Source organism: Arachnia sp., from assembly GCF_057238465.1.
The window spans coordinates 1-114,246 of record NZ_DBHHFZ010000003.1; the positions used below are offsets into that span (position 1 = coordinate 1).

The 114,246-nt window shown below is 67.8% G+C and carries 100 protein-coding genes, 1 pseudogene and 2 riboswitches (1 of these 103 only partly in view); of the genes and pseudogenes, 50 read left to right on the forward strand and 51 right to left on the reverse strand.

From position 1 onward, the window contains the following. Positions 1–146: 146 nt before the first annotated feature. Genes ACO6D6_RS03940 through ACO6D6_RS03950 form a run of 3 tightly spaced genes read left to right on the forward strand, consistent with a single transcriptional unit; the run spans position 147 to position 2,090 of the window. Positions 147–1,226: a DUF6177 family protein gene (locus ACO6D6_RS03940; RefSeq protein ID WP_484783424.1), complete on the forward strand. Its 1,080-nt coding sequence runs from the start codon at positions 147–149 to the stop codon at positions 1,224–1,226. Further along, complete coding sequence (locus ACO6D6_RS03945; RefSeq protein WP_484783425.1) at positions 1,226–1,561, forward strand: hypothetical protein; 336 nt, start codon at positions 1,226–1,228, stop codon at positions 1,559–1,561. The genes ACO6D6_RS03940 and ACO6D6_RS03945 overlap by 1 nt, the downstream gene beginning before the upstream one ends. Before the next feature lie 55 nt (positions 1,562–1,616). Continuing rightward, positions 1,617–2,090 (forward strand): YfbM family protein, encoded by a 474-nt coding sequence (locus tag ACO6D6_RS03950; protein ID WP_484783427.1) that lies wholly within the window; start codon positions 1,617–1,619, stop codon positions 2,088–2,090. A 123-nt stretch (positions 2,091–2,213) separates the two neighbouring features. On the opposite strand, the gene argF is transcribed toward ACO6D6_RS03950, so the two are convergent. Both argF and ACO6D6_RS03960 read right to left on the reverse strand, forming a co-directional pair. Next, a complete protein-coding gene (gene argF, locus ACO6D6_RS03955; RefSeq protein ID WP_484783428.1) occupies positions 2,214–3,206 on the reverse strand; it encodes an ornithine carbamoyltransferase in 993 nt (330 codons plus the stop codon). Positions 3,207–3,307: 101 nt separating this feature from the next. After that, the gene (locus tag ACO6D6_RS03960) at positions 3,308–3,757 is read right to left on the reverse strand and encodes a low molecular weight protein-tyrosine-phosphatase (RefSeq protein ID WP_484783430.1); all 450 of its coding nucleotides are present in this window, start codon (positions 3,755–3,757) and stop codon (positions 3,308–3,310) included. A gap of 133 nt (positions 3,758–3,890) precedes the next feature. Between ACO6D6_RS03960 and ACO6D6_RS03965 the strand changes: the two genes are divergently transcribed. The 3 genes from ACO6D6_RS03965 to ACO6D6_RS03975 all read left to right on the forward strand — a co-directional run bounded on the left by ACO6D6_RS03965 (position 3,891) and on the right by ACO6D6_RS03975 (position 6,735). After that, positions 3,891–4,577, forward strand: coding sequence for a response regulator transcription factor (locus ACO6D6_RS03965; protein ID WP_484783431.1), 687 nt, complete (start codon positions 3,891–3,893; stop codon positions 4,575–4,577). Then, positions 4,574–6,016 (forward strand): sensor histidine kinase, encoded by a 1,443-nt coding sequence (locus ACO6D6_RS03970; protein ID WP_484783432.1) that lies wholly within the window; start codon positions 4,574–4,576, stop codon positions 6,014–6,016. The genes ACO6D6_RS03965 and ACO6D6_RS03970 overlap by 4 nt, the downstream gene beginning before the upstream one ends. Before the next feature lie 299 nt (positions 6,017–6,315). Beyond that, positions 6,316–6,735, forward strand: a complete 420-nt coding sequence (locus ACO6D6_RS03975) for a hypothetical protein (protein ID WP_484783433.1) — start codon at positions 6,316–6,318, stop codon at positions 6,733–6,735. A 66-nt stretch (positions 6,736–6,801) separates the two neighbouring features. On the opposite strand, the gene ACO6D6_RS03980 is transcribed toward ACO6D6_RS03975, so the two are convergent. After that, a complete protein-coding gene (locus ACO6D6_RS03980; protein ID WP_484783434.1) occupies positions 6,802–8,478 on the reverse strand; it encodes a hypothetical protein in 1,677 nt (558 codons plus the stop codon). A gap of 128 nt (positions 8,479–8,606) precedes the next feature. Here ACO6D6_RS03980 and ACO6D6_RS03985 point away from each other — a divergent pair, with 128 nt between their 5' ends. Continuing rightward, complete coding sequence (locus tag ACO6D6_RS03985) at positions 8,607–9,200, forward strand: hypothetical protein (protein WP_484783435.1); 594 nt, start codon at positions 8,607–8,609, stop codon at positions 9,198–9,200. Positions 9,201–9,222: 22 nt separating this feature from the next. Here ACO6D6_RS03985 and ACO6D6_RS03990 read toward each other — a convergent pair whose 3' ends face one another. Continuing rightward, a complete protein-coding gene (locus ACO6D6_RS03990) occupies positions 9,223–9,915 on the reverse strand; it encodes a DUF6891 domain-containing protein (protein WP_484783436.1) in 693 nt (230 codons plus the stop codon). Between the two features lie 73 nt (positions 9,916–9,988). Continuing rightward, positions 9,989–10,732 carry an LppM family (lipo)protein gene (locus tag ACO6D6_RS03995; protein WP_484783437.1) on the reverse strand — a complete coding sequence of 248 codons (744 nt, stop codon included), beginning with the start codon at positions 10,730–10,732 and terminating at the stop codon, positions 9,989–9,991. 120 nt (positions 10,733–10,852) lie between these two features. Between ACO6D6_RS03995 and ACO6D6_RS04000 the strand changes: the two genes are divergently transcribed. From ACO6D6_RS04000 to ACO6D6_RS04015, 4 genes are all read left to right on the forward strand, one after another. Then, positions 10,853–12,775, forward strand: a complete 1,923-nt coding sequence (locus ACO6D6_RS04000; RefSeq protein WP_484783439.1) for a glycoside hydrolase family 13 protein — start codon at positions 10,853–10,855, stop codon at positions 12,773–12,775. 380 nt (positions 12,776–13,155) lie between these two features. Then, the gene (locus ACO6D6_RS04005; RefSeq protein WP_484783441.1) at positions 13,156–14,331 is read left to right on the forward strand and encodes a thioester domain-containing protein; all 1,176 of its coding nucleotides are present in this window, start codon (positions 13,156–13,158) and stop codon (positions 14,329–14,331) included. Positions 14,332–14,702: 371 nt separating this feature from the next. Next, positions 14,703–15,821, forward strand: a complete 1,119-nt coding sequence (locus ACO6D6_RS04010; protein ID WP_484783443.1) for a thioester domain-containing protein — start codon at positions 14,703–14,705, stop codon at positions 15,819–15,821. Positions 15,822–16,021: 200 nt separating this feature from the next. Continuing rightward, positions 16,022–17,167, forward strand: a complete 1,146-nt coding sequence (locus ACO6D6_RS04015) for a thioester domain-containing protein (RefSeq protein ID WP_484783445.1) — start codon at positions 16,022–16,024, stop codon at positions 17,165–17,167. 330 nt (positions 17,168–17,497) lie between these two features. Here ACO6D6_RS04015 and ACO6D6_RS04020 read toward each other — a convergent pair whose 3' ends face one another. The 6 genes from ACO6D6_RS04020 to ACO6D6_RS04045 are packed head-to-tail and all read right to left on the reverse strand — an operon-like array spanning position 17,498 to position 24,400. Then, entirely contained in the window at positions 17,498–18,814 is a 1,317-nt protein-coding gene (locus tag ACO6D6_RS04020; RefSeq protein WP_484783447.1) for an alpha-L-fucosidase, read from the reverse strand. After that, a complete protein-coding gene (locus ACO6D6_RS04025) occupies positions 18,808–20,364 on the reverse strand; it encodes a M81 family metallopeptidase (protein ID WP_484783449.1) in 1,557 nt (518 codons plus the stop codon). The genes ACO6D6_RS04020 and ACO6D6_RS04025 overlap by 7 nt, the downstream gene beginning before the upstream one ends. Further along, a complete protein-coding gene (locus ACO6D6_RS04030) occupies positions 20,361–21,302 on the reverse strand; it encodes an ROK family protein (protein WP_484783451.1) in 942 nt (313 codons plus the stop codon). The genes ACO6D6_RS04025 and ACO6D6_RS04030 overlap by 4 nt, the downstream gene beginning before the upstream one ends. Further along, on the reverse strand, positions 21,302–22,222 hold the full coding sequence (locus tag ACO6D6_RS04035; protein ID WP_484783453.1) for a carbohydrate ABC transporter permease: 921 nt from the start codon (positions 22,220–22,222) through the stop codon (positions 21,302–21,304). Before ACO6D6_RS04035 ends, ACO6D6_RS04030 begins: the two co-directional genes overlap by 1 nt. Beyond that, entirely contained in the window at positions 22,212–23,111 is a 900-nt protein-coding gene (locus tag ACO6D6_RS04040) for a carbohydrate ABC transporter permease (protein WP_484783455.1), read from the reverse strand. The genes ACO6D6_RS04035 and ACO6D6_RS04040 overlap by 11 nt, the downstream gene beginning before the upstream one ends. Positions 23,112–23,128: 17 nt before the next feature. Then, positions 23,129–24,400, reverse strand: a complete 1,272-nt coding sequence (locus tag ACO6D6_RS04045) for an ABC transporter substrate-binding protein (protein WP_484783456.1) — start codon at positions 24,398–24,400, stop codon at positions 23,129–23,131. A gap of 493 nt (positions 24,401–24,893) precedes the next feature. On the opposite strand from ACO6D6_RS04045, the gene ACO6D6_RS04050 reads away from it, so the two are divergent. Then, positions 24,894–26,009, forward strand: a complete 1,116-nt coding sequence (locus ACO6D6_RS04050) for an ROK family protein (RefSeq protein ID WP_484783458.1) — start codon at positions 24,894–24,896, stop codon at positions 26,007–26,009. Positions 26,010–26,131: 122 nt separating this feature from the next. Beyond that, positions 26,132–26,914 (forward strand): deoxyribonuclease IV, encoded by a 783-nt coding sequence (locus ACO6D6_RS04055; RefSeq protein ID WP_484783460.1) that lies wholly within the window; start codon positions 26,132–26,134, stop codon positions 26,912–26,914. A 105-nt stretch (positions 26,915–27,019) separates the two neighbouring features. Here ACO6D6_RS04055 and aspA read toward each other — a convergent pair whose 3' ends face one another. Then, the gene (aspA, locus tag ACO6D6_RS04060; protein WP_484783462.1) at positions 27,020–28,438 is read right to left on the reverse strand and encodes an aspartate ammonia-lyase; all 1,419 of its coding nucleotides are present in this window, start codon (positions 28,436–28,438) and stop codon (positions 27,020–27,022) included. A gap of 204 nt (positions 28,439–28,642) precedes the next feature. Here aspA and pta point away from each other — a divergent pair, with 204 nt between their 5' ends. The 6 genes from pta (at position 28,643) to ACO6D6_RS04090 (ending at position 36,650) form a co-directional block, all read left to right on the forward strand. Beyond that, on the forward strand, positions 28,643–30,703 hold the full coding sequence (gene pta, locus ACO6D6_RS04065; protein ID WP_484783464.1) for a phosphate acetyltransferase: 2,061 nt from the start codon (positions 28,643–28,645) through the stop codon (positions 30,701–30,703). Between the two features lie 63 nt (positions 30,704–30,766). Beyond that, a complete protein-coding gene (locus ACO6D6_RS04070; protein ID WP_484783466.1) occupies positions 30,767–31,951 on the forward strand; it encodes an acetate kinase in 1,185 nt (394 codons plus the stop codon). Positions 31,952–32,230: 279 nt separating this feature from the next. Next, the gene (locus ACO6D6_RS04075) at positions 32,231–33,211 is read left to right on the forward strand and encodes a 5'-nucleotidase (protein WP_484783467.1); all 981 of its coding nucleotides are present in this window, start codon (positions 32,231–32,233) and stop codon (positions 33,209–33,211) included. 137 nt (positions 33,212–33,348) lie between these two features. Continuing rightward, complete coding sequence (locus ACO6D6_RS04080) at positions 33,349–34,125, forward strand: SDR family NAD(P)-dependent oxidoreductase (RefSeq protein WP_484783469.1); 777 nt, start codon at positions 33,349–33,351, stop codon at positions 34,123–34,125. A 3-nt stretch (positions 34,126–34,128) separates the two neighbouring features. Beyond that, complete coding sequence (locus ACO6D6_RS04085; protein ID WP_484783471.1) at positions 34,129–34,947, forward strand: lysophospholipid acyltransferase family protein; 819 nt, start codon at positions 34,129–34,131, stop codon at positions 34,945–34,947. Continuing rightward, a complete protein-coding gene (locus ACO6D6_RS04090; RefSeq protein WP_484783473.1) occupies positions 34,944–36,650 on the forward strand; it encodes an FAD-binding oxidoreductase in 1,707 nt (568 codons plus the stop codon). Before ACO6D6_RS04085 ends, ACO6D6_RS04090 begins: the two co-directional genes overlap by 4 nt. A gap of 62 nt (positions 36,651–36,712) precedes the next feature. Here the strand turns inward: ACO6D6_RS04090 and ileS are convergent, their stop codons facing one another. Further along, positions 36,713–39,838, reverse strand: coding sequence for an isoleucine--tRNA ligase (ileS, locus tag ACO6D6_RS04095; RefSeq protein ID WP_484783474.1), 3,126 nt, complete (start codon positions 39,836–39,838; stop codon positions 36,713–36,715). Between the two features lie 583 nt (positions 39,839–40,421). Between ileS and ACO6D6_RS04100 the strand changes: the two genes are divergently transcribed. Next, the gene (locus ACO6D6_RS04100) at positions 40,422–41,537 is read left to right on the forward strand and encodes a MalY/PatB family protein (RefSeq protein ID WP_484783476.1); all 1,116 of its coding nucleotides are present in this window, start codon (positions 40,422–40,424) and stop codon (positions 41,535–41,537) included. A 319-nt stretch (positions 41,538–41,856) separates the two neighbouring features. Continuing rightward, positions 41,857–42,789 carry a hypothetical protein gene (locus ACO6D6_RS04105; RefSeq protein WP_484783478.1) on the forward strand — a complete coding sequence of 311 codons (933 nt, stop codon included), beginning with the start codon at positions 41,857–41,859 and terminating at the stop codon, positions 42,787–42,789. A 278-nt stretch (positions 42,790–43,067) separates the two neighbouring features. Here ACO6D6_RS04105 and ACO6D6_RS04110 read toward each other — a convergent pair whose 3' ends face one another. Next, positions 43,068–44,060: a Gfo/Idh/MocA family protein gene (locus ACO6D6_RS04110; protein ID WP_484783479.1), complete on the reverse strand. Its 993-nt coding sequence runs from the start codon at positions 44,058–44,060 to the stop codon at positions 43,068–43,070. 109 nt (positions 44,061–44,169) lie between these two features. Here ACO6D6_RS04110 and ACO6D6_RS04115 point away from each other — a divergent pair, with 109 nt between their 5' ends. The 6 genes from ACO6D6_RS04115 to ACO6D6_RS04140 all read left to right on the forward strand — a co-directional run bounded on the left by ACO6D6_RS04115 (position 44,170) and on the right by ACO6D6_RS04140 (position 51,356). After that, positions 44,170–46,311 (forward strand): sensor histidine kinase, encoded by a 2,142-nt coding sequence (locus tag ACO6D6_RS04115; protein ID WP_484783480.1) that lies wholly within the window; start codon positions 44,170–44,172, stop codon positions 46,309–46,311. Next, positions 46,308–46,967, forward strand: coding sequence for a response regulator (locus ACO6D6_RS04120; protein WP_484783481.1), 660 nt, complete (start codon positions 46,308–46,310; stop codon positions 46,965–46,967). The genes ACO6D6_RS04115 and ACO6D6_RS04120 overlap by 4 nt, the downstream gene beginning before the upstream one ends. A gap of 286 nt (positions 46,968–47,253) precedes the next feature. Beyond that, on the forward strand, positions 47,254–48,528 hold the full coding sequence (locus tag ACO6D6_RS04125) for an aspartate kinase (protein WP_484783482.1): 1,275 nt from the start codon (positions 47,254–47,256) through the stop codon (positions 48,526–48,528). A 105-nt stretch (positions 48,529–48,633) separates the two neighbouring features. Beyond that, entirely contained in the window at positions 48,634–50,022 is a 1,389-nt protein-coding gene (locus tag ACO6D6_RS04130) for an AAA family ATPase (RefSeq protein WP_484783484.1), read from the forward strand. Then, positions 50,019–50,654, forward strand: coding sequence for a DUF4276 family protein (locus ACO6D6_RS04135; RefSeq protein WP_484783486.1), 636 nt, complete (start codon positions 50,019–50,021; stop codon positions 50,652–50,654). Before ACO6D6_RS04130 ends, ACO6D6_RS04135 begins: the two co-directional genes overlap by 4 nt. A gap of 141 nt (positions 50,655–50,795) precedes the next feature. Next, on the forward strand, positions 50,796–51,356 hold the full coding sequence (locus ACO6D6_RS04140) for a hypothetical protein (RefSeq protein WP_484783488.1): 561 nt from the start codon (positions 50,796–50,798) through the stop codon (positions 51,354–51,356). Between the two features lie 211 nt (positions 51,357–51,567). On the opposite strand, the gene ACO6D6_RS04145 is transcribed toward ACO6D6_RS04140, so the two are convergent. From ACO6D6_RS04145 to ACO6D6_RS04160, 4 genes are all read right to left on the reverse strand, one after another. Then, complete coding sequence (locus ACO6D6_RS04145; protein WP_484783490.1) at positions 51,568–51,873, reverse strand: type II toxin-antitoxin system Phd/YefM family antitoxin; 306 nt, start codon at positions 51,871–51,873, stop codon at positions 51,568–51,570. 274 nt (positions 51,874–52,147) lie between these two features. Next, the gene (locus ACO6D6_RS04150) at positions 52,148–52,924 is read right to left on the reverse strand and encodes an ABC transporter ATP-binding protein (RefSeq protein WP_484783491.1); all 777 of its coding nucleotides are present in this window, start codon (positions 52,922–52,924) and stop codon (positions 52,148–52,150) included. Then, positions 52,921–53,922 carry a FecCD family ABC transporter permease gene (locus tag ACO6D6_RS04155; RefSeq protein WP_484783493.1) on the reverse strand — a complete coding sequence of 334 codons (1,002 nt, stop codon included), beginning with the start codon at positions 53,920–53,922 and terminating at the stop codon, positions 52,921–52,923. Before ACO6D6_RS04155 ends, ACO6D6_RS04150 begins: the two co-directional genes overlap by 4 nt. Positions 53,923–53,963: 41 nt before the next feature. Beyond that, positions 53,964–55,001 carry an ABC transporter substrate-binding protein gene (locus ACO6D6_RS04160; RefSeq protein ID WP_484783495.1) on the reverse strand — a complete coding sequence of 346 codons (1,038 nt, stop codon included), beginning with the start codon at positions 54,999–55,001 and terminating at the stop codon, positions 53,964–53,966. A 118-nt stretch (positions 55,002–55,119) separates the two neighbouring features. Next, positions 55,120–55,291: riboswitch (cobalamin riboswitch) on the reverse strand. Between the two features lie 167 nt (positions 55,292–55,458). Next, a riboswitch (cobalamin riboswitch) is annotated at positions 55,459–55,645 on the forward strand. A gap of 41 nt (positions 55,646–55,686) precedes the next feature. Here ACO6D6_RS04160 and ACO6D6_RS04165 point away from each other — a divergent pair. From ACO6D6_RS04165 to ACO6D6_RS04185, 5 genes are all read left to right on the forward strand, one after another. Further along, the gene (locus ACO6D6_RS04165) at positions 55,687–56,790 is read left to right on the forward strand and encodes an ABC transporter substrate-binding protein (protein ID WP_484783497.1); all 1,104 of its coding nucleotides are present in this window, start codon (positions 55,687–55,689) and stop codon (positions 56,788–56,790) included. A 79-nt stretch (positions 56,791–56,869) separates the two neighbouring features. After that, positions 56,870–57,889: a FecCD family ABC transporter permease gene (locus ACO6D6_RS04170; RefSeq protein WP_484783894.1), complete on the forward strand. Its 1,020-nt coding sequence runs from the start codon at positions 56,870–56,872 to the stop codon at positions 57,887–57,889. After that, entirely contained in the window at positions 57,889–58,659 is a 771-nt protein-coding gene (locus ACO6D6_RS04175) for an ABC transporter ATP-binding protein (RefSeq protein WP_484783499.1), read from the forward strand. The genes ACO6D6_RS04170 and ACO6D6_RS04175 overlap by 1 nt, the downstream gene beginning before the upstream one ends. A gap of 268 nt (positions 58,660–58,927) precedes the next feature. Next, a complete protein-coding gene (locus ACO6D6_RS04180; RefSeq protein WP_484783501.1) occupies positions 58,928–59,572 on the forward strand; it encodes an ABC transporter ATP-binding protein in 645 nt (214 codons plus the stop codon). Then, positions 59,569–60,768 carry an ABC transporter permease gene (locus ACO6D6_RS04185; RefSeq protein WP_484783503.1) on the forward strand — a complete coding sequence of 400 codons (1,200 nt, stop codon included), beginning with the start codon at positions 59,569–59,571 and terminating at the stop codon, positions 60,766–60,768. The genes ACO6D6_RS04180 and ACO6D6_RS04185 overlap by 4 nt, the downstream gene beginning before the upstream one ends. A gap of 231 nt (positions 60,769–60,999) precedes the next feature. Here the strand turns inward: ACO6D6_RS04185 and ACO6D6_RS04190 are convergent, their stop codons facing one another. Next, positions 61,000–62,565, reverse strand: coding sequence for a helicase HerA-like domain-containing protein (locus ACO6D6_RS04190; RefSeq protein ID WP_484783896.1), 1,566 nt, complete (start codon positions 62,563–62,565; stop codon positions 61,000–61,002). A gap of 121 nt (positions 62,566–62,686) precedes the next feature. Here ACO6D6_RS04190 and ACO6D6_RS04195 point away from each other — a divergent pair, with 121 nt between their 5' ends. Both ACO6D6_RS04195 and ACO6D6_RS04200 read left to right on the forward strand, forming a co-directional pair. Continuing rightward, a complete protein-coding gene (locus ACO6D6_RS04195) occupies positions 62,687–62,980 on the forward strand; it encodes a type II toxin-antitoxin system VapB family antitoxin (RefSeq protein ID WP_014847804.1) in 294 nt (97 codons plus the stop codon). A gap of 11 nt (positions 62,981–62,991) precedes the next feature. Continuing rightward, positions 62,992–63,504, forward strand: a complete 513-nt coding sequence (locus ACO6D6_RS04200) for a LytR C-terminal domain-containing protein (RefSeq protein ID WP_126379742.1) — start codon at positions 62,992–62,994, stop codon at positions 63,502–63,504. Between the two features lie 124 nt (positions 63,505–63,628). Here the strand turns inward: ACO6D6_RS04200 and ACO6D6_RS04205 are convergent, their stop codons facing one another. Both ACO6D6_RS04205 and ACO6D6_RS04210 read right to left on the reverse strand, forming a co-directional pair. Next, on the reverse strand, positions 63,629–64,285 hold the full coding sequence (locus tag ACO6D6_RS04205) for a response regulator (protein WP_484783898.1): 657 nt from the start codon (positions 64,283–64,285) through the stop codon (positions 63,629–63,631). Next, positions 64,279–65,466 carry a sensor histidine kinase gene (locus tag ACO6D6_RS04210; RefSeq protein WP_484783505.1) on the reverse strand — a complete coding sequence of 396 codons (1,188 nt, stop codon included), beginning with the start codon at positions 65,464–65,466 and terminating at the stop codon, positions 64,279–64,281. Before ACO6D6_RS04210 ends, ACO6D6_RS04205 begins: the two co-directional genes overlap by 7 nt. 129 nt (positions 65,467–65,595) lie before the next feature. On the opposite strand from ACO6D6_RS04210, the gene ACO6D6_RS04215 reads away from it, so the two are divergent. Together ACO6D6_RS04215 and ACO6D6_RS04220 are read left to right on the forward strand one after the other, a co-directional pair. Next, positions 65,596–66,318: an ABC transporter ATP-binding protein gene (locus ACO6D6_RS04215; protein WP_484783507.1), complete on the forward strand. Its 723-nt coding sequence runs from the start codon at positions 65,596–65,598 to the stop codon at positions 66,316–66,318. After that, entirely contained in the window at positions 66,315–67,097 is a 783-nt protein-coding gene (locus tag ACO6D6_RS04220) for a hypothetical protein (RefSeq protein ID WP_484783509.1), read from the forward strand. The genes ACO6D6_RS04215 and ACO6D6_RS04220 overlap by 4 nt, the downstream gene beginning before the upstream one ends. A gap of 146 nt (positions 67,098–67,243) precedes the next feature. Here the strand turns inward: ACO6D6_RS04220 and ACO6D6_RS04225 are convergent, their stop codons facing one another. The 3 genes from ACO6D6_RS04225 to ACO6D6_RS04235 form a co-directional block, all read right to left on the reverse strand. Continuing rightward, entirely contained in the window at positions 67,244–67,756 is a 513-nt protein-coding gene (locus ACO6D6_RS04225) for a nucleotidyltransferase domain-containing protein (protein WP_484783510.1), read from the reverse strand. A 279-nt stretch (positions 67,757–68,035) separates the two neighbouring features. Continuing rightward, the gene (locus ACO6D6_RS04230) at positions 68,036–68,461 is read right to left on the reverse strand and encodes a type II toxin-antitoxin system VapC family toxin (protein ID WP_126379752.1); all 426 of its coding nucleotides are present in this window, start codon (positions 68,459–68,461) and stop codon (positions 68,036–68,038) included. Further along, positions 68,448–68,696: a type II toxin-antitoxin system VapB family antitoxin gene (locus ACO6D6_RS04235; RefSeq protein WP_126379754.1), complete on the reverse strand. Its 249-nt coding sequence runs from the start codon at positions 68,694–68,696 to the stop codon at positions 68,448–68,450. Before ACO6D6_RS04235 ends, ACO6D6_RS04230 begins: the two co-directional genes overlap by 14 nt. Before the next feature lie 271 nt (positions 68,697–68,967). Here ACO6D6_RS04235 and ACO6D6_RS04240 point away from each other — a divergent pair, with 271 nt between their 5' ends. From ACO6D6_RS04240 to ACO6D6_RS04275, 8 genes are all read left to right on the forward strand, one after another. After that, positions 68,968–69,207 carry an AbrB/MazE/SpoVT family DNA-binding domain-containing protein gene (locus ACO6D6_RS04240; protein ID WP_484783512.1) on the forward strand — a complete coding sequence of 80 codons (240 nt, stop codon included), beginning with the start codon at positions 68,968–68,970 and terminating at the stop codon, positions 69,205–69,207. Continuing rightward, the gene (locus ACO6D6_RS04245; RefSeq protein WP_484783514.1) at positions 69,207–69,566 is read left to right on the forward strand and encodes a type II toxin-antitoxin system VapC family toxin; all 360 of its coding nucleotides are present in this window, start codon (positions 69,207–69,209) and stop codon (positions 69,564–69,566) included. The genes ACO6D6_RS04240 and ACO6D6_RS04245 overlap by 1 nt, the downstream gene beginning before the upstream one ends. A gap of 495 nt (positions 69,567–70,061) precedes the next feature. Beyond that, positions 70,062–70,775: a hypothetical protein gene (locus tag ACO6D6_RS04250; protein ID WP_484783516.1), complete on the forward strand. Its 714-nt coding sequence runs from the start codon at positions 70,062–70,064 to the stop codon at positions 70,773–70,775. After that, entirely contained in the window at positions 70,772–72,316 is a 1,545-nt protein-coding gene (locus ACO6D6_RS04255; RefSeq protein ID WP_484783517.1) for a CocE/NonD family hydrolase, read from the forward strand. The genes ACO6D6_RS04250 and ACO6D6_RS04255 overlap by 4 nt, the downstream gene beginning before the upstream one ends. Next, positions 72,313–73,683 (forward strand): YcaO-like family protein, encoded by a 1,371-nt coding sequence (locus tag ACO6D6_RS04260; protein ID WP_484783518.1) that lies wholly within the window; start codon positions 72,313–72,315, stop codon positions 73,681–73,683. Before ACO6D6_RS04255 ends, ACO6D6_RS04260 begins: the two co-directional genes overlap by 4 nt. Before the next feature lie 11 nt (positions 73,684–73,694). Continuing rightward, on the forward strand, positions 73,695–74,801 hold the full coding sequence (locus tag ACO6D6_RS04265; protein WP_484783520.1) for a nitroreductase family protein: 1,107 nt from the start codon (positions 73,695–73,697) through the stop codon (positions 74,799–74,801). Continuing rightward, on the forward strand, positions 74,801–76,561 hold the full coding sequence (locus ACO6D6_RS04270; protein WP_484783522.1) for an ABC transporter ATP-binding protein/permease: 1,761 nt from the start codon (positions 74,801–74,803) through the stop codon (positions 76,559–76,561). Before ACO6D6_RS04265 ends, ACO6D6_RS04270 begins: the two co-directional genes overlap by 1 nt. Beyond that, positions 76,551–78,359 carry an ABC transporter ATP-binding protein gene (locus ACO6D6_RS04275; RefSeq protein ID WP_484783524.1) on the forward strand — a complete coding sequence of 603 codons (1,809 nt, stop codon included), beginning with the start codon at positions 76,551–76,553 and terminating at the stop codon, positions 78,357–78,359. The genes ACO6D6_RS04270 and ACO6D6_RS04275 overlap by 11 nt, the downstream gene beginning before the upstream one ends. Here ACO6D6_RS04275 and ACO6D6_RS04280 read toward each other — a convergent pair. Genes ACO6D6_RS04280 through ACO6D6_RS04295 form a run of 4 tightly spaced genes read right to left on the reverse strand, consistent with a single transcriptional unit; the run spans position 78,356 to position 82,099 of the window. Then, positions 78,356–79,138 carry an ABC transporter ATP-binding protein gene (locus tag ACO6D6_RS04280; protein WP_484783526.1) on the reverse strand — a complete coding sequence of 261 codons (783 nt, stop codon included), beginning with the start codon at positions 79,136–79,138 and terminating at the stop codon, positions 78,356–78,358. The two genes, ACO6D6_RS04275 and ACO6D6_RS04280, sit on opposite strands and share 4 nt — an antisense overlap. Positions 79,139–79,143: 5 nt before the next feature. After that, positions 79,144–80,142: a FecCD family ABC transporter permease gene (locus ACO6D6_RS04285; RefSeq protein WP_484783527.1), complete on the reverse strand. Its 999-nt coding sequence runs from the start codon at positions 80,140–80,142 to the stop codon at positions 79,144–79,146. Further along, a complete protein-coding gene (locus ACO6D6_RS04290; RefSeq protein ID WP_484783529.1) occupies positions 80,139–81,086 on the reverse strand; it encodes an iron chelate uptake ABC transporter family permease subunit in 948 nt (315 codons plus the stop codon). Before ACO6D6_RS04290 ends, ACO6D6_RS04285 begins: the two co-directional genes overlap by 4 nt. Further along, positions 81,086–82,099, reverse strand: coding sequence for an ABC transporter substrate-binding protein (locus ACO6D6_RS04295; RefSeq protein WP_484783531.1), 1,014 nt, complete (start codon positions 82,097–82,099; stop codon positions 81,086–81,088). The genes ACO6D6_RS04290 and ACO6D6_RS04295 overlap by 1 nt, the downstream gene beginning before the upstream one ends. Positions 82,100–82,422: 323 nt before the next feature. On the opposite strand from ACO6D6_RS04295, the gene ACO6D6_RS04300 reads away from it, so the two are divergent. Both ACO6D6_RS04300 and ACO6D6_RS04305 read left to right on the forward strand, forming a co-directional pair. Beyond that, positions 82,423–83,148, forward strand: coding sequence for a class I SAM-dependent methyltransferase (locus tag ACO6D6_RS04300; protein WP_484783532.1), 726 nt, complete (start codon positions 82,423–82,425; stop codon positions 83,146–83,148). A 532-nt stretch (positions 83,149–83,680) separates the two neighbouring features. Next, positions 83,681–84,901, forward strand: a complete 1,221-nt coding sequence (locus ACO6D6_RS04305; RefSeq protein WP_484783534.1) for a GNAT family N-acetyltransferase — start codon at positions 83,681–83,683, stop codon at positions 84,899–84,901. An 825-nt stretch (positions 84,902–85,726) separates the two neighbouring features. On the opposite strand, the gene ACO6D6_RS04310 is transcribed toward ACO6D6_RS04305, so the two are convergent. The 3 genes from ACO6D6_RS04310 to ACO6D6_RS04320 all read right to left on the reverse strand — a co-directional run bounded on the left by ACO6D6_RS04310 (position 85,727) and on the right by ACO6D6_RS04320 (position 88,008). Continuing rightward, complete coding sequence (locus ACO6D6_RS04310; RefSeq protein ID WP_484783536.1) at positions 85,727–85,864, reverse strand: hypothetical protein; 138 nt, start codon at positions 85,862–85,864, stop codon at positions 85,727–85,729. Then, positions 85,822–86,205 carry a leucine zipper domain-containing protein gene (locus ACO6D6_RS04315; protein ID WP_484783537.1) on the reverse strand — a complete coding sequence of 128 codons (384 nt, stop codon included), beginning with the start codon at positions 86,203–86,205 and terminating at the stop codon, positions 85,822–85,824. The genes ACO6D6_RS04310 and ACO6D6_RS04315 overlap by 43 nt, the downstream gene beginning before the upstream one ends. Before the next feature lie 396 nt (positions 86,206–86,601). Continuing rightward, positions 86,602–88,008, reverse strand: coding sequence for an ATP-binding protein (locus ACO6D6_RS04320; protein WP_484783539.1), 1,407 nt, complete (start codon positions 88,006–88,008; stop codon positions 86,602–86,604). 114 nt (positions 88,009–88,122) lie between these two features. Between ACO6D6_RS04320 and ACO6D6_RS04325 the strand changes: the two genes are divergently transcribed. Next, entirely contained in the window at positions 88,123–88,428 is a 306-nt protein-coding gene (locus ACO6D6_RS04325; protein WP_484783899.1) for a transposase family protein, read from the forward strand. A 250-nt stretch (positions 88,429–88,678) separates the two neighbouring features. Here the strand turns inward: ACO6D6_RS04325 and ACO6D6_RS04330 are convergent, their stop codons facing one another. Together ACO6D6_RS04330 and ACO6D6_RS04335 are read right to left on the reverse strand one after the other, a co-directional pair. Beyond that, entirely contained in the window at positions 88,679–89,338 is a 660-nt protein-coding gene (locus ACO6D6_RS04330; RefSeq protein WP_484783541.1) for a hypothetical protein, read from the reverse strand. Beyond that, entirely contained in the window at positions 89,331–90,143 is an 813-nt protein-coding gene (locus ACO6D6_RS04335; RefSeq protein WP_484783543.1) for a TIGR04255 family protein, read from the reverse strand. The genes ACO6D6_RS04330 and ACO6D6_RS04335 overlap by 8 nt, the downstream gene beginning before the upstream one ends. 360 nt (positions 90,144–90,503) lie before the next feature. Here ACO6D6_RS04335 and ACO6D6_RS04340 point away from each other — a divergent pair, with 360 nt between their 5' ends. Continuing rightward, on the forward strand, positions 90,504–90,938 hold the full coding sequence (locus ACO6D6_RS04340) for an OsmC family protein (RefSeq protein WP_484783545.1): 435 nt from the start codon (positions 90,504–90,506) through the stop codon (positions 90,936–90,938). Positions 90,939–91,098: 160 nt separating this feature from the next. Here ACO6D6_RS04340 and ACO6D6_RS04345 read toward each other — a convergent pair whose 3' ends face one another. The 3 genes from ACO6D6_RS04345 to ACO6D6_RS04355 are packed head-to-tail and all read right to left on the reverse strand — an operon-like array spanning position 91,099 to position 93,600. Next, positions 91,099–91,536 (reverse strand): SRPBCC family protein, encoded by a 438-nt coding sequence (locus ACO6D6_RS04345; protein ID WP_484783547.1) that lies wholly within the window; start codon positions 91,534–91,536, stop codon positions 91,099–91,101. 1 nt (position 91,537) lies between these two features. Then, positions 91,538–92,368 carry a phosphoenolpyruvate hydrolase family protein gene (locus tag ACO6D6_RS04350; RefSeq protein ID WP_484783549.1) on the reverse strand — a complete coding sequence of 277 codons (831 nt, stop codon included), beginning with the start codon at positions 92,366–92,368 and terminating at the stop codon, positions 91,538–91,540. Positions 92,369–92,379: 11 nt separating this feature from the next. Beyond that, the gene (locus tag ACO6D6_RS04355; RefSeq protein WP_484783551.1) at positions 92,380–93,600 is read right to left on the reverse strand and encodes a Tm-1-like ATP-binding domain-containing protein; all 1,221 of its coding nucleotides are present in this window, start codon (positions 93,598–93,600) and stop codon (positions 92,380–92,382) included. A 170-nt stretch (positions 93,601–93,770) separates the two neighbouring features. Between ACO6D6_RS04355 and ACO6D6_RS04360 the strand changes: the two genes are divergently transcribed. After that, positions 93,771–95,141, forward strand: coding sequence for an aminotransferase-like domain-containing protein (locus ACO6D6_RS04360; protein ID WP_484783553.1), 1,371 nt, complete (start codon positions 93,771–93,773; stop codon positions 95,139–95,141). Between the two features lie 66 nt (positions 95,142–95,207). On the opposite strand, the gene ACO6D6_RS04365 is transcribed toward ACO6D6_RS04360, so the two are convergent. The 9 genes from ACO6D6_RS04365 to ACO6D6_RS04405 all read right to left on the reverse strand — a co-directional run bounded on the left by ACO6D6_RS04365 (position 95,208) and on the right by ACO6D6_RS04405 (position 105,108). Then, on the reverse strand, positions 95,208–95,435 hold the full coding sequence (locus ACO6D6_RS04365) for a helix-turn-helix domain-containing protein (RefSeq protein WP_014847832.1): 228 nt from the start codon (positions 95,433–95,435) through the stop codon (positions 95,208–95,210). Then, positions 95,435–95,611 (reverse strand): hypothetical protein, encoded by a 177-nt coding sequence (locus tag ACO6D6_RS04370; protein WP_484783555.1) that lies wholly within the window; start codon positions 95,609–95,611, stop codon positions 95,435–95,437. The genes ACO6D6_RS04365 and ACO6D6_RS04370 overlap by 1 nt, the downstream gene beginning before the upstream one ends. A gap of 103 nt (positions 95,612–95,714) precedes the next feature. Next, a complete protein-coding gene (locus tag ACO6D6_RS04375) occupies positions 95,715–96,800 on the reverse strand; it encodes a hypothetical protein (RefSeq protein ID WP_484783557.1) in 1,086 nt (361 codons plus the stop codon). A gap of 5 nt (positions 96,801–96,805) precedes the next feature. Continuing rightward, positions 96,806–97,834 carry a hypothetical protein gene (locus ACO6D6_RS04380; protein ID WP_484783559.1) on the reverse strand — a complete coding sequence of 343 codons (1,029 nt, stop codon included), beginning with the start codon at positions 97,832–97,834 and terminating at the stop codon, positions 96,806–96,808. Beyond that, positions 97,831–97,956 carry a hypothetical protein gene (locus ACO6D6_RS04385; RefSeq protein WP_484783561.1) on the reverse strand — a complete coding sequence of 42 codons (126 nt, stop codon included), beginning with the start codon at positions 97,954–97,956 and terminating at the stop codon, positions 97,831–97,833. The genes ACO6D6_RS04380 and ACO6D6_RS04385 overlap by 4 nt, the downstream gene beginning before the upstream one ends. Positions 97,957–98,332: 376 nt before the next feature. Further along, on the reverse strand, positions 98,333–99,553 hold the full coding sequence (locus ACO6D6_RS04390; RefSeq protein ID WP_484783563.1) for a Wadjet anti-phage system protein JetD domain-containing protein: 1,221 nt from the start codon (positions 99,551–99,553) through the stop codon (positions 98,333–98,335). Further along, positions 99,550–102,909, reverse strand: a complete 3,360-nt coding sequence (locus ACO6D6_RS04395; protein WP_484783565.1) for an ATP-binding protein — start codon at positions 102,907–102,909, stop codon at positions 99,550–99,552. Before ACO6D6_RS04395 ends, ACO6D6_RS04390 begins: the two co-directional genes overlap by 4 nt. Further along, positions 102,906–103,631, reverse strand: a complete 726-nt coding sequence (locus ACO6D6_RS04400) for a DUF4194 domain-containing protein (protein ID WP_484783567.1) — start codon at positions 103,629–103,631, stop codon at positions 102,906–102,908. The genes ACO6D6_RS04395 and ACO6D6_RS04400 overlap by 4 nt, the downstream gene beginning before the upstream one ends. Then, positions 103,624–105,108 carry a DUF3375 domain-containing protein gene (locus tag ACO6D6_RS04405; protein WP_484783569.1) on the reverse strand — a complete coding sequence of 495 codons (1,485 nt, stop codon included), beginning with the start codon at positions 105,106–105,108 and terminating at the stop codon, positions 103,624–103,626. The genes ACO6D6_RS04400 and ACO6D6_RS04405 overlap by 8 nt, the downstream gene beginning before the upstream one ends. Positions 105,109–105,200: 92 nt before the next feature. Between ACO6D6_RS04405 and ACO6D6_RS04410 the strand changes: the two are divergent. Beyond that, a pseudogene (locus ACO6D6_RS04410) lies at positions 105,201–105,332 on the forward strand (IS481 family transposase); the annotation flags it as partial. A gap of 51 nt (positions 105,333–105,383) precedes the next feature. Here ACO6D6_RS04410 and ACO6D6_RS04415 read toward each other — a convergent pair. The 6 genes in view from ACO6D6_RS04415 to ACO6D6_RS04440 are tightly spaced (at most 46 nt apart) and all read right to left on the reverse strand, a layout consistent with a single transcriptional unit that may run on beyond the window. Continuing rightward, positions 105,384–106,382 (reverse strand): magnesium chelatase ATPase subunit I, encoded by a 999-nt coding sequence (locus ACO6D6_RS04415; RefSeq protein WP_484783571.1) that lies wholly within the window; start codon positions 106,380–106,382, stop codon positions 105,384–105,386. Then, on the reverse strand, positions 106,379–108,199 hold the full coding sequence (locus ACO6D6_RS04420) for a VWA domain-containing protein (protein ID WP_484783900.1): 1,821 nt from the start codon (positions 108,197–108,199) through the stop codon (positions 106,379–106,381). The genes ACO6D6_RS04415 and ACO6D6_RS04420 overlap by 4 nt, the downstream gene beginning before the upstream one ends. Before the next feature lie 46 nt (positions 108,200–108,245). Then, a complete protein-coding gene (locus ACO6D6_RS04425; protein WP_484783573.1) occupies positions 108,246–108,779 on the reverse strand; it encodes a hypothetical protein in 534 nt (177 codons plus the stop codon). Between the two features lie 22 nt (positions 108,780–108,801). Next, entirely contained in the window at positions 108,802–112,476 is a 3,675-nt protein-coding gene (locus tag ACO6D6_RS04430) for a cobaltochelatase subunit CobN (protein ID WP_484783575.1), read from the reverse strand. Further along, positions 112,473–113,300, reverse strand: a complete 828-nt coding sequence (locus tag ACO6D6_RS04435; RefSeq protein WP_484783577.1) for an ABC transporter ATP-binding protein — start codon at positions 113,298–113,300, stop codon at positions 112,473–112,475. Before ACO6D6_RS04435 ends, ACO6D6_RS04430 begins: the two co-directional genes overlap by 4 nt. Further along, a protein-coding gene (locus tag ACO6D6_RS04440; RefSeq protein ID WP_484783579.1) for a FecCD family ABC transporter permease crosses the window boundary here: on the reverse strand, positions 113,300–114,246 show its 3' portion. It continues 70 nt past the right edge of the window; 947 of the gene's 1,017 nt are visible here — the last part of the coding sequence; its start codon lies beyond the right edge, outside the window; it ends in the stop codon at positions 113,300–113,302. Before ACO6D6_RS04440 ends, ACO6D6_RS04435 begins: the two co-directional genes overlap by 1 nt.

Genomic DNA, 114,246 nt, shown 5'->3' on the forward strand with positions numbered 1-114,246 from the left:
GCATGCACGACTACCTCCAACACGGCCCCTCACCCCGACCCGAATTCAACTGACCGCGGTGGAGCCATCTCGGAGGTGGCCGGGTCGGTCTACCAACTCGTTCACGTGTGGCCCCCGACCCTCCCTGCTGCGCAGTAGCCTGAACCATGACCACTTCAGATCCCCAGTTCGCCGAATTCTGGGAACCGGGCATCCGGTTGTTCATCTCGGAGTGCGACCAGGTGATCCTCACCGAGCCGATACGTTCCTTCATCCTTGAGGCACGCCATGACGGGCAACGGCCGGTGCTGCTCACCAAGGAATCGGCCCACATCGGGTGGTTCGTCGCCGACGAACTTCGAAACGCGGGTGGCCGCTGGGTGGTGCAGGATCCCGAGGGCCGCGACTACGACGCCATCACCGGGCTGCCCATCTCCGGTATGGCCGACCTGTGGCAGGACCTCTCCCCGGCCCGCCCCAGGTTGTCGTCCTTCGAACGGGGAAGAGATCAACCTGGGCTGGGAACTTTCTTCTTCGAGGTTTTCTCGCGAGAACGCGCGCGCAGCAACACCCGGTGCGGCAGGGTGGCTGAACACATGATCTCCGGACTCGGGGGCGGGCGCCTCATCCGGTGGGACGAGTGCGAACCCCTGGCCACACCTTGGGATCTCACCGCCATTACCACGTCCCTGCAACAGCAGATGCCGCTCACCCGCCGCCATCTCGGGCGGAGCGACCGGGATGCAATGGTCAGCATCGCCGTCGCCAGAACCGACCAGGGTTTGCTGGAACACACTCGCGGGCTGCTGCCAACCGGTCCTTACGGACAGCCAATCGGTCTTCCCGACGGGGCCTCCCTCGCCATGCACCCGACGATCACGGGGACACTGATGGAGCTTGGGACCCGCTTCCGGCCCAACATCGCGATCGTCTCCTACGGTGAGGCGGAAAAACGAGACGGTTCCCTCGGGCAGTTCGCGATCCGACGGCACGGCGAGGTACCACTGGCCGCGCTCATCGGCCCCCCGGCCGTGCGTGACCTGCGGATCGACATGGAGGAAATCTCCCGAACCCACGATGTCACTCCCGTCGGTTTGAGGAAAGCCCCCAGCCTGCTGGTGCGTTTCAGCCGGGGAGACGACTTCTGGCATCAGATGATCACCTTCACGCACACCCTGGACCAGGAGAGACTGACCGCGGCTCTGGGTGGCACGCCCGTCGATCACCCCGGGAAGGAACACCACTGATGGCCGTTGAACTGGTTCTCCTGAGCGAGACTCCCCCAACCCTCGAACTCCAGCAGCTGGTTCTCGGTGCCATAGTCGGCTCGGGCACGGTGACGCAGTGGAGCATTGGCGCGTTCAGCACCATGTTCTCGGAAACCGGCGCCCCGCTGCTGCGGGTGCACAACCCGAAACCGATCCTGGACGACACCGAGGCCAAGGCCGCTCTCCACGATCCCCCGGACACCTTCACCTGGTGGACTGACCTCGTGCTCCTCGACCAGCCGGACAGAACCACCATGCAGTTGGCCGTCACGCTGGCATCGGAACTGAACGGCGTCCTGCGCATCAGAAAATGACATCCACGAGGGAAGATTCTGTTCTCACCCCGGGATGGCCCCTTATGCTGCCTCCATGCTTGGACTTCACCTCCGCCTCGACGCAGCTGACGTCTCACGTCTCACGGACAACGAGGAGGACCTAGCTGACATCCTGGAGGAGTTCGAGGAGGACGAGCAGCTCTTCGACCGCGCCTGCCAGACCGACAAGGCGTGGGAACCCATCCACAACGCCCTGGCCCCCGACGGCGAGGACGACGAATGGCCTGCCCGGGGCGTCATCGGCGGGGCCCGCACCCTCCACGAGGACGACGATGTCTGGGTGACCCACTCCAACCCGGACGAGGTGGAGGAGATCGCCCGGTGGCTGGACACCTTCGGCGACGACGACTTCCATCGCGCCTACACCGGCATGCCCGAGGAACTGCGCGACCCGAGCCACGGCCCGGAGGAGGAAAGCTACGCGCTGGAGTCGCTGGCCGACCTGCGCAGCTTCTACCGGGACGCGGCAGCAGAACGCCGCCACGTCATCTTCACGGTCTACGGCTGATTCGAAACCGCAAACCACGGTTGCGCAGCACTCAACGCGGAAAACGCCTCGTTTCGCGCCCGAAACCGGGTTGAGTGCTGCGCAACCGGGGAACCCGCGCGCAGCCGGCTGGGGAAGAGGGGCTCAATCGGCGAGGGTGGCCACCAAGATGGCCTTGATGGTGTGCATCCGGTTCTCGGCCTGGTCGAAGACGATGCTCGCCTCCGACTCGAAGACCTCGTCGGTGACCTCCAGGGCGTCCAGTCCGGTGGCCTGGTAGATCTCCTCCCCGACGGTGGTGTTGCGGTCGTGGAAGGCGGGCAGGCAGTGCATGAACTTGACCTGCGGATTACCGGTGGCCGCCATCATCTCCGCATTGACCTGGTAGGGCTTCAACAGCTCGATGCGCTCGGCCCACAGTTCCTTCGGTTCCCCGAGCGAGAGCCACACGTCGGTGTGGAGGAAGTCGACTCCCGCCACGCCCTCCGCGATGTCGTCGGTGATGGTGATGCGGGCACCCGTCTGCGCGGCGATGGCCTCGGCCTGGGCGCGCACCTCGTCGGTGGTCTGGAGCTGCCTGGGTGCGACCAGGCGGATGTCGGCACCGACCATGACGGCCGAGATCAGGTTCGAGTTGCCCATGTTGTTGCGCACGTCGCCGACGAAGGCCCACGACGTCTCCTCCAGGGGCTTGCCGGAGTGTTCCAGCATGGTGAGCTGGTCGGCGAGCATCTGGGTGGGATGCCAGGAGTCGGTCAGGCCGTTGTAGACGGGGATCCCGGCATGCCGTCCCATGGTCTCGAGGGTTTCCTGGGCGAAACCGCGGTACTCGATGCCGTCGTACCAGCGGCCGAGCACGCGGGCCGTGTCAGCGGCCGACTCCTTGTGGACGAACTGCGACCCGGCCGTGTCGAGGCGGGTGGCGTAGCCGCCCTGTTCCGTCATGGCCACGTCGAAGGAGCAGCTGGTGCGGGTGGAGGTCTTCTCGAACAGCAGAGCGACCTTCTTGCCCACCAGCCGCTTGACCTCGCGTCGTTCCCGCCGCTCCGCCTTCAGCTGGGCGGCGAGGTCCAGAACGGCCTTCCACTCGGCGGGGGTGAGGTCGGTTTCCTTGGTGAAGCTGCGTCCTTTGAGCATCACAGGGCCTTTCTGCGAGGAAGCTCTCAGGGTATCGCGACAATCCAAACGCGACCGCCGGTGTCCGGATTAACGCATCGCCAGTGGACAAGCGGCGACGATCAGGTGAGGGCGTCCAGGATGCCCGGCATGGCGGCCTCGATGTCGGCCAGGGTGCTGCGGAACCCGGATGCGGGACCGTACCAGGGATCGTCGAGGTCCTGGCCCTTCGGCATCGCGGGGTTGAAGTCATTGATGAGGGCGTAGTTGGCGTCGGGACAGAGTTGTTCGAGCCTGCTGATGTGGAACCGCTCGGCTACGACGACGAGATCGGCCGAGGCGAGGTCGTCGGCGGTGACCCGCCGGGCCCGGTGCCCGTCGGTGGAGTACCCGGCCTCGCGGAGCACGGCGGCGGCCCGCCGGTCGATGGGATTACCCGACTCCTCCGACGAGATGCCGACGCTGTCGGTCTCCACGTCAAGCCCCCGCTCGGCGGCCATCCCACGGGCCACCTGCTCCGCCATCGGGGAGCGGCAGATGTTGCCCCAGCACACAAACACGACCTTCGCCATGGACAGCAACCATAAGGGCTTCGCGGATTGGCGGCACCCTCCCCGCGCACCGTGATGTACCTCCCCGGGGTAGTTTGCCCACTGCACCGGCGTTGTTCGTGGGGTTTCGGGTTTTTGATGGCAGGCTTGTACCATGCAGATCCTGGTGGTGGATGACGATCAGGCCGTGCGTGACTCGCTGGCCCGATCCCTGAAGTATTCCGGCGACGAGGTGACGACTGCGGCTGACGGCGTCGAGGCGCTGGCACAGCTGGCAGGGCACACCCCGGACGCGGTGATCATGGACGTGATGATGCCTCGTCTCGACGGCCTGGAAACCACCCGCATGCTGCGACAGTCGGGCAATGACGTGCCGATTCTGATCCTCACGGCCCGTGACGCCGTCGGCGACCGGGTGGACGGCCTGGACGCCGGCGCCGACGACTACATGGTCAAGCCCTTCGCCCTCGACGAGTTGCTGGCGCGGCTTCGGGCCCTGACGCGGCGCTCGAAACCGACCCCGGAGAATGATTCGAAGGTGCTCGTGTTCGGTGATGTGACGTTGGATCCGCAGCACCGCGAGGTGACCCGCGCGGGGCAGCACATTTCCTTGACCCGCACCGAGTTCGCCCTTCTGCAGGCGTTCATGGAGAATCCCCGCCGCGTGATGGAACGCAACACCCTCCTCAACGAGGTCTGGGGATTCGAGTTCCCCGCCACCGCGAATTCCCTCGAGGTCTACATCGGTTATCTGCGGCGCAAGACCGAGGCGGGTGGTCTGCCTCGTCTGATCCACACGGTCCGCGGAGTCGGTTACGTGTTGCGTGAAACCGCCCCGTGATCAGTTCGTTCTGGATCCGGGTTCGCCGGGGCGTCGAAAGACTCATCACGGGCCAGTCGCTCCGCTCCCGGTTGGCCTCGCTGACCGGGATGTCCGTGGCCGCCGCCGTGCTTCTGGTCGGTTCCACCGCTTACCTGTCCACGCGAATCTCGCTGCGTGACCAGCTGGACCGCGAGATGCTGTCGGCCGCGCGCACCACTGCCGAGATCATCAACTCCGACATCAGGAACCTCGACAACCTCGGTCCGGGGCTCGGCACCTCCCAGGAGCTGCTGGCCGTCACCACCGCACGCGGTGAGGCCTTCCAGGCGGGCAAGCAGTCCCTGGCGTTGCTCCCGGATGCCGGGGAGATCGCAGTCGCCCGCATGCAGCAGGGGCACCGGGCACGTTCCGTGAAGCTGGCGGACGGCCAGGAGTACCGCCTGGTCTCGGTTCCGGTGCGCGCCAGGGACCGCACCGGCCAGTTGCAGAGTTACGCCATTCTCTACGCGCGCCCCCTGACATCGCTGGGGGCGACGTTGAACTCGCTGTGGTTTGTGATCGCGCTGTCCGGTCTGGCCGGGATCGTCTCCACGACCCTCACCGCCCTGTGGATGGCGCAGACCGCGCTGGCCCCGGTTCGTCGTCTCTCCACCGCGGTGAAGAACGTCACCCAGACCGACCAGCTGAACCCGATCCGCATCTACGGCCGCGATGACCTGGGTGAGTTGACGCGCAGCTTCAACCTGATGCTGAAGAGCCTCCAGACCTCACGGGAGCAGCAGCGGCAGTTGATCGCCGACGCCGGCCACGAACTGCGCACCCCGTTGACCTCGATGCGCACCAACATTGAACTGCTGGTGGCCGACGACAAGTCCGGGATGTTGCCGGAGGGGGCCCGCTCCGAGATCCTCGACGACGTCTCCGCCCAGCTCGGCGAGTTCTCGGCCCTCGTCGGTGACCTGGTGGCGCTGACCCGCGACGACCACCTCCAGCGCCAACCGGAACGGCTGGACCTGTCGGAGGTGGTGGAGGCGGCGCTGGCCCGGGCGACCCGTCGCGGACCGAACATCACCTTCCACACGCACCTGGAGCCGGTGCCGATCCTGGGCGACGCGTCCACGCTGGAACGCGCCATCACGAACCTGCTGGACAACGCGGTGAAGTTCTCCCCCAGCGACGGCGAGATCTGGGTGGAGCTGACCTCGGCCGGGGTGTTGACGATCATCGATTCGGGTCCGGGGGTGGCCGACGAGGATCTGCCACACATCTTCGACCGGTTCTATCGCTCCGACCGGGCACGCAACACCCCCGGCACCGGTCTCGGCCTGGCGATCGTCGCCCACACCGTCGAGGCCCACGGCGGTTCGGTCCGAGCCGGCAACCAGCAGGGCGCCGGAGCGAAGTTCACCATGCGGCTGCCGGTACTGAACATCCCCGAGTCGCCGCTGTCACCCTGACCTCGTCGCCCCGAGAAACCGCGTCGTGTCATCCGGAAGGTCTTTGTTCCACAGAGTTTTCCACAACCTGGGTAGAACTACACAGCTGTGATTCCGGTGGTGTCTCCGTTGCCCCCGGGCACGGCGGTCGTCTCTCGTCGTCTCTCATCGAGAGGGGTTCCCGTACACATCGGTTCACCCGTCGCGTCATCCAGTTGACCGACAAGCGACGGCGATACGCCGCCTGACCTCGTGCAATGCCGAGGTTGCGCGGACCCGGGACTGGACAATCCCCCGATCCCGGTCATTAAGGTGTCGGAATGCCCCCAAGACCCGCAGCGTATTACGCCGCGTCGACGCTCCACGCGGCCCCGGATTCCTCGCCCATTTCCCTGCGAATACATGTTCTCGTCTCCCTGCTGATCGGGCTGGTGCTGTGGAGCGTGATGGAGCAGCACTGGCCGTTGGCGGTCGGGCTCATGACCCTGATGGCGGTGATGGCGGTGCTCATGGCACGCAAACCCCGCGGCAGCCATCTTCCCCCGTCCCGCTTCCTGGTCACGGGCATGGCCGTGGCCCTGACCCTGCCGTTCACGGTCTTCCTGCTCGACCTTCCCGGGCTCCCCGTGGTGGTCTTCGTCGTCGGCACCACGGTGGTTCTCGCGGCGATGCGCATGGACGAGAAGAAGCGGCGGCGGCGACTCGCGACCGGCGACTTCAACTACCGCGACCTCTGGTGAGCAAGGACGCCACCAGCTTTTCCCACAGAGTTTTCCACAGCCGAGGTAAAACTACACAGGTGTGATTCACGGCCCCTCGTGGCGCCCAGCCTCCTGACCGCTGGTCGCGGGAGGCGCGCTGCTGGCAGCGGCGGCCGGGACCTGGATCTGCGATGAGAGCTCGGGGGAGGCATGCCTGCCCTGCCGGAAAATCACCAGGTAGGCGACCCACACCAGAAGAGCCAGCACCATCATCGTCACGGCCACCCAGGCCCAGGTGCTGCGGCGCTTCGGCGCCTGATGCTGGACGGGTTCCGCGTGGTAGACCGGAACCGAGGGCTGGTAGGAAACGCTCGGCGGGGGCAGGTACTGGCCGTAGGGCTGCGGGGATCCGTAATACGGGGCCGCGGGAACGGAGCCATAACCGGGATCGTTCGTCGGCGGGGGCACCGCCGCGACCGGGTCCGGCGGCGGCATGGCCCCGAGGGACTGCTGCCCGTAGGGGGCCCAGGGATCCTGCGGCGGGTTCGCCGACGGAGGGACCGGCGGGGGCATGGCTGCCAGGGCCGCGGCGGACGGCTCGGGAACCGGGGGCGGCATCTGGGGGGCCGCGTACCCCGTCGACGGCGTGGGGGCCGCCTGCGCCATGGGATCGGCCGGGGTGCTGGAGAAGTTCTGGTTCGTGGAATGCGGAAGCACCGGCTGCGGTGGTTCGGAGATCTTCTCGGTCGCCTCGTCCCTGAAGATGGTCAGGTCCTTGACGGCCTCCATCACCTGGGTGGGGGCCTCGGAGTCGTCGAACCCCACTGGGGCGGAGATGCGGGTCACCGGATCGTCGTCCTCCGCATCCGGCTCGGCCGGGGCCCGGCCAGCCGGTTCCGGTGCGACCGGGGACGGAGCAACCGGTTCCGGCGCAACTGGTTCCGGCACAACTGGTTCCGGCGCGACCGGGGACGGTTCGGGCGAGGGTAGTTCGTCCCAGACGGATCTGATCACGCCGGGCTCTTCCGGGGATGGCGCGGATGGCACCATGACCACGACCACCCGGTTCACCGAATCGTCGTCCTGCTCCACCGAGGAAAGTTCCTCCGATGCCGGGGCCTGCTCCCGGGGGGACAGTTCCGCCGACGCCGGGGCCTGCTCCCGGGGCGACAGTTCCGCCGAGACCGAGGCCTGCTCCCGGGGCGACACCTCGGCCGACCACTGCCTGGCCAGGACCAGTTCCCCGGGGGCGGTTTCGGCGGGCGTCCCGGACGGTGTCGCCGGAACCACGCGGGTCACCGGGTCGTCCACGCCCGGGGGCTCCGGGGAGCTCTCCGACACCGGTTCCGGCAAGTCTTCGTCCAGGTGGAAATCTTCCTCATCCGGGAGCGAACCCTCGTTGTCCGAGTAGAAACAGTCCTCTTCCGGGTAGGGGCCGTCGTCACCCGGGAAGGCGGGGAACGAGTCGACCGGGGGCGGTTCGGCGGGCGCTTCCACCCGGGTCGCCCGGGTGGTCTCGTCCTCAGGGCAGGAGGTCGGGCCGGTCGGGACCGAGGAGAGAACCGTCGGCACCTCGTGACCCTCGTCGGTGAAACCCGGCTCCCCGACCGCGGGCACCAGGTCCCGGATCAGGGCGTACAGATCCCCCTTGTCGGCAGCAACCACCATTGCTCGGATGCGCGTCCGGTATTGCGCGGAATCCAGCTTGTCAGCGGCCAGTGCCTCGTCCAGGACGCGACGGCACCGGAGCAGGTCCTCCGATGTCAGGGGGTTTGAACTCACGGTGCCAGTTTGTCAGAGACCGCCGCCAAGAACCATGTCCGTGTTCAATTCACCGGCTTGAACCGTCCCGATTTCGCGGCCGCACGCCCCTGCGGACTAGGGTTGGCGCACAAACCCCAGGAGGCAACATGCTCGGTTTCGCCGCGGTGGATCGGCGCCCGGATACGGTGGCGATCTGGCTGGTCAGTCGCACGGATCCCGACGAGGCGTCCAGCACGAACGCCGTCGTGGTGAACCTGGCCGACGAACACGCCCTGAAGAAGGTGCATTCGCTGACCCGCGACCGCGTCGTCATCTCCACCCCCGGCAGCGACCTGTCCGGGTTGCCGATCAGCGACGGGCATCCGACGGAGCTGCTAGGGGAGTTCATGGAGGCCACCCGCACCCACCAGCGCGCCATCGTCGAGGCCGTGCGTTCCTACGTGGCCTCCCGCAGGAGCCAGAAGCTGGTGGAACCCACCTTCCCCGCGGATCCGCAACTCCCGGAGAGCTGGCCGGAGACCTGCCAGGACCGCGCCCTGGAACTGGCCGGTCTGGTGTCGCGGGTTTGGACGAACTGGCTGGTCAGTGACGGCGAGCGGCTCCGCCGCACCACCCAGCCGCGTACCGGCAGGACCCCGTGGATCATGCCCGAGGAGCTGAACCAGCCGGAACTGCTGGCCCTGCCACCGGCCCTGGCGGAGAAACTTCGCCCCGAACCCTTGGGGCCCTTCCCCGGCTGAGCGGTCCCGGACCCGCCGTTTCTCACGCCGGAGGCAGCGGGACGTACCACTCGACATCGGTGATGAGGATGCGGGTGTCCATGTTCCCGTTCCAGCTGACGCCCATGCCGTGTTCCTGGAGGATCGGGATGACAACGGTCTTCATCAGGTTGATGGTCGTGGCTTCGTAGAGCTCCTCGCGCTGGGAGTTGCTCAAAGCGTTGTACTCCTCCTCGCTGATGTGGGCGGGCCAGAAGATGCCGTAGTCGAGGCAGGTGCTGCCGTCCTCCACGAGGTTCTCGGTGTCCTGCTGGTGGAAGAACACGTACCCCAGGTCGTCCTGGTCGCCCTCGATCTCCGCATGCCCGCAGGTGCCACAGCAGGTGAAATCCTGCTCCGCGACGACATGGGCCCTCCGCAGTGCCTCGAAGGCGCGGTCCAGATTGCTGGCAGGCACCTCCCCGAATCCCGCCTGCTGGGTGCGGCGCGCATCGATCAGGTACTGGGCGATGGCGCGGCACTGCGCCTCGGACAGCGTGCCACCGCCCTCCTCGTCCTTCTCATCCTCCACTGCACAGGCGATCTCCTGGGCATGGTCGTTGATGTCGTCATCCCCTCTCACGAGTTGCATCCAGATCATGTCGCGGATGTGCTCCTCGAGTTCGGGATCGATCACGCCCCCGAGCAGCTCGGCGGGGATTTTCAGCCCTTCGGGTTGGGCGTTCAGTTCAGTCATGTCCGAGACCCTAGCGATCGCCACCGACAGAAAAGGGGCCGGGCGGCACCGCCCGGCCCCTCACCGCGGCATCTCACCGCCAAGGACTCTGGCCAGGCTGACCCGGCTGCCCCGGCTGGCCGGGCTGCTGGAAATTGACCGGACCCTGGAATCCACCCTGCGGGCCGGGCTGCCCAGGACCAGGACCTGCCGCCTTCGCCCTGCCGCGCTGCACCAGGATCAATGCGGCCACACCGCCGCCCACCACGACGACCCCGAGCACGATCCACAGCCATGTCAGGTCGGGATCGTTGCTGGCGGTCGCCTTCAGGCCTTCGGAGCTGGCCAGATCGGCGGGGTCCTTCCACCTGACGGTGTTGCCGGAGATCTCCCCCTTGCCGCTGGCGGTGAGGACCTTGCCCGGGAAGCTCACCTTGACCTCGAAGTCGGTGAACATGCTTGCGCTGGCCCCCTGCGTTCCGCCGCCCGGCATGTGGAAGGTCCATTGCTTGCTGGACTCGTCGAAGCTGAGGTAGCTGACCTCGGAGAGTTTGGCGGTGCCGGAGAGCCGGCAGCCGATGTACTTGTCGTCCTGGTAGCCCTCCTGTTTGAGGTCGCCGGGGAGATTGGTCGAGCTCGTTCCGCGCTGACAAATCCCATTGGGATCCTTGATACCGCCCGATCCCGCCTGTTCTTTCAGCACCCCGAAGTCAGCCTTGACCTCGATCTTGTCCTGACTGCTCACGTTGATCTCCTGATGCATCCGGATGCAGGAGCTGAGTGCCAGGACGAGAGGCAGGATCAAGGCGACGATGCCGATTCTGCGTAGTTTTCTCATGGTTGAAACCTAGCCCCTGCCCCTTCCCGGAATGCGGAGTCCCCCAAATTTGCGACAAACGGGTGGGATTTCCCGCGCAACCCCTTCCCGGCCCGCAGCGGAACACGGCACCATTGACCCGTGAAACTCGATCGCAACGCCACCGTCGCCGAGATCTACGCCCATCCGCTCGGACGCGACATCATCGACAAGATGCTGCTGCAGACCGGGCGCAGCGCCACGTGGGTGCGCAACCCTCTGGTGTCGCGGTTGCGGCTGCGACAGCTCGACAGGCTGCTGGGACGCATGTTCGGCCCCGGCTTCGTCGACACCCTCGTCGATCTGCTGGCCGACTGCCCCGAGTCACCTCCCCGCCTCGACGGGCCCATCGCCGCCACGTGGTGGAAGCGGGCCGTTTTCTACCAGATCTACCCGCGTTCCTTCGCGGACAGCAACGGCGACGGCATCGGCGACCTGCCCGGCATCCTGGCGAAGCTGCCCTACCTGGACGACCTGGGCATCGACTGCCTGTGGCTCTCGCCCATCTTCACATCCCCCAACAAGGACATGGGCTACGACATCGCCGACTACCGGTGCGTCATGGACGAGATGGGCACCATCGACGACCTGCGGCGCCTGATCGCCGCCTGCCACGAACGCGGGATGCGCATCATCCTCGACCTGGTGGTCAACCACACCTCCGACGAGCACCCGTGGTTCAAGGACGCCATCGCCGACCCGGAGGGCGCGCACGGCGACTACTACTTCCTGCGCGACGGCGACCCCGAGACCCCACCCAACAACTGGACGTCGTTCTTCTCCGGCCCCGCCTGGCGCCGCATCGGCGACAAATGGGTGCTGCACCTGTTCACTCCCGAACAACCGGACCTCAACTGGGACAACCCGGCCGTGCGCCGCGAGGTGGTCGACGTGGTGCAGTTCTGGCTGGCGGAGGGCATCGACGGGTTCCGCCTGGACGTGATCAACTACATCTCCAAACGCGACGGCCTGCCCGACGGCAACGCCACCGTCGGCCAGGTGATGGGTTTCACGGGCGTGGAGCACTACTTCCACGGCCCGCACCTGCACGACCACCTGGCTCAGCTGCGTCGTGAGGCCTTCACCCGGACGGAAGTGGAACCGGGCCACGAGGCGCCGGGGGCCGATGCCCTTCCCATCATGATCGGCGAGACCCCGGGCGCGGGCGTCGAGGTGGCCCGGCTGCTCACCAGCTCCCAGCGAGGTGAGCTGGACCTCGTCTTCAGCTTCGACCACCTGGAGACCCCGGGGCACGTGCGCTGGGACGAGTACGCCTACGACCTGAACTTCCTGAAGCACTACTACATCGACTACCAGTCCCGGCTTGGCTCCGACGACTGGATGAGCCTGTTCCTCGAGAACCACGACAACCCGCGCATGATCTCCAAGGTCAACCCCGACCCCCGGTTCCGCGACCAGCTGGGCAAGGCCCTGGCGACGATCCTGCTGACCATGCGCGGCACCCCGTTCATTTTCCAGGGCCAGGAGATCGGGGCCATCAACCAGGACTTCCCCGACGAGTCGGCGCTGCGCGACGTGGAATCGCTGAACCTCCTGGCCGCCGAGGGCCCCGGGGCCTGGGGAAAGATCATGGCCGGTTCCCGCGACCACGCCCGCGTCCCGATGCGCTGGGACCGCGACGAGCACTGGGGGTTCACGCGTGGCATTCCTTGGATCAAGGCCTTCGACGACTCGGTGGGATATTCCGTCGCCGCCCAGGAGCACAACCCCGACTCGGTGCTGCGCTACTACCGCCGCCTGATCTGGCTGCGCCGCTCCAACCCGACGCTGAGCCTGGGTTCGATCCGTTTCATCGACGCCGATGTCAAGGACTACTTCGCCTGGTTCCGGGAGCACGACGGCGAGCGCTGGTTCATCGAGGTGAACCTGTCGGGCCATCCCCTGCGGCGACGCCATCGCGAACGAAATCTCGAGATCGTCGCGGGCACCGCCAAGGACCGCTCCGGCCCGATGGAACCCTACGAGGCCCTCGTGTGCCAGGTCCCTCGCGACGGGGGTGAATGACCCGGGATCACAAGGGGTCACGATTTCAACCGGTGATTTAATTTTCCATCTCCGGCGAGAATCGCGACCCCGACTCGCTTTGTCACCGCGACCCGGAACTAGGGCAATAAAAACTAGATAATTCAATTAACCAAGGTGAGCGCGGCTCCACCGGGAACGACACCGGGAAGTTCACTCCCCGAGATTTCTCCTCACAAAAGTTCACCCCCGTGAGTTATGCTTCACGAAGCACCCCCTTGGACGGGCAGCTGACCCCAACCGCGGGTTGTAAAATCCTAAAGAATTGAGGAAGTTTTATGAAAGCTGCTTCATCATGCGCCGGGGCTCGGAAGCTCCTGGCATCAGTCGCCGCCGCCCTCGCGGCAACCCTGACCTTCAGCATGCCAACGGCACATGCCGACGACCACCCGGCCAACCCAGCGGACAGCCACCCGAAGGTCGGAACGAGCGACGAGAGCGTGCCCGGCTTCCGACTGACCGTCGAGAAGAAGGAAAAGGACGGCAAAATCTGGACCGGGCACGTCACGCCCCACCTGTTCACCGTGCACACCTCGGCGAACAAGGAAGACGCCTTCAAGGCCTACTGCATCGAGCTCGATGTCGACATCCGCTATGACTCCAGCCTGCGCATCGGCGGCTGGAAGGACTTCCCGGGCAAGAACAAGTTCAAGGACAACCCGGATGTCCAGGCCAAGGTCGCCTGGATCGCCCAGAACAGCTACCCCCAAACCGATCTGGCCAAGGTCGCCGAGACCTCTGGCGTCTCGGGCCTGACCGAAAAGGAAGCCATAACCGCCACCCAGGCAGCCATCTGGCACTTCACCAACCCCGACGAGTACAGGTGGCTGGGCCTGCAGGAAGGCGACCAGGCCACGCAGAGCCGCGTCGAGGCGCTGTTCAAATACCTGACCGGCGAGAAGAACGCCGGGTTGAAGGAGCCCGCCCACCCCGCCATCACGATCAAGGGTGGCGAACTCCCCTTCGCCCTCAACGAAGCCAAGACCGAGGGCAGGGTCGGCCCGATCCGCTTCGAGTCCAACCAGGCCACCGTCAAGCTGACCAGCGAACTCAAGTACGAACTGGTCGACAAGGATGGCAAGGCGGTTGACAAGAACGCCGTTCCCACCAACACCGACCTGTACCTCAAGGTGCCGGCCAACATGACCTCAGGTGAACAGGAGTTCAAGGCCACCACCACCGGAACCGTCCAGGCGGGCAAGCTGTTCATCACCAAGAACGCCGTAATCGGGGGCGACCACGGCCAGACCATCATCACCGTCTCCACCAAGGAGATCGCGGTCAACGCCCAGGGCAAGATCACATGGTCCACCCCCAAGCCGAGCGCCCCGACGGCACAGCCGACCCAGCCGACGGCGCAACCGACCCAGCCGACGGCGCAACCGACCCAGCCGACGGCACAACCGACCCAGCCGACGGCACAGCCGACCCAGCCGACGGCACAGCCGACCCAACCAACGGCAAAGCCGACCCAGCCGACGGCGACCACCCCCAAGCCCACCCCCAAGAAGCCGGGGCTGCCGAGAACCGGCGACTGATCAACCTCCGGAGACAGAAGAAGGGGCCGGGTGATACCCGGCCCCTTCTCGCGTGCCTCTGTCCTCCACCAATCCGTCCACCCGGAACCGGGGGGATCGATAGTTGAAATTTTCCCGTACTACTTTCGGCCCAACCCGCTGGCCAGGGCCCCCCGCGCCCGGCCGCAACACGCCTGACCGCAAACAGCAGACTTTTCAATTAACCAAAGCGAAAGCGCTCCCACTAGGCACTATGCCCGTTGGGAGGTACATTACCCACCCTCCCTCTCTAAAGTGCAGCCGCATGGGTTATAGTTCGCGCAGCGACCCTGTGGGGAGGCGCATAAGCGGCCTGTCCACGGGCCGTGAAGCCCTAAAGAATTGAGGAACCCATGAAGGCTGCTTCATCACGGACCAGGACGCGTAAGTTCCTGGCACTCGCCGCCACCTCGCTGGCGGCCGTCCTTACCTTCGGCGCCCCGACCGCACACGCGGACGACTTCACCTACCCCGAGGGCTACCCGAAGCTCGGATCCGCGGCTGAGGCCGAGCGCGGCCACAACCTTGTTTACAACAACACAGCCCTTCCCGCCATGCTGTTCACGGTGCACACCAGCCCGGCCAAAGAAGGCAACATCAAGGCCTACTGCATCGAACTCGACGTCAGCATCCAGTACGGAACAGACCTGAAGGTCGGCGACTGGAAGGACTTCCCGGGCAAGAACAAGTTCAAGGACAACCCGGATGTTCAGGCCAAGGTCGCCTGGATCGCCCAGCGCAGCTACCCGGAGGTCGACCTGGCCAAGGTCTCCGAGGCCTCTGGTGTCGCGGGCCTGACCAAGGAGGACGCCATCACCGCCACCCAGGCGGCCATCTGGCACTTCACCAACGACTTCGCGTACAAAGGTCTGAAGGGCGCCGACAAGGCGGCTGGCGAGCGGGTCGAAAAGCTTTACAATTACCTGACCGGCAAGAATAACGTCGGTCTGAAGGAAACCGCCAAACCCACCGTTGAGATCAAGGGCGGCAGCGGCACCTTCAAGGCGGGCGACCCGATCGGCCCGATCCGTTTCGAGTCCAACCAGGCCACCGTCAAGCTGACCAACGAACTCAAGTACGACCTGGTCGACAAGGACGGCAAGGCGGTCGACAAGAACGCCGTTCCCACCGGCGTCGATCTATTCCTCAAGGTTCCGGCCGACGCCCCGGCGGGTGAGCAGGAGTTCAAGGTTTCCGCCACCGGTAGCGTCTACGCCGGCAAGCTGCTGATCTCGAAGGACGCCACCCCCGAAAAGCACAGCCAGACCATCATCATCGGTTCCAACAAGGAAATCACCGTCGAGGCCTCCGCCGTGCTCAAGTGGAACGCCGCCCCCAAGGAGACGACCCCGACCCCGAGCCCCACGCCGTCCAACTCCACGCCGGCCCCCAAGCCGTCCAAGTCCGAGTCGGCGACCCCCAAACCCACCACCCCCAAGAAGCCGGGTCTGCCGAGGACCGGCACCTTCTGATCACCCTCCAAGGACAAGGGGCCGGGCGATACCCGGCCCCTTTCCACACCCCTCGCCATGCCCGGGCATTCGGCGGACCGACCGAATTGCAACCCCGATGTGACAATCCCACTGTCTTGCGCTAACTTTCGAGAAGCCAAAACTCCTTGCGTCTTAAATCACCTTGGGACGCCGGAATGGCAAGAAGGAGGAAACAAGGCGTGGGAACATTCTCCGCAAGCAGATTTGCCAGAGGATTCCTGGCCGTCATCGCCGCGTTCGTGGCCACCGTCCTGGCGGTCGGGACGCCGAATGCCAGGGCCGACGAGTACCAGCCCGGATACCCGAAACTCGGGAGGGATTCCGAACTCGTCTATGGCCATGACCTGTACCGTGACGGTGCGCTGGGAACCCAGCTGCTGACCGTTCACACCGACGACAAGGGCGGCAAGATCCTGGCCTACTGCATTGAGCTCGACGTCAATTCCGAATGGGGCGGCGAGATGAAACAAACCGATTTCTCGGCCTTCCCCGGCAGCAATGAATTCGCGAAGAACCCGCAGGTGCGTTCGAAGGTTTCCTGGATCATTCACCACAGCTATCCGAAGACCGATGTCGCCCAGGTGGCGGCGGCCGCCGGCGTTCCCGGACTGACCGACAGGGAGGCCATCACCGCCACCCAGGCCGCCATCTGGCACCTGACCGACAACTTCACCTTCAACGGCCTGCACCAATGGGAGGATCCCAAGCACGACACCACTTCCGATCGGGCGCAGCGCATCAAGAAGCTGTACGACTACCTGCTGGGACCGGCCAACACCGGCCTTCCGGAGAACTCCGGCCCGAGCGTGGAGGTCACCGTCCCCAAGACTCCCGGAACCAGTGGCAAGCTGGTCGGTCCGATTCGCCTGACCGCCACCCAGCAGACCGTCTCCTTGGCCGCGCTCCCCTACCCATTGGTGGACGCCCAGGGCAACGATGTGGATCTCTCCGCGGTTCCCACCGGGACGGACCTGTTCCTGAAGGTTCCCGCCGGCGCACCCGCGGGGAAGGCCGACATCACCGCCAGCCTCACCGGTGACAGCCACACGAGCAACCTCCTGGTCGCCCGGAACGGGCGCTGGCAGACCCTGGTCATCGCCAAGACCAAGCAGGTCACCGTCACCTCCCGGGGCGAGGTCAGCTGGGCCCCCGCGAAGGCTCCGAGTCCTTCTCCCAGCCCGTCGCCGAGTCCTTCCCCGACCCCCTCGGTGACCCCGTCGCCGACCCCCTCGGTGACCCCGTCTCCCACCCCCTCGGTGACCACTCCCCCGCCCGGTCCGAGCATCCCGGCCAAGAAACCGGGCCTGCCCAGGACCGGCAGCTGAGAGGATCCACGGTCCGGCCCTGAGCTGCTTCTGCCTCCCACCCCCGGGGTGGGAGGCAGAAGGTTTTTCATGACCCGCACAGGAGGCTTTCCAGGGCCTCATCGATTGGCATGCTGGTCGTCCCGGAGCTCAAGGATGCCCATGTGTTCCGGCCTCCCAAGCGCTGCTGGCGCAGCGCATCCGGCCAACAGACCAGACACGTGCACCGACGGTCCGGCAGGGAAACCCTGCGAGTTTCTGGCGGTCACGAAACAGGCGTTTCCGCGCAGATCAACGATGCGTGCAGAGGGGCCCGGTCAATCCGGGCCCCTCTGCATTGTTCATTGCACTTCAATGAATCGGAATCGCGGCCACCGCGACCGGTTGCGCACGAAGCGATTCCGGGACGGATGCGACGCCACCTGCAACCAGCGCCGCACCCGCCCCCAACCAGGCCACCGACTCCGCCTGCGCCAGTTCAGCGGGCAGTCGCAGTTCCCCGGAAGCGGGGGACAGCAGGAATGCATGGACCACCCCGTCGACGACGGTGTAGCGGACTTCCCCATCGGCGGCGCGTCTCCACGGCCGCGATCCGAAGATCGCCGGCCCATTGACCTCGAGCCAAGCCCCCAATCCGTCGAGGGCCCGCTGTTGGAGCTGCGGAATCGACCCGTCGGCCCGCGGACCGACGTTGATCAAGAGGTTGCCGTTCTTCGCGACGACGTCGACGAAGTAGCGGATCAGCCCGGCGGCATCCAGACTGTGGGTGTCGTCCTCCTCGGCGTTGTAGCCGAAGGACAGGCCGAGTCCGCGGGTGGCCTCCCAGACCTGCTCCTGAACCCCGTCGACCTCGCTGTACTCGCGGGTCAGGAACCCGTGAGCGGGCACCCCCCAGCGGTCATTGACGACACCGTCGGGCACCGTCTCCAGATAGTGCCGCCACAGCGCCGCGACCCCGAATCCGTCGTCTCCCTTGCCGCCGTCGGGCCATTCGATGTCATTCCACAGCACCGACGGTCGGAAACGGTCGATCAGCTCGGTCAGCTGTGCCGCCGCGTAGCGCGCGAACCCCTCGTCGTTGCGGCGCAGCAGGAACAGGTCGCGGTCGGACTGGATGGGTGGCAGGTCCGAGACGTGCCAGTCGAGGGCCCCGGAGAAGTACACCCCGAACCGCGCCCCGGCGGCCCGGGTCGCGTCGGCGAACTGCCGGATCAGGTCGCGACCCGGACCCCGCCGGGCCGCGTTGAATCCGGTGGTGGTGGTGTCCCACAGGCAGAAACCATCATGGTGCTTCGTCACGGGCACCACGTAGCGCGCCCCGGAACGCAGCACGGCCCGGATCATGGCATCGGCGTCGAGGTCGAAGGGACGCCACCGGTCGGCGAGGTCCTCGTAGCTGGTGCCCTCCCCGAACCGTGCGACGTGCTGGGCACGGCAGGGCGACCCGGGGATGCGCACGGTGTTGCCGTACCACTCGGCGTAGCGGTGCCGCGCGTAGGCGTCCTCGACCGGCACCCGCCCGTCGTGGGGTTCGGCCCAGGCCGGCAGGGAGAAGATGCCCCAGTGGATGAAGACACCCAGCTTGGCGTCGCGGTACCAGTCGGGGACGGTGACATCCGGGTAGTCGACCCCGAGGGCCGGGCCGGTGCGTTCGTCGAAGTTCAGCATCCGGCACCTCGCCGGGTGATCACCGGGGTCAGGTCCGGGTCGGGATTGGAGCGGTCGAAGGGCCAGGTCCCGGGTTTGAGATTGCGGTGCCCGAGCCGCAGCAGGTCCTGGTCGACACCACCGGGGGTGAGGGCAATGACCCAAGCCTTCGCCAGGGTGAACAACTCCGGCTCCAGGTAGCCGATCTTGACCAGCACGACATCGGCGTCCTCGGGTTCCAGACCGAGCTGACGGAAGTCGTCGAGCAGGTGGAAGGGTTTGCGGCGTTCCGTGATGATCACGTGCACCGACCCGCATCTGACCACCGCCTGGCGGCCTGCGACGGGATCTCCCTCGGCCAGGGAGAACACCTCCCCGCGCACCTCGGCGGGTGGTGCGACCGCATCGACGTTCCCGCCGACCCGCACATCCACCGCCCCGCCGACCCCGGCATCGAAGCAGGCCGCGACGGCCCCGGGATCGAAGGTGGAGGCGTGGATCACGACGCGGCCCCCGTCGGTCAGGCCGGGATGGGCCAGCAGTTCACGCACCGTCCACGACACGTCCCCGGCACCACCCGCGGTGGGGTTGTCACCGGAATCGGAGATCACGAAGGGCCTGGGTGCGTCCTTGGCGAGCGCCGTCGCCAGGGCACCGTCGAGGGTGTCGGTGGGGCCGACGAAACAGAACTCGTCGCGGGCCGCCCACCAGGCCTCGGCCAGCTCCGAGGCCCCGGCGGCGATGGCCTCCCGGTCATCGCCCGTGACGACGACGGCGGCCTGGCAGCGGGGTTCGTCGGCCCATGCGTAACCGACCCACAGGGCCGCGTCGATCACCCCGTCACGGGCCTCGATCTCCGGTACGCGGGCGTAGATCGAGGCCGCGGGTTCCACGCGGGTGGAGGTCTTCTCGCCGGGCAGCAGCAGCGGAACGGGCACGAATGCCTTCCACGGCCGCCTGGCGGCGACATCCGCCCCGATCCCGGAACGCAGCCGGGCGATCAGGTTCCAGGCCGCACGTTCCTTGGTGTTCATCACATCCTCGTGCGGGGCCATGCGGTAGCAGGTGATCAGGTCCACCTGGTCGACGAGGGCCGCGGAGACGTTGCCGTGCAGGTCGAGGGTGGCCGAGACCAGGCAGTCGGGGCCGATCACCTCCCGCAGCGCAGTGGCCAGGTCGCCCTCCGCGTCGCGCATCCCGACGACGCTCATCGCGCCGTGGATGTCGAGCAGCAGCCCGTCGAACGGCCCCTCGGAGGCGGCCAGCTCCAGGATGCGGGCCTTGATGTCCTGGTAGGTCTCCGGGCGGACCGCTCCACCCGGCAGGGACCGGCCGTGGTGCAGCGGCACCCAGTCGACGACCTCCCGGAGTTCCCGGCCCGCCTCGAGGAACGGATAGTAGGACAGCAGTTCGTCGCCCTCGCGGCGGGTGAACGCCTCGTCGCCGCTCAGGTGCGGGGAGAAGGTGCTGGACTCGATCGACATGCCGGCGATGGCGATCCTCGGCCGGGCAATCCCCCCGTCGGCGGCGGGCGGCAGGGGCGGGCACCAGATGTCGGCGGCTGTGGTCATGAAACGGCTTCCTTCAGGTCGAGAGCGAGGGCGGCGGCCCCGAGGGCGGGGTTGACGAGGGTGGCGCGGTGAACACCGGGGATCGGCACGGTGACGGGCGGGTCGGCGGCCAGGGCCTCGGTGAGCAGCGGTCCGAGCAGGTCCCAGGCCGCCGTCACCCCTCCCCCGACCACGACATCGGTCAGGTCGAGCAGGGTGGTGGCCACGACGATGCCCTGCGCCAGGGCCTGCGCGGCGCGGGTGAACACCTCGACGGCGGCGGTGTCACCTTTTCTGGCGGCGGTCGCGACATCGGCCCCGGTCAGTCCGGTCCGCCCCGTCAGGTCGGCATAGCGCAGGCCGAGGGAACGCCCCGACGCGAGGGTTTCGAGATGCCCCACTCCCCCGCAGGTGCAGCGGTGCCCGGGATAACCGGGGGTGTGCCCGATCTCCCCCGCGCCGCCGCGCGGCCCGTGGTGGGGGCGTCCCCCGATCAGCAGGGCACCACCGACCCCGGTGCCGAGCATGATGGCCAAGCCGTCGCTGACGCCGCGCAGCGCACCCCAGCGGGCCTCCCCGCACAGGAACGCGTTCACGTCGTTGACCAGTTTCACGGGGTGTCCGGTGAGGTCGGCGATGGCCTCGGCGGGACGGCGGCCCCGCCAGTCGGGGAAGATCCCGGAGGCGGCCAACACCTCACCCGAGTCGGGGTCGATCACCCCCGCGGCACCGGCACCCACGGCTGTGGCCCGCAGCCCGGAAGAGGCCTCGATGCGGGTCACCAGGCCCGCGGCGGCGTCGATCAGCGCCTGACCGCCGCGCCCCGAGGCGGTGGTGTCGGAGGCCAGGATGTTGCCGTCGACGTCCGCCAGCACCGCGGTGATCTTGGTGCCTCCGATGTCGATGCCGGCCACCACGGGGCCGCGCAACTCATCATCCGGCGACGGGATCCTGAGCATCAGCGACCACCCAGCCCGGCCAAGGCGATGCCCTTCACGAGGTGCTTCTGCAGCGCTATCACGAGCGCGGTGGTGGGCACCATCGAGATCACGGCGGCGGCCATCTGCAGGTCCCATCGGGTGCCCTGCTGCGTGGAGAACGTCGCCAGGCCCACCGGCAGGGTGCCGAGGGTGGAGTAGTCGACGGTGACGATCAGCGGCCACAGGTAGGAGTTCCAGAAGCCCAGGAAGGTGAACACGGCCAGCACCGCGATCGCGGAACGCGACAGGGGCAGAATGATGTTGAGGTAGATGCGCAACGCCCCCGCACCGTCGACCCGGGCGGCCTCGTCCAGCTCGAAGGGAATTCCCCGGTAGAACTGGCGCAGCAGGAAGGTACCGAAGGCGCTGAACGCGAACGGGATGATCAGGGCCTGATAGCTGTTGATCCACCCGAACCAGTCCATCAGGGTGTACATCGGGATCATCACGACCTCCGCGGGCACCATGAGGGTGGCCAGGAACAGCAGGAACACGGCGTCGCGACCCTTCCAGCGGAGCCGGGCGAAGGCGAACGCCGACGCGGAGGAGACGATCAGCACCAGGATCGTCCCGGCCACCGACACGAACAGCGAGTTCAGCATGTAGGTGACGAACGGGCCGTAGGTGAACACCTCGATGAAGTTCGTCCACTTGATCTGCGACCCGACCAGCCGCGGCGGGGAGGTGAACATCTCGTTGTTCGGTTTCATCGCGGAGAACAGCGCGTAGATCAGTGGCGACGCGAAGATCAGGGCGGCGACGTAGACGCTGATGTGGGCGAGCACCGAGCGGCCACCACCGCCCTTCTTCCTGGTATCGGCGCTCGCAGCGCGCAGCGTTTTCTCCGCCTGCCCCGCCCCGGCCCGGGAGCCGCCCTTCTTGCTGGTATCAGTACTCATAGTGCACCCACTTCTTCTGCACCTGGAACTGCAGGGCCGTCAGGACGATGATGACGGCGAACAGGATCCAGGCGGCCGCGGCGGCCAGCCCGAGGTCCTGGAATCGGAAGCCATTGTTGTAGATGAACTGGACGATCGGCTGGGTCGAGTTGCCGGGGCCGCCGCCGGTCAGCAGCTGCGGCTGGGCGAAGACCTGCAGCGAACCGATCATCGTCATCACGGTGGCGAAGAACACGGCCGGGGAGATCATGGGCAGCGTCACACGGAAGAACAGGCGTGCCCCCGTCGCGCCATCGATGCGGGCCGCCTCAATGACGCTGTCGGGAAGCTGCTCCAGCACCGCCGAGAAGATCAGCATGTTGTAGCCGAGGCCCTGCCACACCGACATGGTCACCACCATGACCATCGCCCAGAACGGATCAGCCAGGAAACTGGGCAGGGTGTGGTTGAACAGTCCCTCGCTGATGCCGTTCAGCGCACCCTTGGGTTGCAGCAGCATCTTCCACACCAGGATGTTCGCGACCATCGGGGTGACCACGGGGATGAAGAACAGCACCCGTAGCACCCCACGCCCGCGAATACGGGAGTTGAGCGCCACCGCCAGCCCGAGCGACAGGGCGATGTTGATGGGGACGTAGGTGATGGCGAACACGAAGGTGTTGCGCATCGCCGGCCAGAAGTCCGGGCTGACGGTGAACAGCTTGATGTAGTTACCGAGCCCGTTGAAGGTGCGCGCACCGAAGGTGGGCCAGTTGAACAGGCTCATGACGATGGACAGGCCCACCGGGAAGAGCGTGAACAGGCCGAGGCCCAGCAGGGCCGGGCTGACGAAACCCAACGCCTGGCGAGCCTCGGCCCTGCGAAGGGCCCCTTTTCTGGGGGAGGACATTCAGGACCCTTTCTCCATCACTGCTGGAACTGCTGCTGAGCGGCGTTCAGCACCTCGGACATCGGTTTGGCTCCGCTGTAGACGCTCACCAGTTCGGGCTGGATGTAGGAGTTGACCTTGGACCAGTTCGGGGAGACGCGCTGCGCCTCGACGTTGGCGAAGGCGGCGTCGAAGGCCTGCTTGACCACGTCACGGTACTGCTCGTCGATGGAGTTGAAGTACAGCGGCTGCGACTCGACGCGGGCCGGGTAGGACCGACCGGAGCTGGCGACGTGGTCCTGGGCCTCCTTGCTGAGCAGGGCTCCCAGCACCTTCAGGGCCGCGTTCTTGTCCTTGCAGCTCTTGGCGACGCCGTAACCCGAGCCGAGGATCAGCCCGGTCGCCTTGCCACCAGCGGGTGCGGGCAGGTTCGTCATGCCGACCTTGAAGCCCGCGTCGTTCTTGATGTAGCTGCTGGCGTTCCAGGTTCCGTCAACGGCCATCGCGGCGTTGCCGTTGGAGAACTGTTCCTCGCCCCAGCCGGCGTCGGAGGCCGATCCGACGGGCAACGCAACCTTCTTCTCGGTGACCAGGCCTGCGTACCAGGTGGAGGCCTCGACGAAGGCCGGGTTGGCGATGTCCAACTTGCCGTCGGCGGTCACCGGCTGGGTGCCGGACTTGGCGATCGGCAGGGCCTGCCACTGGAAGTCCCCCATGCCGATACCGAAGCCGTGCTTGCCGTCCTTGGTGGCTGCGGTGGCGGTGGCCTCGAAGTCATCGAAGGTCCAGCCGTTCTTCGGCTGGGGAGCGCCCGTGGCGTTGATCATGTCGGCGTTGTAGTAGGTGAGCATGGTGGCCATGTCGAAGGGCAGGCCGTACATGGTGCCACCGTCGCTGAGGATGTCCGTGGCTCGCGGGGCGAAGTCGGAGGTCTTGAGTCCCGCCGTTGTGAGGTCGGCCTCGGTGAGCTCCGCGAAACCGGCCTTGTAGTCGGACAGCTTCCCCGAGTTCATGCCCGTCACGCAGGCCATGTTGTCGGTGCCCATGTTGGTGGTGAGCTTGGTGAAGAAGTCACCCCAGGGGGCGGTGCGCAGCTCGATCTGGATGTCGGGGAGGGCCTTCTGGGCGATCTCCACCTGCTTCTTGAGGGCCTCGGTGTCCTTCTCACCGCCGGCCCACATGTCGACGACGATCCTCGTCTTGCCATCCGCGCCGGTGGTGTCGCTGCCGCCTCCCTTGCTGGAGCATCCGGTGAACGCCAGCGCGGTGACTGCCGCCAACGCGACGGCCCTGCGGAAATTGATCTTCATCTCTTCTCCTCGATCCCGCACACTTAATTCTCCTTCGAAATAAGTTGAGTGCCTTTCTGGCGGAAGTGAGCTTAGGGCAGGCAGATTGACAGACGCAAGACGGGAAGGGCACACCGTTGCAAAACCGTGACCTGACGGGCGTACGGACAGAACCACAAGTCCCCGGACACCCACGAAATGGTTTCGACACGACCCACTCGCTGACGCTCGCAGGTCGGCTCAACCAACTTCCACCCCCAAGCCGGCTGAACCGGGGCGCGAACACCCCTCCCAAAGCCGGTTGAGCCGGGGCGCGAGGAACGAGCGACCCGAGTCGAAACCACCCACACCCGGCAACCAGACCCAAACCCTCACCATGGTTTCGACACGACCAGCTCATCGAGCGAGCAGGCCGGATCGGCCACCTTCGGGAGGATGGTTCCCGCGACTCGGCCGTCCTCAAAAAATTTCCGTGAGCAAAACTTTTTAGTTCGGCGTTGGCTAAAGTTAGTCCATGGCACGTCCACATCCGCGCATCACGGAGCTGCTGGCCGACGGGTCGGCCTCGTCGCGTTCGGACATCGCGCGCCTGCTGGGGGTCGCCCCGTCGACCGCCTCGGCCTGGGTCGGGCAGCTCATCGACTCGGGGGTCGTCGTAGAGGACGGGCTGGTCGCATCCGGAAGCGGACGCCCCCGCCGCAGGCTCCGCCTCAACCGTTCCCCCGGACATCTGCTGGTGGCGGAACTGGGTGGCAACCACGCGCGACTCGGGGTGACCGACCGGACGGGACGGCTGCTGCATTCCACGACCTCGCCCCTGATGGTGGCCGACGGCCCGGAGCAGGTGCTCGGTTCCCTCGCCAGGCTCCTGCGCGACCAACCGGCCGAGGGGGAACTGGCGGGGGTGGGGTTGGCACTGCCCGGCCCGGTGCAGCCCGGGGGCACGGTGCGGTTGCCGTCGCGAATGCCGGGCTGGGCGGGATTCCCCGTGCAGGAGGCCCTCGCGGAGAGCTTCGGGGTGCCTGCCGTGGTGGAGAACGACGCGAACGCGATGGCCCTCGGGGAGCACCGCACCCAGTTCGGCTCCGAGGGCGACTCCATCACGGTGAAGGCGGGCACGGCGATCGGTTCGGGCATCGTGATCGCGGGGCAGCTCTACCGGGGGGCGACCTTCGCCGCCGGGGACGTCACCCACACCGTGGTCCACGCGGCCGGGAACAGGCCCTGCACCTGCGGGAAGACCGGATGCCTGGAGACGGTGGCCTCGGGTGCGGGTATCGTCGCGCGGCTCGCCGAGCAGGGGATCAAGGTCACCAACACCGCGGATGCCCTGGCCCTGGCCCGTGACGGCGACCCCGAGGCCACGACCATGATCCGCACCGCCGGGTCCCTGCTCGGCGAGGTCCTCAGCTCGGTGGTGAGTTTCTTCAATCCGCAGGCGCTGTTCCTGACCGGCGGGTTGGCTTCGTCGCAGCACTTCGTGACGGCGGTCCGAGCCCGCATCTACGACGGATGCCATCCCTTGATGACGGAGTCGCTGCGGATCGAGGCGGCGTCGCTGGGAGCCGACGCGGCCCTGGTCGGCGCGGCCCTGCTGACCGCGGCTGCCGTCCGCGAGGCAACCACCTGAAACCCCACCACCCCCAGGATGTCGTTATGTCATTTGGAAAGATTTTGTACCGTACACGCCACAAAACTTTTCACGACGTCGTCAAAATCTTCTTCCACGATGCCACCCCCTAGGCTGGGGCCATGCTGATCGGTGCTCATGTTGACGCGGATGCCGCGATTGCGCAGGCCGTCGCCCTGGGGGCGGACATCGCCCAGGTGACCCTCGGCGACCCGCAGTCGTGGAGGAAACCCACAGTCCCCGGCGACGGGGCCGCCGCCCTGGGGTCGCAGGCCGCCGACGCCGGGATCGGGCTCTACGTGCACGCCGCGTACGTCATAAACGTCGCCTCCACCAACAATCGCATCCGCATCCCGTCGCGGAAACTGCTGCAGCAGACCATCGACGCGGCCGCCGGGATCGGGGCGCGCGGGGTGATCGTCCACGGCGGGCACGTCACCGCCGACGAGGACCAGCAGCAGGGCTACGACAACTGGCGCAAGTGCGTCGACGGCCTCGACTTGAAGGTGCCGATCCTGATCGAGAACACCGCGGGCGGCAAGAAAGCGATGATGCGATACCTCGAATCCATCCGCGACCTGTGGGCCACCCTCGACGGCTCCGACAACCTGGGCGACGTCGGGCTCTGCCTGGACACCTGCCACGCGCACGCCGCCGGCCTGGATCTGACCACCGTGGTGGAGGATGTTCGGGCCATCACCGGCCGCATCGACCTGGTCCACTGCAACGACTCCCGCGACGCGGCCGGTTCCGGGCGCGACCGCCACGCCCCGCTGGGACACGGCCAGCTCGACCCGGAGGTCCTCATCACCCTGTTGCGCGACGCCGACGCCCCGGTCCTGCTGGAAACCCCGCCGGAGAACCACGCGGAGGAAATCGCCTGGCTGCGGGAGCGGCTGGGCTGAGGCGGCACCGACGGATTTCCCCGGTTGCGCAGCACTCAACTCGTTTTCCGGCCCGGAATGGCGCATTTCCGGGTTTGAGTGCTGCGGAACCGGGTTGGGCGTCCCTCAGGCCTTCCTCGCGACCTTCTGTTCCCCCGAATAACCGGAGAGGTTCTCGAAGGAAAGCAGCCGATCCACCGTGATCTCGTCCAGCAGACCCCGTTCCAGGACGATGTCGCGCACCGACTTTCCCGACCTGGCGGCCTCCCGGCCCACCTCGTCGCCCGCCCGGTGCCCGATGTAGTCGTTGGGGAGGGTCACCACTGAGATCGATTCCCGCACGTAGCGTTCGCAGACGTCCTTGTTGGCGGTGATGCCGTCGACGCAGCGGGTCCGCAGCACGTTGCAACCCGACTTGAGCAGCCGGATCGACTCGAACAGCGCCTGCGCGATCACCGGTTCCATGGCGTTGAGCTGCAGCTGCCCCGCCTCGGCCCCGAGTCCGACGGTGAAGTCGTTGCCGCGCACCTTGTAGGTGATCTGGTTGACCACCTCGGGGATGACGGGGTTGACCTTGGCGGGCATGATCGAGCTGCCCGCCTGCATCGCGGGCAGGTTGATCTCGTTTAGCCCGGCGCGGGGTCCGGAGCTCAGCAGCCGCAGGTCGTTGCAGATCTTCGACAGCTTCGTCGCCAGGCGTTTGCAGGCCGCGTGGGCCATCACGTAGGCGCCGGTGTCGGAGGTGGCCTCGATCAGGTCGGCCGCGGTGACGAACGGGCGTCCCGTGATCTCGCAGAGGTGTTTCACCGCCAGCTCCCGGTATCCGGGTGGGGCGTTCAGCCCGGTGCCGATCGCCGTCGCACCCAGGTTGATCTCCAGCAGCAGCGAGCGTGCGTAGTCGAGGTGGCGCAACTCCTCCTCCAGGTTCACCGCGAATGCCGTGAACTCCTGGCCCAGGGTCATCGGCACCGCATCCTGCATCTGGGTGCGTCCGAGTTTGAGGATGCGCTCGAATTCCTCGCCCTTGTCGTAGAAGGAATCGGAGAGTTCCTCCACCGCGTGCGACAGCTCCCCGAACACGTGATCGAGGGCCACCCGGAAGCCCGTCGGGAAGGTGTCGTTGGTGGACTGGCCGTGGTTGACGTGGTCGTTGGGGTCGATGATGTCGTAGCGGCCCTTCGAGAATCCCAGATGCTCCAGCGCCAGATTCGCCAGCACCTCGTTGGTGTTCATGTTCACCGACGTCCCCGCGCCGCCCTGGAAGACGTCGATCGGGAACTGGTCCATGCACCGCCCCTTGGACAGCACCTCGTCGCAGGCCTGGAGGATCGCCCGCGCCACCCAGCCGGGCAGGGCACCGAGTTCGCGGTTCGCCAGTGCCGCCGCTTTTTTCACCTGAACCATCCCGCGGATCAGTTCGGGGACCGAGTTCACAGTGGCCCCCGAAATGGGAAAGTTCTCAATCGCCCTCAACGTGTGGATGCCGTACCAAGCGTCGTCAGGGACTTCACGATCGCCAAGCAGGTCGGTCTCGGTGCGCGACATTGCCTTCCTTTCGGAGCTATCCTCCCGTCAAAAGCCCCTCGGAAAGGGGCTAGGGCAACGCTACCGGAGTCGCCGGGCCCGCGCGTGCCGGGCCAGCTTCTTCCCCGATAAACGAGACGACCGGGCATTCCGCGGGCGGGTGTGGGAGGTTCTTTCGAAGAGCCAGACCCGCATGTTTTCCGATGAGTCGCTAGGCTTGGGTCCGTGACCAGATGCGTTTACATTGCTTCATCGGAGTGGCAAGTCAGCAAGAGCGCCATCGCTCTGGGCGTGCTGGAGTTGTTCGCGCGCCAAGTCCGTTCGGTCGGCTTCTTCCGTCCGCTGGTGCAGTCCCTGAAGGAGGACGGCATCACGACGGCACTGCTGGCCACCAACACCCTGCGTCACCAGAGCTTTGAGGACAGCGTCGGTGTCAGCTACGAGGACTGGGCCAACGACCCGGATGCCGCCATCGACACCATCGTCGCGAAGTACTCCGCGCTGGCGGAACGATTCGAGGCGGTCGTGATCGTGGGGTCCGATTTCGACGACCTCACCTCCGGCACCGAGCTGGACCACAACGCCCTCATCGCCGCCAACCTGAACGCGCCGGTGCTGTACGTGTGCCGCGCCTCCGACCGCTCCGTCGACGAGGTGTGCCGGATGGCCGAGGAAGCCATCGAGACCTTCGAGGCCCGGCACAACACCGTCGTCGCGATCGTGGCGACCCGCGCGGAGCCCGAGATCAGCGAGGAACTCTCCTCGGCGCTGCGTGAGGTCCGGGACGTCCCGGTCTCGGTGCTGTTCGCGAATCCGGTGCTCGACGCCCCGTCGGTCGGCCAGCACTTCGAGGCGGTCAATGCGAAACTGTGGCGCGGCAAACCGGAGGGTCTGAACCGCGAGGCACTGACGACGATCATTGCGGGCATGAGCCTGCCGAACCTGCTGCCGCGCCTCCAGAAGGAGGCCACGGTCATCGTCCCCGCCGACCGGCTCGACCTGCTGCCCGCGCTCATCATGGCGCACCGTTCCGCCACCTACGGGCCTCTGGCGTCGCTGCTGCTGACGGGCGGTTTCGAGATCCCGGAGACGGTTGCGACGCTGCTCAGCGACTCCGAGGTGGATCTGCCCATCGGCATGACGAACGACGACACCTTCCCCACCGCGAGCGCACTGCGGGAGGTCAGCGGGGTGGCCACCAGTTCGCCGCGGAAGGTCGAGCTGGCGCGTGCCCTGTTCGACCGGCACGTCGACGAGGAGGCGTTGCTGGCCGCCATCGAGCTGCCGCGCGCCGAGATCCGCACCCCGAGCATGTTCGAGCACCAGCTGATGCAGATGGCCCGCAAGAACCTGAAACGGATCGTGCTGCCCGAATCCACCGACGACCGGGTGCTGACCGCCGCCGACGTGGTGCTGAAACGCCACATAGCCGAGATCACCCTCCTCGGCGATCCGGGTGCCATCTCCCGCCGCGCCGCTGAGCTGGGTCTCAACCTGACCAAGGCCACCGTCATCAACCCACAGGACCCGGAACTGCTGGAGAAGTTCGCCGCCGAGTACGCGAAGCTGCGCGCCCACAAAGGGGTCACCCTGGAGGAGGCCCGCGAGAAGCTGGCGGACCTGTCCTACTTCGGCACGATGATGGTGCACCTGGGCATGGCCGACGGCATGGTCTCGGGCGCGGTGAACACCACCGCCAACACCATCCGGCCGTCGCTGGAGTTCGTGAAGACCAAACCGGGTGTCTCGGTCGTCTCCGGCTCCTTCCTGATGGCGATGAGCAACCGCGTGGTGGTCTACGCCGACTGCGCCGTCAACCCCGATCCGACGCCCGCGCAGCTCGCGGACATCGCGATCTCCTCGGCGCAGACCGCCGTCAGCTTCGGCATCGAACCGCGCATCGCGATGCTGTCCTACTCGACGGGCAGCTCCGGTTTCGGCGCCGACGTCGACAACGTGCGCGAGGCCACCAACCTCGTCCGCGAGAAGGCACCCGAACTCAAGGTGGAGGGACCGATCCAGTTCGACGCGGCCGTCGACGAGGTGGTGGCGGCCAAGAAGATGCCGGGCTCGGAGGTCGCGGGGCGCGCGACGGTGTTCATCTTCCCGGACCTCAACACCGGCAACAACACCTACAAGGCCGTGCAGCGCACCTCCGGTGCGGTGGCCATCGGTCCCGTTCTCCAGGGGCTCCGTAAACCCGTCAACGACCTGTCCCGTGGCGCGCTGGTGGATGACATCGTCTCGACGATCACCATCACCGCCATCCAGGCCCAGACGGACTGAACCCCGCCTCGTCCTGAAGTAGTCCTGAACCCTGTCCGATACCGATCCCCAAGGAAAGTACCCGTGTCAAGTCACATCCTGCTGCTCAACTGCGGCTCCTCGTCCATGAAGTACCAGCTCTTCGACCCGGAGACGCAGAGCCCCCTGGCGGTCGGCATCGTCGAGCGGATCGGGCAGGACGTCGGAAAACTGAAGCACGAGGTCGACGGGCAGGAGTTCGTCGAGGAGCAGCCCTTCCCCGACCACACCGCCTCGTTCGCCGCGGTGGTCGCGGCCTTCGGGAAGCACGGGCCGTCCCTCGACGGGGTGCGGGCCGTCGGTCACCGCACCGTCCACGGCGGCTCCACCTTCCAGGAGTCCACGCTCATCACCGACGAGGTGATCGCGAAACTGGTGGAGCTGCAGGCCCTGGCGCCGCTGCACAACCCCCCGGGGATCGCGGGCATCGAGGCCGCGATGGCGCTGCTGCCCGACGTGCCTCACGTCGCGATCTTCGACACCGCCTTCTTCGCGACGCTGCCCGCCGAGGCCTACACCTACGCCATCGACAAGGAGATCGCGAGGAAGTACGAGCTGCGCCGTTACGGCTTCCACGGCACCTCGCACTCGTACGTGTCGAAGAAGACCGCGGAGGTGCTGGGGCGCCCCGTCGAGGATCTGAAGGTCATCGTCTGTCATCTCGGCAACGGCGCCTCCATCTCGGCGGTCGACGGCGGCCGGGCGGTGGAGACGTCGATGGGCCTGACCCCGCTGCAGGGGCTCGTGATGGGCACCCGCTCCGGTGACATCGACCCGGGCATCTTCAAGTTCCTCTCCGACAAGGGCTATTCAATCGACGAGATCGACACGCTGCTGAACAAGCAGTCCGGCATGGGCGGCATGTGCGGCCACACCGACATGCGCGACGTCGAGGCCCGGATCGAGGCGGGCGACGCCGACGCGCGCCTGGCGATGGATGTCTACATCCACCGTCTGATCAGCTACATCGGCGCCTACATCGCGGTGCTGGGAGGGGTGGACGCGGTGGTGTTCACCGCGGGCATCGGCGAGAACGCCTCCCTCGTGCGCCGTGAGGCCTCCAACCGGCTGCGTCACCTCGGCCTGGTCCTCGACGAGGAGAAGAACGAGGTGCGCGCCAAGGAGCCGCGCGTGATCTCCACCCCCGACTCCCCCGTCAAGGTCCTCGTGGTCCCCACCAATGAGGAACTGGCCATGGCCCAGGACACCCTGCGCATCATCGAGGCCTGAGAAACCTTTCCCGAAGCTGGTTGAGCCTGCTCGCCCACGAGCTGGCTCAACCAGCTTTGTCTTTCCTGAAGTTGGTTGAGCCGACCAGCGAGCGCCCACGAGCTGGCCCAACCAGCTTCATCGGGGGGAGGCGCTCACGCGTTGACACCGCCAGCTCCGAGAGGGTTTCCAAGCGGCCATCAGCGACACTCCGGCCTTGCCCTGTGAGCTAACTTTGGGGTGTGTCGGCCTGTATTCTGGCCGGCACTTCCCCACTCTTTTGTCAATGGAGGTCCGGGCATGACCTTGCTGACCATCGGCGTGGCGAGCAGCGCATTGTTCGACCTGGCCGAATCGGATCGTGTGTTCCGGGAGCAGGGCGTCGCCGCCTATCGCGAACACCAGGAGGAGCGCCTGGACCAGCCGCTGCCGGCCGGCCCCGCGTTGCCGTTCATCCGTCGTCTCCTGGGGCTCAACGACGTGCTGGCCGAGGCGGTGGACGTGATCGTGCTGTCCCGCAACAGCGCCGAATCCGGGTTGCGGGTGATGCGTTCCATCAGCTCGGCGGGGCTGCCGATCACCCGGGCGGTCTTCCGGGAGGGGCGTTCCGCCTTCGAGTTCATGCCCGCGCTGGAGATGTCGCTGTTCCTGTCGGCCAATCACGACGACGTCTCCGAGGCCCTGGCGGCCGGGCACCCGGCGGGCACGGTGCTGCGCGGCAGTTCAATGCCCGAGGTTGGCAGGGAGCTGCGAGTCGCCTTCGATTTCGACGGTGTCCTGGCCGACGACTCCTCGGAGCGTGTGTTCCGCCAGGAGGGCATGGGGCGCTACGCCCTGCGCGAGGCCGAACTGGCCGACGTCCCCCTCTCCCCCGGCCCCCTGGCCCCCTTCCTGGCGGGCCTGAACCGCATCCAGGAGGAGGAGACGAGGCTGAAGTCGCGGGATTCGGGATACGAACCCCGGCTGCGCATCTCGCTGGTGACCGCCCGTTCGGCGCCCGCACACGAACGCGCCGTGAACAGTCTCCGTGCCTGGGGGCTCAAGGTGGACGACGCCTTCTTCCTCGGTGGCCTGCCGAAAGCCCCCGTGCTGGAGATCCTCAACCCCCACATATTCTTCGACGACCAGCGCCAGCATCTCGACCGGGCCCTGCGCACCCCGTCGGTGCACGTCCCCTTTGGTGTGGCCAACGAGACCGAAGCCGGATCCGTCCCGGTCTCCGACACGCCGCGCCGCGCCCGCCGCGCCGCACCGGAGGAGATTCTCGACATCACTGCCTGAGGGACCACCGGGCGGGCAGGGAAAACGACAAGGCGAACGCCCCTTGGTTGTGGGAACCCGACTAGGCCGGTGGCGCAGTGTTCATCGTCCCCGTGGCGCACTTTCCACCGCTTGCCCGGGCGGGATAGCGTTGCCCCATGGCACGAGCACTGATCACGGGCGCGACCGCCGGCATAGGCAACGCCTTCGCCAAGGAACTGGCCGCCCGAGGAACCGACCTGGTGCTCGTCGCCCGGGATCGCGAGCGTTTGGAGGCCACCGCCGCGGAGTTGTCGGAGGTGCACGGCATCGAGGTGGAGTTGCTGCCCGCCGACCTGTCCGTCCGCGACGATGTGATGAAGGTTGCGCAACGACTCGAATCCGAGACCGAGCCCGTCGACATGCTCGTCAACAACGCCGGGTTCGGGTTGCACGCCTCGCTGCTCGACGCATCCCAGGTCGAACTCCACGAACGCGCCATGGACGTGATGTGCCTGGCGATGCTGATCCTCGGCGGCGCCGCGGGCCGGGCCATGAAGGCGCGGGGCCGGGGCCGGATCATCAACGTCGCCTCCACCTCGGGCTCAATCTTCACCGGCAACTACTCCGCCATCAAGGCCTGGGCGCGCACCTGGTCGACGGGCCTGGCGCTGGAACTCAGCGGCACCGGGGTCACCGTGACGACGTTGATGCCCGGCTGGGTGCGCACCGAGTTCCACCAGCGCGCTGGGATCAGTTCCAAGAACCTGCCTTCGTTCGTGTGGATCGACGCCGGCAACCTGGTCAGGCAGTGCCTGCGGGACGTCGAGAAGGGGCGTATCGAATCGGTCCCGACGAAACGCTGGAAGGTGTCGTTGTTCATCGCGGATCATGGACCCCGGAAGTTCACCCGTTGGTTCTCCCGCAAGCTGTCCGCTAGCAGAAGGAAACGCTGAGACATGGCGAAGGTCCCGAAACCGGGCAAGCACGCCTCCAAACTGAATGCATCCACCCGCCAGGCCGCGCAGATGCTGCTGCTGAAACCGACGATGTGGCGACTGTTGCGCGTCCACGTCCACGGCAAGGCGAACCTCGACGGCCTGGATGCGCCCTGTGTGGTGTTCGCCAACCATTCCTCCCACCTGGACACCCCCCTGATCTACGGGGCGTTGCCGAACCGGATCTCGAAGTACCTGGCGGCGGGTGCCGCACGCGACTACTTCTACGACAAGTGGTGGAAGGCCGGGCCGATGTCGCTGTTCTTCAACGGCTACCCCATCGACCGGGGCAAGGACAAGGAATCGAAGAAACGCAACGTCAGGGGCATGTCGGCGGCGCTTCTCGACGCCGGGGTGCCGCTGCTGATCTACCCGGAGGGGTCGCGTTCCCGCACGGGCGCGATGGGCCCGTTCAAACCGGGCGTGGCGGCGCTGTGCATCTCCCGGCAGATCCCCGCCGTCCCGGTCGCCCTGATCGGCGCGCACGCCGCCTGGCCGAGCAGCCAGAAACACCTCCCCAAGGGACGTCCCGTGGTGCACGTCGTCATCGGACGGCCGCTGACGCCGCTGCCCGGCGAGATCGCCCACGAGTTCAACGAGCGGATGCGCCGCCAGGTGCTCGAACTCCACGACACCACAGCCCGCGCCTACGGCGCCAAGACCCTCGACGAGTACGCCCGCACCGCCGCTCTTGAGAAGGCGGCGAAAACCGAGATCACCGCCCTGGCGGAGGATGCCCGGGCCCGTGCCGACCAGCAGGATCACCAGGAGGACCAATGATTGACGGCGTCAAGCAGCACAAATGGTGGGGTTGGGGCGAGGAGGGCCGCTCGTACCACCACGACGACAAACCGAAGTTCGCTCCCTTCGTGAAGAAACTGGTCGGCGTCGACATCAACGCCCCCGTCGCCCCGCTTCCGAAGCTCTCGGACCTGGACGTCCCGCCGTCGCGGCTGGAACCGGGGCTGCGCGACTCGCTGGTCGGGATCTCCGGCGCCAAGTACGTGCAGTCCGATGACGAGACCCGAGTCGTCCACGGCTTCGGGAAGGGGGTGCGCGACCTGATGCGGGTGCGCGCCGGTGAGTTCGGCCGGCTGCCCGACGTGGTGGTCTACCCCGCCAACGAGGGTGAGGTCGCGCGGATCGTCGACGCGGTGGTGGAGGCCGACGCGGTCGTGATCCCGTTCGGTGGCGGCTCCAACATCGTCGCCTCCCTGGAGGCCGAACCCGGCGAGCAGCGGCAGGTGGTCTCGGTGAACCTGGGACGGATGAACCAGGTTCTCGCGATCGACGAACAGTCCGGGCTGGCGCACATCCAGGCGGGCGTGTTCGGCCCCGACATGGAGGAACAGCTCCAGGCCCGCGGCTGGACCATGGGACACCATCCCGACTCGTTCGTGTGGTCGACGCTGGGCGGCTGGATCGCCACCCGCAGCTCCGGCATGCAGTCCGACAAGTACGGCGACATAGCCGACATCTGCCGCGGCCTGCGAATGGTGATGCCCGGCCAGGTCCTGTCGCTGCGGCCGCTGCCGTCGACGTCCTCCGGCCCGAGCGTGCGCGAGATGGTGCTGGGTTCGGAGGGACGCCTGGGGATCATCACATCCGCGTGGGTGAACGTGCACCGCATCCCCGAGGTGCGGGAGATCCAGGCCTACTTCTTCCCCACCTACGAGGACGGGTTGAAGGCTTGCGAGCAGATCGTCTCCTCCGACGCCTCCGTGATGATGGCCCGCGTCTCGGACGCCATTGAGACGCAGTACATCATGGCCAATGGGAAACGCTCCTCGAAGTTGTCGTCGCTGCTCAGCAAGAGCATCGAGAAGATCATGCTGGCCAAGGGCTGGAACCTGGAGCAGATCGCCATGGCCTTCGTCGGTTTCGAGGGGTCCGCGAACCACGTCACCTACGAGAAGGGACTCGTCGGCAAGATCGTGCGCGCCAACGGCGGGCTGGGGGTCGGCAAGGGACCGGGCACCCTCTACGACCAGAAGAAGTACGACACCCCCTACATCCGCGACTTCATGCTGGACCACGGCATGATCTGCGACGTCTCCGAGACCTCCACGCCGTGGCGTTACGCCGCCGAGATCCACACCAAAACCGTCGCCGCCGCCTTGAAGGCCATCGAGGCACGGGGGGTCAGGGGAACGGTGTTCTGTCACCTGTCGCACTCCTACCACTCGGGTGCCTGCCAGTACTTCACCTTCGCCATCGCCGACGACTCCGACAACGCCATGGAAACCTACGACGCCGTCAAACGGGCCATCCAGCAGTCGTTCATGGACTGCCACGGCACGGTCTCGCACCACCACGGGGTCGGTGAGGAGCACTCCCCCTGGATGGATCAGGACATCTCCCCGGCGGGCGTGTTCATCCAGCGGACGCTGTTCGAGGGCGTGGACCCGGGTCGCAACCTGAACCCCGGCAAGATCGTCCACGAGGGCAGGCCGGGCATCTCGTCGAACTCCCGCGACGCCTGAGGTCGCAGCCGGCTCAACCAACTTCCACAAGGATCAAGCTGGTTGAGCCGGGCCGGCGGTTTTCAGGCCTTGGTGATCCTCACCTTGAGGCCGAGTTCCGGTTCCTCCGCGGTCGGGTCCTCGACGTCGCCCTGTTGCAGGTCGACGGCCAGGACCTCGTCGGCGATCAGGTCGGCGTGTTCGCGGATCGCCTCCAGCAGTTCAGCCCCGGCGGCGAGGCGCAGGAGGATCCGGTCGGAGACGTCGAGCCCCGACGACTTGCGGGCCTCCTGGATCACCCGGATCACCTCACGGGCCCGGCCTGCGCGCACCAGCTCGGGGGTGAGTTCCAGATCGAGGGCGACGGTCTCGCCCTGCTCGTTGACCACGCTCCAGCCGTCGCGGGGACGTTCGGTGAGCAGCACCTCGTCGGCGGACACCTCCAGCGACTCGCCGTCGAGGTTGATCAGCGACCTGCCGTGTTCCCGCAGTTCCCGGACGAGCCGGGAAGCATCGGCGGCGGCGATCGCGGCCGCGACCTTCGGGGTGAGTTTCCCGAACCGTTTGCCCAGGACCCGGAAGTTGCCCTTGGCCGTGTGATCGACGAGATCACCGGCGGAGGTGAACGACGCGATGTCCTGGACGTTCAGCTCGGAACGCACCTCGGCGACGAGCTCCGCGTTCAGCTCTTCGAGGGCCGCCGTCGGCACGAGCATCCGTTTGAGCACCTGCCGCACCTTCATGCGCGACTCGGCGCGGGCCGCGCGACCCAGTTCCACGATCCGCCGGGCGGTGGCCATCGCACCCATGAGACCGGCATCGATCAGCGACTCGTCGGCGACGGGCCAGCTGGTCAGGTGCACCGACTCGGGCCCGTCTGCGTCGGTGGCGGCGAACAGGTCCTGCCACACCCGTTCCGTGACGAACGGCATGATCGGGGCCATCAGCCGGGTGACGACATCGAGGGTTTCGTGGAGGGTGGCCAGCGCGCCGGCCTCGCCCGCCCAGAAACGCCGCCGCGAGCGGCGCACGTACCAGTTCGACAGGTCGTCGACGAAACCGGCCAGCAGCGCACCGGCCTTCTGGGTGTCGAAGTCGTCGAGGGCGGCGGTGACGTCGCGGATCAGTTCGTTGGTGGCCGAGACCAGCCAGCGGTCGAGGACGTGCCGGTCGGCGACGGCGGGCACCGCGGCGCCCGGCTCCCACCCGGAGGCGCGCGCGTACAGCGACTGGAAGGCGACGGTGTTCCAGTAGGTCAGCAGCACCTTGCGAACCGTCTCGGCGATGGTGGCGTCACCGACGCGCCTGGCCATCCACGGCGACCCGGAGCAGGCCATGAACCAGCGCACCGCGTCGGCGCCGTGGGCCTCCATCAGCGGGATGGGTTCCAGGATGTTTCCGAAGTGTTTGCTCATCTTCCGGCCGTCCTCGGCGAGGATGTGGCCGAGGCACACGACGTTGCGGTAGCTGGACTCGTCGAAGACGAGGGTGCCGACCGCCATCAGCGAGTAGAACCAGCCGCGGGTCTGGTCGATGGCCTCGCAGATGAAGTCGGCCGGGTAGTTGGCCTCCAGTTTCTCCGCGGAGCCGGGGACGTGCGGGTATCCCCACTGCGCGAACGGCATCGACCCGGAGTCGAACCAGGCGTCGATCACCTCGGGCACGCGCCGGTAGGTGGCGCCGTCACGGACAATCTCGACGTCGTCGATGAAGGGGCGGTGCGGGTCGAGGTCGGAAAGGTCGCGGCCGGCCAGTTCGCCGAGCTCGGCGAGGGAACCGACGCAGATCAGGTCGGTGGGGTCGTCGACGTTGCGCCAGATCGGCAGCGGCGTGCCCCAGTAGCGGCTGCGCGACAGCGCCCAGTCGATGTTGTTGTTGAGCCAGTCGCCGTAGCGGCCGTGTTTGATCGACTCGGGATACCAGGTGGTGGCCTCGTTCTGCGCCAGCAGCTGGTCCTTGATGCGGGTGGTGCGGATGTACCACGACGGCTGCGCGTAGTACAGCAGCGCGGTGTGGCAGCGCCAGCAGTGCGGGTAGGAGTGGAGGTAGTCGAGCCTGCGGAACAGCAGGCCACGCTGGGCGAGGTCGTCGACGAGGAGCGCGTCGGCTTCCTTGAAGAAGACACCGCCAACCAGTTTCACGGTGTCGTCGAAGGCTCCGTTGGCGCGGATCGGGTTGACGAACGGCAGGCCGTAGGCGCGGCAGACGAGCATGTCGTCCTCACCGAAGGCGGGCGCCTGGTGCACCAGGCCGGTGCCGTCGGAGGTGGTGACGTAGTCGGCCAGCACGATGTAGTTGGCGGGGGCGGGGAACTCGACCAGTTCGAAGGGGCGCTGGTAGTCCCAGCGTTCCATCTCGGAGCCCCTGAACGAGCGGCCGCGCGTCCATTCCTCGCCCAGCACCGCGTCGAACAGCGGTTCCGCGACCACGAGGCTGCCCTGTTCGGGATGCGTGCCGACGACGTAGTCGACGTCGGGATGCACCGCGACCGCCGTGTTGGAGACCAGCGTCCAGGGGGTGGTGGTCCACACCAGCAGGTCGGTCTGGCCGGCGAGCGGGCCGGATGTGACGGGGAAACGCACGTAGACCGACGGGTCGGTGACGTCCTCGTAGCCCTGCGCGAGTTCGTGATCGGACAGGGTGGTGCCGCAGCGCGGGCAGTACGGGGCAACCCGGTAGTCCTCCTGCAGGAGGCCCTTGTCGAAGATCTGTTTGAGCGCCCACCAGCACGACTGCACGTACTCGGGGGTCATGGTGACGTAGGCCTCGTCGAGGTTCACCCAGTAACCCATGCGGCGGGTCAGTTCGGCGAAGGCGTCGACGTGCCGCAGCACCGATTCGCGGCACTTCGCGTTGAACGGCTCCACCCCGTAGGCCTCGATGTCGGGTTTGCCGGAGAAACCGAGTTCCTTCTCGACGGCGAGTTCGACGGGCAGGCCGTGGCAGTCCCAGCCGGCCTTGCGGTCGACGCGGTAACCCTGCATCGTCTTGAAACGCGGGAACAGGTCCTTGAAGACGCGGGCCTCGATGTGGTGCGTCCCGGGCATGCCGTTGGCGGTCGGCGGGCCCTCGTAGAAGGTCCACGGTTTGCCGTCTCGGGTGCTCTCAAGGGACTTCGCGAAGGTGTCGCGTTCAGCCCACAGGGCGATGATCTCGCGCTCCAGGGCAGGAAAATCAACAGTCGCGGGAACTGCGTTGTAGGAACTCATCGGTACCTCGGTTGGTGGCTGGACGAACCGGAGGGACGAGCCGGAACCCGCGGTACCACCCTCCTTGGACGCGCTGGGCGTCCCACTCGATTGTTGATCGCGGCCGGGTCTAGTGAGCTTGCGCCGTTCTTCCGGCAACTCCGGGGTGATGGCCCCATCAATGCCTTGCGATGCGGCATCAAGTATGCGTGAGACATCCGAATCGGGCAATTCGAGGGGCCGCCTTTTTCCCAAAGCCGGTTGAACCGGGGCGCGAACACCTTTCCAAAGCCGGTTGAACCGGGTCGCGAACACCCTCCCCCTCTGAAGCCGGTTGAGCCGGGGCGTGAACACCTTTCCAAAGCCGGTTGAGCCGGGGCGCGAGCACCCATCCAAAGCCGGTTGAGCCGAGGCGCGAGGAACGAGCGACCCGAGTCGAAACCCCCGGCAGCCAAAAACCAGTCCCAACCACAAGACCCCGAACACCCCCACCATGGTTTCGACACGACCCACTCGCTGCCGCTCGTGAGGATCGGCTCAGCCAATTTCGGATGGGACAACCACCTCGGGGGAGCCCCGCCCGGGGAGCCTCTAGGATCGGCCCATGGCCATCTTCGACATCCCCCTTGAGACCCTCCGCAGGCGCCGCAGCATCAAATGGGCCCGGTTCGCGCCCGACGTGCTGCCGATGTTCGTCGCGGAGATGGACGCCCGGCCGGTGCCTGCGGTGGTGGATGTCCTCTCCCGGATGGTCGCCGAGGGTGACACCGGCTACCCGGAGCTGCCCGACTACCAGGAGGCCTTCGCGTCCTTCGCCTCCGACGTGTGGGGCTGGAACATCGACCCGGCCACGATGTCGCTGGCCTGCGACGTCATGACGGGCATGCGGGAAATGACCTTGGCGACCACGAAACCCGGCGACGCCGTCGTCATCAACCCGCCGATCTACCCGCCGTTCCGGGCGGTCTGCAATGAGACGGGACGCCGCATCGTCGAGGTCCCCACCACCGAGGCGGGGCGCCTGGACCTCGACGCCCTGGAGGTCGCGTTCGAGAAGGAACGCCCCGCCGCCTACCTGCTGTGTTCCCCGCACAACCCGTCGGGGGTGGTGCACACCGCCGAGGAACTCACCAAGGTGATGGAACTGGCAGGCACCCATGACGTCGTCGTGATCTGCGACGAGATCCACGCCCCCCTCGCGGGCACGGAACACACCCCCCTCCACCAGGTGCCGGGCGGTGAGCGGGCCTTCGTCGTGACGTCTTCGTCGAAGTCGTGGAACCTGGCCGGACTGAAGGCCGGGTTGATCATCCCGGGCGCGGAGGTCGTCGACGTGGTCAAGGGTCTCAGCGGTTACGTGCCGGAGTCGGCCAGCTACCTCGGGGTGGTGGCTCACGCGACGGCACTGGCCGAGGGTCGCGACTGGCTGAAGGAGGCCTCCGCGGAGATCCACGAGAACAAGCAGTACTTCGCCGACGAACTCCACCGCGCCATCCCGGAGCTGACCTACACGCCGTCGCGGGGCACCTATCTGGCGTGGCTGGACTGCTCCCCGCTGGGCCTCGAACACGCGGGTCTCCATTTCTTCGAGAAGGCGAAGGTCCGTTTCGGCCAGGGCACCGACTACGCGCCGTCGGCCACCCAGTTCGTGCGCATCAACCTGGCGACGTCGAAGGAGATCATCTCCGAGGCGGTACACCGAATGGCCGCGTCGCTGTAACCCCACCCACCACCCGACCCCACCACCACCCGGCCCCACCGTCGGTTCGCTGGCCCTAACCCAGTTCGCTGGCCTTAGCCCGGTTTGCTGGCCCTAACCCAGTTCGCTGGCCTTAGCCCGGTTTGCTGGCCTTAATCCGGGTTTGCTGGGCTTGTTCGAGTTCGCTGGCCTCACAGCGCAGGCAAACGTGAACAAGCCCAGCAAACCGACCTCAAGGCCAGCAAACCGACGCACCGGGGAACAGCCCCGAGGGAGAGTTTTCCACAGGCTGAAAACTGGCCCTTGACAGCGCAGAGTCGACGTGTCGTCCAATGGTTGCATGACACGCACAACCCTTTGGACCCACGGGCATCTCACGACCCTGGGAGTAACCGACGCCCAGCTCAAACAGCACCTCCGCGACGGCACAATGGTGCGCCTCAGGCGCGGTGTTTACGCCCCGACGCAGCAGGCGGACGTGTTCGAGGAGCACCGCCGACGAATCCAGGCCGCCGCCATCGACGTTCACGACTCGAGCGTCTTCAGTCACACCTCGGCCGCGGTGCTGCACGGCCTCCCGGTGCCCATCGAGTCGCTGCGAGAAGTGACCATGACCCGCCGCACCCCCGGGCACGGCGATCACAGCGACCTCCTCCGCGTCCGTCGCACCGCCATCCACGACGACGAGATCACGCGCATCACCGGGTTACCGGTGACCACCTTGTCGCGCACGGTTACCGACCTGGCCCGCACGTCACCCTTCGAGTGGGGTCTCGCGGCGGTGGACGCCGCCCTGGGTCGCGGTCTCAAACGCGACTTCCTCCAGGACGAGCTGCACCGGCATCCCCGGCTCCACGGGGTGAAACAGGCCAGACGGGTGCTGGCGCTCGGCGACGGACGGGTGGAATCCCCGGCCGAGTCGCTGAGCAGGTTCCACATGATGCGGGCGGGCATCCCGGCCCCGGAGCTGCAGTTCGAGATCTTCGACGCGAACGGTGAGTTCGTCGCCCGTGCCGATTTCGGCTGGCCTGAACACGGTCTCGTCGGGGAGGTCGACGGGCGCATCAAGTACCGGGAGCTGCTCGGCCCCGGCCAGTCCGCGGCGGATGTCGTGATGGCGGAGAAGCGTCGTGAACAACGAATCCGTGCGTGCGGGTACTGGATCGTCCGGTGGGGTTGGCGGGAGGCCAACGACCGGGCCTCGCTCGCGGCTCTGCTGAACGCCGGTTTCGCGAGCGCCAGCCCTACCTGGCCCGCCCGTCGCAGCACCTGACAGCTGATTTGCTGGCCTTAACCCCGGTTTGCTGGCCCTATTCCGGTTTTGCTGGGCTTGTTCGTGTTCGCTGGCCTCACAGCGCAGGCAAACGTGAACAAGGCCAGCAAACCATTGCCAAGGCCAGCAAACCAGGGGTAAGGCCAGCAAACCATTGCCAAGGCCAGCAAACCGGGGTTAAGGCCAGCGAACCGGCAGGGGCGGGCAGACGGGCGGGCGGGCAGGACCGACGCGTCCTGCCCGAGGAACCAGCCGGTCAGATGGTGGGGCGACACCCCTCAGATCTCGACCCTCGCCTCCTCCTGATGACGGCCCAGCTGCTTCAGGCAGCTCTCCAACACCCGCATCACCTCGACGGTGTCGGACAGCGACATCGTCGCCGACTGGGTCCGGCCTGCGAGCAGGCAATCGCTGACCTCCATCAGTTCGTGGGCGTACCCCCTGCCGATCTGCTTGGCCTCGATGATCCGCGGCAGCACCCCCGAGCGGTGCACGGAGATGGTGGTCGGGTGGTGGAACCTGGGCTGGATCTCCACCCATCCCTTCGTCCCGAAGATCGTCATCCGACCCGGCCCGTGGACGTCGAACCCGCAGGTGAGCGCCGCCGTGCCGCCGCCGATGTAGGAGAGACTCATCGTCGCCGCCGACTCCACCCCGTTCGGCGCGTACCGCCCGACGCAGTGCACGTCCCGGGCCGCCCCCAGGAGCCCCTGCGCCATGGAGACGACGTAGACACCGAGATCCAGCACGGCACCGCCGCCCGTGGCGGGATTCCACAACCGGTTGTTCGGGTCGTAGGGACGGAACGCGCACAGATCCCCCTGCACACCGAGCACCTGCCCGATCCTCCCCCAGGCCACGACCTCCCGGGCCGCGGCCATCGCGGGCAGGAACCGGGTCCACATGGCCTCCATGGCGAACACCCCGGCCTCGGTGGCGGCCGCGACCACCTCCTCTGCTCCGGCGAGAGTGGCGGTGAAGGCCTTCTCCACCAGCACCGCCTTGCCCGCGGATATCACCGCCAGGGCGATGTCGCGATGATGGGGATGGGTGGTCGCGATGTAGACGACGTCGACGCCATCGCTCTCGATCAACGCCCGGTAGTCCCGGTGGATCACGGGAATCCCGTGTTTGCGCGCCAACTTCCGCGACCGCTCCGGGTCGCGCGAGGCCACCGCAACCAGCTCCGCCTGAGGCACGAAAGCGAAATCTCCCGCGACGGTGTCGGCGATGCTTCCGGCCCCGATGATTCCCCATCGAATGCTCTCCATGACACAAGGCTACTCTGGAGCATCGGGGGCTGACCATAACTTCGAGACGAGGAGTTGGAGATACCTTCGGGTTCCACCCACCCGGTGTTCCCGTGGGAAGATGCCGACGATGCAGTTCCAAGAACCAGCCAGAAGAATGCGCCGCCTGATGGGCCTCGGCGTGGGTCTGGCCGCGATCCTGCAAGGCCTCACCCCCCTCGAGGACCTTTTCGCCCCGGGCCTGCCCGGCCCGGCCGTGTTCGGGCTGGCCCTGATAACCCTGGCCCATCTGCTCGCCGCGATCGGCGCATTCCTGGACCTGCCACTGGCCTGGCCCGTCGCCCTGGTCAACACCATCGGATTCTGGCTGACCGGCGCCGGGATGTGGTCCAGTGGGGACCCGGTGATGTGGCACTCCAACCTGTGGGTCTGGACGATCCTGATCTACCTGCTGCTTCGAAGACGCGACGGCAACGGCCCCTGGATCCTCATGGTCGTCGGCGGTTTCATACCGATGATCATGCTGCTGCCACGCCTCGACTGGCGACAGCAGGTGCTCGACATCAGTTTCACCTTCGTCGCGATCGGCATCATGACGCTGGCCTACAGCACCATGAAGGCACAGCTGCAGGACCTGGAGGACAGCGTCGCCGACGACGCCCGCCGCCGGAGCGTGGAGCATCGCGCCCGGCTGTTGGAGAGCACCCGCAGGGAAAACATCCGCCGCGTCCACGACACCCTCCTGCACCTGTTCCAGCAGGTCGCGAGCGGTCGCGGGGAGATCACCCGTGAGGAGGTGCTGCGGCTGGGCGAGGAGTCGCGGGCGGGGCTGGGCACCTCCGACCTGGACCTGGAGGCCTCTCCCCTGCTGACCGCCCTGGAGCAGGCCGTCACCGACATCGGCTGCCCCGTCGCTTTGCGCGTCGAGGACGAGGCCAGTCTGCCCTCCAAGGTGACCCGCAACATCGCCGAGGCCACCCGGGAGGCGGTGCGCAACGTCGCCAAACACGTTCCCGGCGGCACCGCCCAGGTGACGGCCCGCACCTCCGAAAGCGGCTGCACCGTCGTCATCAGCGACTGGGGTCCCGGTTTCGACCCCAGCGAGGTGCCGCGCAGCCGCATGGGAATCAAGGAAGGCATCCACGGGCGCATGGCGGAGGTCGGTGGGCACGCCACCATCCATTCCGACATCGTCGGTGGCACCGCCGTCACCCTCACCTGGAACCCGATCCCGCACGCGGCCCGCATCGGCCCGTCGGGTAGGCGTTGGCTGTCGCTGATCGCGCTGCCGAGCCTGCTCGGGACGGGGCTGCTGCTGGCGTTGAAGGACGTCGGCCCGAATCCTTTGCTGGCCTGGGCGCTCTTCGCGGCGACGGCGGTCGTGGTGGTGCTGACCAGCCGCGTGCTGCGCAGACGCGGCCTGCACATCCACGAGGCGATCCTGGCCAACGCCTGGGGCATCGGGTTGCTCATAGCGAACTATGCCTGGCTGTCGCTGGCCTCCGAGAACAGCCGCTACGACCTGTGGGCCATCGGATTGACCAACGCCATGATGATGCTGACCATCCCGGGACGGCGGTGGAAGGAGGCCACCGGGTTGGTGCTGGCCAACGTCGCCGTCAGTGTCGCGGGGGCGCTGGGGTTGTTCGGACCGGTGCCGGCCGACACCGACATCGGTTCCTCCGGCGCCATCATCATCACGGGTGTGGTGACGCTGGTGCTCGCCATCGGCGCCTCGAACATCGGGAAACACGCCCACCGGGTGCAGGAGGAGCACACCGAGGAACAGCTCGCCGAGCAGCTCAGGAGGGAGCGGGTGGCGGAGCAGGAGGCGTGGATCGCGGCGCTGGACCGAATCTGCGGGCCCCTGTTCACGGGCCTCTACACCGGGGCCGTGGACCCCGCCGACCCTGCGGTGCGCGTCGAGGCCAGGCACGTGGAGTCGCGGCTGCGCGACGCCCTGCGGCTGTGGCCGGAGGGCATCCACCTGGCAACGGCCCTCGACCGGCTGCGGCGCACGGGCTGGGGCTGCCTGCTCGACGTGGAGCAGGTGGAGGCGTTCGAGGCGACGAGATTCGCCTCCCTGCTGAACCAGTTGGACCCCGCAGTCCCGGGTCAGCACCTCACCATCACCCGTCGTCAGGGCACCCTCGTGGCAACAGTTGCAGAACCGGGTTTAACGGAGATGCGACAGGCGGGCCTCGCAGGTGCCAGAATCTTGATTACCGATCCGGATTTCACCCAGTTCAGTTGTGAGGAGGACCAGCCGTGAGCATAAAGGTGGCAGTCCTCGATGACCACGAATTCATCTGCCGCGCCATTTCGGCGCTCGGTCGCGACTACCCGGAGCTGGCGGTGGTGTACACCAGCACCTGCCCCGAGGAGTTCCAGGCGTGGTGCCTCGAGAACCATCCCGACGTGGCCATGGTGGATTTGATGTTGCACGGCCAGTTGGCCGGGCACGAGACCATTCGAGTGCTGAGCCAGGCCGGTATTTCGTGCCTGGCCTTCACCGCGGACCATCGTCGCGTCCCGATCAGCATGGCCATGAGGGCCGGCGCCCGGGGGCTCGCTCTGAAGGACGAGTCGCCGGACAAGCACTTCGAGACGCTGCGGGAGATCCACGAGACGGGATGGTCGCCGTCGTCGGCGATGGCGGCTGCGCTCATCGAGGACGCGGCGGAACTGCCCGCGTTGTCGGCCCATGAGCTTCGTTGTCTGCGGCTCGCCTCGGAGGGAGTTCCCATCAAGGCCATCGGCCGCCAGTTCAACCCGGTGATCTCGCTGTCCACCGTCAAGACCTACCTGGCGCGGGCCTACGAGAAGTACGCGGCCGTCGGCAGGCCGGTCGGCAACACGACCGCGGCGGCCACCCAGACCTGGGAGGACGGCTGGTTCGACCTCGACGGGACGGTGGAACCCGGCTGAGGGACCGGCCCCGGGGTCTGACCCCGCGCCGCTCGCTTCATCGAAGGCTCACCGTCCCGTACCGGCTGCCGCCTGCCTCCGCACCACCCCGTCGGTTTGCTGGCCCTATCCCGGGTTTGCTGGCCTTGTTCAAGTTCGCTGGCCTCACAGCGCAGGCAAACATCAACAAGGCCAGCAAACCCGGATCAAGGCCAGCGAACAGGTGGTAAGGCCAGCGAACCTGGAACGGGGTCTGCGTGTTGCCGGTCTCGTCCGGTAGCCTTCCCTGTCGGTGAAGGAGGTTTGTGTGGGACGCATTGTTCAAAAGTACGGTGGCTCCTCGGTGGCCGACGCCGAGTCCATCAAGCGCGTCGCCCGGCGGATCGCGCGCACACGCGCGGACGGGCACGAGGTGATCATCGTCATCTCGGCGATGGGTGACGTCACCGACGAGCTGATGGACCTGGCGTTGAAGGTGAGCCCGAACCCGAAATCCCGTGAGCTGGACATGCTGCTGACAACGGGGGAACGCCAGTCGGCGGCGCTGCTGGCGATGGCCCTGGCCGACCTCGGGGTCGAGGCCGTCAGCTACACCGGCTCCCAGGCGGGCATCCTCACCACCCCCACCCACGGCAACGCGCGCATCATCGACATCACCCCGGGTCGCGTCGTGCGCTCCCTGGAGGAGGGCAGCGTCGTCATCGTCGCCGGATTCCAGGGGGTGGCGCAGACCACCAAGGACGTCACGACGCTGGGTCGCGGCGCCTCCGACACCACGGCGGTCGCGCTGGCCTCGGCCCTGGGCGCCGACCACTGCGAGATCTACACCGACGTCGACGGCGTCTACACCGCCGACCCGCGGATCGTGCCGAGCGCCCGCCGGATCACCGAGATCGGCTACGAGGAAATGATGGAGCTGGCCGCCTCCGGCGCCAAGATCCTCCACCTGCGCTGCGTCGAGTACGCTCGCCGCGAGAACGTGAAGGTCCACGTCCGTTCGTCCTTCAGTGACAAACCGGGCACCTGGGTGAAATCCCAAGACGAGGTCAGGAAGGCAGACAAAATGGAAGAAGCCATCATCACGGGAGTGGCCCACGACCGCAGCGAGGCCAAGATCACCGTCATCGGCGTCCCCGACCAGGTGGGTGCGGCCGCCTCGATCTTCCAGGTCATCTCGGACGCGGGCATCAACATCGACATGATCGTGCAGAACGTCTCCAGGCTCTCGGACGTGAAGACCGACATCTCCTTCACCCTGCCCATGTCCGACGGGCGCAAGGGCATCGAGGCGCTCGAGGCGATCAAACACAAGGTCGGTTTCGACGAGGTCCTCTACGACGACCAGATCGGCAAGGTCTCGATCGTCGGCGTCGGGATGCGTTCCCATTCGGGCGTGACCACCACCTTCTTCAAGGCCCTGGCGGCCGAGGGCGTCAACCTGCAGATGATCTCCACCTCCGAGATCCGCATCTCCGTGGTGGTCAGCACCGACGAGGTGGACCGCGCCGTCCGCGGCGCCCATGCCGCCTTCGGTCTGGACGGCGAGGAGGAGGCCGTCGTCTACGCTGGAACGGGTCGCTGAGAGGACTCGGGGCCGGCAGGACCGGCCCCGGGCGCGCTCCTGGTGGGACACTCGGATCGCCCGATCCAGCGCACCGCGACCGGCGTGACGTCCTAAGCTGGGGCCATGCTCACCCGACTCCAGGTCGACGGGTTCAAGAACCTGCTGGGACTCGACGTCCACTTCGGCCCCTACACCTGCATAGCGGGCCCCAATGCGGTGGGAAAGTCGAACGTCTTCGACGCCATCGAGTTCCTGTCCCTGCTGGCCGACCACACCTTCCTCGAGGCCACCCAGCGCCTCAGGTTGCGCGGCGGGCAGGTCGTGGACCCGCGGTCCCTGTTCTGGAACAACGCCGAATCCAGCGATCCCGTCATCTCCTTCGGTGTCGAGATGATCGTGCCCCCGGAGGTGACCGACGACTTCGGTCGCGAGGTGTCGGCGACCACCACCTTCCTCCGCTACGACCTGAAGCTGCGCTACCTCCCACCCGACCCGGGTTCCCCCCAGATCGGGAGGATCCAGCTCGAACACGAGAGCCTGACCCACATCAATCTGGGCGATGCCCACAAACACCTTCCCTGGCCGCACAGCAAGAAAAAATTCCGGGACACCGTGGTCAGAGGGAGAAGGTCGGGCGCGGCATATATCTCCACCACACGGGGTGAGGACGGGGAGGCCGTGGTCAACGTCCACCAGGACGGGGGCAGCCGAGGAAAACCGCGCCCCTCGGCGGCCGCCCGGGCGCCGCGCACCATCGTGTCCACCACGACCGCCGCCGACGACCAGACGATCCTGTCGGCCCGCCGGGAGATGCAGCAGTGGCGGCTGTTGGCGCTCGAACCTTCCGCCATGCGCGCCCCGGACAGCACCCTGGTGGATCCTCACCCCACGACATCGGGGGCACACCTGGCGGCGACGCTGTACCGCATGGCCAGGGAACAGGGCGACGACGTCTACGCCGAGGTCGCATCCGAGGCGGCGGTACTCACCGACATCCGCGGCATCACGGTCGACTACGACGAACGCCGCGACACGCTCACCCTGATGGCCTCCATGGGTACCGGTCCGTGGCTTCCCGCCCGTTCCCTGTCCGACGGGACGCTTCGTTTCCTCACGTTGTGCATCATGCGCGTCGACGACTCCTTCGGAGGGTTGCTGTGCATGGAGGAACCCGAGAACGGCATCCATCCGGCGCGCATCGAGGCCATGGTCGATCTGGTCCGTTCCCTCGCCGTGGACCCGCAGGATCCGCCGGGGCCGGGAAATCCGATGCGCCAGGTCATGGTCAACACCCACTCCCCCCATTTCGTCCGCTACCACGATGACAACCTGCTGGCCGCGGTGCCCACCCGGGTTCGCAGGGACGGGAGGATCGCGACCACGGTGCAGCTGCGCCCACTGCCGGAAACATGGCAGGCGGCACAAGGAGCACGCACCACCATCAAGGCCTCCCTGTCGGACTACCTGACCGAACCAGAAAATGCACTGCTGTCACTCGAGGAAGTCTCGTGACCGCCCGGAGCGTCTCCTTCGCATTCCTGTGTGAAGGCTCATCCGACACGGGACTCATCGCACACCTGGAAACCCTGCTGGTGTATTTCGGCGCCCAGGAAGCCACCGGCATGCCAGACACCCGGAAGGGCACGATTCCCGCCCGGCTACGGCAGCTGCTCACGGAGGGAACAGAAGCTGGGATCGACATGGTGTTCATCCACCGGGACTCCGACAGTCCTGACCGTGAGGGACGGGAACGCGAGATCCGCCGCGGCATTGAGGAAAGCGGTTTCCCGCATCCGTTCATCCCTGTCATTCCGGTCCAGGAAACCGAGGCCTGGCTTCTCCTGGACGAACAGGCGATCCGGGACGTCGTGGCCTGTCCAAAAGGGAAACAACCCCTGAAGTTACCGAAACCGAATGCCATCGAAGGCACCAGAAATCCCAAGGAAATCCTGCAGAAAGCGCTCCTCGCGGCAAGCAGGGCAAGCGGACGGCGGTTGAAGAAGGAGAAGAACAGTTTCAGCCGTCACCGCAAGGTGTTGCTGCAACGCCTCGATCCCTTCGGCGCCGTGCGGGACCTGCCATCCTGGCAGTGTCTGGAGCGCGACATCAAACGGGCGCTGGCGCAGCTCGAGAATCAGAACTGAAGGGAACAACCCGTGCTCAGTAACTTTCCCACCTGGTCCGTCCGGAAACCGGAAAACACCCGGCCCGATGCCGTCTGCAAGGTGGGTGGGGCACCGATCGGGTGGCCGCGGGACTGGCCGGTGTGTGCGTGCAACCTACCCATGAGTTTCCTCGGCCAGTTCACCGGCGACCCCCTGGCGCCCCGGCTCGCCTCTGGGCAGACGCTGTTCTTGTTCACATGCGAACACGACTCGGGCTGCGACTTCTGGGATCCCGTCAACGGCGCCAACGCCTGCGTTCTCATCCCCCACGACGAGCTGGGCGCGAACCCAACCCCCATCCCGGAGGAGACCCCCGTGCTGCTGGAGCTGTGGGTGAGCAGCTGGACGAGCAGGGACGACGCCCTCCCCGCGAAACCGGGGGATTCGCCGCAACCAACCCCCGAAGAAGACCTGTTCACCAAGGCCGGGGGTACGCCTTACTGGACGGACAACGGCCCCGGTTACCGGATCGATCCATCCGATCAGATGGTGCTCCAGATCGACACCTGGGTGACGGTCTCCGATGGCCAGGAAGCCCTTGAGGCCCAAGCTGCGAGGTTTCCTGACCGCGCCTACACCATAAAAAACAGAGCTTCCATCGCGAATCTCTGTAGTGACGGTATCGCTTTCGTCATGACTCACGAGGGGGAACCGGAGATCTATTTAATGGTCAATCGCTGATCCCGCCCCCCTGTAGGGCCGGTGTATCCCGGTTCCACCCGGTTGTGCAGCACTCAACCCGGATTTTCCGCCCTCAGCGGCGGTTTTCGGGATTGAGTGCTGCACAACCGTGATCCTGCGTGGTTATCTCGGGTCGCACACGATCCGGGGCCCCTTCCCTGGAGGTCGTCAATGGCGTCGTCGGTGAGGCGCACGCGCTTCGCGTTCTTCGTCACGGCAGGGTGTGCAGGCCGTACCTGATCTCGGATTCGAGCTCATCCTGGTTGATTCCGAAAGCCTCCATCGCGTCGTCGAGCTCCGTCCGATTGCCCGAATCGGTGACCATCCGGGTCATGACGAGGACGACATCGCGGAGAGTTTCCCGGTCGCGACGGAGAAGGTCCATCTCTTCCCGGGAAACGATCTCGGCAACAGGTTTTCCGTGACGGGACAGGGTCACCACCCGCCCGGATTCCGCAGAACTGACGAGCCCGGAGATTCCGACGCGGTTCGCATCGGTTATGGAGAACACGCTCACGACGACAATTCGACTTGGAAATCTAACTGGAACAACGAAGCCGAGGGGATCGTGGTGGCCACTCGGCCGCCCAGGAAAGCCCCGCGGGCAGACGCCTCCGTCGCAGCCGGATCGGTCACGAGCACGGGAACACGCCCCCGCTCAGAAGGGCGCCACCCGGTCGCGCAGACTGACAGCCACAGTGACACATCACATCGACAATTGTCACTGTAGATGTACATGTGTCACTGTGGCCCTCACCGAACGCGAGCTGCGCAACCGGGATTCCCGCCACTCAGGTCTGCGTCACCGGTCTGAGGAACTGGAACAGCGGCGTCTCGTCGCCGTCCGGGCGCAGGATCCGCACCTCCACCCCGTAGACCTCACGGATCAGGTCCTCGGTCAGCACGTCCGCCGGACGCCCCAGACACACCGCCCGGCCCTTGTGCAGGACCAGCACCTCATCGCAGAACGTGGTGGCCAGGTTCAGGTCGTGCAGGGCGACGACCACACCCAGCCCCGTCTCCCTCAAGGTTTTGAGGATGTCCAGCTGGTGGGAGATGTCGAGGTGGTTGGTGGGTTCGTCCAGCAGCATGACCTGCCCCTCCTGGGCGAACGCCCGGGCCAGGTGGGCGCGCTGCTGTTCGCCTCCGGAGAGGGTGTGCCAGTCGCGGTTCAGGAGGTGTTCGATGCCGGTGCGGCGGGCAGCGGCCTCCACCACCCTGCGGTCACGGGGACTGGGACCGGCCCAGCGACGGCGGTGCGGGATCCGTCCCAGGTCGATGACGTCGCGCACGGTGACGTCCTGGTCGGTGGTCGCCTTCTGCTGCACCACCGACAGCACCCGTGCGATGTCCCGCGGCGCCCAGTCGCTGTAGGGGCGGTCGTCGAGTTTGACGACACCCGTGCGCGGCTGGATGGTGCGGGCCAGCATCCCCAGCAGCGTCGATTTTCCCGACCCGTTGGGTCCCAGCAACCCCAGAATGCGACCGGGCATCGCGGGCACGTCGATGCCGTCGACGATGATGGCCGGACCGGCGGCCCACGACAGGTTCTCTGCTTCTATCTTCATCGTTTCCTGGTCCTGGCGAGAATGGTTGCGAAGATGGGCACTCCGACCAGGGCGGTGATCACCCCGACCGGCACCTCCAACGGAGCGAACAACGTCCGGGCGATGGTGTCCGCCCAGAGCAGGAAGATCGCACCCAGCAGCGCCGAGACCGGCAGCAGCCCCCGGTGCCGGGAACCGACGAGCATCCGGGAGATGTGCGGCAGCACGAGACCGACGAAACCGATCGAACCCGACGAGGAAACCACGACCGCAGTCATGAGGGCCGCGCATCCCAGCAGCACCACCCGGGTGCGCTGCACGGAAACCCCCAGCGAAACGGCCTCCTTCTCGCCGAACATGAACGCGTCCATGGAACTGGCCATGCCGATGGTGAGCACGAGGAAACACCCCAGCACCGCGGCTGTGAGCGCTACCTCCTCCCAGGAGACGTTGGCGAAGGAACCCATCAGCCAGTACAGGATGCCCCGGGTGACGTTGGCGTCCGCGCCGATCATGATGATGAACGACGTCAACGCGGAGAACCCCTGGGTCACCGCGATACCCGCCAACACGATCTTGTCGGTGGTGCCACCGGCCAGCCGGGACAGCAGCAGGGTCAGTGCGAAGGCCCCCAGCGACCCCACGAACGCGCCCGCCGAGAAACTGATGACCCCACCCCCGAGACCCGCGATCAGCACCAGGACCGCGCCGGTGGAGGCGCCCGAGGAGACACCCAGCAGGTAGGGTTCGGCCAGCGGGTTGCGCAGCAGCGACTGCATGATGACGCCGCACAGGCTCAACCCCGCACCCGCGACCGCGGCCAGCAGCACACGGGGCAGCCGCAGCTGCCACACCGTCGCGGTGCGCAACGGACTCAGCTCGGGGTCGGGTCCCAGCCCCAGTTTGTTCGCAACCACCCCCCAGACCTCGCCGATGCTCAGGTCGGAGGGTCCGAAGGTGATCGCGTAGAGGATGGACACAACCAGCAGAACCAGTCCGATCAGCAGAACCGGTGTCACCGGAAGCCTCCGGCGCCGACCTCGGGTCGTCGCGGATGCCGTCACTTGAGACCGAACTGCTCGATCCCGGCGACCAGCTTCTCGGCCAGGTCGACGGTGCGGATCGACGGGTTCATGTCGCCGCCCGCGACCTTGATGAAACGCTCGTTCTTGACGGCGTCCATCTGGGAGGTGACCGGGTTCGACTTCAGGTATTCGATCTTCGCGTCCGCGGTCTCCGCGGTCTGGGACTTGCGGGTGAGATCACCCATCACGATGATGTCGGGGTTCTTGGCGGCGATGTCCTCCCAGCTGACCTGCGGCCACTCGTCGCGCTGGTCGGAGTAGATGTTGGTGATGCCGAGCTGGTCGCTGATGAACTGGGACGCACCGGAACCGCCCGCCAGGTAGGGGGCCTCGGAGTTCGCGAACCAGAACATCACCTTGACGGGCTTGCCGGGTTTCTGCGCGACCGCCTTCTCCAAACGCTGTTTGAGCTGGGCGACGAGCTCCTGGCCCTTCTCGGGCACGCCGTGGATGCGGGAGAGCTCATCGATTTCCTGATACACCTTCTCAATGGTGAAGTTCTCCGCAGGGGCGTCGTTGCCGCTCTTCTTGCCGCACTGGTTCGGCGCCAGGTAGGCGGGCACCCCGAGGGATTCGTACTTCTCGTAGCTGCCCGCGACCTTGTCGGTCAGCGTGCTCGGGAAGGATGCCGTGACGAGGTCCGGTTCCTTGGCGATGACCGCCTCCGAGGTGGGGCCGCCGTCGGAGATCCGCTCCACCTTCGCGTTCTCGCTCTCCAGCGACGACAGCACCGGATCGGTCCAGGTGGCGGTGCCCACCATCTTGTCAGCGATCCCGAGGGAGAGCTGGATCTCGGTGGAGGACTGGTTCAGCGACACCGTCCGTGCGGGCGCCTTCTTGAACGTCAACTGGTGTCCGCAGTTGTCGATGGTGAGGGGGAAACCGGCGGCGGAGGCACCGGAGGACTGGCTGGCGGAGGCGTCGGCAGGCTGGTCCTTGGCCGCGCCCGCGCAGCTGCTCAGCAGCAGAGCCGACAGCAGCGCGAGCGAACAAACGGACTTCTTCACGTGCATCTGGGTGATTCCCTTGGGTTGTGAGATGTTTTGGGGGGTGACGGCAGCCACTGAAATGGCGCACGGAATCTTGTCTCGGGGGCCGTTGCGCGAGGCCCTGAACGGCAGGGCACGGTGGTTCGCGTGCCCATCGCCGATCGGTCTTCGGACTCGGGTTCTGCCACCGGACCGCCTTCCCGGGCAGGTCGCCCAGTAGCCTGATGATCCGGTGTCACCCTCACCGCTGCGCGTCAGTTCCGGATTCGCACCGGATTCCCTGCCCGTGGGCACTCGGCGACGCCGACAAGGCTAGCCCTCCCTCCGGGCACTGTCCATACCTCGGGACACGGTGACGAAGGCGCCGCCGCAAGGCCCCCACGTGCTCAATCACCTCGGCGATCGGTCCCGCTCGGGACGCCCCACCACCGCACCTCTCCCCTCTCCATCAAACCCTTCCGGGCGCGAGGAAGCCCCGCCCGGCGGGACCGCCGAAGTCGGTGTTAGGCTGCCCGAGGAAGCGGACAAGGGAATCCGGTGCGAATCCGGAGCTGACGCGCAGCGGTAACGGCGTTGTCGCCAAGTACGCCACTGGACAGGATCGTCCGGGAAGGTTTTGGCGGCGGGAAAGCCGAAGCCCGAAGACCTGCCGTTTCCGGTTGGTATCCCCCGGCCTCGCGAAAAGGCCCTGGCCAAGGACAGGATCGTCGTGCCCACATCCCGTGTTTCCCGAAAACCCCGCCTCACCCTCGCCGCGCTGAGCGCAGCAGCCCTGCTGGTCGCCGCCTGCTCATCCGGTTCCCCGTCACCCCAGGCCTCCACCTCGGGTTCCGGCCCCGTCACCCTGACCAACTGCGGCACCGAGGTGACCTACCCCAAACAGGCCTCGCGCATCGTCGCCACCAGCAACTCGGCGAACGTCGGAACCCTGATCCGCATCGGCGCGGTCCAGAACCTGGCGGCGGTGTCGCTGCAGAAGGGAAACGACGAGGTGCTCTCCGCCCTCTACAGCCCCGGCATCGAGAACGTGCCCCGCCTGCAGAGCCCCATCTCCATGGAGTCCATCGTCTCCACGGAACCGGACCTGCTGATCGGCTCTTACAGCGGGCTGTTCTCCGGTTCCTCGGGCGTCACCCCCGAGGCGGCGGCTGAGCAGAACATCCCCACCTACGTCATCAGCGACTCGTGCAGGCAGGATCCCGCCGCCGGTTCCTCCTCGAAACTCGGCACCATGGACCCGTGGGACGCGGTGCGCACCGACATCCAGAACTACGGCGCCCTGACCGGCAGGACCGCCGAGGCCACGGAGGCCCTCACGGAGTTCAACACGCAGCTCGCGGAGCTGCAGCAGGCCCCGGCGCCGACGAAGAAACCCCGCATCCTGCTGTTCGACAGCGGCACCGACGAGCTGTACACCTCCGGTCGCAACGGGCCGCCGCAGGGCATCATCGACGCGGCGGGCGGCGTCAACGTGTTCGACAACCAGGACACCACCTGGTTCAAGGCCAGCTGGGAGTCCGTGGCGGAAACCCAACCGGACGTGATCGTCGTCCTCGACTACCGCAAGGGCGACGCGGACGAGATCAAGAACAAACTGGAGACCATCCGCACCCAGCCGGCGCTCGCGAACCTCAACGTGGTCAAGCAGAACCGCATCATCGTCCTGCCCCTCGTGCTGTTCACCAGCGGATACCCGAACCTGGAGGCGTCGGTGCAGATCCGCAAGGGTCTCGAACAGCTGGGCATGGCCCCCGAGAGCCCGGTCAAGGGCAAACTCCCGGAAAGCCTCGGCTACGGCGTTCTCAAGAGCTGAACGGCCCGGGACCCCTCCGGTGAACGTGAAAACCCGTTCCAGGACCGGCAGGGATCAGGTGACCTCCTGGCGAGCGCCGGTGGCTCCCCTGATCGTCTGCCTGCTGATCGCCCTGGCGGCCAGCCTCGTGCTGGCCACCGGTTTCGGCCCCAGCTCCGTGTCCCCCGGCACCGTCGTCGACGTGCTGATGGCGCACCTGACCGGCAGCCCCGACGCACCCCAGACGGCCAACACCATCGTCTGGAACATCCGCGCACCCCGCGTGCTGCTGGGCAGTTTCGTCGGCGCCGGGCTGGCGCTGGCCGGCTCCGTCATCCAGACCCTCGTGCGCAACCCCCTCGCCGATCCCTACCTGCTCGGCATCTCCTCGGGCGCGAGCGTCGGCGCCACCGCCGTGATCACCATCGGTTTGTTCAGTTCACTGGGCACCCTGGCACTCACCGCCGGCGCCCTGGCGGGGGCGCTCGGGGCGGCCGTCGTCGTGTTCGGCATCGCCATGGCCCAGGGCGGCCTCACGCCGCTGAGGCTGGTGCTCACCGGCACGGTGCTGGGTTCGGCCTTCTCGGCCATCGCGAGTTTCCTGGTCATCCGCAGTCAGGAACCTCAGGCCGCCCAGTCCGTGCTGTTCTGGCTGCTCGGCAGCCTGACACGCGCGAAATGGGATCAGCTGCTGTTCCCGCTGGTCGTCGTGGTGCTGGCGTTCATCGTCATGATGGCCGGCAGCGGCTGGCTGGATGCCCTCGCGAACGGTCCCGACGTGGCCGCCAGCCTCGGGGTGCCAGTGAAGCAGGCCCGCAACGCGGTCTTCGTGCTGCAGGCCCTCCTGGTCGGCGCCCTGGTGGCGGTCGTCGGCGGGGTCGGTTTCGTCGGGCTGATCGTCCCCCACCTGGCCCGGCTCATGGTGGGGGCGCGCCACCGCTGCGTGCTGCCGGTGGCTGCCCTCATGGGGGCTCTGTTCATGGTGTGGGTGGATGTCGCGGCCCGCGTCATGGCCCCACCCATGGAGGTTCCGCTGAGCGTCGTGACGGGCCTGATCGGCGCCCCGGTCTTCCTGCTGCTGCTCGGCAGGCGCCACTACCACTTCGGAGGTGCCGGCTGATGAACACGATGCTCACCACGCAGGATCTGGGCTGCGCACTGGGGAAGTATCCGATCCTGAGCGGGGTCGGTCTGGAGGTTCCCGAGGGGGAGATGATGGCTCTCGTCGGCCCCAACGGGACCGGCAAGTCGACGTTGCTGCGGACCCTCGCGGGGCTGTTGCCGATCCCGTCGGGCAGGGTGCTGGTAGCTGGTCGTGACCTTGTGAAACTGAGCCCGCTGGAACGCGCCAGGACCTTGGCGATGGTCGGTCAGCAGGAGGAAACCCCCGCTGACCTGCGGGTCGCGGAGGTCGTCGCACTGGGGCTGCTGCCCCACCGGCCGCCGTGGTCGGGTGGCGGCCGCAAGGAACGCAACGCCGTCGCCGAGGCCCTGGAACAGGTGTCGATGACCGCCTACGCGAACCGGGGTTTCCACCAGCTCTCGGGAGGCGAGCAGCGCCGGGTGCTGCTGGCGCGTGGCCTGGCGCAGCGCACGGAGCTGCTGCTGCTGGACGAACCCACCAACCACCTCGACATCCGGCACCAGCATGCGCTGCTGCGGATGGTGCGGGGACTGGGACGCACCGTGATCGCCGCCATCCACGACCTCGACCTGGCCGCCACCTATTTCGACCACATCGTGGTTCTGAACGACGGCAGGGTCGCGGCGGACGGGAAACCCTCGGAGGTGCTCACCCCGCAGCTGGTCGGAGACGTGTTCGGAATGGCCGCCTCAATGGTGACCGACCCGGCCACCGGGGAACCCCGGCTGCTGCTCAGCTACCCGTGAACGAGAAGTTTCACCCGGTTGCGCAGCACTCAATCCCAAAAATCGCCCCAGAAGGGGCGAAAATCGAGTTGAGTGCTGCGCAACCGGGATAGGGACGCGACGCATCCCGGTCTTTCCGCACAGCAAGAGCAAGGCGTCAAGGTAGACTTGCAGAAACCGATCACCTGCAACAATGCTGGATGTTTGACGATGGCGGATCAGGGCGGCCCGCGAAATGCAGTCTCGTTTCCTCTTTCGCCTACCGTCTGAGCACCGTTTGGGGAATTGAATGACAACCGGGATCGCGTGCCGCGGCATAACGAAGTCGTATGGCGAGAACGTCGTGCTCAAGGATCTTGATTTCTGGGTCGAAGCCGGCGAGTTGGTGACGCTCGTGTCGCCATCCGGCGGTGGGAAGACCACCTTGTTGAACATCCTGGGAGGTTTGACCACGGCGGATCAGGGTGTCGTCGAGGTTGCGGGGCAGGACCTCAGCAAGTTGGACGAGGACGGCCGGGCCGGCCTCAGGCGTCACGCGATCGGCATCGTCCACCAGTCGAGCTACCTGTTTCCCTGGCTCTCGGTGAACGAGAACCTGGAGATCGGTCCCGGCTCCCGCGCCCCCGCTCCGTGGCTCGCGGAGGTCAGGAGAAACCTGGGGATCGACGAATTCCACGACACCGAGATCAACAAGCTCTCCGGCGGACAGCGACGCCGGGTGTGCATCCTGAGGGCCCTGCAGATGGAGGCGGAGGTCCTGTTGCTGGACGAACCGACCACGGGACTCGACGACCACCTGGCTTCCTGCGTTCGGCGGGCGTTGCGGGATCTGGCCGACCGGGGCTGCGCGGTCGTCGTCGCAACCCATGAGGAGGCCACCTCAGCGGTGGCGGATCGCACGGTTGCTCTCCGCGGAAGGAGGACCATCCTATGAACACCTTCGCCCTGGTGAGACGCAGCCTGGCCAGGACCGTGCGGCGACACAGGTTGATCGCGGTGCTGGTGCTGCTCCTGGTGTTGGCGACGGTTGTCCTGTCCTGGCTGGCCCGAGGGGCCACGCACGGCACATCCCGGGGATTGACGGAAAGCCTCGGCGCCAAGGAGATCGAGGTCCTCCAGGGCTATGGCGGGCCGGACAGTCCACCGTTGAACGCGGACGCGGTCAAGCGGCTGGGGCAACTGGACGGTGTGGAGCACGTGTTCCCGTCGGGCATCTCGGGAATCGACCCGCCCGCGGACATCGCAGATTCCGAGGACGGCGCGGGGCCGTGGTGGTTGACACCCCGCAACCCGTTCGACGACCGGATGAAGGACGCCCACGGTAATCCCGCCGCCTCCCCGGAGCCCGGTCAGATGCTGGTCCCCGGAAAACACGAGAACCTGGTGGGAAAGACGGTCGAGGTCAACGTCACCCGGGCGGTCAGTTCCAACAGCGGGATGGGCGAGGCGAAACAATTCGAGGTGATCGGCACCTACGACCCGGAAACCATCCAGGGGGAGCCCCCGGATGCGGTGTTCATCAACTCCTCCCAGTTCAACGAGATCCAGGCGGCGGCACTGCCACCGGACACGCCTCCCTACAGCTCCATCTACCTCTACGTCGGGGATGTGAATGACGTCGCGAAGGTGCAGAGTTCGGTGGAGGACCTGGGCTACGGCACCCGAAGCGCCATCGGCTCCGGGATCCAGCTCGACAGGGCCCGGCAGGGACTCGCGGTGGCCTCCGTGCTGGTGCTCTTCGTCACCGTCCTCGGGGCACTGTTCGCGGGCACATCCGTGGCGGGGGCATGGATGACCTCACGCATCGAGGAGATCGGGTTGTTCAGGTCCCTGGGGTGGACGCGACGGGCGATCGTGAGGTTCTACCTGCTGGAGGCCCTGATCTTCGCGCTGTGCGTGTCGGTCATCGGGGTGCTGCTGGGCGTCGGGGTGGTCATGACGCTGGCGGCGCTGCCGTCCCTGCTGACGTCGGTGGCCGGTTTCAGCATGGATCCCGGGGCGCTGCTTGCCCAGGCGTGGGTGGTCTCGGTGCCGCTGATCGCCGTGCCGCTGGGTTTCATCGCCGGATCGGCTCGCAGGGCCGCCACGCTGCTGCGCGTCGACACGGACACGCTCCTGCGTCAGATCTGACCCAAGACCCCGGAAACCCTCACCATGGTTTCGACACGGGCCGCTCCTTCGTCGCAGCCCGGCTCAACCAACTTCCACTTCTCCAAGCCGGTTGAGCCAGCACGTGAGCGCCAGTAAACGGCTGAGTCGAAACCACCCCGGCAACCCGGGAACGGTCAACATGGTTTCGACACAGACACGCTCCTTCGTCGCAGCCCGGCCCAACCAACTTACGGGGCCGGGAAGCGATCTCTATCGCCGTCTTCCGGTTCCGAACAGGCCCCGGACGACCTCCCGGGTGACGGTGCGGATCACCTGCATGATGCCGCGGCTGGCGATCCGTTCCACCGCCGAGGTGCGACCGCGACCCGATCCCGACGACCGCCCCTCCGAGCGTTCTGCCTGACGCTGCTCCTTCTCCTCCTGGGCGCGACGTTCGGCCTCGGCCTTCTCCGCCTCGGCGCGCTGCCGTTCCTCCTCGGCCGCCTTCGCGCCGGCCTCCAGTTTCGCGGTGAGGATCTCGTAGGCCGACTCGCGGTCGATGGCCTGCCCGTACTTCGCCATCATCGGCGAGGCCGCCACCACCTGCTGCATCGCGGCGGCGTCGGTGGGTTGCATCGACGTCTCGGGGGCCCACAGCCGGGTCCAGGCGACGGGGGTGGGTGCGCCCTTGGGGTTCATGACGGTGACGATCGCCTCGCCGATCCCGAGGCTCTGCAGCACCTCCTCCAGGTCGTAGCCCGACTTCGGGTAGGTCGACACCGTCGCCTTCAACGCCTTGGCGTCGTTGGGGGTGTGGGCGCGCAGCTGGTGCTGCACACGGCTGCCGAGCTGCGCCAGGACGTCCTCGGGCACGTCCTTGGGGGTCTGGGTGACGAAGAACACCCCCACCCCCTTGGAGCGGATCAGCCTCACGGTCTGGGTGATGGAGTCGAGGAAGGCCTTGGATGCGCCCTTGAACAACAGGTGCGCCTCGTCGAAGAAGAACACCAGTTTCGGTTTGTCGGCGTCGCCGATCTCGGGGAGGGAACTGAACAGGTCGGCCAGCAGCCACATCAGGAAGGTGGAGAACATCTCGGGTCGCGAGGCCAGGTCGGGCAGCTCCAGCAGCGAGACGACCCCGCGGCCGTCGGCGGCGACGCGCAGCAGCTCCGAGGGTTCGAACTCGGGTTCCCCGAAGAACACGTCACCGCCCTGCTCGGAGAGGCCGACGAGGTTGCGCAGGATCACCCCTGCCGTGGCGGCCGAGACCCCACCGATCTCCTTCAGCTCGTCCTTGCCGTCGTCGGAGGTGAGGAATTTCAGCAGCGCGACGAGGTCCTTGAGGTCGAGCAGCGGCAGGCCGTTGTTGTCGGCGTAGTAGAACACCAACCCGAGGGAGCTCTCCTGCACCTCGTTGAGTCCCAGCACCTTCGACAGCAGGATCGGGCCGAACGACGAGATCGTCGCCCGCACCGGAATGCCGGTGCCCTGCCCGCCGAGCGCCAGGAACTCGCAGGGAGCGGCCTTCGCCTCCCAGGGCTGCCCCTGCGCCTCGACCCGCGCGGCCAGTTTCTCGCTCGCCACCCCGGGGGAGGCCATGCCGGACAGATCACCCTTGATGTCGGCGGCGAAGACGGGCACACCCGCCTTGCTGAGGGCCTCGGCCATCAGCTGGAGGGTTTTGGTCTTGCCGGTGCCCGTGGCTCCGGCGACGAGCCCGTGCCGGTTGAACATCGACAGCGGAATGCGGATGGGGGCCTCGACGACGGGGGCGCCGTCCATCAGCACACCCAGTTGTACCGCGTCGCCTTCGAACCCGTATCCGGCCTGAATCATTGCCACCAGTTCTTCACTCACACCCCTAGCCTGCCATCTATCTGCGCTTCTCATGGGAGGCGCGTTGTCCGGGTTGTACGCCGATGGGCCGATTGTCACGGAGGGTGGCTAAACTGACCGAGTGATCTTCAAGCGTGTCGGCGATTCCCGCCCCTACCCGGACCACGGCTATGTCCAGAAGCAGTGGGCCGCCATCGCTCCGCACCAGGTGCGGCTGGATGAGCTGGTCACGACGAAGCGCACCCTTGATCTCGAGGCCCTGCTGGAGGAGGACTCCACCTTCTACGGCGACCTTTTCGCACATGTCGTCTCCTGGCGCGGCGATCTGTACCTGGAGGACGGCCTGCACCGCGCCCTGCGTGCCGCGCTGCAGCAACGCCAGACGATGCACGCCCGCGTGTTGGAACTCTCGTGAAAGCCTGAGACGTGCGCGCCTTTCGACTCCTCGCCACCCCGGCCCTGCTGATCGGTTTGCTCATCTTCCTGATCTGGGGGGCGAACCTGGGGTGGAACGCCTTGACCGCGCCGCTTCCCAGTCCACCGCCGACCCCGTGCGTCAACCAGCAGGTGAGCACGATCACCCCGAAACAGGTCACGGTCCTGGTCTACAACGGCGGTTTCACCAGCGGCTTGGGGTCGAAGGTCGGGCAGGCGCTGAAGACGGCGGGATTCGAGGTGGCGAAGACCACCAACACCAAGGAACGCATCACGAAGACCATCATCCGCAGCGGTGAGAACAACACCGACGCGGCGAAACTGGTCGCCAGCTACCTGATTGACCCAACCCTGGAGACCGATTCCCGGGTCGACGGCACCGTCGACGTTCTGGTCGGTTCCGATTTCGCGGGCCTGACGGAATCCGGCCTGACCGAGGTCCCGGTCGAGTCCGGCACCATCTGCCTGGCCCCGAGCCCGTCCCCCTCCGCGCTTCCCAGCTGAAAACCTGCCCCCGCATCACTTTGTTCCAGGGCGCGAACGGTGCTGCACAACCGGGTTTCCCGCACCAGAGCAGCAACCCCGGAACACGCTCGCCGGTTGTCGGGTCAAAGCCGGAACGGGCCGCTCAGTCGTCGGCCCATCCCGCGTCGTGCACCTTGATCGCGACCTGGACGCGGTTGGTCAGGCCGAGCTTGTCGAAGATCTGAGTCACGACGCCCTTGACAGTGGCGAGGCTGAGGTAGTGCCGGGCCGAGATCTCGGCATTTGTCATTCCCCGCCCGATCGCGATCGCGACCTCTTTCTCCCGGGCGTTCAGGACGGCCAGGTCGGCCCGCGCGTCCTCCCGACGGGGATCGCCCCGGTGCCGGGTCGCTGCCGCGATGACCTGGGACACCACGCTGGGTGAGAGGGTGTGCTCCCCCGCCGCGACCTGTTTGATGGCCTCCAGCATCCGGTCGGGCGGGGTGTCCTTGAGCAGGAAGCCCGCGGCCCCGGCTGCCAAGGCCCGCAGCACCGCGTCGTCGGAGTCGAAGGTGGTCAAGATCACCACCCGCGGCGCGTCCTTGTGGGCCATGAGCTCCTCGGTCGCCGTCAGCCCGTCCTTGCCCGGCATGCGGATGTCCATGAGCAGCACGTCGGGCCGGTGTTCGGCCACCAGGGCCGCCGCCTCGGAACCGTCGCTGCCCTCGCCGACGAAATCGACTCCCTCGTGTCCCCCAAGCATCAGCTTGAGACCGGCCCGGACCAGGGGATCATCGTCGATCAGCACCACCCTCACCATGGCATCCACGCCTCCAATTGAAAAACTTCGTCCCGGATTCCGTGCTCGATCCAGCCGCCGACGAGACCCGTCCGCTCGGCCAGCCCGAGTAGACCATAGCCGCCTCCGGGGACGGCGGCGCCGCGTCCGTTCACCGGGTTGCGCAGCTCGATCCGCAGGCCGGAGTCAGGGTCGCCGCTGAGCCGCACCTCGACCTTGGTTCCCGGCGCGTGCTTGCGGGCATTGGTGAGCCCCTCCTGCACGATCCGGTAGGCGTGGCGGCTCACCGCGGGCGAGAGCCCCTCCAGGGCCACGCCGCTGAACTCGATCCGCAGCCCGGCAGCCCGGTTGTCGGCAATGAGGCCCGGCAGGTCGGCGAGGGTGGGCTGCGGCCGGTCCCCGTCCTGCCCCCGCAGCGACCCGAGGACGCCCCGCAACTCGGTCAGCGCCAGGTTGGCGTTCTCCCGGATGGTCTCGGCGATCTCGTGGGTCTGCTGGGGGCTGAGGTCGTCCCGGTAGGCCAGCGCCCCGGAGTACATGCTGACCAGCGAGATCCGGTGGGCCAGCACGTCGTGCATCTCCCGGGCGATGCGCTGGCGTTCGGCGGCCTGCCCCTGGGCGACCCGCAGCTGCTGCTCCCGTTCGGCCTGCTCCACCTGGGCCCGCATCGAAGCGATCAACTCCCGACGGGCCCCGGTGTACATGCCGATCGCCACCAGCACCGCCGTGTAGAGCAGCAACACCCCGCCGCCGACGATCAGAGTCCACGGCTCCTGCAGCGGTGCGTCGCCCACCCGCAGGTCCGTGACCGCGGGCAGCCCCAGACCCCGCCGAACCGGGTCGGACAAGATTTGGAACCCGATGAAGACGGCCCCGGCCGGGAGGATCTCCTTCCACCGCCGCCGGGTACACAGGCTGGCGACCCCCCAGGACGAGAAGCCGCCCAGCGTGACCGTGACCGAGCTCAGCACGCTCAGCGACACCACCACCAGCATCGGGGCCCGCCTCCGGAACCGGATCAGCACCACGGCGGCGATCACACCGAGGAGCTCGAGGACCAGGAAGTTGTGGAAGGCCGGGGGCAGCTCCCGGGACAGGTCCTGACCCACCAGGGGCGCGGCGAACGACGGCAGCAGCCAGCTGAGAGCCAGCAGGTAGCGCCAGGTCAGCGCCCACGTGCCGAGTCGGTATTCGGAGGTCACGGCTTCACCCTAGGCAATACCCCGTGGCTGTTCCGCCAATCGAAAGTCGAAACCTCGCCGACTTCAGTCGCCACAACACCAGACCTTCACCCGTGGCACCAGCCCAGCTGGCCCGGGTTGGCTGAAGCCATGATCACCTTCCGAAACCTCACCAAACGCTATGGCGACGTTCTCGCCGTCGACGACATCAGTTTCACTGTCGAGGCGGGAAGCATCACCGGTTTCCTCGGCCCCAACGGCGCCGGCAAATCCACCGCCATGCGGTGCCTCACCGGGCTCGCCTTCCCCACCGCGGGCGAGGCCCTGATCGACGGGCGCCGCTACCGCGACATCCCCAACCCGAGCACCCAGGTCGGTGTCCTGCTGGACGCCTCCGCCCAGCACCCCGGACGCACCGGACGCGAAACGATCCGGACCACGGCCACCGCCATGGGGGTACCCCGGTCCCGGGTGGACGAGGTCATCGAACTCGCCGGGCTCACCGCCGCGGAGGCCCGCAAACGGGTCGGCGCCTACTCGCTGGGAATGAGGCAGCGTCTCGGCATCGCCCAGGCCTTCCTCGGTTCGCCCCGGGTGCTGATCCTGGACGAACCGGCCAACGGCCTCGACCCCCAGGGCATCCACTGGATGCGCACCGTGCTGCGCCGTTTCGCCGATGCCGGTGGTGCCGTCCTGCTCAGCTCCCACCTGCTCCACGAGGTGCAGCAGATCGCCGACCGCATCGTCATGATCGGCCACGGCAGGATCCTCGCGGAGGGCAGCATCGCCGACCTGACCGCCGACGGCGCCAACCTCGAAACCACCTTCCTCAACCTCACCACCAACACCGCTCGCGGAGGAGTCTTCGTATGACCACCATCACCTTCCCCACCCAGGTTCGCTTCGGCAACCTCGTCAAGGCGGAGTCCCGCAAATATGTGAACACCCGGGCGGCACTCGTGCTCTCGATCCTCACGGCCGCGGCCCTGGCCCTGGCCACCATCGGGGCCATCGCCACCTACCCCGAGCTGATCAAGGCCGCCACCGGAACCGACCTGCTGTTCCTTCCGCTGACCGTGACCTCGATACTCACCGCCGTCATCGTCATCCTGCCGGTCACCTCCGAATGGACCCAGCGTGGGGCCCTGACCACCTTCGTGGTCGAACCCCGCCGGGAACGCGTCGTCGCGGCGAAGGCCCTCGTCTCGCTCGGGGTGACCCTCGCGGTGTGGATGGCCTGCCAGCTGTCGTGGGTGGTGTTCAACGCCGCCGGTGCCGCGGTGCACGGCCTTGAGGCCTCCTGGGAGTTCCACTGGGCGCGCTGGTTCGAGTTCATCGGGGTCTTCCTGCTCGACGTGACCGTGGCCTTCACCCTGGCGTTGCTGCTGCGCAACACCGCCCTGACGGTCGCGGTCTTCCTGGCCGGCCCCATCATGCTGGAGACGCTTGGTCTGTTCGGCGAGATCCCGGCGAAGGTCGCCTCCTGGCTCAAGACCCCCGGGGTGAGCCTGCAAAAAATCTTCTCGGCACAAGCGGGCGGACAGACCCCGGAGGCAACACTGTGGGGTCAGTTCACCGTGGGCGCCGTCGTCTGGATCGTCGTCCCGTTCGCCATCGGGCTGTGGCTGAACCACCGCGCCGAAGCGAAATAGTCCCCCATCCCCGCAGCAGGTGGTCCCGGGCCGGTACCCGGGACCACCTGTTTTCGCGTTCGTGCGCTCGGCCGGGGCGGGTATGGATCCGTTTCGCCGCACCATTCCTCAATGAGGCCGGTTTCCTCGTAGATGCCGACCCTGGCTCATCCTGACTGTTGGCCAGCCCCGCCGTCGCGTAAGCGGCTGAGGACTTCGAGATCGTGCTTATCCTCGGGACGTGGATCGTAGCCATTTCTCAATTCACGCAGCCGCTCGGCGGTGCCGACGATGACCGGCGCTCCATCGATCGCTCCCCTCGTGCGGGCGACGGCCGGATGTGTGAATACCGCGTCCTCAAAGCCTTGTTGGACACCATCCCCGTTGGGCCGGATGACCATGGGATGCACGTCGACCCTTCCGTGTTCGGAGGCGAGTTCGATCCGGATCGGCAGCCAGTCCGTCACCGGCTCGTAACCACGCGACGCCAGCCACTCGATCAAATCGGGCACAACATCGGCGTCCACGAAGACATCAAGGTCCCCGTGCTCACGGGTTTGCCGTCCCACCAGCGCATCGACACCCCAACCGCCGTTGACTTGATAGACGGTCTCTCTTTCCGTCAGCCAACCGATGATGGTCAAGACCTCGCTCGCAGGCGTGGTGGATGCATGAACCATATGAGACACCTCCCTCCCTCCGGGCTGGGATGACCCGGCCGAATTTTCCAGTCAGGTCGTCTACTGTCAACCCGCTCAACCATTGACGGCTTGGCGGATCCTCCTGGACATCTTGATACGAGACAAGGCGCCGCACGTACAGCACACCGAGAGCCAGACTGCCATTCCCCCGGCCCGTCAGTGAACGAAGGGGCAACCCCTGCTCCCCATGCCGCCCCTGAGCGGACACCGCAACGCCCCGGATGCCTAACTTTCCGGGACGTGACCCCGCGGTCCTCGTCACAGAGCGCGCCGCCAGGTGAGTCCGGGAAACCGGGCGAATCCCGCGTCCATGGTGATGAAGGTGGCGCCGGCCTCAATGGCCATGGCCGCCAGATAGGCGTCGGGAACCACGTTGCCACGCGCCCCGAGGTTCCGGCACAGGCTCTCGAAGATGCGCCAATGCTCCCGCCCTGGGCGGATGCGGACCGCCGACGGGGCGCTCAACACCGTCTGACAGAAGTCCAGCGCCACCTGCGGCGGAGTCGGTTCGCGGTAGACCCGGTGGTTCGTCACGATTCGCAGAAAACCCGACAAGATCAGCTCGGACACCCCGAAGGGTTCGTCGGCGGTTAGCGCAGCCGTGAGCCACGCGTGGTGTTCCGCGAACCGCGGGGACTCCGGCCGGTGCGCGTAGATGAACAGGTTGACGTCAGCGAGCAGCACGATCGTCTTCGCCGAGAAGCGCTGCGAGGGCGTCCTTGTCCTCGAGGTCGACGCCCGGCTTCAACCCGCTGCCGCCGAAGGTGGGCAGGGTGACCTCACGGCGTGGCCCGGCCTGCTCAGCGAGTGAAACCTGTAGGGCGTCGGAGACCACCTCGCTCAAGGTCCTTCCCTGACGGGCCGCCCGCTCCTTGGCCCGGCGCAGCAGTTCATCGTCCAGATTCACCGTGGTGCGCATGATCACATTTTATCGTCACCTCATTGCATCAAGATGCGCGCGGGCACGGCCCGAAGAACCCCGACCGTAGGCTCATCGCCAATCAGAAAAGAACCACCGCCACGACATTGAACTCCTCCGGAACGCCGGGGTCCCGGTGGCAGGCGGCGCCCTCCCGGTCAGGGATGCGGCGTGGGTGGACACCCATCCGGTCGCCACACACCCGCGCCACCCCGGGGAGGTTGGAATCACCGGGGCACCCGCCCTCCAGTGCTGGTGGTACTTTTGAATCATGAGTACCACATTCGAGCTTCGCATGGGAGACCGGGGCAGGGTGGTGCTGCCCGCGGCGCTCCGGGAAGAACTGGGTCTGCGGCAGGGGGACGTGCTCTCGGTCACCCTGGAGGGCGGCCAGCTCGTCGCGTCCACGCCCCGTGCGGCCTTGGATCGGGTGCGGGCACGGGTCCGCGGAACCGGGGTCGTCGAGGAACTCCTTGAGGACCGCCGTCGGCAGGCCGAAGCCGAGCAGTGATGGTGGTCCTGGACGCATCGGCCCTGCTGGCCTGGTTCGGTGGCGAACCGGGATCCGATCAGGTCGAACAACACACGCCCTGCTGCTGTAGCACCGCGAACTGGGCCGAGGTCGTCCAGAAACTCACCGCCCGAGGGGTCGGGCTGGGTGACATCCGTTCGGCGGTCTCACTGCTGGGGCTGGTCCTCGAACCCGTGACCACCGAGGACGCCGAAACGGCCGCAACGCTGTGGCAGGACCACCCCACGCTGAGCCTGGGAGACCGACTCTGCCTCGCCCTCGGCCACCGCCTCGCCGTCCCGGTCCTGACCGCCGACCGCGCCTGGGGCGACCAGCCCCCGATCGTCCAGATCCGCTGACCCGGCAAGCAAGGTCACCGGGTATTGCCCACCAGTACAAGGGTTCCTCGAACTGGCGCTTCGGACTTGGGCGTGAGGCCGGTGGTGAGCGTGCCGACGGGGTGTGGAAGGGCCGAGGTCCTCAAGAAAGCGACGACCCCGGCAACGCTTTGATGACCACGGCGGGCTTTGCCAGCTCCTTGGGTTGGGCGGCCGGCGCTGGCGTCCCAGCGACCTTTCCGACGAGCCCAAAGCGCACACCCCGAACCCGACGACCCGTTGATATTGACCGCCATTATCATTTAGGATCTCGGGCAGATCACGGAAAGGAGGTGTCCCATGAACCAAGATCTGACGTTTGAGATCGTCGCGCCGCAGTGCGGCAGCGCCTCCGTGGCGCATCCAACCTGCTCGAACGCCCTCGTCGAAGACCTCTTCGGCGACGAGTGACCACGACGCGGTGAGGTGGGGGCTTCCCACCTCACCGCCCGGCTCTCAGGCACCTAGGAGTACACCATGCCGCCCTCCAACACACTGATCGACACCACACTCGCCGACGGCGTCTGCCTGTTCCGCACCGGCGGCGGGTGGGCGCTACGCCGCCCGGACGGCCTCTTCGTCCGGCTGCACGGCGCGGCCGCCAGTGCGCTGGATCATGCCACCGAGATCGGAACCGATCCTGTGCTCGGCCCCGCCTTCGCCGAGGCCGGGTACCTTCATGAGGGTCCCGCCGCCAGCGTTCGCCCAAACCTGCGCCCCCACGGCCGGGGGGTGCTGCACGACATGGTCACCCCACTGCTCACCGCCGCGTCCACCCAAAACGGCGAGGCCCCATCCGTCCCTTGCCTACTCCTCGACGCCCCGCCCATGGCCCCAACCGAGAACTACGCCCTGACCGCCTGGGCCGAGGGCAACTGCGTTTTCGTCAGTCCGTTCGCCCCCGCGGGAGAGGCCGAGCCCTGCCTCGTCACCGATGTCATCGCCCGGCGGATCGCCGCCTCCGCCACCCCCGGCCTGCTGCGGGACCGCCTCAGCGACCCCGGACGCCGCCCACCGCTGCGGCTGAGCACGCCCGCGGCGCTGCTCGTCGCCCACCTCATCGCCCGCCAGGTGCACGACGTGCCCGCCAGCCGCAGGCGGCTATACTGCCTCGACATCGCGGCTGGCCAGTGGGAACAGCACCTGGTCCATCCGGTGCCGCGCCTGGCGGATTCGGGTCCGCGCACGTGAACACCATCCGGGTCACCACCAACGATGGGCTGAGCCTGCACACCGAGATCACGCTGCCCGAGCGTCTCCCCGCCCCCGCCGTGCTCATCCGCACTCCCTACGGCACCTCCGCCCACCGACAGGAGGCCACCGGCTGGGCCAAGCGGGGATATGCCGCCGTGGTCCAAGACGTGCGTGGGCGGTACCGCTCCGCCGGTTCCTGGGTGCCCTACACCCACGAAGGCGGGGACGGCGCGGCCACCATCGCCGCCATCGCCGCCAGCGAGTGGTGCGACGGCCGAGTCGTGTGCCTGGGCTCCTCCTACAGCGCCCACTGCGCGCTGGTCGCGGCCGCCGCCAGCCCCGGCCCGGTGGCTGCCATCGTGGTGGCCGTTCCCGCCCTGTCGCCGCGCCGGGTGGCCCGCGACCGCAACGGGGCTCCCCGCTTCTACGGTCACTCCTGGTGGTGGTTCCAGCACGGGCAGGGACGCATATCCTCGTCCTGTCCCATCCACGACGCCTCGCCGGACGAACCAGGAGCGCTGAGCATCCTCCCGGCGATCGGCCTGCCCAGCGCGGCCGGGGTGGCAGCCGCGGGCTGGAGCTTGCCCTGGCTGCGCGATGGGCTGCCCGATTCCTCCCCCACCCCCCTCGACGCTCCGCCGCCCACGGGGAGCCCGCCAGCCCCGCTCCTGGTGCTCGCCGGGCTGCACGACGTGTTCCGCGACGACGCCCTCGACCTCGCCGACGGCTGGCCGGTGCGGGCCGACGTGGTGGTCGGCGCCTGGCAGCACGACCTCGGCCTGGTGCACCGCAACGGCGACGCGGCGCTGCGGCGCCACCAGGCCCACCGCATCAAACCTGGGGTATTCATCGCCGACTGGCTGGAGCGGACGCTCCGCGATCCCGACGCCACCACACCCGGCAGCAGGCACTTCGCCCTGGAGGGAACCGGGATCTGGGCGCGTCCGGCCCCGGCCCGGCCCCAGCTGTCCTGCCCGTTGTCGGCGGCCCGGACCCGGTTCGTCGCCGATCCGTGTCACCCGCACCCGTCCGCCCTGGGACCGGTGGATGTGCGCGACATCTCCCGCAGGGAGGACCTGGCCCGCTTCGTCTCGGACCCGGTGCGCATCGCCACGGACGTGGTGGGACGCATGGTCGTGCGGCTGTCCGGGCTGGCGGCGCACACCCTCGATGGAGAAGCGGTCCGTGGTCCGCTGGACTGGTGCGTCCGCGTCGCGCTGCGTCCGGCCCCGGCCGACCGCGGCCACACCGGGGCCGGTCTGCTCCAGCTGGGCCACGCACTCGTGCGCACCCCGGACTCCCGCGCCCGGGTCGAGTTGCCGCTGGTCGCGCGGCGCCTGCACCCCGGTGCGCGGATCGAGGTGCACGTCTCGGCCCACCAGTTTCCCCTCTACGCCCGCGACCCCCAGGACGGCACCGAGCCCCTCACCGCCACCCGTCTGCGGCCCGCGCGGCGCCAGGTGCTTCGGGCAAATGTCGAACTGCCCCTGGCGGAGCTGGCGCCCGACCCCACCGAACCCAAGGAGGCGCTTCGATGACCCCCAGCCTGCGCTACCCGTTCGCCTCCGATGAGCGACCCCAGCCAGACCTCGGCGCCGCACTCGACCCGCTGTGCGGCATCATCACGGCGCTGCGTTCCCCCGATATCCCTGGCGGGGCACCGGAGGATTTCCTCTGCGTCGTCGCCGAGGTCGCCGACACCCGCCGCTACGGCGGCTGGTACGCCGACCGGATCGCCGCCGGGACGGCCTTCGGCGACCCGGGCCGGGCCCGCAACGCCGCGATCGGGGAGGCCTTCGAACGCTACTGCGGCAACTTGCTGCCCCCGCTCACCGACCCCATCAGCCACGCGGCCCTCGTCTCCCGGGGCAAGGCCGCGCTCGGCCCGGACGACCTGCCGAGGTGGTCAGACGAGCAGCTCGGCAGGCCAGGTTTCGCCTACCGCGAGTTCACCGGCGACACCGAGGTCGAGTGGGTCGCGGGCGTGGACGCCAACGGCGCCGAAACCTGGGCGCCCGCGTCCTGGGTCTACCTCAACTATCATCACGGGCCCCGCCGTCAACTGCCCCGGATCAACCACCTGAACTATTCGGGGATCGCGACCGGCAGCTCTCCCTCCGATGCGGCGCGGCGCGCGCTCGCAGAACTGGTCGAACGAGACGCCATGGTCACCTGGTGGTACTCGGGCGCCGGGGCCGCCGGGCTGGACCAGGAGACGATTCCCGGTTTCAGGCAGCGGTGGCAGGGCGGACCCCTCAGTGTCAATCTCATCGTCGTGCCGACCGACCTTCCCCTCATCGTGGTCGGGGCCTACGTGTTCGACGAACGCACCGGAGTGCCCGCCTCGGGTTTCGCCGCGGCCCCGGACGCCGCCAGCGCGGCCGAGAAGGCCAGCCAGGAGGCGCTCCAGGTCTGGATCGCCTCGTCCGGGCTGCTGCGCCCCGACGGGTCCAGCTGGCGGGCGATCGCCGAGGGTATCCTGGCCCGCCGGGTCTACTTCCCCTACCGGGAGACCCGGTCCTACCTCGACGACGCCGGTGACGGCTTCCGCCACGTGAAGGACCTCGCGTCCCAGACCCAGCTCTGGCTCGACCCGCGGATGCTGGCCCACGCCCACCGGTTCACCTCCCCCACCTCCATGGTCTCGGCGGACGAACTGGGCACCGGGAGCATCGACGAGGTGGTCGCGGCCCTCACCGGGCGGGGCCACCCTCCGGTCGCCTTCGACCTGACCACGCCCGATGTCGCCGAGATCGGCGCCGCGACCGTGCGGGTGCTGGCTCCCGGCCTGCAACCGAACGCCCCCGCCGGATACCAGTACCTCGGCACCGCCCGCCTGCACCAGCGCAAACAGGACCTGGCCCCCGGGGTCACCCCGGTCCTGGCCCCACCCCCACACAACTAGGGAAAGACGAGATGCCGCACACCACCGACGCCCTGGAGCGCGCCGACCTGCTGGCGGGCCTGGACCCGCTGCCGATCCCCCACGCCTTGCTCGACGTCCTGCGGGCGGGGCTCGGCAGCGACCCGGACCGCCCCGACGCCCGCCTGCGCAGGGTACCGTCGGCGGGTGCCCTGCACCCGGTGCGGGTCTACCTCGACCAGCACCGGGATGGGCGGGCCGAAACCGTGCGCTGGTATCCCCACGGCGGGCTGGTTCCGCTGTCGACCCGCCAGGCCACGCCCCCCGAACGGGTCGACATCGTCCTGGTCGCCGCCCCGGCCCGCACGATCGCCAAGTACGGCGACCGCTCCCTGACGCCCGTGGTGCTGGATGCCGGCTACGCCTTCAGCGCGCTGCTGCACGCCGCGGTGGCCCACGGTCTCGAGCTGTCCCCAGCCCCCGGCTTCCGGACCCCGGACGACGGCGGCGCCGCGCTGGCCGCGCTCCGTGTCGGCGCTCCGGTCCACCGGTCGGTTCCCGTTGGCCGTCCCGAACCGGCGGGGGCCCGCCCCGGTGGCCTCGTCGAGGCGGCGCTCCACGAGCTGGCGCAGCACCCGATCACCTCTCCGCTGCCGACCTCCGAGGTGTCCTGCGAGGCCATCGCCACCCGGCGCAGCGCCCCGCTGGAGGAGCTGGCTTACGGCTTCGATCTGGACAACGCCCTGTCCTTCTTCCAGGACGGGCTGCCACGGCAGTTTCATTCCGGGGTCACGGCCCACGTCGCCACCGCGAAGGGGGTGTTCACGTGGCGCGAGGGTCACTGGAAACGGGTGAGCCATCGCGACGAACGCCCCGGGCTCGCCGCACGCGCGGCCCATCAGCGGCAGCTGGCCGGCGTCGCTGCGCTGGTTCTCTTCACCGCGCACCCGGCCGCCGCGCTGGGCGGTGCGGACTATCTGGCCTCCCGCTTCGCCATCGCCCACGCGGGCTATTCGCTGTGCGTCCGCGCGGCAGGGTTGGGCCTGGGAGCCCGCCCGATCGGGGGGTGGAGCGGCCCGCCCGCCCCGGGCACCTGGGACGGCGGCGAAGCGATCGTCCACGCCGTCGCCCTCGGTGGGACAGGGATGGAGTCTGCCTGATGATCCCTCGCCGCCTGCTTATGCTGACCCTGCGGGTCAAGTGGCACGTCCTGGCGTCCATCGTGGCGATCCTGGCCGTCACCTCGACCTACCTGGCCACGGCCCTGGCGACCGCGACCGCCCTCGGCGCCCTCACCAGGGGTGAGTCGTCCGAGACCCTGGCGTGGATCGCCATCGTGGCCGCGACCGTGCTGGCCCGGGCCGTGCTGATCCCCGTCCGCACCGCGATCACCACCTCCGCGGGACTGGCGGTGCGTCGCATCCTGCGGGACGACCTGCTGCGCCACGTCATGGCCCTCGGGCCGGAGTGGGCCTCGAAGAGCCGCCTCGGGGCGGCCCAGGCCACCATCGTGGAGGGCGTGGACGGGCTGGACCCCTACTACAGCGAGTACCTGCCGCAGCTGGTGGTCACCGTGACCCTGCCCGCCGGGATCGTCGCCGGCGTCTGGCTGCTCCACCCACCCTCGGCCGTCTTCCTCGCCTGCTGCCTGCTGGTGACCCTGATCGTCCCCCGGTTCAAGGACGCGGCGATGCTGCGCCAGGGCAGCGAACGGTGGCGCGCCTACGTCGAACTCAGCGCGGACTACCTGGAGGCCATGCGGGGCATCCCGACGCTGCGCACCTTCGGGGCCGCCGAACGACGCCGGGACCTGCTGGAGGCCCGCAGCACCGGGGTGTACCGGGCCACGATGCGTCCGCTGCGCACCTCGTTGCTGGAGAACGGAATCACGGTCGGTTTCACGCTCTTCGGTACCTTCGGCGCGGTCTTCCTGGCCACGCTCGCCGCGACCCGCGCCCAGCTGCCCGGCACCCACGTCCTGTACGTGTTGATGCTCTCGGTGGAGTGTTTCCGTCCGGTGCGGGACCTGGCGAAGGCCTGGCACGCGGGTTACCTGGGGCTCACCGCCTCCGACGGGGTGGACGCGATCCTGCGCGCGAGGCCGGCGGTCGCCGACACCGGCACCGGGACGCTCACCCTCGGCGGACCCGCCGAGGTGTCGGTGCACGAGGTCGCCTACACCTATCCCTCGGCCGCCCGGCCCGCCCTCGACCAGGTGTCGGCGCGGATCCCGGCCGGGCAGCTGACCGCCGTCGTCGGGGCTTCCGGCGCCGGCAAGTCGACCTTCGCCGCGCTGATCTCGCGTCGCCTCGACCCGGATTCGGGACGGGTCGAGATCGGCGGCACCGACCTGCGCCGGGTGAGCCTGGCATCCCTGCGGGCGAACCTGGCCGTGGTCGGGCAGCGCACCCGGCTGTTCCACGACACGGTCGCGGCCAATGTCCGTCTCGGAGCCCCCGACGCCACCGACGACGAGGTCCGTGCGGCGCTGGCCGAGGCCGACGCGCTCGGTTTCGTGGAGGAGCTGCCCGAGGGCATCCACACCATGTTGTCGGAGGATGCCACGACGCTGTCCGGCGGTCAGCGGCAGCGCCTCACCCTCGCCCGGGCACTGATCCGCCGCACCCCGGTGCTGCTGCTGGACGAGCCGACCTCGAACGTCGACCGGCACTCCGACGCCCACATCATGGGCACCCTGAGGTCGCTGACGCCCCGCCACACGATCGTCGTCATCGCCCACCGCCTGGAGAGCATCATGTCGGCCGACCAGGTGATCGTCTTCGACTCCGGCCGGATCGTGGAGCAGGGCGAGCCCGGGGCGCTCGTCTCCTCCGGTGGGGCCCTGGCGGCCCTGCTGCGGGACGAACGAACCCGCCGGAAACCGGCTGCCGAACCCCAGGAGGTGTCTCGTGCCTGGTGATCTCGCCAGCGACGTCACGGCCCTGAGACGGCTCTGGCCCGCCATCCGGGCCTACCGCGGCCGTTTCGTCCAGACCGTGCTGGCCAGCCTGGTCGTCCAGATCGGCACCGTCGGCGCGGCCGTCGCCTCCGCATGGCTCGCGGGCCTCGCCCTCGTCACGCTGGACCCGGGCTGGCCCACCGGAGGAGACGCGGTCCTCAGCGGGCTGGCGCTGCTGCTGGTGGCCGCCGCGGCGGCGGGCACCTGGGCCGAGATGTACGTCGCCCACGACCTGGCCTACCTCGTGCTGGCGGCCTTCCGCGTCCGGCTGTTCGACCGGTTGCGGCGCACCCAGCCGTCGAGGTCGGATCCCCGGCGCAGCGGGGACCTGTCGGCCACGGCCATGTCCGACGTGGAGAGCCTGGAGTGGATCTACGCCCACGTGTTCGCCCAGGTCGGGACGGCGGCGGTCACGATCCTCGGCGGCACCGTCGCGCTGGCCCTAATCGACCCGGTGGTGCTGGCGGTGCTGGTCCCGGCAACGGTGCTGCTGCTGTCGGTGCCGTGGTGGTTCGCCGGGCGGGCCACCGCGCACGGCGCCGAGTTGCGTCGCGCCAGCGCCAGCTACACCTCCGACATCATCGACACGGTGCAGGGGCTGTCCGAGATCGCCGAGGCCGGGGCGATGCCGCGCCGCCGGGCCCAGCTGGACGCGTCCTGGCAGCGGGTGGAGCGGGCCGGGGTGCGCAACGCGCTGCGCGGGTCGGTGGAGGCGGCCTCCGGTGACCTGCTGGTGAGCCTGGCCGCGATCGGCGCCCTGTTCGTCGTGTCCCTGCACGTCCACGCCGGGCAGATCCCGGTCTCGTCCGCCCCCATCGTGGTGGCGCTGATCGGGGCGGTGCTGGCCCCGACGGCCACGGTCGCGTCCACTCTCAAGGAGCTGGGCGGTCTGCGGGCCGCGGCGTCCCGGCTGTTCGGGCTGCTGGACGCCCCGGACGCGACTGAACCGGCGGCCCACCCGGTCGCCCCGCAACCGACCGACGAGGTGTTGCGGGTCTCGTCGCTGTGGTTCGGCTACGACCCCGGACGTCCGGTGCTGCGCGGGCTCGATTTCGCTCTCCGCCGCGGCGAGGTGGTCGCGGTCGTCGGCGCCTCCGGGGCGGGCAAGAGCACCCTCATCAACCTGATCCGTCGGTTCTGGGACCCCGACCGGGGCAGCATCAGGGTGCTAGGCACCGATATCCGCGACCTCGCCGACGCCGACCTGCGGCGCCACACCGCGATCGTGGAACAGGACGTGCGGGTCTTCGCCGGGTCACTGCGCGACAACCTCACCCTGGGTCGGCCCGACGCGGCTCCGGAGGTCATCGCCACGGCCGTCGAGGACGCCCGGCTCGGCGCCCTGGTCGCGGATCTGCCGGCCGGGCTGGATTCCCCCGTCGGGGAGCGCGGGACCGGGCTGTCCGGCGGCGAGGCGGCCCGGCTGGCCCTGGCCCGCGCACTGGTCATGGAACCCGACCTCCTCGTGCTGGACGAGGCCACCGCCAACCTGGACGCGAGCATCGAACTCGAACTGCACCGCGCGCTGACCCGCACCGCCGCCGGGCGGGCCACCCTGATCGTCGCCCACCGCCGCTCCACCGTGGAACGCGCCGACCGGGTCATCGTGTTGGAGGGCGGCCGGGTCGTCGCCGACACCACGCCCGATGGGCTCGCGTCCTCCGGCACCTGGTGGAACGCCCCGCCCACCCTGGCCTGGCAGGCGCATCCGGGCGAGGACGAGATGCTAGGTGGCGGCGAGCCGGGGCGTAGCCTCTAGGGGCGCCGCTCCCGAGGCGAGTCGATGTGCACCACCAGCCGCCCGGTGTGCTCGTCGGTGCCGACGCGACCGGTGACGGCGAAGACCTCCTCCAGCAGTTGCGGGGTCACCACTGCGGCCGGGTCGCCGTCGGCGACGATGTGTCCCCGGCTCAGTGCGACCAGCCGGTCGGCGTAGCGGGCGGCGTGTTCCAGGTCGTGCAGCACCGAGACCACCGTCAGGCCGCGGGCGCGTCGCAGCCGCGCGATGAGGTCCAGCACCTCCAGCTGATGGCAGACGTCGAGGAAGGTCGTCGGTTCGTCCAGCAGCAGGATCGAGGCGTCCTGGGCCAGGGCCAGGGCCAGCCGGACCCGCTGGCGTTCGCCACCGGACAGGCTGTCGACCATCCGGTCGCCGAGGTGGGTCGTGCCGGTCTCGGCCAGCGCGACGGCGCAGTGCTCGTCGAAGGGGTCGCGCAGCATCGCCCACATGGATCGCTGCGGGAACCTGCCGTGGGCCACCAGCTGGCGCACCGTCATGCCGGGGACGCGGGGCAGTTGCTGGGGCAGCAACGCCACCCGCCGGGCGACCAGGCGCCGCGGCGTGGACGCGATGCTGGTCCCGTCCAGCAGCGACTCGCCCTGGATCCGCAACTCCCCAGACAGGGCACGCAGCAGCGTCGATTTTCCGCAGCCGTTCGCCCCGACCAGGGCGACCCACTCCCCCCGGCCGATCTTGAGGTCGAGGTGGTCGAGGACGAGCCGGTCCCCGAACTGGACGCAGGCTCGACGCAGTTCCATCACTGTCACGGTTCTGACTCCTGGTGTGAGCTGGCCACCGCGACCAGCGCGGCGGCCCCGATGAGGCAGGTGACGGCGCCGACCGGCACCCCCACCTGCTGCCCGTCGCCGGTGAGTTGGATCGCGAGGCTGACGGCCTTGGCGATGAGGTCGGAGGCGGCGACGAACAGCCCCCCACACACCGCGACGAGCACCACCTGTCGCCTCAGCCGCCCGCCGAAGACCAGCCGGACGACGTGGGGCGCGACGAAACCGACGAAGGCGAGCGGCCCCACGGTCGCCACCGCCGCCGAGGCCAGCAGCACCGCGATCCCGATGCCCACGCCGCGCCAGAACCCGGGTGAGACCCCGAGGCAGTGGGCGTGGGAGTCGGAGACCGCGAGGATCTCCAGCCGGTCGGCGACCAGCACCAGCGCCGCGAACCCGGCGAGGACCGGTATCGCGATCATCGGGACGTGCTCGGCGACGCGGGCCTCCACCGACCCGATCAGCCAGCGCAGCGCTCCCCCGACGCCGGTGGGCCGGGCGGCGATGAGGATCGTCACCACCCCGGTCAGGGCCAGCGCCGACAACAGACCGAGCACCGCCGTCTGCTCCGAGGTGCGGCGGTGGGCCACCAGCCACAGCAGTCCGCCGCCGAGCAGGCCGCCCACGGTCGCCGACAACACCGACGAGAACACCGACCCGCCGTCGATGAGCCCGGTCCCGGAGGCGATCAGGTAGCCGAGCACCGCCGAGGGGTTCACCGCCGTCAGTTCGGGGGCGGCCAGCGGGTTGCGCAGCACCGACTGCAAGGCCAGCCCGGCCAGGCCGAGAGCCGTGCCTGCGAACAGGGCGACGACGAGCCGCGGCAGCCGCAGCTCGGTCAGCACCCGCCACGAGACCGCGTCGGTCCCGGCCAGCAGCGCGGACCAGTCCACACCCCGCCCCAGCGCGAGATGGGCGGCAGGAACGATGAGCGCGGCGGCCGCGATCCACAGGCCCAGCCGGGCGCGACGGCTCACCGGTCCGGCCTCCCCGCCACGAAGACCATGGCGACGCAGAACCCGATCAGCGCGGTCCACGCCCCGAGCGGGGTCTCGAAGGGCTTGAACAGCTCCCGCGCCGCGATGTCGGCGCCGACGCTCACCCCGGCCCCGATGATCGCCGTCACCGCGAGCCGGAACACCTCACCCGCTGCCGGGACGAACCACCGGGTCACGGTCGGGGCGACGAAGGCGACCCAGGCGATGGGGCCGCAGGCCGCCACCACGAGCGCGACCAGCAACGCGGCGACGCCGAGGGCCAGCAGCCGCCAGCGGCCCGGCCTCATCCCCAGAGCGGAGGCCTGTTCGTCGCCGAGGGACAGCACCCCCAGCGCAGGCAGCACCGCGACCGTGGCGGCGCAGCCGATGACCAGGGGGACGATCAGCGGCAGGGCGACATCGGCCGTGATCTCGGTGAGCGAACCCACGAGGTATTTGAAGATGATGCTCAACTCGACCTGGTCGGCCGTCGACATCACGGTCAGCACCGCCGCCTGCCAGGCCGTCGAGACCGCCGCCCCGATGAGCAGGGTCTGCGCGGCGCCGCGTCCCCTCGCGGCCGCGAGCAGGCACAGGGCACCCCCCGCCACAGCTCCGGCCAGGGCCCCGGCCGTGCGGGCCGTCAGCGAGTGGACGCCGCTGGTGACCAGCAGCGCCGCCACGAAGGCGGCTCCCCCGCTGACACCCAGCAGGTCGGGCACCGCGAGCGGGTTGCGCATGGCCCGCTGCACCAGCAGCCCCGCTACCCCGAGCCCGGCCCCGGCGGCCGCACCCACCAGCAGCCGGGGCAGACGAATCTCAAGGAACACGATCCGCGCGACCCGTCCCGACGCGGGCAGGCCGAGATAGAGGCTTGCCGTGACGAGAGCGGCCCCCGCCACGGCAAGCAGTATCAGGATCGTGATCCGCTGGCGGAGCCCCACTACTTCTTCAGGTCACGTTCGATGTGGTCCACGGCCTCGGTCACGGCGGTGGCGATGCACCGGGTGCCCCGGCAGAACGTCCACAGTTCCTTGTTGACCTCGTGGACGTGGCCGTTCTTCACCGCGGTGATCTGCTTCCACACCGGGTTGTCGGCGTAGATCTCCGTGGCCTTCTTGTCGGTCGGGGCGAAGGTCATCGACGAGACGAACATGACCTTCGGGTCCTTCTCCAGGATCTGCTCCATGCTGTAGGCCCCGGCCTTGACCGGGTCGGTGCCGAGCACCTCGAATGGGTTGTTGACGACCTTTGCCAGGGCACTGCCCAGCGGATCGGCGCCCTTGGTGGCCACGCCCATGCCGGAGGCCCCACCCCACATCAGCAGGACGGGTTCACCGGCCACGCCCGCCGTCGCAGCCTTCTGCTTCGCCGCCGCCATGGCCTCCTGGTAGGCCGTCTCGGCCTTGACCTGGGCGTCCACCTTGCCGGTGAGTGTGGCGACCATCCGCAGATAGGCCAAGGAGTCCTCGTCCGTCTTGACGTTGACCAGCAGCACCGGCGAGAACTTCTCCAGCGCGGGCTTGAGCGTCTCGTGGACGCCCGCGAGCCCGATCACCAGGTCGGGTTTGACCCCTGCGGCGAACGAGGTGTCCTCGGCCCCGAAGCTGCCGGGCACCACCGGAATGTCCTTGCCCTTGTCGCCGAAGATCTCTGGCCGGGTCGCCAGATTGGGGGTGGAGGTGGCCACCGGGACGATGTCGAGACTGGCCAGGATGTCGTCACAGATGCCGGTGAGGCACACGATGCGCTGCGGAGCGGCGGGAACGCTCACCTCGGCCCCATCGGGGCCGGTCGCGGTGAGGGCGGGCGTCACCGGGGTGACACCGGCGACGGGTGCCGAGCTCGTCGCCGCCGTTGGGGCAGGAGATGTCCCCGGCGCGTCCGCACCGGGCACGCAGGCCGACAGGGCGCAGGCGGCAGCAAGGCCCATCAGGACTAGACCACGACGGATCATTCGAAACTCCCAAGAATGATAGCGGTTATCAATTGCAGGGCAATAGTATGCCCACCCCTCACCGCTGTCCACGCGGGGTGGGTTCAGCCGCGATGGGCCCCGGGCGTCGCCCCCAACGCCCCGCCGGGCAAGCGACGGGCAGACATCCCGCGGCGCCCGGCTCCCCTCTCGCACGGAGCAGGGAGCGTCTCGGCTGCGTCGAGGCACCTGTTCGAGGCCGGGCCCTGTAAGAATGGCTCTCAGCAGACTATGGTTGGTCCCATCATCGCCTGGAGGCATTTGCGATACAGGAGGGATGCCATGGAACGAGGGATGGTCACGGCATGAGCAAGGACGCCTACGCCGTCAGCGCGCAGGTCTACGACCTGCTCAACGCCAGCTTCCGCCCAGCACAGGTGGCGGCTTTGGAGAGGCTGATTCCGCTGGTCCGCGCCGGGGCGGGGCCGGTGCTCGACATCGGGGCCGGATCGGGGCTGAACACGGTCTTCGTCCTGGAGCACCTACCGGACGCCCATGTTTACGCCCTGGAACCCAGCCCCGCGATGAGGGCGCTGGTCCTGACGAAGGTTGCCGCGCACCCGGAGTGGTTCGACCGGGTCACGATCCGACCCGAGGCCTTCGGCGCCGCTCCCCTGCCTGATGCCATCGGCGCGGCGATCCTGCTGGGCGTCCTCGGCCACTTCAGCCCGGACGAACGGGCCGCGCTGTTCGCTGCCCTCGCCGCCCGGCTCCCCGAGGGCGGGGCCGCCCTGACGGATTTGCAGCCGCCCTGCCGGCCCGCGCGGGTGGAACCCTACGAGATCGCCAGCACCCGGATCGGCGACCTGACCTATAGCGGCCTCGCGGAGGGATGGCCACTCGACGACGAGCGCATGCGCTGGAGAATGACCTGCCGCACCCTCGACGGCGATCGCGTGCTGACCGAGGAGACCACCGAATACATGTTCCGCCACCCGGACCCCGAGGTCATCCGGGCCGAACTCCGCGCCACCGGACTCAGCCTCGACCAGATCGACGACACCACCTTCTACCTCATCGTCAAGGACTGACTCACCCGCCCCGCGGTTCACGGGCATCTCCCGGGCGGGTGGGGATGCGGATCCTCGGCCGGGCTTCGACGAACCCGGAGCGCCGGTTCGCGGGCGCCGCGTTGGCGCTCGCTGGCATCCTGACTTGGGTTCAGCACCGAAAGCCGCGCTGAGTACCCGGGCGGCAATATTTTCGTCACCGGTTACCTCGGCACGCATTTTCTTCACCATCACCTAGAGAGGATCCGGTTTACCCAAGCCTCAGACGACGGAACGCCAGCAGATCAATTGGTTCAGGGTTTTCAAGGCGCCAGCCTGCTGGCAGAATGGTTGTAGCCAGAGGAGCTCTGAGCACGAGGAGATAGGATGTGCCCGAAACTCGTTGCCCCTTCGTTCGCCACGACGGCTGATGAGCGCGACATGACCAGGGCGGATAGCCAGCACAACTTACCTGCCGTCGCCCCCCAGCGTCCCTGCCATGCCCGCAGCCTTAGGCGCTCCGAATAATCTAACCTGACTGTCGCAAACAGCGGCTGTGAAGATAGGTAATCTGATGGATAAGATTCCTTGGAACAAGAAACTCAAGAGTATTGCTTGGTCAGCTAGACAGTTTCGGCCGCTCCCCGTGGTGAGCATTGTCATCTTCGCAGCTGGGGTGACCCTGTTCACACCACTGGATATGGAGACCTCAGACAAGATCTCGCTCTTCTCGTTGATCACAGCATTCTGCGGAGCCTTACTGGTGGTAGCCGAGCTCAGAATGAACCAGAACACTACCAAATGTAATTTGATTATCAAATTGAACTCATACTACCACGATAACGATTCGTTAATGAAGGTGTACGAGGCACTCGAAGACGAGAATCGCAATCTTGCTGGCGAGTCAAATTTCACACATATCACAAAGAGTGAGATCGCTTCGTTCATGGATTTTTACGAGAACATCGCATACTTGACGAAAGCCAAAGTCATTAGCATAGCAGATATTGACGACCTCTTCGGCTACCGATTCTTCTCGTTCATGCATTGTCCCTATTTGCAAGAGTGCCACATTCTTCCATCTTCGTCCTCTTACATTCAGATCTTCGGTCTCTATGAGAAGTGGATTCAGTATCGCGAAGACCGCGCGACTCATGGTGTGGACGGGGCCGTTACGGTGCGATCCACGAATAGATACGAGAAGGATTACCTGATCAAGCGCCTGTACTTGCACGACCCAGGTTACGGCCCGCGAGTAGAATACGGCAGCCTGGAAAATAAGGAAAAGTGCATCCACTTGCTGGGTGTGACTTTTCCCGAGGTATCCAAAGTCTTGGCACTGCAGGACGACTGTGTGCCACCGAATGCACCTCACAAAGAGTATATTCCTCTAACGCGAAGTAAATTGTTGGAATCCATGCACCTTGACCGTTGTATTGGAGCCTATGTTGACGACAAACTCATTGGTTTCGCGATCTTCGTGTCGAACCGCAGCGGGTCAAGAAACCTTGGAGCGTCGTTAGCCGGTGTCAAGCCAGCCAAAGCCATCACCTTCGATGCCTTGTTCGTTCATCCAGACTTCAGGGGGCTCGGCATTCAGCGCAAATTCATCAAGTTGTGTAGACAGTTCGCCATGGAAAACGATGTCACAGATGTGTACACCATTACTGCACCCAACAATCCGCATGCAAAGAGCAATTTCCTACTTAGCGGGTTCGAACTGACCCCTCCGAAAAGAGTCAACGAAGTGGGGGGCGTCCTGCTACATCTCAATTTGACATCCACGACCCCGTGAGTTGAGCTGGCAAATACGGGGCAACCAAAAACACCCTGGCTCTTCACTTTAGGCTGCGTAGGGCGCGTTCTGCGACGCTAAGGAGGATGCGTATGCGGTAGGCGGAAGAGCGATAATCAAGACTTGCGGATCGGGTATGTCATGTGGTGTAGGCGCCATCTCCTGATTGATGTCAGTGGTCCGTGGGTAAGGCCAGTGCGCACCCGAGGTAGTCGCAGAAGGAGGGCAGTACGTCGAGGTCGTCGGTGATCTTCACAGCCGTTTTTAGGAACTTCGCCCTGTAGTCGACGGCAAACGCTGTTGCTGCGGCTAGGTGTACTCGGCTATCAGGTTGGTGACAGTCGGCTGATGGGGGTTGGTTTCCGAGGGGGGTGTGGTTGCGTTCATTGTTGTACTGGTGGAGCCGGGGGCGAGCGTGTCAGCGTATTTTTGATTGCTTTGGAAGGGCTACCGGTAGGCCCATTTGGTTTGCAGGGTCCGGTTGAACCGTTCCACTTTCCTGTCCCGCCGGGGGCAGTGTGGGCGGATGGACACATGTTTGTTCCCGCGCTGGTCCAGTAGTTCGGCCAGCGCGGGGCTGCGCGTATATGACCAGTGGTTGTCGCTCATGAACCGCTCGACCCGGATCCCGGTATCTGTGTAGGCTGCCAGGGCGCGGGCCAGGAAACCCACCGGTGGCTGCGGTCTTGTCGTCCAGGATCTCAGCGTAGGCACAGCAGAGTAGTCATCGACCACGGAAGTGGGGATAGTCGTAACCGAGCTTGGAGTTTCTTGCGGGCAGCGGTGGAGTCCATCTGGCGGCCATGGAGCCTCCAGCTGCCTGCGTCAGGGATCCTGCCCAATCTTCTTCACATCGGTGTGGCCCAAGAAACCGGGCTGGTCGTGCTCGTAGTGGATCGCGGTGGTCTTCAATGCCCGGATCACAGTGCTGGTGAGCGGGTCGAGTTCGCGCATGCGAGGCATGTGGTGATAGTGCGTGTCGGGACGCCCCTGCGGGCGGCGACCCACTCCGGGTCTCGATGTTGCTCACGACGCAGCCGCAGGACCTGGTGCTCGACCTCGAGTGGCGTCCGGTTCAGGTGATGATGCGGGGCGCTGGAACGATCCACGAGCCCAGTCTCACCAAGTTCTCGGTATCGGTTCAGCCACCGGTGAGCGCACTGACGAAAGATCCCCACCGCTGGGCCACAAGCCCATCCCTCGACAATGACACGGTGAACCAGCAACAGCCGACCATGAACAGTCAAATCAGGCCTCAGAGCGGGACACGAGGACCTCCAGTTGATCGGCGTGAACGCTTTCAACGCCCCACTCAGAGGGCCTCTTTTTCATCAACACCCGGTGTCACCCACATCCCGGCCGAGTACACCTGGCGGCGGATCGTCGGCGGTTCCGGCCTGTGGGTGGACACCGGGACGGACGCCGTCGCCTTCGTCGAGCAGGCCAAACGGGCCGGGGCAGGCTCGCCGCCGGACCGGGCTTCTCGCCCCACGACGGTTACCGCACGATGCTGCGGCTGCCCTTGTGGCACGACGGAGCCGAACTGAGACGAGGGTTGGGCGCCGCCTTCGGCGAATAAGGGCCACCATGTGGCAATGCTGTGACCACGGGCCGTGGCCCGGGCGAAAATAGCCGCTCCAGCCAAGAACTTTGGGGATGGAACTACAACATTGTTACAGCTTGTTACAGTTCATTACAGTTCAGGTGAGGTGCCAGGTGGCGCGTGGGTCTTGCTTGGCGGAGCCTTCCCGGATGACGAGTCCGAGTTCTTCCAGCTGGGCTAGCGCCCGGGTGGCGGTCATGCGGGCTACCCCTGCCAGTTCGGCCAGCGCCCCGGTGGAGAGCGGCTCCCCCGCCTGGCGCAACGTGTTCAGGATGGCGATCGCGCTGCGGGTGAGCCGGGAGCGGATTTCTTCGGGGAGCGCCTCCTGCGCCGACAAGGTGAGAGTCACCGAGGAAGAGGATTGGAAATAGTGGGGATCGACGAGCCCGCGTCCACGCATCTCGGCGAATAGCCGTGCGATCCCTTCCCCGAGCTCTCTGGTGTACCCCAAGTCGGCGCACACCCGGGCGATGCGCGGGTTACGGGCATAGCGCCGGATATCGAGCGGGCGTTGGGGTTCGACGATGCCCGGGAATCGTCCTGGCGAGGTGATCTCGATCCGGCTTGGGAAAATCTCAAAGCGAATGTGGTCGCCCATGGTGCTGTACGAGCGATGAACGACGGCGTTGACCAGCCCCTCCAGCCAGGCATCCCGGGGAATCCGGGAGATGGGTTCGAAGGTGCCCGCGTCACTCAGTTGCTGCCAGACGGGCATCATGTCCTCGATCTGACGGATGGCTTCGGAGATCTGCCGCAGCAGGGAGCCTTCCACCCGGCAGTCCTGTTCGAGCGTCATGTTTCGTCCCACGCCCCGGTGTTCCGCCCCGTACTTGAGAATCCGGACGACGGCATTGGGAAACTCACGCTGGGGACGCTCGTCGAACAGCAGCTCGCTGGCCACGGTGAGCCGACCCCGGCGATCCACCAGGTCGCGCGCGGCCAGCGCACCCTCAATGGTCGCAGCGCCGATGCGTTCGGCATAGTCCACCAAGGCCTGCTGGTCGAGGTCTGCCAGGGTGAGGTTCACGGGAGTGGCTTCATAGTGCGCCATGCCCCGGTCGAACACGAGTTCACGCTGCTGCGCGGCAGTCAGCCGCCGCGACTCGTCGCCAACCCGCAGGTAGCACTCACCCTTCTGGGTGACGTGCACGGTCTCCCCCGGAGCGATGTTCAGCAGGACGAGAGTGGCCGGCTCGCCTTCGGCGTCCAGCGCCTCAACCTCTTCCACCCGGGCGCGTACCGGCGGTTCGGTGTAGTCGAGACAGGCTTGCCGCAGCTCGTTGCGCCGCTGCGCTGGCACGTCCTCCACCTTGCCGTCATGGAGCCCAACGACAATCACCCCGCCATCGGCGTTGGCCATAGCCACCAGCGGGACCGCGAGATCGCGCGGCGACACGCGAGCGGACTTGCGCTCGAACCACTGATCTTCCGCAAGGGCCAGCAGCGCTGGCCCCACCTGCTCTGGGGGCAACGTCAGGCTACGATCCACGACTGCCGAGGTCATAGATTAACTGTAACATTGTTACAGCTTGTTACAGTGTTGCAGTGCTTTCAGGCCAAGGTTGCTCGGCCTGACGCAGGACAGGTCCGTCGCCACTCCATGCAGCGGTGAAGTGTTCTGTCGACGAGGCGGGCCCGGGTTGATGCGAAACCGCTTGGAGACAAAGGCTACATCGGATTGGGAATGATCACCCCTGCTCGGAAACCCACCCATGATGAACTCACAGACACCGACAAAAGAAACAACACGGCCATCAATCGTGTCCGCTATCTCATCGAACGTGTCACCGCGAACCTCAAGACCTGGCATGTTCTACACACCGATTACTGCCGCCCCTACAACACCTTCGAAACCACAATACAAGCCGTCACGGGACTCATCTTCGCCTACACCCTACAAGTAAACCTCGCCGCGTGCCGCTGATACTCCCGGGGAACCCGGTTGTGCAGCGCTCAACACGGAAAAAGCTTCGTTTCGCTCCCGAAGTCGGGTTGAGTGCTGCGCAACCAGGAAATCCGCGGATACAGACCAACGTCTTCCAGGTGGGGATCGGCGAGGCAAAGTGGAACTGTGAACTGTAAGTTCCACAAGGCTTGTTCACAGCTTTCCTAAAACGCGCTCTGGCCAAGGGCCTTGCTGACCGACGCGCCGCCTGTGAGTCTTTGCTCAACCCTCAACCCCTCATCCGAATCGAGCGGTTTCCGTCGCCCGCCTCGAACACCTCGAAGTCCGACCGGTACCGCTCGCGCCAGTCAGGGTCGAACTCTGACAGCAGCGCCTCGGGGTCTGCGTGCCCGCTGGCAAGCTCAAACACCAGATCAGCGCGGTCAGCCGCGTAGAGAGCGATCGGCGTCACCGGAGCTAATGGGGAAAGCGGCATCTCGAACCACGATGCGACCTCCTCAACCAGGTAATGCCTGGTGATGAGATCACACGTGGCCAGCAGGCTGGCTACCCGAACACGGCTCTCCCCAGACGCCTTCTCTCCCTTGCGCCACTTCTGCACCGCGGGGACACTCACCTTGACAAGACGCGCGACATCCCGCCAAGCAAAGCCGAGGTCGGCAAGGTCACTCAGCATTGATGCCACGCTGTCTTTAGCACGCTCGGCTGCGGCGGTTCGCCACTCGACATCATGGGTCCGCTTATGCAGGTCGCCGCAGTCTTCCTGGAGAGTCCGAACGACGCTCCGGCTCGCACCAATCTCAGAGGTGAGGCGAGCTGCCGTGAGACGTGTCTCGGTCAATCTCGAGTGAGCGGTGGACTCACTGGCCGTGGCCCGCGCGGTCAGCGCCGACTCGACAGCCGCATTCCGCTCCAAAGTTTCAGCCACGGCGCAACACTTCCTCTCTGAGCCGATCGGTAATCAGGCTTTCGAATACATCGCGCACGGGCTCGTGCAGCGCGTCGGCGTGATTCAGGATCAGATCCACGTCGAACTCAGGCACCTCATCGGCTGCCTGCCAGAAACTGTCGATGTCGAGTTTGAAGAGCGGTCCCGGCGGCGGCAAGGGGCGTCGCAGCTCTGGCGTTGACGGCACCGCGTACTCGATTTGTTCCCCATATCTCAGTACGAGCGCACGGCTATTCTCACCGGAGAAGACAACAAGGCCCTCGCTCACAGCGGGCACGAGACCCAGGGCAGTACCAATGCGTGTCGGCCCAAGCAAAGAAGAATCGACCCACTGATCCCAAACGGGAGAGCCCCCTCCGTCCTCGGTGGGGACTCTGATCTCGTCGATGTATCTCAGCCCGACGCGCTCGACACCGGCAGGAGGGGCTACTGCCCGGCGGGCACGGAGCGCAACATCGAGCAGCGTCCGTATCCGGTCGTAACTGCCGTAATCCGTCGTCTCGACTACGAGGCTGTCCTGGCGGATGGTCAGCGCAGTCCGCTTGTCGCGGCTCGTCCATCGCGGGAAGGTGCTGACAACCTGTTGCTGAGCCGGCGGGCTGTTCGGGCTTGTCTGGACGACAACCGACACCTCGCTTATCTCGCTGGGCAACGGCAGCGACTCACGGATGTGCGCCGACAACTGTGTGACCTGTTTCGGCTCAAGCAGCTCACACGACGGGTGGCGCACTTCGACCGCCATCAAGACAATCGACGCGTTCGGGTAAACTTCTCGCTCCCTCACACAGATCATGCTACTAAGACAGAAACCAAAACAGCAACCATCGGGCGAGGGCAGCGAATACGACAGTGATCTGCCCTCGATCGTCTCCTTCACCTGGTTGGTCGGCTGGTCCCCGTGACCATGGCTGGGGCAGGATCAACCCATCAGGTGGTTGCTCACCGGGATGGGTCCTCACCCACAGCTCGGAAACCATCATCGTCAAGGCAGAAGCCATCGAGGAGCAGACCGCTTGAGTGACAGGCCTTCGGACCCCAAGGCCACCGGAACCCATTTCGCCGCCCCCGGCGGCGCCGTCGCTCCCCGGATCTGGCGGTTGGGTCGACGGTTAACCTGAAAGAAACGACATGTGAAGGGAGCATCATGGCTGAGGCTGTCTTTTCCGCGGTCGCCGAATCCTTGGAGGGCATGGCGACGCGCTGCACATCCCGGGGTATGAGTTTCGTCCTGGACGAGCCGCCCTCGCTCGGCGGCAAGGACGAGGGGATGAACCCGCTCGAAGCCCTCCTGTCGGCCCTCGGCGCCTGCAAGTGCGTCGTTGCGAGGGCTTTCGCCAAGCCGAACGGCATCCGGCTGCGCCACGTACGGGTCGAGGTGGATGGGGTGTTCGATCCGGATGGGTTCCGGGGGAAGAACCCCGCGGCAAAGGTCGGGCTATCAAAAATCAGGACGCGCTACCACATCGACGCAGACAACACCCCCGAAGAGATCGCGGCGTTCGTCGAGTTCATCGAGGCCCACTGTCCGGTCCACGACACCCTGGTCAACCCGGCCCAGCTGAGCTACGAGATCGCCTGAACCAGCGGCGCCACGCCCGGACACCCGGCGAGGCCCATGCCCTGCACATCAGCGGCCAGGCCTTCGACCGGCCGGGATGGGTGATGGGCTGAGCCGGGACACCCCCAGCCGGGGGAAGTGACACGGGGATGCCCCGGCCCTGCCAGCACCTTGGCCGCGGTCAGCCGAGGTGGTCGCGCAGCCTCTCCAGCGCCGGAGCGAACACCTGGCTGGCGAAGAAGGTCTCCCAGTGCTCCCGCTCGTCCTGGGCGCAGTCGAACTCCGTCCACCACTCGACAAGCGACTGACCGGTCGAACTCACCTGGGTCACCTTCAGCGTGGAGACATATCCGGTCACGTCGAACGGGGCCGGATCGCAGAACCCGTAGGAGTAGCTGCGGTCGAGGTCCGACAGGGCGAGCAGCCGCTCCCTGATCCGGGATTCGCCGAGCTGGAAGTTCCGCACGGCGCCGACCGTCGCGCCGGTCAGACCGTCCTCGATGTGGCTCTCGGAGACCGCGGAACCGAACCAGGTGGCCAGGCCGTTGAAGTCCCTGAGGGTGTCCCACACCTTGTCGGCATCGTGCTGGATGATCGTGCTGTAGTACGAGACCGCCATGTCAGCCCTTCTTGAAGGTGACGGCCTTGAACTCCTCGGTCTGTGCGCGAATGCCCACCTCGGTCGGGAATCGCTCGATGGAGCTGGCCCCGTAGAAGCCGACGATGCCGTCGGTGTGGTCGAGGATGTACTGCGCGTCGGCCGGGTTCGCGATCGGCCCGCCGTGGCACAGGCACAGGATGTCGGGGTTGACGCTCCTGGCCGCGTCCGCGAGCTGCTGCACCTTGACCGCCGCCTCCTCCAGGGTCAGCGCGGTCTTCGCACCGATGGTCCCAGACGTCGTCAGGCCCATGTGAGGGACGAGGATGTCCGCCCCGGCGCGGGCCATGTCCTTGGCCTGCTCCTCATCGAAGACGTAGGGGGAGGTGAGCAGGTCGAGTTCGTGGGCCATGCGGATCATGTCGATCTCGTGCCCGTACCCCATGCCGGTCTCCTCCAGGTTCGCCCGGAACACCCCGTCGATCAGGCCGACGGTGGGGAAGTTCTGCACACCGGCGAACCCGATCTCTTTCACCTGGCGCAGGAAGTGCCCCATGACACGGAACGGGTCGGTGCCGTTGACGCCCGCGAGGACGGGGGTGCGCTTCACGACGGGCAGCACCTCGTTGGCCATCTCCATGACGATGGCGTTGGCGTCCCCGTATGCCAGCAGCCCGGACAGCGAGCCGCGCCCGGCCATGCGGAACCGGCCCGAGTTGTAGATGACCAGCAGGTCGATGCCACCGGCTTCCGCGGACTTCGCGGTGATTCCGGTGCCCGCGCCGCCGCCGATGATGGGCTGGCCCTGGGCGACCTGGGTGCGGAAACGATCGAGGATTTCTTGACGGGACATGTTTCTCCTTCTCAGTTGGTGATGGATGTGTGCAGTGCGCGGGCCATCGCGGCACCGAAACCCGGGTCGTTGATCGCCTGGTCGAGTTCGTGGACGACGACGCCGGAGCCAGCCAGCCCCGCGCGCAGTTCCGCGAACAGCGTGGCGTCGGCCTCGGCGTCCCGGAAGGGGGCTCCCTCGACGTCGATGGCGCTCACGCCCCGCAGGGGGATGAACAGCTCGGTGGGTCCGGTGGCGGCGGCAAGCTTGGTGGCGATGCGGCGTCCCAGCTCGGCCATCTCCTCAGGCGTGGTGCGCATCAGCGTCACGGTGGGGTTGTGGACAAACAGGTTGCGTCCGGCGAACTCGGGCGGCACGGTGTCGGCGGGGCCGAAGTTCACCATGTCGAGCGCCCCCAGGCTGACGGCCTGCGGCAGGCCGACCCGCCCGGCCATCTCCAGCCGCCGCGGCCCCGCGGACAGGACACCACCCACGAGGTCGTCGGCCAGCTCGGTGGTGGTGAGGTCGCACACCCCGGCCAGCAGGCCCGACTCGGCGAGTTTCTCCATGGCGCGGCCACCCGCCCCGGTGGCGTGGAAGACCAGCACCTCGTAGCCGAGGTCAGTCAGGGTGTCGCGGGCCTCGTCCGCGGCCGGGGTCGTCACGCCGAACATGGTGACCGCGACGACCGGTTTGTGCTCGGCGGGGACGGCGGCCAGCCGGTCCTCGTAGGCCCTGGCCATCCCGGCGATCGCCGCGGCCGCGTTGGCGAACACCTGGGAGGAGACCGAGTTGATGCCGGCGACGTCGACGACCGAGTACATGAGCGTCGCGTCCACCTCGCCGACGTAGGGTTTCACGTCGCCGGAGGCCATGGTCGAGACCAGCAGCTTCGGGAAACCGACCGGGAGGGCCTGCATCGCGGCCGCGGCGACCGAGGAGCCGCCGGACCCGCCGAGGGCCAGCAGGCCGTGGATGCGACCCGACACCGCCAGGTCGCGGACGATACGGGCCACCCCGACGCTCATCACCTGCATCATCTCGCCCCGGTCGCGGCGTTCGCGCAGGGCGGCGGCGTCGGAGTCCGCGGCAGCGATCACATCGTCGGAGCTGATGTTTGCCAGCGGGCTCGCCGAGAAGGACCCGACATCGACGAACAGGGCCTGCACCCCGTGTTTGTCCAGTTGCTCGGCCAGCCAGGCGTACTCGGTGCCTTTGGTGTCCAGCGTCCCGATCAGTGCAACAACAGCCATGCGGTCTCACTCCTTCGTGCGTGTTCGGACCCGTCCTGCTCAAGCGCGGCCGCGGCGGCCGGGCGTCCATGGGTAGCAGCGAGGCTACGTCTCACCGCGGAACGGCACTGGTCCAATCCGGGAGAATTGGCCCAGGCCGGTGGGGCATACTCGGCGGCGTGGGAGTGCGCATGGATTCGGCGGAGCTGTCGAGGCTGCTCGGGGTGTGGACGGACGCGGACGAGCGGCTGCCGGACGCGCTGGCGCGCACCATTTCAGAGCTTGTGGATCACGGTTTCGTGCCCGCGGGAAGCACCTTGCCACCGCAGCGGGAGCTCGCGCAGGTGCTGGGGGTCGCCCGCGGGACCGTCGCGTCCGCCCTGGCGATGCTGGAGGCTGGCGGGTATGTGGTCTCGACCCGGGGGTCGGGGACGCGGGTGAGGTCGGGCCGGGTGGGTGCCGAGCACCGGGCCGGCGGGCGGCTGTTCTCGTTCACCAACGCCCCGCGCGATGTCATCGACCTGTCCAGCGGGGCCCTGCCCGCGTCCGCGGTGACCGGGGAGGTGCTGTCGGCGAGCCCGGACGGGCACGACCCCTACCTGGAGACCGACGGCTATTTCCCGGCCGGGCTTCCGGTGTTGCGGCAGGCGATCGCCGAGCACCTCACCCGCGATGGGGTGCCGACCCGGCCCGCGGAGGTGCTGGTGACGAGCGGGGCGCAGCAGGCGACCTCGCTGGCGATCCGGGGGCTGCTGGACCCGGGCGACCTCGTCCTGACCGAGGACCCGAGCTACCGGGGTGCGCTGTGTGCACTGCGGGCCCATGGCGTCCGGCTGGAGGGGGTCCCGCTGCGCGACGGCGGCATCGACGTGGACCTGGTGGCGCGCGCGGCGGCGAGGCGTCCGGCCGCGCTGTACTGCCAGACCAGCGTCCACAACCCGACGGGGCAGAGCATGACCAAGGACGCGCGGGCGGCGCTCGCCGGTGTCGTCAACCGGCACGGCCTGCCCGTCGTCGAGGACTGCTGTTCCTACGACCTGACACTGTCAGGACGTCCGGCGTCAACGCTGACGGGTCTTGTCGCCCCGGAACTTCACCTGAGCTGCTGGACGATGTCGAAGCTGTTCTGGGGTGGGCTTCGCGTCGGCTGGGTGATGGCCGACGAGGCGCGCATCCGCCGGCTGGTGGAGCTGCGGAAGGTCGACGACCTGGCGACCTCCATCGTCGACCAGCTGTACGCCGTGCGGCTGCTGCGCCGGGCGGCGGACGCGCGGCGGGAGCGGCAGGCGATGCTCACCACACACCTGGCATCCACGGAGCGGGTGCTCCGCGAGATGGCCCCGGCGTGGACCTGGCGGCGGATCGCCGGCGGTTCCGGCCTGTGGGTGGACACCGGGACGGACGCCGTCGCATTCGTCGAGCAGGCCAAGCGGGCCGGGGTCAAGCTCGCCGCCGGACCGAGTTTCTCACCCCACGACGGCCACCGCACGATGCTGCGGCTGCCCCTGTGGCACGACGGAGCCGAACTGAGACGAGGATTGGGCGCCGCATTCGGCAGATAAGGGCCGCAGGTGGCGATGATGTGACCGCGGGCCGCGGGCCGGGCGTTTCTGAGTCTGGCTGGGCGGTCAGGGCTGGTCTGCGAGGCTGAACAGGTCGCCGACCTCGCAGTCCAGCGCCTCGCACAGCGCCGTCAGGGTGCTGAACCGAACGGCCCTCGCGCGGTTGTTCTTCAGGATCGACAGGTTGACCACGGTGATACCGACCTTTTCACTGAGGGCCGCGAGCGTCACACCCCGGGCCGCGAGCAGATCGTCCAGGTGGCAGGTAATCCGATGGGGTTCTTCGACGGGCATCAGATCGTCGTCTCCGCATCCTCGGCGAGCTTTTCCCCCTGCCGCCAGGCGTAGGCGACGACCAGCCCATTCGCGGTTTCGAGGGGAGAGGCCGCCTCACCCGAGCTGGGGTGCTGTGGGGACGCTGCCGAGCGTCGAGCCGGTGGCGCCAAGGGTCGCGAGCTGGCCGAAGACATCGTCGTCTCGTTCCCCACCTGCTCGATCCCCGAAATCGCCCGCCCGGGCCGGGCCCTGAGACAGCGGAAGGACGCGTTACCGGGCCACTTCACCACCGGCGGCTCACGACACCCGGCGCTGGAACCTCGTGGGACCGAACCACGGCCGCCCGGCCGAGGTGAATCCCTCGGCGGAGGCATCGCCGTCCGGGCACGGGTGGGTGACCTCGTCCAGCCCTGCCGGGGGGCCGAACTCGGTGCTACCGGTGATCACCTGCGCCTTGAAGTAGGCGCCGCGACCGGAATCGGGCTCGGCGACGAAACGCACCGTGACGGTGCCGTCCTTCAGCACCCGCCGCAACTCGGTGATCGAGCGTCCCAGCCCACAGGACGCATACGTCAGGACGTAGCCGTCGCGTTTCGCGTGCTCGATCAGGTCGCGTGGCGCGCGCGGTGGCACCGGGGTGGGCAACACCCGCGCCGGTTCGTGCTCCGCCTGGATCGCGAGCCGGTTTGGTCCTGTCGGGACGACTGTCAGGCCAAGCCCGGCCAGGAACGTCCCCTGGTTGGCCTGGTCCGCCAGCGCCTGGGCGGCCTCTTCCGTGGTGCTGCTGTGCCACGACGGCACCGGCACCGGCTGGTCGGCCTTGACCAGGTGTCCCGAAGGCAACTCGGGGATCGGGTTGCACGCGGTGATGTGGGTGATCGTCGGCTTTTTCGGCCAAGCCGTCTCCAGGTGGTGCGGCACCTGAGCGAGGAAACTCCGCGTCCAGAACTCCTGATCGGAGGAAGCCGTGTCGCCGGAGTCCACCTTCTCGTAGCTGAGTTCGACCCGGGCCTGGTCGTTCACTTCCTCGCCCCGCTCGAAAACCAACTCGAAGGACTCCCATGATGAGTTGCAGTCGACGCCCACCAGCCGCCAGCCAACCCGCTGGGCGGCGGCGATCTCGGCGCCCCGGATGGTCTCGAGAGAACCCGCCAGCAGCGCCGAGTCGCCTCCGGCGATCCTCATGGCGCCGCTCTGCGGGGTGCCGCCCGCACCGGGGGTGGTGGTTTCTGCCGGGGCGAGCCACGGATCGGTCCAGATCACCTGCGCCCGGGCCCAGTCGGTGTGGTTCGGCAGATACCCGCCGTCGGCGGGCTCGCTGCATCCAGCGAGGCAGACAAGCAGCAATGCGGCGGCGGCACGGTTTCGTGGGCGGTGGGTCATCGAGATCACTCCTCCGGCAAACCAACCGACAGCGGGGTGGTCCACGTGGTGGGTCCCCTCAGATCACCCCGGTTGAACTCGTCCCGGGTCATGGTGAAGGTGCCTCCGCGTCCGGGGTCGTAGACCGTGACCGTGTCACCGCAGGCGCCAACGATCAGCGTCACGTGGGCGCCGGTGCCCGGCTGATTGATGCCGTAGCAATACAGCGGGACGAAGTGTCCGCGCGAGACCGCATCGAGGATCGCGTCGTAGGTCACCTCCGGCGCCTTCGGGTCGACCAAGCGGGACCGGTAGGTGGTTCCCGGGACACCCGCCGGGTGGTCGGGGTGGGACATTTGATCGTCCACCGCCCCGGGCAGGGTCCCCAGGAACTTGGGCCACCACCGGTTGGTCTCGTCGTGCATCGCCAGCGCCGCATCACCGAACCGTTTCCCGGGACTGGTTCCGGTCGCGTCGGGAAGGACGCCGCGCGGGTCGATACCCGTCTGGATGTACATGGCGTAGGCGGGAACGTTGAGCATCCGCGACATCACGATGACGGAGGAACCACAGGTGGCGCCATCGGGCTGGACGAATTGGCAGGCGTTGTCCTCGCGGATCGGGTCGAGGGCACGCACTTGCTCCGCGTTCAGGGACGCGAGCTGGCGGGCGTAGGCGACCAGGGCCGCCCCGGTCAGCCCGGACCCGATCGCCGCCAGGATCCACGCTTTCCGCTCCGGGTCGGATTCTTCCTCGAAAAGGCGCTCGGCCTCGACTCTTTCCGCCGGCGACATCGCATCCAGGGCCTGCTGGGCGCGCTGGCTGGTACCGAGGCCGAGTTCAGCGGCTTCCCACGGCTGGGGGGCCTTGCGCCACTCGGCGGCGGCCAGTTCGACGTCTTCGGGCTGGCGATCGGGTTTGAACAGCGCGCCCCTGGCAGCCGTCCCGAGCAACCGGATCAGCGCCCTGGCGGCCTCGCCCGGTGGACGGAGCGAGATGCCTTGGAGTCTGGCGAGCAGGCTCTGCAGTTCTTTCGCGATATCCAGCAGCGTCATGGCATCTTCACCCCGTTGAAGGTGTCAGCCGTCTGCTGATCGGTGGCATCGAAGGTCTGGATACAGGTCTCGATCTCGCCCCTGCTCCAGGCTGCGCGGACGGCCTCTTCGTCAAGGTACACCGTTGTGTCACCACCTTCGTTGCGCCTCGCTGCCCGGGCAATTTATAGGGGCGCGGGTCCAGGGCTCAGCGGATGGCGACGCATTGGCCGCTCCTGGCGGATTCGATCATGGCCTCGCAGACCTGGACGCCGCGGTGACCCGCTCCACGGGAATCGAGATGTGGTGGCAATGTGACAACTTCCATCTTCGGAAGACCTCGACCCTCACCCAGACACCAACACTCCGACCCTTGTCACACCACCACTACAACCCTCGATTGCGAAAGAGCCTCTATAGGTCTGGCCTGGTCCGTAAGGACGTAGGCCGTTCTCAGCAGGGGTGCTCGTCCGCCCCCCCTTCACGGCGCTACCAATGCCCCAGCGGACCCGGCGGCCCTCAGCACGCATCCGGGTCTCCGCTGAGCAGAGCTGTCAATGCCGCCGCCACGTCATCGGCACCGATCCGCTCCTGCTCAATCCGGCGGAAGGCGACATCGCCCCTCGTGGCCACGGACGCATAGCACTCGGCTTCAGCGGCCCTCAGGTGCGGGAGCCGGGCACTCGACGGCCGCAGCGGGACGCCGTGCCGGTCGTGGTTGACGCCCAGGTGGGCGTATCTGACCCGGCTCATCTCGTCCATCAGCAGGGAGTCGATGCTCATACCCCTGGGTCCGAGTTCCGCCCGGAGATGGTCCAGGATCGCGAACCCGTCGCTATCCATGTCGCCCCAGTAGATCACCCGCTCGGCCTGGGTCAACCACGGGATCTCTCCCACCAACTGGGCGGCGGCCTTGCCGCCACCCTCCACGACCACCGTCTCTGGATACTTGGGGAACCAGAGCCGGGCGTCCCGGTTCTCCACGATCACCACCACCCGCGGGCGGTAGGCCAGGTCGTGCCGGTCGCCGCTGGTCCAGGCGTCGTGGCGCCGGTCACCGCCAGCCAGATACCGGGGATCGACATAGGTCAGATGAACCACCGACAGCCGTGGTCTGGTTTCAGCGGCGAGGTCGCGTCCAGTCAGTTCACGCATCAGCCCAAGGTGGTCCGCCAGCCACTTCGTGTGCACCCCGGGAACCGGCAACTGCCGCAACGTCCAGCCACCCAGGTCCGGATGTTCACTCAACCAGGCCACCGCCCTCACCGCAGACTCAAGGTCGGTCTCAGCCAAACCGCAAGCCCTTTTCAGCAGAGCCGGGGTCAGCCCCACCCCCGCAGCGCACAGCCGGGCCGCGACCCGCCGGAACCGCGCGACATCGACACCGGCCGTTCCGCCGAGCCTGCCGATGGCGGCAAGCCCCGCGTCCAATGTCTCGATGCGCAACCTGTAGGGACGAGACACCCTCACCCGAGCGTCGCAGACCTCACGGTTTTCACAGCTCACCCCGGGCAGGCCGTCCAGGTCGATCCCCTCCCACTCGATGCCCCAATCGGTCCAGTACTCCCGGCCGACCCGCTCGATCTTGGCGTTGCGGTCCACCCCCGGACGCAACGCGATCTCGATGGGCTGGTGGGCGGAACCGGTCAGCTCGGAACACACCCACTCCGGCCACACGCGGGCAATCCTGTCGGCGATGGCGGCCGCCGCCTCCGCCCGGCTGAGCAGACGCGGGCTCACTTGGGCTGCTCCGGCAAGCCGACCTTCGCTTTCGCCCAGGACCGGCCGTCAGTGTCTTTGAGGATGTCGTATTCCACCTCGACGTGGGGTTCGATGGCGCTGTACTTGTCATTCGGCGCCCCGATAATCAGCTGGAAACCGAGCCCGCGCCACGCCCCGATGGCGCGTTTGGTGAAGTGGGCGTCGGCCTTGATGAGCGCCTCATCGAGGAACACCGGCGCATAGCGGGGACGCTGCGCACCGGCGTCCCCCAGCTGGTATCGCAGCGCCGCCCCGACGATGAAGGCCACCAGCTCCTGGGATTCGCCGCCGGACTTCTCCCCAATGTGGTCGTAGAGGGACACGTGCTGCCCGGTCACCGCGTGGATCCGCTCCGCACTGACCCGGACGTGGTTGCGCACGTCGATCAACTCGGCGAAGTCGGGGGCGCTGCGCCGGATCCGCCCGATCAGCCGCGACATCCTGGTGTAGGCCTCGGCGCGTTCGGCGTCGGTTGCCGCGGCATCGATCTGGGCCCGGACCTCCCGCAGTTCCTTGCGGAACTGCCTGCGCGCCTGGGACTGGTTCTCCCGCAGCGTGATCTGGAGACGGTGGGCGTCGTCGTAGAAAGGCAGGTCCTGCAAGATCTCGTTGACCGGTTTGATCCGTTCCCGGATCTCACGCAGCGACCGCTCCAGCGTCGAATGGAGGTTCGTCAGATCGTTGCCCGACAGCTTCAGCAGGCTGTTCTTCCATTCGGTCTCCAATTCATGCAGGCCGCTGGCCTCCAGGCCCTCCAGGATGCGCTCGAAATCCTTCACCGAGGTGTCGGGGTCGGCGCGCAGGCTGGGGTTGGGCCAGTTCTCCAGGAAGGATTCCAGACTCCGGCGCAGGTTCTTCCGCTGGTCGGCGAGGGTGTGCTGCGCGGCGTCCCAGTCTTCGCTCATGCGCTGCGCCGCACTATCCATCGCGACATCGAACCTTGTCAGTTCGTCCTCCGCGCTCGACGCCTGGGACGGCTCGGCCAGATCGAAGCGGCCAGCCAGGTAGTCCTCCTGGGACGCCGACAGCTCGCGTCCCGCCTCCACCGCCTCGTCCAGGACGCGCTGGGCGTCGTCGACCTGGTCGGTGATCTCGCCCCAGCGGCAGGCGACCTGCTCCTGTTTCGCTTTCGCCCGTCCCGTGGCCTCCCTCAGCCGGGCCTCCTTCGTCCTCAGTTCGTCGATCTGCCGCCGGAGCCTGGCGATCCCGGGGTTGGCCTCCATCACCTCCGAACGCACCCGCTCCCACCGGGCCTGTTCGGCCTCCACCCCGGCGACGTCGATCAGCTCCCAGGAGGATTCGACGACCCTGGCGTAGGCGGCCCGCTGGGCTTCCAGGGTGTCCAGCCCCGCCGCGGCCTCCCGTTCGGCCTGCTCAGCCTGCTCGCACTGCGCCCGGACGGCGGCTATCTCGCTGGCGAGGTCGTTGAGGCGGCGTTGGCTGGAGAAGCCCAGCACGTTGGTCACGCCGTGGCCGCCGTGGGCTCCCCGGCTGCCCTGGGACAGCTGACCGGTGATCGTCAGCGCCTTGCGGTGCTGGCCCAGCTCGGACGCCGAGTCCACGCAGACGAAATCGAAGCGCTCCTCCAGCCGGTCCTGCAGCCACCCGATGAACACCGAATCAGCGTAGTCCAGGCGTCCGGGCAACCGGCGCGGGTCGGAGCCGGGGCGGGGCTGATGCCCGGTGTGGACGCCCTCGAACTGCAGCCGCAGCGGAAGCCGCACTGCGTTGATGGCCGCCCGGAAACCGTCCAGCTTCGCCTGGTCGATCAGCAGCGTCTTCGCGAAACCGCTGAGGGCCAGGTTGAACGCCTCCCGCCAGGGCTCGTACTCGGTGCGGACCTCAATGAGCTCACCGACGAAGGGTAACTCCTCGGGGCTCAGCCCGGTGACCCGAGCGAGCTGCTCGCGACACTCGTGCAGCCCGGTGGGGATGTTGCCGCGCCGCCCCCGGCTCACCCGGTACTCCTGCTCCAGTTCCTCCAGCCGCTGCCGCAGCGAGTCGGTGGCCGATACCGCCTTCGCGTGGGTGCGCCGGGCGGTGTCCCTGGCACCCGCGTCCGCGATCGCCTGCCCGGCGCGGCGCTGCAACGCAACGAAGTCCTGGCGTGAGCCGACCGGTTCGCCCAGGCAGCCGGTCGCCTCGTCGAACCGTTTCCGGGCGGCCCGGACCTCGGTGAGGCGTCGGCCCACCTGCACCAGTTCCCGTTCGGCGTTCTCCAGCCGGGCACCACCGGAGCTGCGCACCACCTCGGCCAGGGCGTCCCGCTCGGCCCCGGCGGCCTGGGCCAGCCCCTCCTGGGTGCTCACCTCGGCGTCGAGGCTGGCCTTGCGGTCCCGCAGCTCCGTCTCGGCAGCCCGCAGCAGCGCGAGCCTGCGGCGGTTGCGCCACAGCGTGGCGAGCGAGGCCGGGTCCGCGAAACCACCGATCTCGTCGATCAGCCGCAGCCGCTCGGCGGCCTCCTCCAGCCGGACGCGGAAGTCCCGGATCGGGCTCAGCGCCCGCACCTGCCGCTGCGCGGTCAGCATCCGCTGCCGGGTCGCCTCCAGCTCGTCGAAATGGCTGACCACGGCATCCGCAGCGGCCAGGGTCTCCGGCTCTTCCAGGACCATCCGCTTGTACAACTCGTCGACGGTGGTGATCTGCTGACCGGCCTGAATCCTGGCGAGCAGCCCCATCGCCTTGGCCCCGGACCCCGCCGCCCCGATGCCGAGCACCGAGTGCAGCCGCGCCGAGAACTCCCGGTCGGTGGCGATGGTCTCCAGGCCCACCGCCCGCACCGCGGCGTCCGTGAGCCGCTGGGCCGCCGCCTGCTCCAGGCCGCCGAGGCCGAAGGCGCCCTCGCACACCGCGCGCACCTTCGTGACCTCCTCCAGGGTCCGGGCGGACGCGGGGATGTACCAGGCGCGCACCGCGGTGAACCGGGAGCGATCGTGGTTGACCCAGGTCATCGCGATCGCGGTCCAGGTGTCGGCCCCGTCGCCGCGCAGCACCCGCACCTGCGTGCCGTCGTCGGTGCGGGACTCGTCCAGCTTCCCCCGCCCGTAGGAGAGGATATTGCGCTGCTCCCCGCCGCGGGCGCGTCCGCTCACCCCGCCGTTGGAGGCACCGTTGAACGGCGTCGTGTGGGGCATCATGAGCGCGATGTAGGCGTCCATCAGCGTGGACTTGCCCGAACCCGATCCCCCGCACAGCAGCGTCGCCGCCGGGGAGAACTTCAGGCGGTGCGCTCCGTCGTAGCCGCCCCAGTTCACCAGTTGCAGCTCCTCGGCCAGCCACTGTTGGCCCAGGGAGGCCGCGGGGATCATCCCGAACAGCGTGTCGAGCATGGTCATAGCGGCACCTCACTTCGCATCTCCCCGACCCCGGACGCGGACGCCTGGGTGTGTTCACGCAGCCAGTCGCCCAGTTCGCGGAGCCGCTGCGCGCTGAGCACAATCTCGACCAGGGGACTGATCCGGTACCGGCCCTCGGACTCCTCCTCCACCAGGCCGTCCTTGTCCAGCCGGGCCAGGGCGTTGCGGATGGAGCGCTGCCTGCGGGCCGTGTCGGCATCGGCCTCGACGAAGTAGCTCAGCACCGTCTGCTCGACCTCCTCCACATCGACGCGCGCCGAGGTCTCCCCCGCGACGGCCTCGCGCTGGTAGACCGTGCGCAGATACACCAACACCAAGGTCTCCTCCCGGGAGTAGGCATCGTCGCGCAGCAGGATCGGGGTTTCCAGGTCGTCGCTGCGGACCTGCTGCTTGTAGGCCACCCCCCGCTCGGGGTCGACGACGAGCCGGATGAACAGGTCGTGCAGCCGCGACTCAATGACCTGCTGGTTGTCCATCAGCACCGCCCAGTCGTCCCGGTTGCGTTCGGCCAGCAGGAAGCGGCGCTGCAGCAGCCGCGCCAGCACCCTGCGCACCTCCGGTTCGAGCACCCCCCGGTCGCCCGGGAAACAACCCTCGGGGTCGTCCTCCATCGAGACCGGTTCGATGAACGGCTCGCCCTCACCGTCCCGGGGGGCGTCCTCGGCCGGACCCGGCCCGGTCACCGCCGCAGGCTCACTCATCTGTTTCTTCTTCCACTTTCTCCACGGTCTTGGCGGTCACGGCCCCGAAGGCGAACCGCCGCACGGTGCCGTCGGGACGCAGGGTCTCGACCACCGAGACCGTTTCGTGTTCGGTCATGCCGTTGTGGTGGGCGATCTCCAGCATCCCCAGCAGGTCCACCGGACGCCGCACTTCGGCGGGCGCCTGGGCGAACGCGGTGGCCAGATCGAACTCGTCCCCGTCAAGGTGACGGACGTAGTCCTCCAGTTCCTGGTAGTGCGGGCCACCCCAGGCCCGGGTGTCGGCGTCTTCGAACTCGGCCTGTCCGTCGGGGAGGTGCAGCGGTTCCGGGCTGCTCGGCGGCCGCGGGTCGCTCAGGGACTGGCGCAGGTGCCCCACCACCGCCGCGGGGAAACTGCGCACCGGCTCCACCTCCTCGCCCGGCCGGGATTCGCGCATCCATGCCTGGAACCCCGCCATGACGCCCCGCAGCAGGTCATCCACCTCGCGGTCCCGGGCCGGGTCGTGGGTGCGCACCTGGGCGGTGATGACGTGAGACGCCCGCCGCTGGGCGGTCAGCACCTCCTGCACCCCCTGCTCGACCCGCCTGGCGATGGCGTTGAACTCGCCGCGCTGCCCGGGCAGCATCAGGCCAGCGAAAGGGTAGGAGACGAGGTCGCGCAGCTGCGTGGTCAGGTGGTCGATGCGGTCGGGGTCTCCGATGAGCTTCAGCGCACCCGAGAAGGCGCGCCCCTCCGGGGTGGCCTCCATGACCTGCTCGCCGCGGTGCAGATATTCCCGCAGCACCTCCCCGGTCGGGCGCACGTCGCGGCGCAGCTCGGCCACCACGTCCCGCTGCATGGCCTTGATGGATTCGGCGACCCGGGCGAAGTCCGCGGGCAGTTCCCGGGACAGGTGGAGGACGTTGTAGGCCTCCTCCAGCAGCTGGTCGTCGTCGGCCGGGTCGAACCCGTCGCGTTCCAGCCGCGCGAGCTCCTCGTCGATTGCCCGGCGCTGCTCCAGCAGGCTCGCCCGCCGCTGCTCGGGGTCGGTCTGCGCGCTCAAGCTGAGCTGGTCGATCGCCTCCAGCAGCGTGCGGACGCGGGAACGAGACACCAGGGAGCGGCCGCTACCGGTCCGGCCCGCGATCTCCAGCGCCCCGACCGCCTGGGCCGACAGCCGGTACACCTCGGCGTCCTCCTCGATCTGGGGGACCAGCCACCCGACCCGGACCCAGTAGCGGCAGATCTCGCGTCCCGTCCCCGCAGGGAGGACGCGCTCCTCCTCGTCATAACCCGCCGCCCGGAGCTGCTCCACCAGCTCGGCGACCTCGAAGTGGGCGTCCGAGACCGCGATGGTGGGCCGGTCGGCGGTGAACAGCAGCGACAGAGCCGCCACGACGAACGGGGCGTACCGGCCATGCAGCAGCGCGAGCGTCGGGTTGCGGAACGACTCCTTGGCGCGCTGATAAGCGGCTTCTGCCTGCAGGTTCGTCATCGCACCCAAGGCTAATCCATCGGGCCCCATCGGCCGAGACCGAGCCGGACCCGCACGGGCGTCCCGGCATGCACCGTCACCACATGCCTCACCTGCACGGACTCGACCCGCTCACCGGCACGGTGATCCGGGCATCGAAAACCATCGCGATCCGCTACGAGCACGACCACCCCGGTTCCTTGGTCCAAACCGACGTGAAGAAGATCGGCAGGATCCCGTCGGGGACGACTGGATCCCCGGACTCCCGGGCCAGTCACCGCCATCTGGCGGGTGCGTCAGCCCCTGCCGTGGGGCGCCCCGATGCCCTCCAGCGGACGGCGGCGCATCCGGTGCGGCAGCACCAGGCGGGCGGCCTGTTGCAGGTCCGCGGTCTCGATGCCGGTCCGGCCGTGCCACGCGGCGAGCGCCCGGGCGGCCCGCACCATGGTGATGTCGGCCCGGTGACCGTCGACCCCCGCGTCCACGCAGATCCGGGCCACCTCCAGCAGCACCTCACGGCCCACCGTCACCTCCGGCAGCAGGTCCATCGCGGACGCGATCTGCCGGGCCAGCCGCTCGCCCTCGGCGCGCCACCCCGCGCAGAACCCCACCGGGTCGGCCTCGAAGGCCAGCCTGCGCTCGATGATCTCCACCCGGGCCGGCGGGTCGGACTCCCCCACGACGGTGACGCACAGCCCGAACCGGTCCAGCAGCTGGGGGCGCAGCTCGCCCTCCTCCGGGTTCATCGTGCCGACCAGCGAGAACCGGGCCGGGTGGGTCAGGCTGATGCCCTCCCGCTCCACGGTGTTGACCCCCATCGCTGCGGAATCCAGCAGCAGATCCACCACGTGGTCGTCCAGGAGGTTCACCTCGTCCACGTACAGGATGCCCCGGTGGGCCTCGGCCAGCAGCCCCGGCTCGAACCGTTTGCGGCCCGCGGTCAGGGCGGTCTCCAGGTCCAGCGTCCCCGCCACCCGGTCCTCGGTCGCCCCGATCGGCAGCTCCACCACCGGCACCCGGGTCCGGCGCTCCACGGGATCATCCTGGGCGGGCAGCCCCAGCTCCTCCCAGTATTCCCGGTACTCCGCCGGCGACAGATGGTAGGGGGTGGCGCCCACCTCGACCCGCTCCGGCAGCAGCTCGGCCAGGCCGCGCACCGCGGTGGACTTCGCGGTTCCCTTGTCACCGCGGATCAGCACCCCCGACACCTCGGGGTTGATGACCGTAAGCACCAGCGCGAGTTTCATCTCGTCCTGCCCCACGATCGCGGCAAAGGGATAACTGGACCGGCTCATCGCCCTTCCTTCCTCACAGTGGCCAAACGCACGTCGCGCACCACCGACACCAGGTCGTCGGCGCGCAGCTGCTCAATCTCGAACCGGGACGCCCCCAGCGCGGACGCCAGGGTGGCACCGTGCCCCCGCGCCGCCGGTGAGGCCGGTTCGGTGTCGACGACCACCCACGTCACCCGGCCGTCGCCGCCGAGCCGCCCGGCGATCTCGGTCACCTCGGCGGTCGCGCCGCGGGACACCCGCCCGGCCAGGTCGACGTTGCCGCGTCCATCGGTCACCACGATCACCAGCGGACGCAGCGCCGGGTCCTTCAGCAGCGCCCGCCGCACCACCCCCGACGCCTCGACCAGGCCCGCGGCCAGCGGGGTACGCCCACCCACCGGTAGCTCCCGCAGCCGCCGCTCGGCCAACTCGACCGAGGAGGTGGGTTCCACCAGCACCCGGGCCTCGGCGCCGCGGAAGCTGACCAGCGACACCTGGTCGCGTTTGACGTAGGCGTCCAGCAGCAGGCTTAGCACCGCCCCCTTGCTGGCCACCATCCGGTTGCGGGCTCCCATGGAACCGGAGGCGTCCACGCACAGCACCACCAGGGAGCCGGTCTGCCTCACCCGGACCTTGCGGAACCAGTCGCTGGGTTCGATCAGCACCGCCAGTTCGCTGCGGGGGTCGCCCTGCTCGGCGGCCCGGAGACGGCGCTCGCGCTGGTGCACGGCCCCGGCCCGCAGCGTGGCGTCCAGGGCCAGGTCCACGGCCTCCCGCGTCGGGCGGGCACGGACGTAGCGGCCCCGGCCGCCGGCGCTGACCGCTGTGGTGCGCCGGCCCGACCCGAGGCGTCCGCCCTGCTCCGCGGCCGGGTGCAGCGGACGCACCCGGAACGGCTCACCGGTCGCGGCGACATCCTCGGGTGGGGTGCCACCGGACGCCGGGGCGTCGGCGTCCGTCTCGGCTGGCGGTGGGGACGAGGTGGGTGGGGGTTCGGGCCGGGTGGCCTGCGCCGAGGTGGGTGGGGGCGGTTCGACGGCCTGGCGGCGACGGTGGGCCAGCACCAACTCGGCGACCGCCTCCACGTCCTCCCCGCTCACCCGCTGGCTGCCCCGCCAGGCCGCGTGGGCCCGGGCGGCGCGGCTCATCACCAGCTCGGCCCGGTGCCCGGCGACGTGGGCGGCCAGCACCCGCGCCGCGACGAGCTCCTGGATGTCCCGGCCCAGCCACACCGCGGGGGCCGCCTCCCGGGCCCGGCGGAGCCGCTGGGCCAGAGCGGCCTCCTGGTCCACCCAGGCCCCCGCGAAGGCCTCTGGGTTGGCGTCGAAGGCGAGCCTGCGGGCCATGATCTCGACCCGCTCGTCCAGGTCGGGTGAGCCGTCCACCTGGACGCACAGGCCGAAGCGGTCCAGCAGCTGGGGACGCAGCGCCCCCTCCTCGGGGTTCATCGTGCCGACCAGCGCGAACCGGGCCCGCTGGGTGCGGGAGAACCCCTCCCGCTCGGTGAGGACGACCCCGCTGGCCGCGGCGTCCAGCACCAGGTCGGTCAGGTGGTCGGCGAGCAGGTTGACCTCGTCGACGTAGAGGACCCCGCCGTGGGCTTCGGCCAGCAACCCCGGCAGGAACCGGGGGGCGCCGCCGGTCAGCGTCGCCTCCAGGTCCAGGCCCCCAACCAGGCGGTCCTCGGTGGCACCCAGGGCCAGCGTCCGCAACCTTCCGGATGGCAGCAGCGCGGCGAGGGAACGCACCATGGTGGATTTGGCGGTGCCCTTGGCGCCCTGGATCAGCACCCCGCCGATCCCGGGGTCGATGGCGACCAGTTGCAGGGCGAGCCGCATCCGCGGCTGCCCCACGATGGCCGAGAAGGGGAAGAGCTTCGTCACTTTACGAGGTGGTGGCTTCCTCGATGGTCTTGCCGTAGCGCTTCTGGAACCAGGCCTCCAGCTCACCGCGTTCCTGGCCGCGGTCCTTCTGCGCCTTGTCGAACATACCCCGCTCCGTGAGGGTCTTGATCGCGTCGTCGCCCTGCCCATCGACGACCGTGACGAGTTCGCCGGTGCCCAGGTTCAGGGTGTAGTCGAACTCCTTCTGCATGGCCGAGACCAGCCGGTGGCACAGCATCGTCTGCTTGGTGTAGTCGAACACGTAGTAGTCGCTGAAGTCCTTCCCGCTGCTGGGGTCGACCAGCTGGAACCGCGCGGTCTTGGCGGCGGGCTCGATGGTGACCTTCACACCCGACCCGTTGAACAGGTTGGCCTGCAGGTCGGTGTCGATCAGCTTGTCTCCCTCCTTCGTGAGGGACGCGCCCGCCGAGCTGACCGTGCTCTGCGGAGCCTGGCTGGGCGTCCCGGACGCACACCCGGACACGCCCAGCCCCACCGCCAGGCAGATCCCGGCAATCACGACGAATCTCTTCATGATCTGTCCATCCTTTCCTGTTCTAGGCGCCGGTCTCCCCGGCCCCCTCCAGTCCGGCATCGGTGTCGAACTGGACGTTCTCCAGCGTGTCGATCCGCTCCTCACAGGCCTGCCACAGGTCGCGCCGGTTCGCCTCCAGCAGACGCCCGGCGATGGCCGCCGTGGCGTGCGGGTTGGCCTCGCGGAGGCGCCTCAGCATCTCCGGGTCGCCGAGGAACTGGTCGCAAACCGCGTCGAACATCCAGTCGGCCATCTCGCCGGTGGTAGCGGCCAGGCCCAGCAGGTTGGTGGTGCGCTCGGCGATCTCCCCCACCCCCTGGTGGCCGTGGGCCAGCATCGCCTCGACCCAGGCCGGGTTGAGCAGCTGGGCGTACAGCCCGGCCCGGGCCGCGTCGGCGGCCGTCGCCGTGTGCACCCGCCGCCCGGTGGTGTCGGTCACCAGCGTCGGAACCGCCTCACCGCGGGCCGCGGCGACCCCGGCGCTCATCCCACCCAGGAACTCGAAGTAGTGGTCGAGGTCGGTGATGTGGTGTTCGTTGGACGAGCGGCACTGGGCGACGAGCTGCACATCCGCCAGGTGCCCGCGGTACAGGCCGGGCACCTTCTCGCCGTGCCGGTGCCGGGAGTAGAGGTGCTGGGCGCCCTGGGTGAAGTGTTCGGCCAGGTCCGTCGTCGAGGACCAGTTTCCGGTGTCGATCACGTCGGTCAGCCCGGTGGCATACAGCTCCGGCGGTGGCCCGAAGACCCGGACGTGGCTGAGTTCGCAGGCCTCGGGCTCGGTCATCCCGCCGTCCAGCAGGTGCTGGCGGAGCTGCCTCGTCCTGGCCGCGATCGGGTTGATCTCGTCCGGTTCGTCGAGCGCGGCGACCGCGGCGAACATGTCGTCCAGCTCCTCGACGAGGGTGCCGAACAGGTCTCGGAAGAACCCGGAGATCGTGACCACCACGTCCACCCGCGGCCCGGGCAGCTCCTCGCGGGGGATGACCTCCCAGCCGGGCAGGCCGGGACGCCGCGACGGGGCCCGGCGCACCCCGATCAGCGACATCACCTGGGCGTAGGTCTCGCCGTGGGTCCGGGTCGTCTCCAGACCCCACAGCACCAGCCCGACGCAGGACGGCCAGGCGCCGCCGTGGCCGTCCCGGTAGACCTCGACGATCTGGGCCGCCATCTCGGCCCCGCGGCGGGCGGCCAGCGCGCTGGGAACCTGCCGGGGGTCGAACTGGTAGAGGGAGGCCCCGCTGGGCAGGACCTCGGGGTTGCGGATGGCGTCTCCCCCGAGCCGGGCCTCCACGTGGCGTCCGGACAAGGCGCGATGGAGGAACTCCCATTCCTGGTTGGCGGCGAACCGGAGCGCCAGCTCGCGGGCCCGGACGATCACGGCCCGGGAGGTCTCGTCCCCGGCCAGCTCCGCGGCCGGGGCCCGGCTGGTCAGCGCGAGTTCCACCAGCCGTTTGGCGGCCTCGTCGTAGCGGGCGATCTCGGCCTCACTGAGACGGTGGATGCGTTCGGCGTCCAGCCCGTCGGCGGCGGCCATCAGCTCATACCCGGGGGCCAGGTCGCCCACCCCGTTGCCAATCACCCCGGCGACCATGTAGGCCACCTCGCCGGAATCCCAGTGGCTGCCGAAGACGTGCAGCCCCAGGGGGATCAACTGGGCGCGCAGCCGCTCCAGCTCGCCCTCCAGCTGGTCGGGGTCGGTGGGCAGGTGAGCCCGTTCCGCGCGCTGCCTGAGGTCGGCCAGCTGGTCCTCGCTGCTTTGCGGGGTCATGGTGTGGCTGCGCCGGTAGGCGGCCAGGGCCTCGGCCAGCTCCTCCAGCTCGTCGTGCAACCCGCCGGGGGTCATGACGGGCGGCTGGTAGCTGACCAGCGTCGCGTGGGAGCGACGCCTGGCCAGCAGCGCCTCGGCCGGGTTGCCCGCGTAGTACAGGTAGACGTGTGGGATATCGCCGACCATGAGGTCGGGGAAGTCGTGCACGCTGACCGCGTTCTCCTTCGACTTCAGGAACTCCAGCGTGCCGTGGGTGCCGACATGGACGATCACGTCGGCCCGCCACACGTGCTGCAGCCAGGTGTAGTAGGCCAGGTACTGGGGGTGCGGCGGGACGGTGTTGTCGTGGGCCAGGGCGTCGTCCACATCGGGGGCGCGCCCCGGCTGGACGCCCACCAGCACGTTGCCGTACTCGACGTGGGGGATCAGGTAGTCCCCGTCAGAATCGACCATGGGACGCGGCCCGTCCGCCGGCCAGGCCCGGGTGACCTCGTCCCACGCCTGGTGGTCGCCGAGGTCGGCCTGGGCCTGCCGGTGCGGATAGGTGAGCGGCTGCACCTCAGTGAGGTAGGCGGGGGAATTGACCTGGCCCGCCATGAGGTCGGCACGCAGCCGTGCGGCGGTCACCGGCTGGGTGCGGTAGCCGCTCCGGTGGAGTTCGGCCAGGATCGCGGCGATGGATTCGGCGACGTCGAGCTGCGAGGCCCCCAGCAGGTTGCCCTCCCCGGCCGGGTAGTCGTATCCGATGAGGCAGACCCGCTTGTCGGCGTTCGCCAGGCCCCGCAGCCGCAGCAGCCCTGCGACCCGCCCCACCAGCCGGTCGAGCTGCTCGTCGATGACCTGCAGTTCGGCGGTGTCGACCCGGTGGCGGGCGTCGTGCTGGGGTGGGGTCATGGCCGCGATGGGGATCTGGTTGATCGCCCCGTCGAACTCGGGCAGCATCACCGAGACCAGCACCTCGGATGGCCCCAGCCCGTGGGAGTGGTGCAGCCACTCCTCGGCGGTGGTGCGGGTCAGCAGGATCGGTGACAGGTAGGGCACGCCCAGCCGGTTGAGGGCGGCGACGCCGTGGTCGGCGTCACCGCCAGTGGGGCCGGCACCGAACCGGAAACTCATCAGGGTCACCACGAGGTCAGGTTCGAGGCCGGGGGTGGCGCACAGTTCCAGGATCCGGTCGACCGCACTCGCGGCGTCGGTCTCGATCGCGACCGGCAGCACCCAGGCGTCGTCCGAGAGCGCCTCGGCGAGCCTGGCCGCGACGGGTTCGGGGTCGGTGGGGTAGCTGACCCCGTTGTACAGCAGTGCCACGACGGGGCGTCCCTGCGGCCCCGGGTGGGCGGCGAGGTAGTCCTCGGCGCTGGCGTAGCGGGCCCGGGTGGCCGGGTCGGCCAGGTGCACACCGGGGGTCTGGGGGCTCGGCTCGGGGACATCGAGGCCGGGCTGGTCACCGTAGTCGCGCAGCAGGGTGCCGAGCACGAACAGGGCGTCGCCGCCGCGCATCGTCCGGTAGGCGCGGGCGAGCCGGGAGAAGGTCATCGCGTCCCGCCGGGCCTGGGGGTCGTCCACGCCACGGGGCGGGGCGGGGGGTGCGCCCAGCATCATCGGCGGCATCGTCCCGGGAGCGAGCCGGAACCGGCCAAGCCGGGTCTGGCCGGCGAATTGCATGCCGAAGGGCAGCAGGTGGCCCGGGTATCCGTCCAGGATCGGCACCAGGGCGTCCTGCCAGGCCGGGTCGGAGCGCATCAGGTCCACGATGACCGCGTCGGCGGACGAGACCGCCCCGGCGAGAGCGTCGGCGTCGCCGAGGGGCTGGCCGGAGTCGAACAGCGTGAGGCCGCCCCAGCCGGGGAGCGCGCGGTCGAGGTGGGCGGCGGTGTCGATGAAACAACGCAGCGCACCCGGATAGTGGGTGATCGCGACGATCCTCATGGTGCTCCTTCCGTTTCCCGGTTCTCCGGCGGCGCCGCGCTCACCCGGTGCCGCGGGACGATCACCGGGTGGCCGGCGCTGGGGTCGGTGGTGACCCAGGCGTTCACGGCGAAGTTCCGTTCGATCTGACCGGCGGACAGCGCCTCGGCCGGGATGCCGTCCGTCCGGACCCGGCCCTCGCCCATCACGACGCAGCGGTCGCAGTAGCGGGCGGCCTGGGCCAGGTCGTGCAGCACCGTGATGACGGTGAGGCCGCTGCGCTGGTTCAGGTCGCGGATCAGCTCCAGCACGTCGAGCTGGTGGGCGATGTCGAGGTAGGTGGTGGGTTCGTCCAGCAGCAGCACCTTCGGCTGCTGGGCCAGGGCCGTGGCGATCCACACGCGTTGCCGTTCGCCGCCCGACAGGGACGCCACCAGCCGGTGGGACAGGTGGGCGACCCCGGTGACGGCCATGGCCTCCTCGATCGCGGGGTCGCGCCCGGAGGGGTTCAGCCGCCACCAGGGCAGATAGGCGTAGCGTCCGTAGCCGATGAGGCGCCGCACCGTGACGTCGCCGCTGACCTGGCCGCCCTGCCACACGACCGCCATCACCCGGGCGAGACCCGCGGGGGACAGCGCCCGGATGGGAGCCTCGTCGAGGCGCACCTCCCCCGCGTCGGGACGCAACGCGCCGCTGAGGGCCCGGATGAGGGTGGTCTTGCCGCAGCCGTTGGGGCCGAGGATGCCGTGCACCCGGCCCGGTGCGAAGTCGAGGTCGATGCCGTCCAGGATGCGCCTGCCGCCCAGGCTGAGCCGCAGCCCGCGGGCGCTGATCCGCGCCGTCATCACAGGGCCCTTCGCAGCAGGAACAGGAAGAAGGGGACGCCCAGCACCGCCATCGTGATCCCGACGGGGATCTCGACCGGGCTGAACAGCGTCCGGGAGACCGTGTCGCTGATGGTGACCAGGGCGGCCCCGAAGACGATCGAGCCGGGGATCAGCAGGGCGTGGCTGGTGCCGACGACCAGGCGCACGATGTGGGGCACGATCAGGCCGACGAAGCCCAGCAGGCCCACGGCGCTGACGGCGCTCGCCGCCAGCAGGGCCGCGACCGCCGTCAGGGCCAGGCGGTTGGCCTGCACGTTCATGCCGAGGCCGCGGGCGACGTCGTCGCCGAGCACAATGATGTCCAGCCGCCGCACGGTGAACAGCGCCACCGCGAGCATGGCCACCGAATAGGGCCACAGCTGCTGCCACTCGGACCAGCCCTTGAGGGTCATGGCGCCGTTCATGAACATCAGCGCCCCCTGGATCCGGTCGGAGAACAGCACCATGACGGCGCTGATCCCGGCCGCGCACAGCGCCGAGACCGCGACCCCGGCGAGGATCACCCGGATCGGCTGGATGCCGCCGCGCCAGGCCAGCACGTAGATGATGATCGCGGCCGCCATGGCGCCGAGGAAGGCGACCAGCGGGACCAGCCCCTGATACTGCGGGAAGACCAACAGCACCGAGATCCCGGCCAGCCCAGCCCCGGACGACACCCCGATGATCCCGGGGTCGGCCAGCGGGTTGCCCATCACCGCCTGCAGGATCACCCCGGAGGTGGCCAGGTTCATGCCGACCAGGGTGCTCACCAGCATGCGGGGCAACCGGAGGTCCCACACCACCCGCTGCCACTGCACGTCCCCGGAGCCGGTCAGCGCGGCGGCGACCTGGCCCGGGCTGAGGCTCAGGGTGCCGCTGCCGATCGCGAACAGCATCCCGGCCAGCAGCAGGACGCCGAGACCGA

Bases quoted from the DNA above. Each gene is read 5' to 3' on its own strand.
- ACO6D6_RS04175 (WP_484783499.1), top strand. From the start codon at position 57,889: ATGAACACGATGCTCACCACGCAGGATCTGGGCTGCGCACTGGGGAAG.
- ACO6D6_RS04090 (WP_484783473.1), top strand. From the start codon at position 34,944: ATGATTGACGGCGTCAAGCAGCACAAATGGTGGGGTTGGGGCGAGGAG.
- ACO6D6_RS04080 (WP_484783469.1), top strand. From the start codon at position 33,349: ATGGCACGAGCACTGATCACGGGCGCGACCGCCGGCATAGGCAACGCC.
- ACO6D6_RS04030 (WP_484783451.1), bottom strand. From the start codon at position 21,302: ATGCTCAGGATCCCGTCGCCGGATGATGAGTTGCGCGGCCCCGTGGTG.
- ACO6D6_RS03965 (WP_484783431.1), top strand. From the start codon at position 3,891: ATGCAGATCCTGGTGGTGGATGACGATCAGGCCGTGCGTGACTCGCTG.
- ACO6D6_RS04365 (WP_014847832.1), bottom strand. From the start codon at position 95,435: ATGCCCGTCGAAGAACCCCATCGGATTACCTGCCACCTGGACGATCTG.
- ACO6D6_RS04010 (WP_484783443.1), top strand. From the start codon at position 14,703: ATGAAGGCTGCTTCATCACGGACCAGGACGCGTAAGTTCCTGGCACTC.
- ACO6D6_RS04340 (WP_484783545.1), top strand. From the start codon at position 90,504: ATGGCTGAGGCTGTCTTTTCCGCGGTCGCCGAATCCTTGGAGGGCATG.
- ACO6D6_RS03975 (WP_484783433.1), top strand. From the start codon at position 6,316: ATGCCCCCAAGACCCGCAGCGTATTACGCCGCGTCGACGCTCCACGCG.
- ACO6D6_RS04100 (WP_484783476.1), top strand. From the start codon at position 40,422: ATGGCCATCTTCGACATCCCCCTTGAGACCCTCCGCAGGCGCCGCAGC.
- ACO6D6_RS04045 (WP_484783456.1), bottom strand. From the start codon at position 24,400: ATGAAGATCAATTTCCGCAGGGCCGTCGCGTTGGCGGCAGTCACCGCG.
- ACO6D6_RS04430 (WP_484783575.1), bottom strand. From the start codon at position 112,476: ATGAGGATCGTCGCGATCACCCACTATCCGGGTGCGCTGCGTTGTTTC.
- ACO6D6_RS04225 (WP_484783510.1), bottom strand. From the start codon at position 67,756: ATGGTTCATGCATCCACCACGCCTGCGAGCGAGGTCTTGACCATCATC.
- ACO6D6_RS04395 (WP_484783565.1), bottom strand. From the start codon at position 102,909: ATGACCATGCTCGACACGCTGTTCGGGATGATCCCCGCGGCCTCCCTG.
- ACO6D6_RS04185 (WP_484783503.1), top strand. From the start codon at position 59,569: ATGAACACCTTCGCCCTGGTGAGACGCAGCCTGGCCAGGACCGTGCGG.
- ACO6D6_RS04305 (WP_484783534.1), top strand. From the start codon at position 83,681: ATGGATAAGATTCCTTGGAACAAGAAACTCAAGAGTATTGCTTGGTCA.
- ACO6D6_RS04375 (WP_484783557.1), bottom strand. From the start codon at position 96,800: ATGACCCACCGCCCACGAAACCGTGCCGCCGCCGCATTGCTGCTTGTC.
- ACO6D6_RS04380 (WP_484783559.1), bottom strand. From the start codon at position 97,834: ATGACGCTGCTGGATATCGCGAAAGAACTGCAGAGCCTGCTCGCCAGA.
- ACO6D6_RS04140 (WP_484783488.1), top strand. From the start codon at position 50,796: ATGAGTTTCCTCGGCCAGTTCACCGGCGACCCCCTGGCGCCCCGGCTC.
- ACO6D6_RS04360 (WP_484783553.1), top strand. From the start codon at position 93,771: ATGGATTCGGCGGAGCTGTCGAGGCTGCTCGGGGTGTGGACGGACGCG.
- ACO6D6_RS03940 (WP_484783424.1), top strand. From the start codon at position 147: ATGACCACTTCAGATCCCCAGTTCGCCGAATTCTGGGAACCGGGCATC.
- ACO6D6_RS04005 (WP_484783441.1), top strand. From the start codon at position 13,156: ATGCCAACGGCACATGCCGACGACCACCCGGCCAACCCAGCGGACAGC.
- ACO6D6_RS04205 (WP_484783898.1), bottom strand. From the start codon at position 64,285: ATGGTGAGGGTGGTGCTGATCGACGATGATCCCCTGGTCCGGGCCGGT.
- ACO6D6_RS04270 (WP_484783522.1), top strand. From the start codon at position 74,801: ATGATCCCTCGCCGCCTGCTTATGCTGACCCTGCGGGTCAAGTGGCAC.
- ACO6D6_RS04265 (WP_484783520.1), top strand. From the start codon at position 73,695: ATGCCGCACACCACCGACGCCCTGGAGCGCGCCGACCTGCTGGCGGGC.
- ACO6D6_RS04025 (WP_484783449.1), bottom strand. From the start codon at position 20,364: ATGACCACAGCCGCCGACATCTGGTGCCCGCCCCTGCCGCCCGCCGCC.
- ACO6D6_RS04075 (WP_484783467.1), top strand. From the start codon at position 32,231: ATGACCTTGCTGACCATCGGCGTGGCGAGCAGCGCATTGTTCGACCTG.
- ACO6D6_RS04245 (WP_484783514.1), top strand. From the start codon at position 69,207: ATGGTGGTCCTGGACGCATCGGCCCTGCTGGCCTGGTTCGGTGGCGAA.
- ACO6D6_RS04215 (WP_484783507.1), top strand. From the start codon at position 65,596: ATGATCACCTTCCGAAACCTCACCAAACGCTATGGCGACGTTCTCGCC.
- ACO6D6_RS04400 (WP_484783567.1), bottom strand. From the start codon at position 103,631: ATGAGTGAGCCTGCGGCGGTGACCGGGCCGGGTCCGGCCGAGGACGCC.
- ACO6D6_RS04425 (WP_484783573.1), bottom strand. From the start codon at position 108,779: ATGAAGAGATTCGTCGTGATTGCCGGGATCTGCCTGGCGGTGGGGCTG.
- ACO6D6_RS04415 (WP_484783571.1), bottom strand. From the start codon at position 106,382: ATGAGCCGGTCCAGTTATCCCTTTGCCGCGATCGTGGGGCAGGACGAG.
- ACO6D6_RS04320 (WP_484783539.1), bottom strand. From the start codon at position 88,008: ATGACCTCGGCAGTCGTGGATCGTAGCCTGACGTTGCCCCCAGAGCAG.
- ACO6D6_RS04435 (WP_484783577.1), bottom strand. From the start codon at position 113,300: ATGACGGCGCGGATCAGCGCCCGCGGGCTGCGGCTCAGCCTGGGCGGC.
- ACO6D6_RS04055 (WP_484783460.1), top strand. From the start codon at position 26,132: ATGCTGATCGGTGCTCATGTTGACGCGGATGCCGCGATTGCGCAGGCC.
- ileS (WP_484783474.1), bottom strand. From the start codon at position 39,838: ATGAGTTCCTACAACGCAGTTCCCGCGACTGTTGATTTTCCTGCCCTG.
- ACO6D6_RS04355 (WP_484783551.1), bottom strand. From the start codon at position 93,600: ATGGCTGTTGTTGCACTGATCGGGACGCTGGACACCAAAGGCACCGAG.
- ACO6D6_RS03990 (WP_484783436.1), bottom strand. From the start codon at position 9,915: ATGACTGAACTGAACGCCCAACCCGAAGGGCTGAAAATCCCCGCCGAG.
- ACO6D6_RS04115 (WP_484783480.1), top strand. From the start codon at position 44,170: ATGCAGTTCCAAGAACCAGCCAGAAGAATGCGCCGCCTGATGGGCCTC.
- ACO6D6_RS04300 (WP_484783532.1), top strand. From the start codon at position 82,423: ATGAGCAAGGACGCCTACGCCGTCAGCGCGCAGGTCTACGACCTGCTC.
- argF (WP_484783428.1), bottom strand. From the start codon at position 3,206: ATGCTCAAAGGACGCAGCTTCACCAAGGAAACCGACCTCACCCCCGCC.
- ACO6D6_RS04310 (WP_484783536.1), bottom strand. From the start codon at position 85,864: ATGCCTCGCATGCGCGAACTCGACCCGCTCACCAGCACTGTGATCCGG.
- ACO6D6_RS03945 (WP_484783425.1), top strand. From the start codon at position 1,226: ATGGCCGTTGAACTGGTTCTCCTGAGCGAGACTCCCCCAACCCTCGAA.
- ACO6D6_RS04110 (WP_484783479.1), bottom strand. From the start codon at position 44,060: ATGGAGAGCATTCGATGGGGAATCATCGGGGCCGGAAGCATCGCCGAC.
- ACO6D6_RS04350 (WP_484783549.1), bottom strand. From the start codon at position 92,368: ATGTCCCGTCAAGAAATCCTCGATCGTTTCCGCACCCAGGTCGCCCAG.
- ACO6D6_RS04035 (WP_484783453.1), bottom strand. From the start codon at position 22,222: ATGAGTACTGATACCAGCAAGAAGGGCGGCTCCCGGGCCGGGGCGGGG.
- ACO6D6_RS04295 (WP_484783531.1), bottom strand. From the start codon at position 82,099: ATGATCCGTCGTGGTCTAGTCCTGATGGGCCTTGCTGCCGCCTGCGCC.
- ACO6D6_RS03995 (WP_484783437.1), bottom strand. From the start codon at position 10,732: ATGAGAAAACTACGCAGAATCGGCATCGTCGCCTTGATCCTGCCTCTC.
- ACO6D6_RS04280 (WP_484783526.1), bottom strand. From the start codon at position 79,138: ATGGAACTGCGTCGAGCCTGCGTCCAGTTCGGGGACCGGCTCGTCCTC.
- ACO6D6_RS04150 (WP_484783491.1), bottom strand. From the start codon at position 52,924: ATGAAGATAGAAGCAGAGAACCTGTCGTGGGCCGCCGGTCCGGCCATC.
- ACO6D6_RS03950 (WP_484783427.1), top strand. From the start codon at position 1,617: ATGCTTGGACTTCACCTCCGCCTCGACGCAGCTGACGTCTCACGTCTC.
- ACO6D6_RS04180 (WP_484783501.1), top strand. From the start codon at position 58,928: ATGACAACCGGGATCGCGTGCCGCGGCATAACGAAGTCGTATGGCGAG.
- ACO6D6_RS04085 (WP_484783471.1), top strand. From the start codon at position 34,129: ATGGCGAAGGTCCCGAAACCGGGCAAGCACGCCTCCAAACTGAATGCA.
- ACO6D6_RS04040 (WP_484783455.1), bottom strand. From the start codon at position 23,111: ATGTCCTCCCCCAGAAAAGGGGCCCTTCGCAGGGCCGAGGCTCGCCAG.
- ACO6D6_RS04130 (WP_484783484.1), top strand. From the start codon at position 48,634: ATGCTCACCCGACTCCAGGTCGACGGGTTCAAGAACCTGCTGGGACTC.
- ACO6D6_RS04050 (WP_484783458.1), top strand. From the start codon at position 24,894: ATGGCACGTCCACATCCGCGCATCACGGAGCTGCTGGCCGACGGGTCG.
- ACO6D6_RS04220 (WP_484783509.1), top strand. From the start codon at position 66,315: ATGACCACCATCACCTTCCCCACCCAGGTTCGCTTCGGCAACCTCGTC.
- ACO6D6_RS04160 (WP_484783495.1), bottom strand. From the start codon at position 55,001: ATGCACGTGAAGAAGTCCGTTTGTTCGCTCGCGCTGCTGTCGGCTCTG.
- ACO6D6_RS04420 (WP_484783900.1), bottom strand. From the start codon at position 108,199: ATGCGGCTCGCCCTGCAACTGGTCGCCATCGACCCCGGGATCGGCGGG.
- ACO6D6_RS04020 (WP_484783447.1), bottom strand. From the start codon at position 18,814: ATGCTGAACTTCGACGAACGCACCGGCCCGGCCCTCGGGGTCGACTAC.
- ACO6D6_RS04345 (WP_484783547.1), bottom strand. From the start codon at position 91,536: ATGGCGGTCTCGTACTACAGCACGATCATCCAGCACGATGCCGACAAG.
- ACO6D6_RS03960 (WP_484783430.1), bottom strand. From the start codon at position 3,757: ATGGCGAAGGTCGTGTTTGTGTGCTGGGGCAACATCTGCCGCTCCCCG.
- ACO6D6_RS04260 (WP_484783518.1), top strand. From the start codon at position 72,313: ATGACCCCCAGCCTGCGCTACCCGTTCGCCTCCGATGAGCGACCCCAG.
- ACO6D6_RS04235 (WP_126379754.1), bottom strand. From the start codon at position 68,696: ATGCGCACCACGGTGAATCTGGACGATGAACTGCTGCGCCGGGCCAAG.
- ACO6D6_RS04370 (WP_484783555.1), bottom strand. From the start codon at position 95,611: ATGTCTTCGGCCAGCTCGCGACCCTTGGCGCCACCGGCTCGACGCTCG.
- ACO6D6_RS04190 (WP_484783896.1), bottom strand. From the start codon at position 62,565: ATGATTCAGGCCGGATACGGGTTCGAAGGCGACGCGGTACAACTGGGT.
- ACO6D6_RS04405 (WP_484783569.1), bottom strand. From the start codon at position 105,108: ATGACGAACCTGCAGGCAGAAGCCGCTTATCAGCGCGCCAAGGAGTCG.
- ACO6D6_RS04250 (WP_484783516.1), top strand. From the start codon at position 70,062: ATGCCGCCCTCCAACACACTGATCGACACCACACTCGCCGACGGCGTC.
- ACO6D6_RS04105 (WP_484783478.1), top strand. From the start codon at position 41,857: ATGACACGCACAACCCTTTGGACCCACGGGCATCTCACGACCCTGGGA.
- ACO6D6_RS03985 (WP_484783435.1), top strand. From the start codon at position 8,607: ATGCTCGGTTTCGCCGCGGTGGATCGGCGCCCGGATACGGTGGCGATC.
- ACO6D6_RS04240 (WP_484783512.1), top strand. From the start codon at position 68,968: ATGAGTACCACATTCGAGCTTCGCATGGGAGACCGGGGCAGGGTGGTG.
- aspA (WP_484783462.1), bottom strand. From the start codon at position 28,438: ATGTCGCGCACCGAGACCGACCTGCTTGGCGATCGTGAAGTCCCTGAC.